Source organism: Polaromonas sp. YR568 (assembly GCF_943369415.1).
In the GTDB taxonomy this organism is placed as follows: Bacteria; Pseudomonadota; Gammaproteobacteria; order Burkholderiales; family Burkholderiaceae_C; genus Polaromonas.
Window position 1 is genome coordinate 57,672 of record NZ_CALRNF020000003.1, and the last position, 111,828, is coordinate 169,499.

A 111,828-nucleotide genomic window follows, 5' to 3' on the forward strand; every position below is an offset into this window, starting at 1 on the left:
ACCTTGTGGGCAAGCTGGTGGCGCAGGGGCACGAGGTGGTGGTGGCAACCGGCAAGCCCAACTACCCGGACGGCGACGTATTTGCGGGCTACCGTGCCGGGGGTATCCAGCGCGAGCGCTACCTGGATAAGGTCGACGTGGTCCGCGTGCCTATCTGGCCAAGAGGTGGGGGGGGCGGGTTCAATCTCGCGATGAACTACCTGTCCTTTATGTTTTCCGGCCTTTTGTTTCTGCCCTGGCTTCTGCGTTCATATTCCTTCGACGCTATTCTCGTTTTTGCTCCGTCGCCGATCACTCAAGCCATACCGGCCGTCCTGCTCAAGTGGCTGAAGCGGGCCCATCTGGCCATTTGGGTGCAGGACATGTGGCCGGAGAGCCTGGAGGCCACCGGCTTTGTCCATAACCGCGGCGTGCTGAAAGGGGTGGGCCTGCTGGTGCGCTGGATTTACGCCATGAGCGACACCTTGCTGTTGCAATCAAGGGCCTTTGAAGAGCCCGTGGCCCGCTATGCCGCCCGCGGCAAGCTCGTTTACTTCCCCAACGCACTCGACCCCGACGCGCCGGCAGACAACACGCAAGGGCTCGCGCCTGAACTGCTTGATGCGCTGGGGCCGGGCTTTAGCGTCGTTTTTGCCGGGAATATCGGCAAGGCCCAGGCCATTGAAACGCTGGTGGAGGCGGCCGTCCTGTTGCAAGGAGAGGCCGACATACGCCTGGTGCTGGTCGGCAGCGGCAGCATGCTGGACTGGGCGCGAGGGCAAAAAGCGCTCATGAAGCTGGACAACCTCTTGTTGCCGGGGCGTTTCCCGGCGGCCCTGATGCCCCAACTGTTTGACAGGGCTTCGGCTTTGCTGGTGTCCCTGAAAGGCGGGGGCGCGCTCGCTTACACTGTGCCCAGCAAGATCCAAGCCTATCTGGCGGCCGGCAGGCCAATTGTTGCAGCCTTGCATGGCGAGGGTGCAAAGGTGGTGAGCAATTCCGGGGCCGGAATGGTTTGCGAGCCCGAAAATGCCGAGGCGCTGGCAGGTTGCATTCGCGGCCTGAAGGCTTTGACGGCGACTCAGAGGCATGCAATGGGCTGCAGTGGCAGGGCTTATTTCAATGAACATTTCAATATGAACCGTCAGGTCGTTCGGCTGGTGGAAATTCTGCAGGCGCGACGCACTGGTGTGAGACACGATGATGAATGATGTGACCGGTATTCAGGGAGGGCGCGCGGCCCGCTCGCTCCAGGAGACTCATGGGGCGGCTTGCGCCGACGGCCTCTGTCGCATCGGCGACGCCACAAGCGAGAACGACTCGCGCAAATAGGGATGCATGCTCTGGACCCGCCGGAATGCCCGCATGCGGCAAAGCTGGTTCAGCCTGACATGCTGACATGAAAAGAATTATGCAATCCAAAACGAACTCCACGGTACTTTGGCTCATCGCCATCGGACTGCTTTTCCCTTTATTCATCCAGATTTCCGGCGGCGTCTACAACAATGTGGCGCTGGTGACCGACTCCAGTGGCTTGCTCAGCAAATTGCCGCTGCCGATTTCGATCGGCGCCTGCTTCTTCGGCCTGGTGTTCTTCAGGAAAAATTACCGCCAGGCCATGGTGGCGGTCACTTTCATCGCGGTGCTTGTGGCGGCCATGCTGCTGTCCATCCTGTTCGCGGGCGAGGCCCTGGACATCGAGGCGCGAAAATTGCTGCTTGCCGGGCAATTTCTGTTGCCCACCATGGGACTCGTGTTGGGCCAACAGGTGCACGACGAAACCAACGCGGTCCCAACGGCTTTTATGGGGGTGCTGCTGGTGCTGGTTCCCTTTCAGCTGATGGTCGGGTGGTTGCAAGGCAGCCTGACGCTCACGCACCACCTCTATGTGTTCAGCATTTACCAGCATTTCCAGTTTGTGCCGGTGGTTTTTGTCGCGGCTTTCTGCCTGACCCTGGTGTATCTGTGGGATCGGCACAAGGTCTTGTTGCGAATCCTGGGCGTGGTCATGGGCGTGTACGCGCTGGCCAGTGCCTCCTTCCTGGCGATCGGGCTGTACATCATTTTTGTGCTGCTGTTTTTCCTGCGGAAGATATCCCGTCTGAAAGCGGATCGCTGGGTGTTGTTGCTGTTGCTGGGCGGCGGGTTCCTGATCGCGACCGGCGGCGCGACGCTGTACTACAGCATCGCGAAACACAACAACAACCTGATCGGCGACCAAGGCCAGTACCTCGGCAAGTTCCAGACCCTGGCCGAGGGCCGGATGCCGGTCAATCTCCAGGAGCGCCTTGGCGATTGGAAGATGTACGGAGCCTGGATCACTGAAAGCCCGCGCGCCTTGTTGTTCGGCCATGTGTCGCCTCCGGCGCGCGAGGTCAGGACCAGCGCGCATAACTGGTACCTGGATTTCACCTACAACTTCGGGCTGATATCTCTGCTGCCGCTGCTGGCTTTGGTCGTCTATACGGCCTTTCTGGTGCGGCGCTTGCGCAAGTCGTTGCCGGATGAGGTCTTCTGGCTCGCAGGCCTTGTGGCCTTCATGGTGCTGGTCGACAGCAGCTTCAAGGTGACGCTGCGCCAACCTTATCCGGGCATATTCGCCTATTTCCTTTGGGGAATGCTGCTGTCGCGCCTGCGCCCTCCGGCCGCCTCGAGGCCGGGCGCATAGCGCTGCCGCATGGCTGCCTTGTCGACAAACCTGAAAAGCGGCATTCTCGCCAGCACGGCGGGTGTTTTTGGCTCGGCCTTTTTGTGGCTTTTAAGCTTCAAGGCGATGGCGTACTGGATGGGCCCGGAAGGGGTCGGCCTGTTCTCCCAACTGCGGCAGATGGCCCAGGCCGCGACGGTAGGCGCCACTTTCGGCGGAACCAATTCGGTGGTCCAGGGGCTTGCCGAGCGCAAGGAGGAAGCCGCGCGCAGGCAGTTTCGTGCGACCGCCGCGCGCCTCATCTGCCTGTCGGGTGCCGCCATGGTGCTCGCCATCGCCGCCGCCGCGCCCCAACTGACGCAGTTCTTCCTGTCATCCCAGGCCCCCGGGCTTGTGGCGACGGTACGCTGGATTGCGCTGGCCGTGATGCTCAATGTCGCCGGTACCTATGCTCTCGCCGTGCTCAACGGCTACCGCTCTTATCGCTACCTGGCGCTGGCGCAAATTGCCGGGCCTGCGGCACTGGTGCTGCTGCTGGCCGGCGCTGGATGGTGGCGGCTTGCGCCGGATCCGCGGCTTCTGGCGGCGGCTTTTGTGCTGTGTTTCGGCGTGACTGGCCTGATCGGCGCGCTGGGTGTGTCGCGCCTGCCGGGTCTGGAAGCGCTTGTGCGCCTGCAAGGCCTGCCCAAGGCGCAAAGCCGTGCTTTCGTCAGGTTTGCCCTCTCCAATCTGGTAGCGGCCTTGTCGACCACCATCGCGCTGCTGTTGATACGCTCCTGGGTGATCGAGGCCAAGGGGCTGGCTTTTGCGGGGCTGTTCGACGCCGGCTGGACCTTGACCTTCAACTACACCACGCTGTTCCTGACCGCCTGCAGCGCCATTTACCTGCCGCTGCTCACTGCCGCGACGCGTCCTGAGGCGCAGAAGGCCTGCATGCTCAAGACGGCCTACCTGGTGCTCAGTGCCAGCATCCTGATCTGCCATGCGATGGTGTTGCTGCAAGCGCCGCTGATCACCCTGCTGTACAGCCCGCAATTCGAGGCTTCGGGCCGGGTGTTGATGGTGCTGGTCATCGCGGTGATATTCCGGGGTGTTTCATGGGTCTACGGGACCATGATCCTGGCGACGCGCAATTCCCGCGTGCTGGTGATTTCCGACGTGGCCCTGAACCTGTCGCTGCTGGCCGCGACCCGCTATGCGCTGGGCAGCTTCGGCTCGCTGGAAGCGCTGAGCTGGGCCTTTGTTGTGCCGAATTTTCTTTATCTCGTATTCGTGGTGGAATATGCGCGGATGAAAAACAAGCTCATGCGGCGGCGCCAGATCTGGCCTTTTTTGGCGGCCGGCACGGCCCCCTTGTTTTACATGGCATTTGCGTCCGCGGGTTTGCCCCCGGCATATCCGGAGCTTGCCGGATTTTTGTGCATGTCCGTGGGCTTGGCTGTCAGCGTAGCGGCATTGTTTGCCTACAAGAAAGTGGTTTTGTGAAGAAATTGCGGTCCGATATCGAGCGCTATTACGGCATGCGTGGACACCATGGGCCGGTGTCCACGGCAGCGCTGGTTCTCGCCTGCTTCAATCCGCGAATGGCACCCGTCACGCTGCTGCGCCTTGCCGGGTTTTGCTACGAGCGCCGCTGGGGCCTGTTCGCGAAGTTTTTCTCCATGCTCAACGTGCTGGTCTTCGGCATCGAGGTGTCGCCGCAGGTGCAGATAGGAGGGGGGCTGTTTCTGCCGCACACCGTTGGCACGGTGCTGGGCGCGGAGCGCATCGGCGACAACTGCACCATCATGCAGGGCGTGACGCTGGGAACCAGCGAGCCTGACATGGGTTTTACCGTGGCCCTCAGGCCGGCAATAGGCAATAACGTGCTCATTGGCGCGGGCGCCAAGGTCATTGGGCGCGTCGTGGTGGGCGAGCATGCCAAGATAGGTGCCAATGCCGTGGTTCTGCGTGACGTGCCGGCTTTTGCGCTGGCTGTAGGCGTGCCGGCAACCATCGTGCCCCTGAAGGGCCCGGATTCCAGTGAGGAGACACCGTGAGCCAACCCCTGGTCATCAGCGCATCGTTGGTGATCTACAAGCCCGACCTGCAGATGGTCAAACTCACCTTGCTGGCCTTGCAGGAGGCTGCGCGCCTGGCCGGGCAGCAATATTCGCTCGAATTGTCACTCACGCTGGTCGACAATTCGGACGACCCGGTTCTGCATTCCCAGGTGGCGCAGTGGCTGGAGGGCGTTCGGCCGGCAGTCCCGGACTGGACCTTGCACCTGCTGGACGCGGCGGGCAACGTGGGCTACGGCCGCGGCAATAACCTCGTCATCGCGGGCGCCCGTTCAGACTATCACCTGGTGGTGAATCCCGACCTCTTTGTCCACCCCGACGCGCTGCTTGAGGCCCTGCGCTTCATGGAAGACCATCGTGACGTCGGCTTGCTGAGTCCGGCCGTCTACGGGGAGGATGGCGAGCGCCATTACCTGTGCAAGCGCAACCCGACGCTGCTGGTCATGTTCCTGCGCAGTTTTTCCCCGCCGTGGCTGCAATCCAGGCTCGGCTTCGTCATCGACGAGTTCGAAATGCGCGATTGCGACTATGACAAAGCCATTCATCCCCTGGAGTACCCCACGGGCTGCTTCATGTTTTTCCGCACCGCGCCGCTTCAAGCCATAGGCGGCTTTGACCCGGACTTCTTCCTGCATTACGAAGACGCGGACATAGGCCGGCGAATGCTCAAGACGGCCCGCGTGGTGTATGTGCCCGCCGTTCGTGTGGTGCACCAGTGGGCGCGCGATACGCACCGCTCCTTCCGCTCCAAACTGATCACGGTCAAGTCGGGCTGGCTCTACTGGCGCAAATGGGGCGGAGTTTTTCGTAGCAGGCCCGCCGCCGAACCGGTGCCGGCGTCGCAGGTCATGATCCAGGCCCCGGTTGCCGACTCCGCCGGCGCTTCGGGCCATCGTGTGCTCGTCACGGGGGCCAGCGGTTTTATCGGCCAGGCCGTCTGCGCCGACCTGCCGTCCCGGGGCTACGAGGTGCTGGGCGCCGTCCGCAAGAACTCCGGCGCCGGCGCGCCGGCGGCTGTGCAACACCTGGCGCTGGGCGACATGGACGAGCAAACTGACTGGACTGCCGCGCTGGCGGGTGTCGACAGCATCGTGCATCTGGCGGCCCGGGTCCACCTCATGCGCGAGACCGCGCTGGATCCGCTGGCGGAGTTCCGCCGCATCAACGTGGCGCTGACGATGAACCTGGCGCGCCAGGCCGCCGCGGCCGGCGTCAAACGTTTTGTTTTTGTCAGCTCGGTCAAGGTCAACGGGGAGGCCACGCCCGTGGGCCAGCCCTTCGAGGCGGACGACACGCCGGTGCCCATGGATTCCTACGGCGTGTCGAAGCTCGAGGCGGAACAGGCGTTGATGCGGCTGGCCGAAGAAAGCGGCATGGAGGTCGTCGTCATCCGGCCTGTGCTGGTTTACGGCCCCGGGGTGAAGGCCAACTTTCACACCATGATGCGGTGGGTGGTGCTGGGCATTCCCCTGCCACTCGGCTCCCTGGGCAATCAGCGCAGCCTGGTCGCGATCGACAACCTGGTGGATTTGATCGCCACCTGCCTGCGCCATCCGGCCGCGGCCAACCAGACTTTTTTGGTGAGCGACGGCGAAGACCTGACGGTCACCGCGCTGTTGCAGCGCACGGCGGCGGCCTTCGGCAGGCCCGCGTTCCTGTTGCCTGTGCCCATGTTCATCCTGAGAATGGGCGGCCGAGTGCTGGGCAAGGAGGCTGTGGTCCAGCGCCTGTGCGAAACCTTGCAGGTCGACATCACCAAGACCCGGCGCGTGCTGAATTGGCAGCCCCCGATCTCGGTCGACGGCGCATTGCGCAAGACCGTACGGCAACTGCTCAAGGAATAGCGATGGCGACAGGCTGGCATGGCGGGGTTTTCGTCACGGGCGCGACCAGTACCATAGGGTCGCTGCTGCTGCCCCTGCTGCATGAACGCGGCGTGGCCGCCCAGACTCTGGGCCGCACATCGGTTGCGGGTGAAAACTGCGCCTGGCGTTTCCTCGACCTGGCCGACAAGGCCTCGGATGTCCCGGCGATAGAAGCCCACACCCTCATCCACACCGCAAGCCTCTGGCTGCTGCCGGGCTGGCTTGAAAAGTTCCACGCACGCGGCGTGCGGCGTGTCATTGCCTTCAGCTCGACCAGCCGCTTCACCAAGCTGGCCTCGGCCAGCCCGTATGAGCTGGAGGTCGTGAACAAGCTCATCGCGGCCGAGGACCACCTGGCGGCCGAGTGCCAGCGGCTGGGCATGGCCTGGACGATTTTCCGGCCCACGTTGATTTACGGCGGCGCCGGCGGGGACCGCAACGTCGCCGACATCGCCCGGCTGGTACGCCGCTTCGGGTTTTTCCCGCGTTTCGGCCAGGCCGCCGGCCGGCGGCAACCGGTGCATGCGCGCGACCTGGCCCTGGCCTGCGTGCAAAGCCTGGACGCCCCCGCCAGTTACAACAAGGCCTACAACCTGAGCGGCGGCGAGACACTCGCCTATGTCGACATGGTGCGGCGCATCTTTGAGACCCTGGGCCGCAAGCCGGTGTTCATCCCCGTCCCGATCTGGGCCTTCCGCATCGCGGTGCGGCTGGCGCGCCTGCATCCGCGCTTTGCGCACCTGACGGCCGACATGGCCCTGCGCATGCAGGCCGACCTGGTGTTCGACCACCAGGACGCGACGCGCGACTTCGGCTACCAGCCCGGCCGCTTCGACCCGGCCTACCTGCTGACGTTGCGCTGACCTGCCGGGCCCGCCAGGCGCAAAGTGTCGGGTCAAGTCCCGGCGATGCTGCACAATTGCGCCATCTTCCCTTTTAAAGCCCTTTGGCCATGAGCGACACCCCCATGACTGATCCCGATCTTTCCCACGTCGGCCCGCGCGACAAGGCCGAAATCCTGGCCCAGGCGCTGCCCTACATCCGCAAGTTCCACGGCAAGACCCTGGTCATCAAATACGGCGGCAACGCCATGACGGACCCGGCCCTGCAGGCGGACTTCGCCGAGGACGTGGTGCTGCTCAAGCTGGTGGGCATGAACCCGGTGGTGGTGCACGGCGGCGGCCCGCAGATCGAAGCGGCGCTCAATCGCCTGGGCAAGAAGGGCCACTTCATCCAGGGCATGCGCGTCACCGACGAGGAAACCATGGAAGTCGTCGAGTGGGTGCTGGCCGGCCAGGTGCAGCAGGACATCGTGGGCCTGATCAACCAGGCCGGCGGCAAGGCCGTGGGCCTGACCGGGCGCGACGGCGGCATGATCCGCGCGCAAAAGCTCAAGATGCTCGACAAGGACGACCCGACGAAGGAACACGACATCGGTTTTGTCGGCGACATCGTCAGCATAGACCCCAGCGTGGTCAAGGCCCTGCAGGACGACGCCTTCATCCCGGTGATCAGCCCCATCGGCTTCGGCGAGGAAAACGAGAGCTACAACATCAATGCCGACGTGGTCGCCGGCAAGCTGGCCACGGTGCTGAAAGCCGAAAAACTGGTTCTGCTGACCAACACGCCCGGCGTGCTCAACAAGGCCGGCGAACTGCTCACCGACCTGAGCGCCCGCGAGATCGACGAGCTCTTCGCCGACGGCACGATTTCGGGCGGCATGCTGCCCAAGATCGAAGGCGCGCTGGACGCGGCCAAAAGCGGCGTGAACGCGGTCCACATCATCGACGGCCGGGTGCCGCACGCCATGCTGCTGGAAATCCTGACCGACCAGGCCTACGGCACCATGATCCGATCACATTAAACCGCCCGTGATTACGCGCCCTGACTCTTTGCAAGCGGCCACCGTGGAACCGGCTTTGCCGGGCCACAGGTGGCGCCCCCTTGAGGGGGTGGCGCCGAAGGCGCCTCAGGGGGGAGCCAGATAGATGCGTTTACTTTTAGTGGAAGACGACGTGATGGTGGCCAGCGGCATCAAGCTGGGGCTCACTGATGCCGGTTACGCGGTGGACTGGGTCGGCAGCGCCGAGCGTGCCGAGGAAGTCCTCCAGGCGGAAACCTTTGACGCCGCCATCATCGACATCGGCCTGCCGCGCATCGACGGGCTGGAACTGACCCGGCGCCTGAGGCGCGGCGGCCTGGCCATGCCGGTGCTGATTCTGACCGCGCGCGATGCCCTGCAGGACCGCGTCCAGGGCCTGGACCTGGGCGCCGACGACTACATGGTCAAGCCCTTCGAGCTGCCCGAACTGCTGGCTCGCCTGCGCGCGCTGCTGCGGCGTTCGCAGGCGGCCACCAGCGCCACCCTGAGCTTCGGCGCGCTCGAACTCGACACCGCCAGGCGCGAGGCCCGCGCCAACGGCCAGCTGATAGAACTCGGCCCGCGCGAGTGGACGGTCATGGAATACCTGCTGATCAACGCTCCCAAACCCGCCAGCAAGGACAAGCTGCTGCAAGCCATGACAGGCTGGGACAAGGAAATCACGCCCAACGCCATCGAGGTCTATATCTCGCGCCTGCGCGGCAAGCTGGAGCCGCACGGTATCGCCGTGCGCTCCATTCGCGGTTTTGGCTACCGCCTGGAACTGGTGGATGCCTCATCCGGCATGCCTTCCGGCGCGGGCGCCGAATAAGCGGCGCGGGCATGGACTCCCCCGGCCAATCCTGGGCCGCCGGCCTGAAAAGCCGGCTCCGCGGCCTGGCCCTGCGCACCGGCAACAGCCGCCTCGTGCCCGCGGCCATGAAGTCGGGCCTGCAGCGCCGCCTGCTGCTGCTGCTGCTGGTGCCGCTCGGCATTTTTGCGCTGGTGAGCATTTATTTTGACTACCGAACCGCCGGCAACGTCGCGCTGCAAAAAGACCAGCAGCTGCTGCGGCTGATTCCCCTGCTGGCCGATTCCGTGGTGGCGCCCGGCCCCGCGCACGGCAAGGCGCCGGTGCTGCTGCTGGCGCCCGAGGTGGAGGATTTCCTCAAGGGCCGCACCCGCTCCGCCGGCTTTCGTATTTCGGGCGCGGAGGGGCAATTCCTGGCCGGCGAGATCTGGATCCCCGAACTCCTGCCGGCCACGCACGAGCCCGAGTTCCACAGCATCGAATTCAACGGCGTGATCTACCGCATCGCGGCCCAGCGCATCAAGACCGCCGCGGGCGAACTCATCGTCGAGCTGGCCGACGGCTCGGACCCGCGCCAGCAGTGGGTGCGTTCCGTGCTGCTCAAGGTGCTGCTGCCCAACATCATCCTGGTGCTGGCGGCCGGCTTTGCGGTCAACTGGGCCGTCACGCGGGCGCTCAAGCCGCTGATCGAATTGAAAGACGCGGTGGAGCGCCGCAGCCCGCGCGACTTGAGTGCCATCGACCCGCTCACCACACCCGCCGAGGTGCAACCGCTGGTCAGCGCGCTGAACCGCCTGTTCGGCCTGGTGAACGACCAGGCCGAAGGGCAGCGCCGTTTCGTCGCCGACGCCGCACACCAGCTGCGCACGCCGCTGGCCGGGCTGCAGGCCCAGGTCGAGGCCTGGGCGCAAGCGGCGAAGGTGGCGAAGGTGGCGCAGGCCGGCGGTTCGGACGGCGCCCTCACGCTGCCCGCCGACAAAATCATCAAGCTGCGCAACGCGACGCGGCGCACCTCCCAGCTGGCCAACCAGCTGCTGGCGCTGTCGCGCGCCGACGCCTCGGCCGCCGCCGCCCAGCCCATGCAGCGGGTGGACCTGAAGGACTTGTGTGAATCCATCCTGCCCCTGCACCTGGACGCCGCCTCCCGCAAGGGCATAGACCTGGGGCTGGAAACCCAGCCCGCCCAGGCCACCGGCTATGAATGGCTGCTGCGCGAACTGTTAAGCAACCTGGTGGACAACGCCGTGAAGTACACGCCGGCCGGCGGCACGGTGACCATACGGTGCGGCCCCAGCCCGCATGGCGGCGGCGAGCCCGGGCACAATCCATCGGGCGTGTTCCTGGAGGTCGAAGACGACGGCCCGGGCATCGCGCCGCATGAACGCGCCAAGGCCTTGCAGCGCTTTTACCGGGTCCAGGGCACGGTGGGCGAGGGCAACGGCCTGGGCCTGGCCATCGCCAGCGAAATTGCCCGCGTCCACCATTCGCAACTGGAACTGGACGACGCCGTTACAGATACCCTTGGCCCGCGCGGATTGCGGGTCCGCCTGAGTTTGTAGTTCCCCGGCCACAGTGAGCGCTCGCTGTTACGAAACAGAACGTTGTAGCTTCGCCTCACGTGAAAAAACCCGGGCATCGCAAGCCCTGATCTGTCACTTCCCTGTGCGAGAATCAATTGCAACGATTCCCGGTTTTTTGAAACATTCTCCATTCCATCGCCTATGTCCGACTTAGCGTCTGAATCCGAATTGAGCCCGCAGGCCACGCCAGCATCCGCCGAGCCTGCGGTGCGCAAGCGCCCCAAGCCGGGCGAGCGCAGGGTCCAGATCCTGCAGGCGCTGGCGACCATGCTGGAGCAGCCGGGCGCAGAACGTATCACCACCTCGGCGCTGGCCGCCAGGCTGGACGTGAGCGAAGCCGCGCTGTACCGCCATTTCGCCAGCAAGGCCCAGATGTTCGAAGGCCTGATCGAGTTCATCGAGCAAAGCGTCTTCACCCTGATCAACCAGATCGGCGAACGCGAACCCGACCACGCCGCCCGCACCCGCAAGCTGGTCGTCATGATCCTGCAATTCGCCGAAAAGAACCCCGGCATGACCCGCGTCATGGTCGGCGATGCGCTGGTGTTTGAAAACGACAGGCTGCAGGAACGCATGAACCAGTTCTTCGACAAGCTGGAATCCAGCCTCAAACAAAGCCTGCGCGACGCAGCGACAGCCAGCGGCGCCGCCACCCCCACGGTAGACGCCCAGGTCCGCGCCTCCGTCATCGTCGCCTTTATGGTCGGCCGCCTGCAGCGCTTCGCTCGCTCAGGCTTTAAACGCCTGCCCTCAGAGCACCTCGAAGCCAGCCTCGCAACGATACTGGCCTAAGGGCACGGATTCTTATCTAGCGGGGGCCGGGATCCGGCTTTGCCGGTCCCAAGGCGCCTGTCCCCTGCAAGGGGAGGGGGCGCTACACGAAGTGAGCGCCAGCAGGGGTGAGCCAGTTCACCAATTCCACAAGGTGCCGTCGTGCTGCAAGCGGTTCACCGGCAAGTAAGCACGCTGGTACGGGTATTTGGCGGCCAGCTTCTCGTCGATCTCCACGCCGTGGCCCGGTGTTTCGCCGCAGTGCATAAAGCCCTTCTCAAAGCGGTAGGCGTGCGGGAAGACTTCGTCGGTCTGCTCCGTGTGGCGCATGTATTCCTGCACGCCGAAGTTGGGCACCCAGGTGTCGAAGTGCAGCGCCGCGCCCATGCACACCGGTGAAAGGTCGGTCGCGCCGTGGCAACCGGTGCGCACCTGGTGCATGGAGGCGAAGTCGGCAATCCGCCGCAGGTGGGTGATGCCGCCGGCATGCACGACGGTCGCGCGTATGTAGTCGATCAGCTGGTTCTGGATCAGGTCCTTGCAGTCCCAGATGGTGTTGAAGATTTCGCCCACGGCCAGCGGCGTGGTGGTGTGCTGGCGGATCAGGCGGAAAGCCTCCTGGTTTTCGGCCGGCGTCGCGTCTTCCAGCCAGAACAGGTGAAACGGCTCCAGCGATTTGCCCAGCCGGCCCGCCTCGATGGGCGTCAGGCGGTGGTGCGCGTCGTGCAGCAAGTGGGTGTCCGGGCCCACGGCCTGGCGCACCGCGTCAAACAGCTTGGGCGTGTGCAGCAGGTATTTTTCGCTGCTCCAGTCGTGCTCGCCCGGCAGGTTGCCGTCGGCCGGCTCGTAAAACATGCTGCCCTTGCCCACGCCGTAGACCTTTTCCAGGCCCGGTACGCCGCTTTGCGCGCGTATCGCCTGGTAGCCCATTTCCTTGTAGCGCAGCACCTCGTCCACCGTGTGGGCGATGTCGCTGCCGTTGGCATGGCCGTAGACCATCACGCTGTTGCGGCTGCGGCCGCCCAGCATCTGGTACAGCGGCAGGCCTGCCGCCTTGGCCTTGATGTCCCAGAGGGCGGTGTCCACCGCGGCGATCGCGCTCATGGTCACCGGGCCGCGCCGCCAGTAGGCGCCCTTGTAAAGGTATTGCCAGATGTCCTCGATCTGGTGCGCGTCGCGGCCTATCAGGCAGGGGATGACGTGCTCGGTCAGGTAACTCACGACGGACAGCTCGCGCCCGTTGAGCGTGGCGTCGCCGATGCCGGTCAGGCCCTCGTCGGTTTCAATCTTGAGGGTGACGAAGTTGCGGCCGGGGCTGCAGACGATGACGCGGGCGTTGGTGATTTTCATGAAAAGTCAGGGGTAATCAGTGGGGATAAAAGAATGAAAGGCGGGCAAGGCGGGGCGGCTCAGCCGTTCCATCCCAGGTGGCCGAGGAAGTCGCGGGTGCGCGCCACCGTGGGGTTCTCGAAGATCTGCGCGGGCGGTCCTTCTTCCAGGATGGCGCCGTTTTCAAACACCACCACCCAGTTCGCCACGCGCTGCGCAAAACTCATTTCGTGCGTGACGACGATCATGGTCATGCCTTCCTGGGCCAGCTTTTTCATCACGTTGAGCACTTCGCCCACGGTTTCCGGGTCCAGCGCGGAGGTCGGCTCGTCGAACAGCATCACCTCCGGCTCCATCGCCAGCGCGCGGGCAATCGCCACGCGCTGCTGCTGGCCGCCCGAGAGGTTGGCCGGGAAGTTGCCGGCCTTGGATTCCAGCCCCACCTTCTCCAGCAACACCATGGCGCGTTTGCGCGCGTCGGCTTCGCTCATGCCCAGCACGGTGATGGGGCCCATGGCCACGTTGTCCAGCGCCGTCTTGTGCGGGAACAGCTCAAAGCTCTGGAACACCATGCCCATGCGCTGGCGCACCTTGCGCACCTCGGTTTCGCGCGTGGGCAGCGGAATGCCGTCGAGCAGCACGCGCCCGCCGTTGAGGGTTTCCAGCGCGTTGGTGCAACGCAGCAGCGTCGACTTGCCCGAGCCCGAGGGGCCGATCAGGCACATGACTTCGCCCTTGTTGACCTGCAGCGAGACGCCGTTGAGCGCCACGAAGTCGCCGTACATCTTCTTCACGTTTTCGTAGACCAGCACGGGCGGCTGGTCGGCGCCCTTGCGGGGCGCTGTTGCTGCTATGCCTTGTTGGGTAGCTGATGTCATTCCTTGACTCCGTATTTTTTGTGGATCCAGTCCACGAGTTTTGCCTGCGGGTAGCCCATGAGCCAGTACAGCGCGGCCATGGCGGTCAGCATCTCCAGCACCCGGAAGGTCTGGGCGCGTATCTGCATCGAGGTGTAGGCCAGCTCGCTGACCGCGATCACCGACACCAGCGAGGTGTCCTTGAACAGCGAAATCCAGGTGCTGGCCAGCACCGGCAGGATGCGCCGCGCCGCCTGCGGGATCACCACCTTGAACATGGCCTGGCGGCGTGACATGCCCATGGCCAGGGCCGCTTCCATCTGCCCCTTGCGGATGGAGTTGATGCCGGCGCGGAAGGTCTCGGCGTTGTAGGCCGAGACGTTGAGCACCAGCGCCACCAGCGCCGTCGTGAGCGCGGAGAACTGCACGTCAAAGGCGATGGGCATCACGTAGAAGGCCCAGTAGATCACCAGGATCAGCGGCAGGTTGCGGAAAAATTCCACGAAGGCCAGCGAGGCCGAACTCAGCAGCTTGTTGGACGACAGGCGCATCAGCGCCAGCAGGATGCCGCCCGGCACGGCCAGCAGCATGGTCAGCACCGTCAGGCCCACGGTCATGAGCGCGCCGTCCCACAGCGCGCCACGGTGCGTCCAGATGACGTTCCAGTCGAAATTCATGAGCGCCCCAGGTGTGCGAGTTTTTGGTACATGCGGTCGACGATGCGGGTGACCGGGAACAGCACCAGGAAATACAGCACCATGACGGCCGTGAACACCTCCACCGGCCGGTAGCTCTGGCCGGCCACGGTTTCGGCGCGGTGCATCAGTTCGGGCACGGCGATCACGGTGGCGATGGCCGTGTCCTTGATGGCCATGGTCAGCACCGAGCCGAAAGCCGGCAGCATGCGGATGGTGGCTTGCGGCAGGATGATCTTGCGCAAAATCTGCGCGCGCGACATGCCCAGCGCCAGCCCGGCGCGCGTCTGCCCGGGCCGTATCGATTCAATGCCGGCGCGGATGATCTCGGACGCATAGGCCGCGATGTGCAGCGTCAGCCCCACCAGCGCGGCCCAGAAGGGCGGAAAGGTCACGCCGGCCAGCAGCGGGAAGGCGAAGTAAATCCACACCAGCACCACCAGGATGGGGATGGCGCGCATGGTGTCGACGTAAAACACCAGCAGCGTGCTGAGCCAGCGCGGGCCGTACAGGCGCAGCAGCGCGATCACCAGCCCCGCCAGGATGCTGGTCACCGCGCTGATCACGCTGAGCAGGACGGTGACGCCGAGGCCGCTGGCGAAGAAACGCCAGTTCTCGATGATCGGTGAAAAATCCACGTCCATGGGAAGGTCCGTCCGGGGTTGAATGAAAGAGAAAGGAGAAGGCGAAGGGAAGAGGGCGGCCCGCCGCCTGAGGCGGCGGGCCGCGGGCCCGCTTTACTTCAGGTTCTGCGTCATGCGCACTTCTTCAGCCTGTAACTGGGGCTGCATGCGTTTTTCGACTTCACGCAGCCAGTCCAGGTAGACCTGCTCGTTCTTGTTCACGCCCATGCCGGTCTTGATCTCGAAGATCTTGCTGTCCTGGCAGTTGTTTTCTTTCGGGAAAACCGCCAGGCCCTTGACCTTTTTGTTGATGTTGGGCCAGAGCATGCGGTTCAGCGGCGCGACGTCCGAGCGGCCGGCCAGCACCTCTTCAATCGGCGCGACCGAGCCGGAATTGGTCACGCCGCGCAGCTTGGCCTTGGAGAACTGCTCGCGCACCAGCGGCTCCTCGCCGGCGCCCGAGAAGTAGGCCATGGTGATCTCCGGCTTGTTGAAATCTTCCAGCGTCTTGGCGTTGGTGAACTTCGGGTTGTCGGCGCGGCCGAACATGCACACGCCGGTGCTGGAGAAGGTCACGAAGTCGATGATCTTGGCGCGCTCGGCGTTCTGGTTCAACGGGCCGATCATGATGTCCATCTGGTTGGCGATCAGCGCCGGCACCTTGGTTTCATGGCTGACCGGGACCGGCACCATCTTCACGCCCAGCAGTTTGGCGAACTCCTTGCCCAGCAGCCACGAAGGGCCGGACCAGGCCTCGCCCTCGCCGGTGGTGTTCTGCGCCAGCCAGGGCGGGTTGTTGACCACGCCCACGCGCAACACGCCGGCCTTGCGGATGGCGTCGATGCGCGGGCTGGCGCCGGGCGCGGGGGGGGTCTGGGCAAAGGCGGCGGCCGATACGCCGGCGGCAACGGCGGCCAGCGCGAGATGCCTGCACAGGCGAAGGGAGGAGGTGAAGCGGTTCATGGTTTGTCTCTTTCTGTTGGAGGAATGGAGGGCGGCACCGTTCGCGGCGCCGCGGTTGTCTCAACCGGCGCTTACTTGAGGTTCTCGACCACGCGCTTTTCTTCGGCGGCGAGTTTGGGTTCCAGCGTTTTTTCCACCGCGCGCAGCCAGTCGAGGTAGACCTGCTGGTTCTTGTCGACGGCCAGGCCCACGGGCGAGGCTTTTTCCTTGCTGCCCTGGCAGTTGTTCTCTTGCGGAAACACCGTCAGGCCCTTGACCTTCTGGTTCAGGTTGACCCAGGGCACACGGTTGATGGGCGCCGCGTCGGCGCGCTTGGCCATGATTTCTTCCACGGGTGCGGTGGCACCCGAGCTGGCGACGGCACGGAATTTCGCTTTGGGAAAACGTTCCTTGACCCAGTTCTCTTCGGCCCCGCCGGTGAAGTAGGCAATCGTGATGTCGGGGCTGTTGAGGTCGTCCACCGACTTGACCTTGGCCAGCTTGTCATTGCCCGCGCGGCCGAACATGCAGACGCTGGTGGTCGAATAGATCACGAAGTCCACCACCTTGAGCCGTTCCGGCGTTTCGCCCAGCGGGCTGATGGTCATGTCGACCTGGTTGGCGGCCAGCACCGGCACCTTGGTCTCATGCGATACCGCCACCGGCACCAGCTTGACGTTCAGGAGGCGCGCATATTCATTGGCCAGCGTCCAGGCCGGGCCACTCCAGGCCACGCCGCTGCCGGTCGTGTTCTCGAGCAGCCACGGGGAGTTTTGCAGAACCGCCACGCGCAGCTCGCCGGATTTTTTGATCGCGTCGATGCGCGGGCTGGTGCCGGGCGCCGGCACCGCCTGCGCGAACAGCGCGGCGCTCGCCAGGCCCATCGCCAGGCCGGCCAGGGTGGATTTGAGTTTCAGTTTGGGCACGTTCATCTTGTCTCTCTTTCTGTGTTGTTGGGGGGAAGAACTGTCGGGGCTAAAAGCGGGAGAGCCGCGTCATCTCCAGGCCTGCGCGAACTCGCTGATGACTCGCTCGAGATGGGCGCGCATGGCGGTGCGCGCTGCGATCGGGTCGCGCGCCAGCAAGGCCTTGAAGATGCGCTGGTGGTCGGCGTGCGAAGCCAGGCGTAGCTCCTGCGTGTGGAAGTGGTGTTCGATCTTGGTCCAGACAGGGCCCTTGGCCTGCGCCCACATGGCGCTCACCATCTGCAGCAGCACGCTGTTGCCGGTGGATTCGGCGATGCGCAGGTGAAAGAGCTGGTCCGCCGCCTCGTTCTCTTCCTTGTTGTCGATGTGCTCGCGCATGTCGCTCAGGGCGGTGAAGATGCGGTCCAGATCGGCGTCCTTGCGGGTTTCTGCCGCGACCGAGGCGATTTCCGACTCGATCAGGCAACGCGCGCGCAGCAATTCAAAAGGGCCGGGGCCGGTTTCCGACACGAAAGGGGAGGCGGCCGCGTTGGCGCGCACCTGCGTCACGTAAATGCCCGAGCCGCCGCGCACTTCGACCACGCCCTGCAACTCCAGCGCGATCATGGCTTCGCGCACCGAGGTGCGGCTCACGTCAAAGCGTTCGGCCAGCGCGCGTTCCGACGGAAGCCGCTCGCCGAGCTTGAACTCGCCCTGGGCGATCAGCGCCAGCAGCTGGGTGGCCAGGCGCTGGTAGGAGCGGTCGGACAGCGCCCGGGGCGTTGCCGCTGTGTCGTCGGGGGCGGCCGGCTGGATGAGTTGGAGTGCCATGGGATGTTCCGGTTGGATCCAAAAGTGGTTGGACCAATTATGGGTTTCTGGGGTAAAAAAGACCAATAGTGGTTTACCACTATGGATAAGTGGTCAGTCCAATCGTCCAATGAAGTCCTTTCATTGGCAGGCCCCACGCATGCGCGCACTCTCCCAAACCGTCCTGGATGAGCGGACGCTTCCGCCCTCCCTGCGTCTTCCCGATTACCCCCGAAGCGCCCTGGCGCCCGGCGTGGTCCACCTGGGCCTGGGCGCGTTTCACCGCGCCCACCAGGCCGCGGTGTTTGATGCCCTGCTGCAAGGCGGCGACACGCGCTGGGGCGTGCTGGGCGTGGCCATGCGCAGTACCGAACTGGCTGACGCGCTGGCCCGCCAGGACGGGCTTTACACCCTGCAGGTCGCCAATGCCGAAGGGCGGCGCTGGCAGGTGGTCGGCTCTGTGCTGGACACCTGCGTCGCGGCGCGCGAGCCGGAACGGGTGACCGCCGCCATTGCCGCGCCCGCGACCCGCTGGGTCACGCTCACGGTGACCGAAAAAGCCTACGGCCCCGCGCTCGCGGCGCAACTGGTGGCGGGCCTGTCCGCGCGCCATGCGGCCGGGCTGGGCGGCCTGACCATTGCCTCCTGCGACAACCTCAGCGGCAACGGCGGCAAGCTGCGCCAGCTGTGCCTGGACGCCGCCGCCGCGCAAGACACCGTGCTGGCGCAATGGATAGAAAGCAGCTGCGCCTTCCCTAACAGCATGGTGGACCGCATCGTTCCCGCGGCCACCGCCCAGCACCGCGCCGACGCCGCCCGCATGACCGGCCTGGAGGATGCCTGCGCGCTGGGTACCGAAGCCTTCTGGGAGTGGGTGATAGAGCGCCACTTCGTGGACCCGGCCGACGGCGCCGCGCTGGCGGCCATGGGCGTGCAGGTGGTGGAAGACGTCAGGCCTTTTGAAGAGGCCAAGCTGCGCATGCTCAACGGCAGCCACACCGCCATAGCCCTGATGGGCGCCGTCATGGGCCTGCCCACGGTGGCCGACTGCGTGGCGAATGCCGACATCCGCTGGTTCGTGCATCACCTGATGACCGACATCGTCATGCCGCAGCTGCAGCGGCCCGGCCTGCCGGCCTACCGCGATGCCTTGCTCGCGCGTTTCGCCAACCCGGACCTGCACCACAAGGTGCACCAGATCGCCACGGACAGTTCGCTGAAGATTCCCCTGCGCTGGCTGCCCACGCTGCACACCCGGCTGGCGGCCGGCGCCGACGTCGAGCCGCTGGCCTTCGCGGCCGCCGTCTGGATGCGCTACCTGCTGGCCGAAGACGACCAGGGCCAGCCCTATGCGATTTCAGACCCTGCCGGCGAGCGCCTCCAGGCCATCGCGAAGCAGCACCGCGGCGACGCGCCCGGCACGGTGGCGGCATTGCTGCAGCAGCCGGCGATCTGGGGCGAGACCTTGCCCGCCGACCCTCGCTGGACCTCGCGCGTGGGCTTCTGGCTGGAACGCATCCAAACCCTGGGCGCCGTCATGGCGCTTGTGCAATTCAAGGCCGGCCGCTCCCCGTATGCCTGACCGCGCCCGCAGTCTCCCTGTCAAGCTCAAACACTGAATACGGAAACACCCAAGCCATGATCCCCAAACATCCCCCCATCCAGGACCAGGTCGCACTTGTCACCGGCGCCAATGCCGGCATGGGCCTGGCGACCGCGCGCGCGCTGCTCGATGCGGGCTACCGCGTCGCAGCCACCGACCTGCGCACTGAAGCCGTGGCCGCCGAACTGGCGCACCACGGCGACCGGCTGGCCTGCTTTGTCATGGACGTGAGCGACTACGCCCAGGTGCAATCGGCGTGCGACGAGATTGAAAAACATTTCGGCCGTATCGACGTCTGCGTCAACAACGCGGGGTATCTGCAGTACGCCAACTGCGAGCAGACCACGCCGGAGCTCTGGCACAAGACGCTGAGGGTCAACCTGGACGGCGTGTTCTACGTCAGCCAGCGCGTGGCGCCGGGCATGAAAGCGCGCGGCTTCGGCCGCATCATCAACATGTCGTCTTACGGCGCAAAAACCGGCGGCCTGTCGCCGCTGCCCGCGTATGCCGCCAGCAAGGGCGGGATCATTTCACTGACTTTCAGCTTTGCCCGCGAATACGCGCCTTTCGGCGTGACTTGCAATGCGCTGGCTCCCACCTTTGTCAAAACCCAGATGCTGACCGAACAGGTCAGCGCGGAGCGGCAGGCCGAACTGCGGCAAAAGATTCCTGTGGGGCGTTTTTGCGAACTCGAAGAGCTGGCGCACAGCGTGCTGTTCCTGGCGCATCCGCTCAGCGGCTTTATCACCGGTGAGGTGCTGGATCTCAACGGCGGCCTGCAGTTCGATTAGAGCGGCTCTAAAAGCCTAGCCCGGCAAGGTGAGGCCGAACTTTCCCGCGGCGCCCACGATTTCTTCCCAGGTGCTTCCATCGATCTCAATGCCGTCGCGTTCGCGTTCCACGCGCGCGCGGCGCTCGGGCTCGCCGGCAATCTGCACGCCGTGGCTGCCGTCGGCCGGTGGGCTTTTGCGCAGCCATTCCACGAAGGCCATCGCATCGGTTTCCATCGCCGACTGCGTGCCGAGTTTGCCCGGGTCTATCAGGATGGTCAGCATGCTGTTGTAGACGGCGCGCACGCTCACCGTCGGGTGGTGCCAGGTGCCGCCACCGGTCAGCGCGCCGCCCAGCAGCTCGCAGGCCACGGCCAGGCCGTAACCCTTGTGTTCGCCGAAGGGCATGAGCGCGCCGAAAAATCCATTGGCCTGCGGCACCACCACCACGCCGGGGTCTGTCGTCGGCTGGCCGTGTTCGTCGATCAGCAGGCCGGGCTGCACGGCCTTGCCCTGGTTGTGCGCCACGCGCATCTTGCCCTGGGCCACGCGGCTGGTCGCAAAATCCAAAACAAAGGGCGGGCTGTCTTTCAGCGGTATGCCTATGCAGCAGGGGTTGGTGCCGTAGCGGCCGTCGGCGCCGCCCCAGGGCGCCACCACGGGCCGCGTCATCACATTGACGAAGTGCAGCGACACCAGGCCTTGCGCCACCGCCATCTCGGCGAAATGGCCTATGCGCCCCAGGTGGTGCGATTCGGCCAGCGCCAGGATGCAACTGCCTTGCTCTTTGGCGCGCGCCATGCCCAGCGCCATCGCCTGCTCGCCGACCACCTGGCCGTAGCCGCGCTGGCCGTTGAGGCTCAGCAGTGCGCCGGCATCGAGCACCGTTTTGACCTGCGCATTCGGCGTGAGGCCGCCTTCCAGCACCGCATCCACATAACGCGGCAGCATGCCCACGCCGTGCGAGTCGTGGCCGCTGAGGTTGGCCATGACCAGGTTGGCGGCGACTTTTTCGGCTTCTTCGGCGGAGCTGCCGGCGGCGGCGAGGATGCGGGCGCAGTGGGCGCGCAAATCTGTAGCGTGAAGGGTTTTTTGCATGGGCCTTGGCTTACATCACCGCGCCGACTTGCCAGGGCACGAACTCGTTCTGGCCATAGCCGTGTTTTTCGCTCTTGCTCGGTTCGCCCGATGCCGTGGCCAGCACCATCTCGAAGATGCGCTGCCCCATCTCCTGCACCGACACGCCGCCGTCGATGATCTCGCCGCAGTTGATGTCCATGTCTTCCTCCTGCCGCTGCCACAGCGCCGAGTTGGTGGCGAGCTTGAGCGAAGGTGAGGGCGCGCAGCCATAGGCCGAGCCGCGGCCGGTGGTGAAGCAGATGATGTTGGCGCCGCCGGCCACCTGGCCCGTGGCGCTGACCGGGTCGTAGCCCGGCGTGTCCATGTAGACAAAACCGTGCGCGCCCACGGGCTCGGCGTATTCGTACACCGCCTCCAGGTTGGAGGTGCCGCCCTTGGCGACCGCGCCCAGCGATTTTTCCAGGATGGTGGTGAGGCCACCGGCCTTGTTGCCCGGCGAGGGGTTGTTGTTCATCTCGCCTTCGTTGATCTCGGTGTAGTGCTCCCACCATTTGATGCGCGAGATCAGCTTTTCGGCGATCTCGGGCCGCACCGCGCGTCGCGTGAGCAAATGCTCGGCGCCGTAGATCTCGGGCGTCTCGCTGAGGATGGCGGTGCCGCCGTGCGCCACCAGCAAATCGACCGCCGCGCCCAGTGCCGGGTTGGCGCTGATGCCCGAATAGCCGTCGGAGCCGCCGCACTGCAGGCCTATGGTGATGTGCGCCGCGCTGCAGGGTTCGCGCTTGACGGCATTGGCTTGCGGCAGCATTTCCTTGATCATCGCGATGCCCTTGGCCACCGTCTTGGCGGTGCCGCCCGTGTCCTGGATGCTGAAGACGCGCAGGGTCTCGCCCTCGCGCAGGCTGCCATGGGCCAGCCAGGTATTGATCTGGTTGGACTCGCAGCCCAAGCCCACCACCAGCACACCGGCGAAATTGGGGTGGGTGGCATAACCCGTCAGCGTGCGCTGCAAAATCTGCAGGCCCAGTCCGTCGGAGTCCATGCCGCAGCCCGTGCCATGCGTGAGCGCCACCACCCCGTCGACGTTGGGGAAGTCTTTCAGCGCGGAAGGGTTGTTCTGCCGCGAAAAATGGTCGGCAATCGCGCGTGCTGCCGTGGCCGAGCAGTTGACGCTGGAGAGGATGCCGATGTAGTTGCGCGTGGCCACACGGCCGTCCGGCCGCTTGATGCCCATGAAGGTCGCCTCGCGTTTGGCGGGCGCCGGTTTCACGTCGGCGCCGAAGGCGTAGTCGCGTGCGAAGTCACCCTTGTCGGGGCCCATGTTGAGGTTGTGCGTGTGCACGTGCTCACCGGGCGCGATGGGCTTGCTCGCAAAACCGATGATCTGGTTGTAGCGCCGCACCGGCTCGCCCTCTGCCAGCGCGCGCGTCGCGATCTTGTGGCCGGCAGGGATCAGGCCGCGCACGGTGATGTCTTCAACCTGGGTGCCGCCCACCAGCTGGGCGCGGGCAATCAGGACGTCATCGGCGGGGTGGAGGCGGATAAAGGGTGTCATGACGTGGGTCTCAGTGTTTTCAGTCGAGTGCCATCGCGGAACCGGCTTTGCCGGGCCGCAGGTGGCGCCCCCTTCAGGGGGAAGCGCCGAAGGCGCTTCGGGGGTGGTTGGTTTATTTGCGCTTCGGGGGTGATTGTTTCATTTTCAATAAAACATCTTTGGCAACCAGAGTACCAGCGAAGGGAAGTAGGTGATGATGCCAAGGCTCAGCAGCAAGGGCACCAGCCAGGGCAGGATGGCGATGGTGGTGCGCTCCACCGAAAGGTGGGCCACGCGCGCGAGCACAAACAGCACCATGCCCATGGGCGGATGCAAGAGGCCGATCATCAGGTTGAGCACCATCACCAGGCCGAAATGCACCGGGTCTATGCCCAGCTGCGCGGTGATGGGCAGCAGGATGGGCACCAGGATGGTGATGGCGGCGGTGGGCTCCAGGAAGCAGCCGACAAACAGCATCAGCAGGTTGGCCAGCAGCAGGAATACCCAGGGGCTTTGGGTAAAGCCCAGCACCCAGGAGGCGATCGCCGTGGTCACGCCGGTGGCCGTCAGCATCCAGCCGAAGATGGACGCGGCCGCCACGATGAAGAGCACGGTGGAGGTGGTCTCGACCGTGTCCAGGCAGACCTTGACGAACATCTTGAACTTCAGCGCCTTGTACCAGAAGAAACCCAGCACCATGGCCCAGACGCAGGCGGCGATCGCGCCTTCGGTGGGCGTGAACAGGCCGGTCGTCATGCCGCCTATCAGCAGCACCGGCGTCATGATGGGCAGCACGGCCTCGAATTTGAATATCTTGTCGAGCACGAACAAGGCAATGAGCCCGGCTATCACCGTGACCTGCGCCGGTGCACCGGCCTTTGCGATCAGCAGCCACAGCACCAGCGGCCAGGCCGCGACCACGCCCAGCTCGATCAGGGCCTTGCCCAGCTTGCTGGCCGAGAACTTGATGTCGGCGCCCCATTTATTCTTGTGGGCAAAGTAGGCCACCGTCAGCATCATCAGCACCGCCATCAGCAGGCCCGGTAGCAGGCCGGCCAGGAACAGCGCGCCTATCGATACATTGGCCATCATTCCGTAGATCACAAACGGCAGGCTGGGCGGGATGATGGGGCCCAGCGTGGCCGAAGCGGCCGTCACGCCGACCGCGAATTCCGACGAATAGCCGTGCTCTTTCATGGCCTTGATTTCGATGGTGCCCAGGCCGGCCGCGTCGGCGATCGCCGTGCCGCTCATGCCGGCGAAGATCACCGAGCCCAGCACGTTGACGTGGCCCAGTCCGCCCTTGAGCCAGCCCACCAGCGCCAGCGCGAAGTTGTAGATGCGCGTGGTGATGCCGGCGTTGTTCATCAGGTTGCCGGCCAGGATGAAGAAAGGCACGGCCAGCAGCGGGAAGCTGTCAATGCCCGACACCATGCGGTGTATGACGACAAAAGGCGGCAGGTTGCCGGTGACCAGGATGTACACCAGCGAGGCGCCTGCCATGGCGATGGCCACCGGGATGCCGGCGCCCATGAAGATCAGGAAGAATATTTTGAGCATGATGGTGAGGGGGCTTCGCGTTCAGCGGTCTTGCATGGTGGAGTCGGGACGTTCCAGCACGCTGTAGCCGCGCCGGTAGTGGATCAGGGCCACCTGCACCGAACGGAACAACATGGCGGCAAAGCCCAGCAGGCACAGGCCGTAGACGATGTTCATCGGCATGTCCACGATGGTCATGCGGGTCTGGTTGCCGATTTTTTCCATCATCTGGATGGTCATGAACACCGCCGCGCCGTAAAAGCCTATGCGCAGCACGTCCGTCACCGTGGACATCACGCGGCCCACTTTGGCCGACATGTGCCGGTAGAAAAAATCCACCTGGATGTGGTTGTTCTTGGCCACGCCTATGGCCGCACCGATGAAGACCACGGCGATCAGTTCATAACGCGCAATCTCCTCGGTCCACGCGGCCGAGTCGTTGAAGACGTAGCGCGTGATGAACTGGTACAGCACCGTGGCGCCCAGCACCCAGAAAAAAGCCAGTGCCACCCAGCCCTCGACGGTGACGGTGGACAGGTCCACCGCCTCGTCCTCGGTGTGGAATGAACCGTCGTCGCTGATGATTTTTTCACTCATCGTGTCTCCTTCATTTTTGTCTTTACAGCAGCGCCGGTAGTCGCCTGAAAAGCGTAGCGAGCGGTCCGAGGTCGCACTGAGAAGCGCAGCCGTACTCCGGTACGGCGAGCATCGCAAGTGCGAGATCGGATCGCGCAGTAGCTTTGCAGGCGGCTACCGCAGGTTGATGATGCGGTCGTAGTCGGCCTGGCGGTAGCCCTGGTCGGCCGGCGTGGTGTTCTTCAACACCGCGGCACGGAAGGCGTTCTTGTCGACCGTGATCACGTTGTTGCCCTTTTTCTTGAACTCTTCCACCAGCCGGGCTTCCGAGGCGATGATCTCGCGGCCGGTTTTTTCGGCGGCTTCGAGCATCACGTCGCTGAAGATCTTTTTCTCGTCGGCGCTGAGCTTGGCCCAGAGCTGGCCGGACACCACGGTCAGCAGCGAGTCCACGATGTGGCCGGTCAGCGAGATGTTCTTCTGCACTTCATAGAACTTTTTCGCCTCGATGGTGGGCAGCGGGTTCTCCTGCGCGTCCACCGTGCCGTTTTGCAGCGCCAGGTAGACCTCGGCAAAGGCAATCGGCGTCGGGTTGGCGCCCAGCGATTTCGGGAACGCCATGTAGGCCGGCGCGTCCGGCACGCGGATCTTCAGGCCCTTCATGTCTTCCGGCTTGGTAATCGGCCGCGCCGCGCTGGAGGTCACGTGGCGCGCGCCGTAGTAATTGAGCGCGGTGATGTGGTTGCCGCTTTTCTGGTCGTAGCCGGCGGCCAGTTCCTTGAACACGTCGCTCTTGGCGAACTTGAGCTGGTGCTCGGCGTCGCGGAAGATGAAGGGGAAATAACCGATCGCCAGCGGCGGGTAGGTGCGGCCGGCAAAACTCGCGCCGGTCAGGATGATGTCCACCGTGCCCAGGGTCAGGCCCTGGTTGATGTCGGCTTCCTTGCCCAGCGTGGAGGCCGGGAAGACCTGGATTTCGTACTTGCCGTTGGTGCGTTTCTTGATTTCATCGCCGGCCCAGACCGACCATTTGTGGAAGGGCTCCGAAGTCTCATAGACGTGGGCCCACTTGAGCTTGGTCTGTGCGGCGGCCAGGCCGGAAAAGCCCAAGGCTCCGGCCATCAGCGCGCAGGCGGCAAGGGTTTTGACGGCGAATCGTTTGTTGTGCAATGCGTTCATGTTTGTCTCCTCAAAGGGTGTTGCTGGCATCAAAGGAAAGCGGCGTACGCGCCAGCGCGCACGCCGTGAAGCCCTGCCTCAGTTCTTCAGGTTGAGCTTGGTGACGAGTTGCTTGAAGGTGTCGTTGTCATGCACCATCTGCGCCTTGAAGGCGGGGCCGTCGGCGTAGGCGTAACCCAGGTTGAGTTTGTCCATGACTTCGCGCATCACGGGCTCTTCGGCGGCTTTTTTGGTCATGGCGCGGATGTATTCGACGACTTCGGGCGGCGTGCCCTTGGCCACGCCCAGGCCGCGCCAGGTGCCGATGGAGAGGTCGACCTTGCGTTCCTTGAAGGTCGGCACATTCTCAAAACCCTTGACGCGCTGGTCGGCCATTACGCCGAGGATCTTCAGCTTGCCGGCGGCGACGTGCACGGCGACTTCGGCCGGGCTCACGCCCACGGCGTCCACATGGCCGCCCAGCAGGGCCAGCACGGCGGGGCCGGCGCCCTGGTAAGGGATGTGGTTGAACTTCGCGCCGGTTTTTTCTTCCAGCGAAGCGGCGGCCAGGTGCCAGATGGAACCGTTGCCGGCGTTGCCGACCTTCACGTCGCTGCCCGTCTTTTTGGCGGCGGCGAGGAAGTCCTCAATCGTGTTGTAGGGTGAGTCCGCGCGCACCGTGATGGCGGCCGGGTCGGCATTGAGGCGGGCGATGGGGATGAAGTCGTCCTGCGTGATCTTGGTGATGCCCATGTGCGGCAGGATGGTCACTTCGACGAAGAGCATGGCAATCTTGTAGCCGTCGGGCTTGCCGTTCGCCACGTCGGCCAGGCCGATGGCGCCGCTGGCGCCCGGCTTGTTGTAGACCACCAGCGGCTGCGTGGTGTATTTTTTGGCCGCCTCCGCATAGGCGCGCGCCAGCGAGTCGGTGCCGCCGCCGGGCTGGAAGGCCACCATCACTTCAATCGGTTTGTTCGGGTAGGCCTGCGCCCAGGCGCCGCCGCTGAGGCTGGTGAGCAGCAGCAGGGCTGTCGCCAGGCGCTTGGAGGTTTTCAGGAGGTTCATGCTTTTGTCTCGCTTTCTTTTTTGTAAGAGTCAGGGGTCAGGGTTGAGGGAAAGGGGAGGGTTATTTTTTGGCCGCCTTCGGCTGCTTGGCCTGGCGCCAGCTCACGCTGAAGCGTTTGTGCGACTGGTCCATGTGTTCGTGCATCGCGGCGCGCGCGGCGTCGGCGTCGTGGTTGCGCACCGCGTCCAGAATCGCCTGGTGCTCCGCAATGGCCGAGCGCCAGGAGTCCACGGTTTCAAAGTGGCCGCCCAGGCGTTCGAACAGCGGGCCGCGCCGCGAGTCCCAGAAGCGCTGTATGGTTTCAATCAGCACCACGTTGCCGCAGGACTCGACGATGGCGGTGTGGAACGCGCGGTCGCCTTCCAGCGGCAGCACGCCGCGGTCGGCATCGTGCTTCATGCTGGTGATGGCCTTGGCCATCGCGTCTATGTGTTTGCGCTTGGCCTGGGTCGCGGCCATGGCGGCGACCTCGCCTTCGACCACGCGGCGCGCGCGTATCAATTCCAGCGGGCCCCATTCGTCGGGCGAAATCTGTTCGGCCTGGCCATTTCCATGGCCGTCGTGGCTGGGCGGCTTGGTGCGGTCCAGCACATAGACACCGGAGCCGGTGCGCACCTCGACCCAGCCCTCCACTTCCATGGCGATCAGCGCCTCGCGCACCGAAGGCCGGCTCACGCCCAGCTGCCGCGCCAGGTCGCGCTCGGCCGGCAGGCGCGCGCCCACGGCCCATTCGCCGGCGGAGATCAGCGTGCGCAGCTGCTCGGCGATCTGGCGGTACAGGCGTTGCGGTTCGACGGTCTGCAGGGGCATTGTGGGAGGAGGCGGTGAAAGGCGGGAGGCTTAAGGGTTAGCCAGAATTGGACAAGTGGTCAGGCCAATTAATAATCCCATGAAACCCCCGGGCCAACATCCGGCAAAACCCTGTAGGAGCACTGATGAGACTTGAAGGAAAGAAAGCACTGGTCACGGCGGCGGGCCAGGGCATTGGGCGCGCCAGCGCGCTGGCGCTGGCGGCCGAGGGCGCGCAGGTCTGGGCCACCGATGTGAACGCCAAGCTGCTCGAAAGCTACAAGGGCGTGGCCAACATCACCGCGCTGCCGCTGGACGTGCTCGACAAGGCCGCCATTCACCAACTGGTGGGCAGCCTGCCGGCGCTGGACGTGTTGTTCAACTGCGCGGGTTTTGTGCACGGCGGCACGGCGCTGCAGGCCACCGATGAAGACCTCGAATTCGCCTTCCAGCTCAACGTGCGCGCGCAGTTCTGGATGATCCAGGCGGTGCTGCCCAGGATGCAGGCCAAAAAGGGCGGCAGCATCATCAACATGGCCAGCGTCTGCAGCAGCATCAAGGGCCTGCCCAACCGTTTTATCTACGGCACGACCAAGGCCGCGGTGATAGGCCTGACCAAAAGCATCGCGGCCGATTTTGTGGCCGACGGCGTGCGCTGCAACGCGATCTGTCCCGGCACCGTCGACACGCCTTCGCTGCAGGACCGCATCAACGCCAACGCCGACCCGGTGGAGGCGCGCAAGGCCTTCGTCGCGCGCCAGCCGCTGGGGCGCCTGGCCCAGGCGCATGAGATCGCACCGCTGGTGGTCTTCCTGGCCAGCGACGAATCCGCCTTTGTGACCGGCCAGGCCTACAACATCGACGGCGGCATCACCATATGAACCAGCTCGACCTCAAAGGGCGCCACGCGGTCATCACCGGTGGCGCCGTGGGGCTGGGCTTTGCGGTTGCCGAGCGGTTTCTCGCCTCGGGCGGCACGGTCACCTTGTGGGACATCAACCCCGAGGCGCTGGCCAAGGCCAAAGCCGCGCTGGGCGCCGGCGCGCACACCGTGGCCGTCGACGTCGCCAGCCATGCGAGCGTGGTCGAGGCGGTCAAACAAACGGTCGCCCACAACCCGGCCATCGACGCACTGGTCAACTCGGCCGGCATCACCGGCCCCAACGTCAAGCTCTGGGACTACCCGCCCGAGCAGTGGATGCAGGTGCAGCAGGTCAACCTCAACGGCCTGTTCTTCTGCTGCCGCGAAGTGGTGCCGCACATGCGTGCGCGCAACTACGGGCGCATCGTCAACATCGCCTCGGTCGCCGGCAAGGACGGCAACCCGAACGCCAGCGCCTACAGCGCCAGCAAGGCCGCGGTGATCGCGCTGACCAAATCGCTGGGCAAGGAACTCGCCGATACTGGCGTGCGCGTCAATTGCGTCACGCCGGCCGCGGTGAAAACGCCGATTTTTGAGCAGATGACACCCGAGTTCATCCAGTTCATGCTTTCTAAAATCCCCATGGGCCGCTTCGGCACGCCCGATGAGGTGGCCGCCATGGTCAGCTGGCTGTGCACCGAAGAGTGTTCTTTTTCCACCGGCGCCGTCTTCGACCTCTCCGGCGGCCGTTCAACGTATTAACTTTTAACCTGATTCATCCAAAGGAAAAACCATGAAACTCGTTCGTTATGGCAACCCCGGCAAGGAAAAGCCCGGCCTCATCGATGCCAACGGCAAGCTGCGCGACCTCAGCAGCGTCATCAAGGACATAGGCCCCGACCAGCTCAGCGACGCCGCGCTGGCCAAGCTCGGCAAGCTCAAAACCGACAAGCTGCCACTGGTCAAGGGCTCGCCGCGTTACGGCAGCCCCGTCACCGGCACGCGCAAGTTCATCGCCATCGGCCTGAACTACGCCGACCACGCCGCCGAATCCGGCCTGCCGATTCCGGCCGAGCCCGTCGTTTTCATGAAGGCCACCAGCTGCATCCAGGGCCCCAACGATCCCATCATGCTGCCCAAGAACTCGGTCAAGACCGACTGGGAAGTCGAGCTCGGCGTGGTCATCGGCAAGCAGGCCCGCTATGTTTCGCAAAAATCCGCGCTGGATTACGTGGCCGGCTACTGCACCATCAACGACGTCAGCGAACGCGAATTCCAGATCGAGCGCGGCGGCACCTGGGACAAGGGCAAAGGCTGCGACACCTTCGGCCCGCTGGGCCCCTGGCTGGTCACGCGCGACGAAGTGCCGAACCCGCAAAAACTGTCGATGTGGCTGGAAGTCAACGGCAAGCGCGTGCAGAACGGCAGCACAAAAACCATGATCTTCAGCGTCGCGAAAATCATCAGCTACGTGAGCCAGTTCATGACCCTGGAACCCGGCGACGTGATCACCACCGGCACACCACCCGGCGTAGGCCTGGGCATGAAGCCGCCGGTTTTCCTGAAGAAGGGCGACACGATGTCGCTGGGGATTGAGGGTTTGGGCGAGCAGCACCAGACTGTGGTGCCGTTCAAACTCATCAAATAAAGTCCCCACGCTCCCCCACTTTCGGGAGGCGTATTTCACCAGCGGGGGCCGCGGGTCCGGCTTCGCCGGCCCCAGGCGCCGCCCCCTTAAGGGGGGAACAGGCTACACGCAGTGAGCCTGGACGGGGGTTTACCCTATTAACGGTTAGAACTGGGTCCCTATAAGCGGGCACCCAACAACCCCGGCTTGCCCATGGTCATCAAAGTGTTGCAAAATAGAACGACCGTTCGTTTTATTTTGTAGCACCCATGCCCGTCACAGAACTTCCCGCCAAAGCCGCCCGCGCCCCCGTTGCGGGCAGCGCCGTGGCCAAAAGCCAGCAAAAAGGCCAGCAGACCAAGGCGGCGATTGTGGATGCAGCCCTGGGCCTGGCCACGCAGATCGGGCTGGAAGGCCTGAGCATAGGTGCGCTGGCCGAGGTCATGCGCATGAGCAAGTCCGGCGTGTTCGCCCATTTCGGCTCGCGCGAGGAGTTGCAGATTTCCGTGATCCGCGAATACCACGTGCGCTTTGAGGAAGAGGTCTTCTTCCCGGCCCTGCAGCAGCCGCGCGGACTGCCGCGCCTGGCGGCGCTGTTCCACAACTGGATGAAGCGCACTTCGCTGGAAATCGATTCGGGCTGCCTGTACATCAGCGGCGCCGTGGAATTCGACGACAGGCCGGGACCGGTGCGCGATGCGCTCGCGGGCTCGGTGCGCACCTGGCTGGCCGCCATGTACCGCGCCGTGGTGCAGGCCAAGGAGGCCGGGCACCTGCGGCTAGATGCCGACGAGCACCAGATGGCCTTTGAAATCCACGGCCTGATCCTGGCGCTGCATTACGAAGCCCGTTTCCTGAAGACGCCCGGTTCCATGGACCGCGCCAACACGGGCTTTGCCAACATCCTGGCGCGTTACGGCGATGGCGCCGCAACGGCCGCGTCATCCACTTCTTCTACCGCTTCGCCCAGAAAAGCTTCGGGCAAAGCCTCCACTTCCAAACCGGTTTAACGCTAAAGGACCCACCCACATGCCACAGTACAGCCCGCCCCTGCGCGACATGCAATTCGTCATGCACGAAGTGCTCAAGGTCACCGACGAATTCAAGGCCATCCCCAAGCATGCCGACGTCGACGTCGAAACCATCAACGCAGTGCTTGAAGAAGCCGGCAAGTTTGCCGCCGAAGTGACCTTCCCGCTGAACATCAGCGGCGACGAAGAGGGCTGCAAGCTCGACAAGACCACGCACGAAGTCACGCCGCCCAAAGGCTTCAAGGAAGCCTACGCGCAGTACGTCGAAGGCGGCTGGGCCGCGCTGAGCTGCGACCCGGAATATGGCGGCCAGGGCCTGCCGTTTGTGCTGAACCAGTGCCTGTACGAGATGCTGAATTCGGCCAACCAGGCCTGGACCATGTACCCCGGCCTGTCGCACGGCGCTTATGAAGCCCTGCACGCCCACGGCACCGACGAGCAGAAAAAGCTCTACCTGCCCAAGCTCACCAGCGGCGAATGGACCGGCACCATGTGCCTGACCGAGCCGCATTGCGGCACCGACCTGGGCCTGCTGCGAACCAAGGCCGAACCGCAGCCCGACGGCACCTACCGCCTGACCGGCAACAAGATCTTCATCAGCGCCGGTGAACACGACATGGCCCCCAACATCCTTCACCTGGTGCTGGCCCGCCTGCCGGACGCGCCCCAGGGCAGCAAGGGCATCAGCTTGTTCGCCGTGCCCAAGTTCAACGTCGGCAAGGACGGCGCCATCGGTTCGCGCAACGGCATCTACTGCGGCGGCCTGGAGCACAAGATGGGCATCCACGGCAACGCCACCGCGCAGATGGTGCTCGACGGCGCCGTCGGCACCATGGTGGGCGCGCCCAACAAGGGCCTGGCCGCGATGTTCGTGATGATGAACGCCGCGCGCCTGGGCGTGGGCAACCAGTCGCTGGGCCTGACCGAAGTGGCGTACCAGAATGCGCTGGCCTACGCCAAGGACCGCATCCAGATGCGTTCGCTGTCCGGCGTCAAGGCCAAGGACAAACCCGCCGACCCCATCATCGTGCACCCCGACGTGCGCAAGATGCTGCTGACGGCCAAAGCCTATGCCGAAGGCGGCCGCGCGCTGGCGATCTACTGCACGCTGCTGCTCGACAAGGAGCTGCACCACCCCGACGAGAAGGTGCGCAAGGACTCCGGCGAAATCGTCGCGCTGCTCACGCCCATCGTCAAGGCCTTCCTGACCGACAACGGCCACATCGCCACCAACGCCTGCATGCAGGTCTTCGGCGGCCACGGCTTCATCAAGGAATGGGGCATGGAGCAGTTCGTGCGCGACAACCGCATCAACATGATTTACGAAGGCACCAACACCATCCAGTCGCTGGATCTGCTGGGCCGCAAGGTGCTGGGCAACAACGGCGCAACGCTGAAGAAATTCGGCAAGCTGGTGGGCGCGCTGATCGCCGAGGAAGGCGTCAACGAGAAGATGGCCGAGTTCATCAACCCGCTGGCCTACCTGGCCGACCAGATGACCAAGTTCACCACCGAGCTGGGCTTCAAGGGCTTCCAGAACCCAGACGAAGTGGGCGCGGCGGCCGTCGACTACCTGCGCGTGGCGGGCCACCTGGTGTTCGGTTACTTCTGGGCGCTGATGGCGCAAACCGCGCTGCGCGAGATCGCCGCCGGCAACACCGACAAGTTCTACACGGGCAAGCTGCAGACCGCGCGTTTTTACTTTGCCAAGCTGTTCCCGGAAACCGCCACGCTGATGCGCACGGCGCGCGCCGGCAGCAAGTCGCTGATGGAAACCGACGACGCACTGGCCTAACGTTTTTTTCCACCAAACAAGGGGAGACACCATGAAACACCAACTGCTCGCACTGGCCCTGGGCCTGATAGCCATCCCTGCCTTGGCCCAGAACACGCCCGTCGGCCTCTGGCGCGGCTTCGACGAAAAAACCGGCGAGCCCAAGGTCGAGGTCCGCATTGCGGAGGCCGGCGGCGTGCTGAGCGGCAAGGTCGAAAAACGCCTGTCTGCCGGCGTCAAGCCCGACGACGTCTGCACCGAATGCACGGACGACCGCAAGGACAAGCCGCGGCTGGGCCTGGAGATCATCCGCGGCGCCAAGAAGTCGGCCGACGCCGACGTCTGGGAAGGCGGCAAGATCCTCGACCCCGAGAACGGCAAAAACTACACCCTCAAGATGACCCCGATTGAAGGCGGCAAGAAGATGGAAGTGCGCGGCTCCATCGGGCCCTTCGGACGCACCCAGACCTGGGTAAGAATTAACTGATTGAACACCCCGCCTGCGGCTCACTGCGTGTAGCCGCATCCCCCCTTGCAGGGGCGACAGCTGTGGCCCGGCGAAGCCGGTTCCACGCTGTCACTGGCTTGGGAGTTCAGGTGAGTATTCAACATCCGGAACGAAACAAGATACGCAACCCTTAAGGAACGAAACAGATGTCACGATTCCAAGTCAAAAAAGTCGCCGTGCTGGGCGCGGGCGTCATGGGCGCGCAGATCGCCGCCCACCTGGCCAACGTCAAGGTGCCGGTGATCCTGTTCGACCTGCCGGCCAAGGAAGGCCCGAAGAACGGCATCGTCATCAAGGCGGTCGAAGGCCTGAAGAAACTCAAGCCGGCACCGCTGGGCGTGCCCGAAGACGCGGCGCTGATCCAGCAGGCCAACTACGAAGAGAACATGGAGCTGCTCAAGGAATGCGACCTCATCATCGAGGCGATTGCCGAGCGCATGGACTGGAAGACCGACCTGTACCACAAGATCGCGCCCTTCATCGCCGAAGGCGCCATCGTCGCCAGCAACACCTCGGGCCTGTCCATCACCAAGCTCAGCGAGGCGCTGCCCGAATCCATCAAGCCGCGTTTCTGCGGCATCCACTTCTTCAACCCGCCGCGCTACATGACGCTGGTGGAACTCATCAACACGCCGACCACCGAACCCAAGGTGCTGGACGACCTGGAAGCCTTTGTCACCAGCGCACTCGGCAAGGGCGTGATACGCGCCCACGACACGCCCAACTTCATCGCCAACCGCGTCGGCATCGCCAGCATGCTGGCCACCATCAAGGAAGCCGAAGCCTTCAAGCTCACCTATGACGTGGTCGACGACCTGACCGGCAAGAAGCTGGGCCGCGCGAGCTCGGGCACCTTCCGCACCGCCGACGTGGTGGGCCTGGACACCATGGCCCACGTCATCAAGACGCTGCAGGACAACCTCGGCCCCGGCAAGGTGGAAGATCCGTTCTCCGACATCTACGGCACGCCGCCCGTGCTGGCCAAGCTGCTGGAATCCAAGAGCCTGGGCCAGAAGACCGGCGCTGGTTTCTACAAAAAACAGGGCCGTGACATCCTGCGCCTGGATCCGGAGAGCATGGACTACGTGCCGGCCGGCGCCAAGGCCGATGATGTCGTGGGCCGCATGCTCAAGAAGCCCGCGGGCGAGCGCCTCAAGCTCTTGCGCGAAGCCGAGGGTGCCGAAGCGCGTTTCCTCTGGGCCATCCTGCGCGACCAGTTCCATTACGCCGCCGTGCACCTCGAAAGCATTGCCGAAACCGCGCGCGACATCGACTTCGCGATGCGCTGGGGCTTTGGCGCCAAGCAGGGCCCCTTCGAGCTCTGGCAGCAGGCCGGCTGGAAGCAGGTCGCCACCTGGGTCCAGGAAGACATTGACGCCGGCAAGGCGCTGTCCAGGGCGCCGCTGCCCGAGTGGGTGTTCAAGGGCCCGGTGGCCGATGCCGGCGGCGTGCACACGCCCGAAGGCTCGTGGAGCGCTTCGGCCAAAAAATTCATCCCGCGCCGCAAGCTGCCGGTGTACGAGCGCCAGTTCTTCCCTGAAGACGTACTGGGCTCGAAGGCGCCCGCCTTTGAGACGGCCGGCACCACGCTGCATGAAGACGACGCGATCCGCCTCTGGACGCTGGGCGGCGCGAACGATGACGTGCTGATCGCCAGCATCAAGACCAAGATGCATGCCATCAGCCCCGACGTGGCCGAGGGTCTGGCCATGGGCGTGGACCTGGCCGAAAAAAGCTACAAGGGCATGGTCATCTGGTCCAACGACGAGATGTTCTCGGCCGGAGCCGACCTGCAGGCCATGCTGCCCGCCTTCATGATGGGCGGCGCCAAGGCGATCGAGGGCGCAGAGGCCGAACTGCAGAACGTGATGCTCAAGCTGCGTTACGCGGCCGTGCCCGTGGTGTCGGCGATTCGCGGCATCGCGCTGGGCGGCGGCTGCGAAATGGCGGTCTACTCGGCCAAACGTGTCGCCGCGATGGAAAGCTACATCGGCCTGGTCGAAGTCGGCGTGGGCCTGGTGCCCGGCGCCGGCGGCCTGACCTACATCGCGCGCCGCGCCGCCGAGAACGCAAGCACCTCGACCAACAAGGACATCCTGCCTTTCCTGACCGAAGGCTTCACCGCCGCAGCCATGGCCAAGGTGGGCACCAGCGCGATTGAAAGCCGCAAGATCGGCTACCTGCTGGACAGCGACGTGATCGTGCCGAACAAGGACGAACTGCTGTTCGTCGCGCTCAATGAGGCGCGCGCATTGTTCAACTCGGGCTACCGCGCGCCGCACAAGCGCCAGTTCCCCGTGGTCGGCCGTAGCGGCTGGGCCACCATCAAGGGCCAGCTGGTCAACATGCGCGACGGCGGCTTCATCAGCGCCCACGACTTCCACATCGCCGGGCTGATCGCCGGTGTGGTGTGCGGTGGTGACGTCGATGCGGGAACGCTGGTGACGGAAGAGTATTTGATGACGCTGGAGCGCAAGGCCTTCTGCTCGCTGCTCGAACATCCAAAGACCCAGGAACGCATCATGGGAATGATGAGCACGGGCAAGCCCGTCCGTAACTGATGGCCGACCACAAGCCCAACCGCCTTGAGCGGCAGCTGGAACGGCTCACCGAAGTGCCGGCCTTTGCGCGCCCCTGGTTCCGCAACGTGGTGCTGCGCCGCGCCGTGCCTTTCACCGGCACGGCAGGCCTGGAGTTCGTCGAGATGACGACGGGCCGGGTCGAGATAGGCATCAAGAACGAGAAGAAGGTGCAGAACCACATAGGCGGCGTGCACGCCTCGGCCATGAACCTGCTGGCGGAAACCGCCACCGGCATGGTGGTGGGCATGAACGTGCGCGACGACTGCATCCCGCTGGCCAAGGAACTGAAGATGGCGTTCAAAAAGCGCGCCACCGGCGCCCTGCGCGCCGTGGCCACGCTGAGCGACGAGCAGCGCGCGGCCATGCGGGCCAGCGACAAGGGTGAAGTCACCGTGCCGGTCACCGTGACCGATGAAGCCGGCGTGAACCCGGTGGAATGCGAATTTGTCTGGGCCTGGATTCCCTCCGGCCCGCGAAAAAGTTAACCGAGAAATTGAAGGAAACCATCATGGCCAAACAAGTCCAGGAAGCCTACATCGTCGCCGCCACGCGCACGCCCATTGGGCGCTCGCACAGGGGTTATTTCCGCAACACGCGGCCCGACGACCTGCTGGTCAAGGCGCTGCAGGCCGCGCTGGCGCAAGTGCCTTCGCTGGACCCCAAGGCGATTGAAGACATCATCTGCGGCTGCGCGATTCCCGAAGGGCCGCAGGGCCTGAACGTGGCGCGCATAGGCGCGGTGCTGGCCGGCCTGCCGACCAGCGTGGGCGGCATCACCGTGAACCGTTTCTGCGCTTCGGGCCTGTCGGCCATCCAGATGGCAGCCGACCGCATCCGCGTGGGCGAGGCCGACGTGATGCTTGCCGCCGGCACCGAGAGCATGAGCATGGTGCCGATGTCGGGCAACTCGCCTTCGCTGTCGCCCAACATGTTCCTCAACGACGAGAACGTCGGCATCGCCTACGGCATGGGCCTGACGGCCGAGAAGGTGGCCCAGCAGTGGAAGGTCTCGCGCGAGGCGCAGGACCAGTTCGCGCTGGAGTCTCACCTCAAGGCCATCAAGGCCCAGCAGGCCGGCGAGTTCAGCATGGAGATCACGCCGGTCGAAGTGACCGACCGCACGGCCAACCTGGAAACCGGCGAAGTCATCACCAAGACCCGCACCGTGAGCCTGGACGAAGGCCCGCGCCCCGACACCTCGCTCGAAGGCCTGGCCAAGCTCAAGACGGTGTTCGCCGCGCGCGGCTCGGTCACCGCCGGCAACAGCTCGCAGACCTCCGACGGCGCGGGCGCGCTGGTGCTGGCCAGCGAAAAAGCCGTCAAGCAGTTCGGCCTCAAGCCGCTCGCGCGTTTTGTGAGCTACGCCGCCAAGGGCGTGCCGCCTGAAATCATGGGCATTGGCCCCATCGAGGCGATTCCCGCGGCCCTGCGTTATGCCGGCCTCAAGCAGGAAGACATGGACTGGATCGAATTGAACGAGGCTTTTGCCGCGCAGTCGCTGGCTGTCATCAACACGCTCAAGCTGGATCCGGCCAAAGTCAACCGCATGGGCGGCGCGATCGCGCTGGGCCATCCGCTGGGGGCCACCGGTGCGATCCGGGCTGCGACGGTGATTCACGCGCTGCACAGGCACCAGCTCAAATACGGCATGGTGACCATGTGTGTGGGCATGGGGCAAGGCGCCGCAGGAATTTTTGAACGCGTGTGAGGGGCTACTGCGCGGGCGATCTGCGGCGTTGGTCCGGTGCTCCCCATCCTCACGTACCTGAAGTACGTTCCGGTGGGTCCGCTCCGTCCGCCTTGCATCTCATCCCGCTCGCTACGCCCTTGAGGCCGTAGTGTTCGAGTCAGTGAAGACAGTGACAACTGATCAACGATTGGAGGCATGCAATGCAAATCCAGACACTCGATACCGGCACCGCCCAGCTCTCGCTGCGTGTCTATGACGCCACCTTGGCTTCCCACACCAGTGTGGTGATAGGCGGGGCCATGGGCGTGCGGCAGCATTTCTATGCGCCGTTCGCGCAGTGGTTGTCGAGCCAGGGTTTTCGCGTCACCACCTTTGACTACCGCGGCTCGGGCGACTCCTTGCCGGGCACGGCCAACGGCAGCCTGCGCGGCTTTAAGGCCGACCTGCTCGACTGGGCCGGCGACTATGAAGCCGTGGTCGATGCCGCCAAGGCGGCTTTGCCGGATGCGCCGCTGTATTTGCTGGGCCACAGCCTGGGTGCGCAACTGCCGGGCTTCCTCAAGAACCAGGACAAGATTGCCGGCCTCGTCAGCATCGCGGCGGGCAGCGGTTACTGGCGCGACAACGCGCCGCAGCTCAGGCGCATGATCCTGTACTTCTGGTATGTGCTGGTGCCGCCTGCGACGCGGCTCTTTGGCTACTTCCCGGGCCGCAAGCTGCGCAAGGTCGGCGACCTGCCGGCCGGCGTGATGATGCAGTGGCGCAAGTGGTGTTTGAACCCGCAGTACAGCGTGGGCGCCGAGGGCGAAAGCGCGCGCCTGAGTTACGGCCGGGTCAGCTTCCCGGTCACGGCCTTGTCCATCACGGACGACGAGCTGATGACCTGGCGCGGCACGCAAAACCTGATCAACCTGTATGCCAACGCGCCGCGCACGTTTGAGCGCATCGCGCCGGCCGACCTGCAGGTCAAGCGCATAGGCCATTTCGGTTTCTTCCGCGAGCAGTTCAACAACACCCTCTGGCCGCACGTCCAGAAAATCATCGAAGGCATGGCCGGCGTCGCGAAGACGGCAGCCTGAAACGGCAACCATGACGACCTTGCATCCCTTTGACCAGGCGCTCAGGCTTGAAGCCGCCGGCGCCGACAGGCCGGGTACGTGGCTGGGGCACAGCAGCCCCGATTACTGGAACATGGTGGGACCCTTCGGCGGCACCACGGCGGCCACGGCGCTGCGCGCCATCCTGCTGCACCCGGCACTGCTGGGCGAGCCGGTGGCGCTGACCGTCAACTACGCGGCCGCCCTGGCCGAAGGGCCGTTCAGCGTGACGGCAAAGCCGGTGCGCACCAACCGCTCGACCCAGCACTGGACGGTGGCGCTGTCGCAGGACGATGCCAACGGCGATGCCGGCGTGGTGATGACGGCCACCGCCGTCACGGCCGTGCGCCGCGAGACCTGGAGCGTCAACGACACGCCCATGCCCGCGGTGGCTTTGGCGGATGCCTCGGAGCGTTTGCACTTTGCCGCCGTGGCCTGGACCAACCGCTACGACATGCGGCCGGTGCGCGGCATGGTCCCGCAGGTGTGGGACGGCAGCGGCGTGGACAGCCTCACGCAGCTGTGGGTGCGCGACGACCCGCCGCGCCCGCTGGACTTCCCGGCGCTGGCGGCCATGGCCGACGTGTTCTACCCGCGCGTCTGGCTGCGCCGCGCCACGCGCGTGCCGGCCGGCACGGTGTCCATCACGACCTACTTCCATGCGGACAGCCGGCAGCTCGCGGAATGCGGCGAGGGCTTTCTGCTGGGCCAGGCGAAGGCCAACGCCTTTCGCAACGGCTTTTTCGACCAGAGCGCGCAGCTGTGGAGCGAGGCCGGCGTGCTGTTGGTAACCAGCACACAGATCGTCTATTACAAGGAATGAGACACTTGAGGCCTTGACGTCTCGACGGAAAACACCATGAACACCCCCACCCCCATTTCCACCGGCAGCATCCCCGAAATCCTGAGCCATGTCGATGCCGGCGTGATGACCATCACGCTGAACCGTGTCGCCAAGAAAAATTCCATCACGGCCGCGATGTACGGCGCGATGGCCGACGCGCTCGAATCGGCCAACCATGATGCCGCGGTGCGCGTGGTGGTGATCCAGGGCCACGAAACGATTTTTTCGGCCGGCAACGACATCGCCGACTTCCTGGAAAAGCCGCCCGCCACGCCCGACTCACCGGTGTTCCGCTTTCTGCGCGGCATCAGCAGCTTTCCCAAGCCGCTGGTGGCGGCCGTGTGCGGCCCCGCCGTCGGCATAGGCACGACGCTGCTGCTGCACTGCGACCTGGTTTACGCGGGCGACAACGCCGCCTTCTCCATGCCCTTCGTCAACCTGGGCCTGTGCCCCGAGGCGGCCTCCAGCTTCCTGGTGCCGCAGCTCATGGGCTACCCGCGCGCGGCCGAGGCGCTGCTGCTGGGCGAACCCTTCATGGCCGAGACGGCGCTCGAGATCGGCCTGATCAACCGCATCGTCCCGCCCAGTGAAGCCAACGCACTGGCGCAACGCCAGGCGCAAAAGCTGGTCGCCAAACCGCTGAGCGCGCTGATGGAAACCAAGCGCCTCATGAAAAAAGGCAACGCCACCCTCGTGGCCGAACGCATGGCCGAAGAGGGCGTGAGCTTTGGCCGCATGCTGGGCGAGCCGGCCGCCCGCGAAGCTTTCACCGCGTTTGTCGAGAAGCGCCGGCCGGACTTCACCGCAGTCTGAGCATTGAGCTTCGTGCTCCTTCCCCCTTTGGGGGAAGGCTGGGATGGGGCCCTCGGCCTGATGTGGGGCCGCGATGCACCGCACGCTGCGAGCCCCCATCCCTACCTTCCCCCAGCGGGGGAAGGAGTAAGCCCGACAGTCTTGACGGGCAGGCGATCACCGTCTACAAAGCATGGTCGCCGGCAATATGCCTGCCGGCACTGATGGAGAACGCACGATGTTGAAGACCTGCCAGGGCAGCTGCCACTGCGGCGCCGTGAAGATTGAAGCCGATCTCGACCTGACCCAGCCGACCTATCGCTGCAATTGCTCGATCTGCAGACGGACGCGCTTTTGGGCGGCCGTCGCCATGCCCGAGGCTTTCCGGCTGCTGGCGGGAGAAGCAGATTTGACGCAATACCTTTTCAACACGCGCAAGAACCACCACTACTTCTGCAGGCATTGCGGCGTCCGCGTCTTCGGCGTCGGCAACGACACCCCTGTGGGAAAGATGTACGGCGTCAACGTCATGTGCCTGGACGGCATCTCCGACGAAGAGCTTGCGCGCATTCCCATCGTCTATGCGGACGGCCGCGCCGACAACTGGCAAAACGCGCCCGCGGTGTTTGCGCACCTGTAAAGCAGGCGCTTGAATTTCCTGCTCCTTCCCCCACCGGGGGAGGAGTCATAGCAAGCTAAATTTCGAAACGTATGCCTTGCGCCAGCGGCAGGCTTGACCCGTAATTGACCGTGTTGGTCGCGCGGCGCATATAGGCCTTCCAGGCATCCGATCCCGACTCGCGGCCGCCGCCGGTTTCTTTCTCGCCGCCGAAGGCGCCGCCTATTTCCGCGCCGCTGGTGCCTATGTTGACGTTGGCGATGCCGCAGTCGGAGCCGCGTGCCGAGGTGAAAATCTCGGCTTCGCGCAGGTCCTGCGTGAAGACGGCCGACGACAAACCGTGCACCACGGCGTTGTTCATTGCGATCGCGTCCTCAAAATTGTCGTAAGGCACGACGTAGAGGATGGGCGCGAAGGTCTCGTGCAGCATGGGGCCGGCTTGCTCTTTCAGTTCCACGATGGCGGGGCGCACATAGTGGGCCGAACCTTCGCCGGGTTGTTTGTCGCCAAAGTGCACTTTGGCGCCCAGCTTCTTCGCCTCGGCCAGCGCCGATTGCATGGCCTCGAAGGCGCGGCCGTCGATCAACGGGCCGACCAGCGTGCCGTCCTTGAGCGGGTTGCCTATGGGCAGGCGTTCAAAGACGGCCACCAGGCGCTTCACGAGCTCCGCGTAGATGGAGCGGTGCACGACCAAGCGGCGCAGGCTGGTGCAGCGCTGGCCGGCGGTGCCGGCCGCTGCGAAGGCCGCGCCGCGCACCACGAGTTCCAGATTGGCCGAGGGGCAGACGATGGCCGCGTTGTTGCCGCCCAATTCGAGCAGCGAGCGTTTGAACAGGCCCGCGCAGGCGACCGCCACATTTTTTCCCATGGCGGTGGAGCCGGTCGCGCTGACCAGTTTCACATGCGGGTGCTTCACCATCGCTTCGCCGGTGGCGCGTTCGCCGACCAGCAGCTCGCTGAGGCCCTGCGTCGCCAGGCCCAGGTCTTTGGCCGTCTGCAGCAGCAGGCCGTTGAGCGCAATCGCCGACAGCGGGGTTTTTTCCGAAGGCTTCCAGGCCAGCGTGTTGCCGCAGACCAGGGCCAACGCGGCGTTCCAGGCGAACACCGCCATCGGAAAGTTGAAGGCCGAGATGATGCCGACCACGCCCACGGGGTGCCAGGTTTCCAGCAGCTTGTGGTCGGGGCGCTCGCTCGCAATCGTCAGGCCGTACAACTGGCGCGACAGGCCCACCGCGAATTCGCAGATGTCGATGACCTCCTGCACTTCGCCCAGTCCTTCCTGGAAAATCTTGCCGGTTTCCAGCGAGATCAGCTGGCCCAGTTCGGTCTTGTGGCGGCGCACCGTTTCGCCGAAGGCGCGCACCAGTTCGCCGCGCTTGGGTGCCGGTACGTTGCGCCATTCAAGAAAGCGCTGGTGCGCGGCGTTGAGCGAGGCGTCCACCTCGGCGGCGCTGTGCACGGCCACGCGGGCCAGGCGGCTGCCGTCAATCGGTGTGGTGACTTCGATGGCGGCGCCCGCCTTGCTGTCCAGTTCGGCGCTGAGGCCCAGGGCCTTGAAGATCGATGAAACGTCGTTGGCGTGACTCATGGTGAAGTCCTTTCGTGGTGTGTCCTGAAATCAGTGTGCTGTGGCGAGGCTGCGCAGGCCGCGGCCCAGGCGCTCGGCGCCTTGGCGCAGCGCCTCTGGTGCGGGGTTGGCAAAACTCAGGCGCAGCCAGGGCTGCGCGGCACCGCTGATGCTGAAGGCGGCGCCCGGCACCACCAGCACCTGGTGCTGCAGGCCGAAGTCCACCCAGGCCTGCGTGGGCAGCAGGGGCAGGGCGCTGGAGAGCTTCGCCCAGATGAACATGCCGCCCTGTGGTTCGTCGAATTCGAGCAGGCCGCAGTGCGCGCGCAGCGCTTCGGCCAGCGCCCTGCCTTTCGCGGCATAAGCCGGGCGCAGCGCATCCAGGTGCGCGCCCAGGCGGCCCGAGGCCAGCATGGCGGCCAGCGTCAGCTGTTCCAGCGAGCCGCTGTGCACGTCGGCCGCCTGCTTGGCCAGCACCACGCCGCGCGCGATGCCGGCCGGCGCGAGCAGCACGCCCAGTCGCAGCGCCGGGGCCACCACCTTGGAGTAACTGGTCATGTAGGCGACCTGCGCGGGCGAGCCGGCCTGCTGGTTCAGCTGCGCGAGCGAAGGCGGCGGCGCCGCGTCAAACCAGAGTTCGCCATAAGGGTCGTCCTCGATCAGCGTGACACCGTATTGCGCGGCCAGGTCCAGCAGGCGCAGGCGGCGCCCCACCGGCATCACGGCGCCGGTCGGGTTGGCGAAGTTGGGCACGACGTACAGCATGCGCGGGCGTTCTGCCTGCAGGATGGCCTCCAGCCGGTCCACGTCCATGCCTTGCGCGTCAGTCGGCACTTCCACGAGGCGCGCGCCCGCGAAGCGAAAGGCCTGCAACGCAGCCGGGTAGTTGAAGGACTCCACCGCCACGCCTTCGCCGGGCTCGACCAGCACGCGCGCGAGCAGATCTATGGCCTGTTGCGAACCGGTGGTGATCAGCAAACCCTCCGCCTGCGCCGCAAGCCCGCGTTGTTGCAGCAGCGCCGCGCTGGCTTCACGCAGCGCGGCCAGGCCTTCGGTGGCGCCGTATTGCAGGCTACGGCCTTGCAACTGGCCGGCCACTTCCAGCAGCGACTCGCGCAGCCAGTCGGCCGGCAGCAGCGCCGGGTCGGGATGGCCGCCCGCGAGGGACACCATGCCCTCGCGGCCGGCCAGCGCCAGCATGGCGCGTATCGGCGAGCCGCTGGCCTGCGCGTAGAGCGGGCGCAGCGGCCCGCGCGCGGCCGTCATGCGCGGGCGGCGGTCATGCCGAAAATGCCGGTGGCATTGCCGGCGTCAAAGGCCAGGTCCAGGCGCGGCTGCACCGGGTCGTTGGCCGCGCTGTCCTTTTGCAGTTCGTCGCGCGTGATGAATTCGTAGAAGGAGCCGGGCACTTCGCGCCACACGCGGCCCTGGTCGGTGATGAAGTCGCGCTGCACGCCGGCCGCCCGAAACGCGGTCTGGCGCACGCGGCCGCTGGCGGACACCTCCACCTTGTCCTTGATGGGCCGGCCCAGCGCGCGCTGGCGTTCGGCCACGGCATCGACGTCGTCCACGCGGTCGGTCGCGTGGTTGAAGGCATTGCCTTCGGTGGAGATCCAGGCCATCTCGGCCGATTCGGCCAGCAGCAGCTCGTAGTCGTCCATCGCGAACACGCCGTGCTGGCGGTCAAAGCACTGCAGCAGCTGCGGCAGCAGGCGCAGCGCCTGTGCCAGGGGCAGCGTACCGTCGCGCGTGAGCTGTTCCAGGTCGGCGACGTCCTGCGGGCCCAGCGGGTCGCGCGAGCTGGCCAGCACGCGCGTGACGGCGGACTGGAAGGGCGCGGAGAACTGCTCGGGGTGCAGCTCCGAGACAAAGAACTGCGCAATCTCTTCGGGGAAATCGCGGTGGCTGTAGGCCCGGCCCGTCATCTTCAGGCGCGGCAACGGGTAGGTGCCCTGCAGCTCAAAACCCAAGGGGCGCAGCACGCGCGTGAAGGCCGCCTCGCCGGGCGGCAGGGCGCCGCTGGCCCAGCGCACGGTGCGCAGCGCGCCGTGGTCGAACACCACCTTGCGCCCCTGGCCCACCACGTCGCTCGCGATGTAGTCCTGTCCGGCCGGCACGCGCTGCACCAGGCCGTGAAACAGCGCCATGTTCAGCGCCTGGGCCAGTTCCGCGCGGGTCACGATGCCCGAGGCGGCCTGCTGCAGGGCGGGATGGACGTACATCTGCTCATGGATGGTGTTAACGGCTTCGGGGGGAAGGCAGCCGGCGAGCAGCTTCTGGAGGTGGGTCATTTCGGGGTGTATTTTGGGCGGAGGAAGGCTGGATTTTCGGCAATATCAGTGCCTCGCACAAAGGATCAATTTCGATGGATGCATGAGATATATTCATGCGATGCGCCGCAAAATACCCTCCACCCAGGCCCTGCTGGCTTTTGAAGCGGCCGCCCACCGCGGCAGTTTCACGCTGGCCGCGCAAGACCTGTCGGTGAGCCAGAGCGCCGTCAGCCACCAGATACTGGGGCTGGAGCAGGAGCTGGACGTGAGCCTTTTCAGGCGCCTGCCACGCCAGCTCGAGCTGACCGACGCGGGCCGTTCGCTGCTGGCGCGCGTCAGCCCGGCGCTGGATGCGCTGGAGGCCGCGATGCTGGATCTCGTCTCCTCCAAAGGGGAGGGCGGCACGCTGGAGCTGGGTGTGGTGCCGACGTTTGCCACCAAGTGGCTGATCCCGCGCATGCCGTCTTTCCTGAAGGCGCACCCGCACGTCACGCTGAACCTGGCGACGCGCCTGCAGCCTTTTGATTTTTCATTGACGGGGCTGGACGCCGCCATCCACTACGGCCGGCCCGACTGGCCCGGTACGGAATCGGAATACCTGATGGGCGAGGACAGCGTGGTCGTGTGCAGCCCGGCCCTCATCAAAAAACGCCAGCTGCGCAGCCCGGCCGACGTGCTGAAGTTCACGCTGATCCACCAGAGCACGCGCCCGAACGCCTGGCGCGACTGGTTTCAGCTGGCCGGCATTGCCGACACCCAAAGCGCCGGCACCGGCCCGAAGTACGAGCTGTTTTCCATGATCGCGCAGGCCGTCAAGGCCGGCCTGGGGCTGGCCGTGCTGCCGCGCTTCCTGGTGGCCGACGACATCGCCGACGGCACGCTGGCCGTGCCCTTTGAGCTCTCGCTGAGTTCGGACTTCGCCTATTACCTGGTCTGGCCCTCGCAGAAAACCAGCTGGCGGCCGCTGGTGCAGTTGCGCGAGTGGTTGCGCGAGCAGGCGGCGCTTCCTGCGTAAGCACCAAACCCCGTTCCCCCTGAGGTATCGAAGGGCATGCGCTAGCGGGGCGGGGCTTCGATACCTCAGCCCGAACGGGGGATACCGGTCACGCTTTGTCAGCAGTCGCCTTGTTTTCAATCTGCGTAAATCTGCGAAATCTGCGGATGAATTTTTATCCACAGATTTCGCAGATTTACGCAGATAAAGACGATCATGAAGAAGAGTATGTGATCGGCATATGAAGACAAGGGTTGAATCTTGAAGACAAAGATCCTGTTTTCAATCTGCGTAAATCTGCGTAAATCTGCGAAATCTGCGGATAGATTCAGATTCACAGAGACTTAAGCCTTGTCGGCCGCCGCCAGGCTTTGCGCCGGCCTTCGCAGCGTGCTGTCAAACGGGTTGATCTGCGCGCCTATGGCCGCGGCCTCGCGCTTGAGCAGTTCCACCACCGTGGGCAGGCGATCCGGACTCAGGCGTGAGGAGATCGTGCCGACGCTGAGCGCGGCGACGGCGCGGCCTTCGCGGTCCAGCACCGGCACCCCGACGCCGGCCATGCCGTCCAGCAGGTTGGTGTTGCGCCCGGCGTAGCCGAGTTCGCGCACGCGCGCGATCTCGGTGCGCAGGTAGACCTCGTCGTAGACGCCGAACTCGCGCACGCGCGGCAGGTTGTAGCGGATCACTTCCTCGCGTTCGGTCTCGGGCAGGAAGGCCAGGATGGCCAGGCTGCCCTGGCCCATGCCCAGCGCCACGCGTCCGCCTATGTCGCCGGTGAAAGAGCGTATCGGGAAGGGCCCCTCGCTGCGGTCCAGGCAGACCGCGTCAAAGCCGCTGCGCACCAGCAAAAAGATGGTGTCGCCCAGGCTGGCGCACAGGCGCAGCATGGACGGGCGGCACAGGCCGCGCAAATCCATGGTGTTGCCGGCCTGGGCGGCCAGCGCGAAAAAATCAATGCTCAGGCGATAGAGCTTGGAGGACGCTTCCTGCTCGACCACGCGCTCGGCCACCAGGCTTTGCAGGATGCGGTGGGTGGTTGCCTGGGTCAGGCCCGTGGCCCTGGCGATGTCGGTGATGCGCCCGCCCTTGGCCTGCGTGGCGGCCAGCGCCCGGATGATGGAAAAGGCGCGCTGCACGCTGCTGGAGCTATTGTCTTCATCTTTCATGGCATCTCCATTGGCGGAATCGATATGTCGTCAAGTGTATATAAATTCCGTTGAATGGAATAAATCAAATAAAGATATCTCTATACGGAATAACCTATTGACGATTTTTTATAGGATGCCCTAGCATGAAGTCATCAGGGTGTCATCGTTTTGCATGTCGTTTTGTCTGTGCGGCGCTGTCAGTCCCCTTGTTGCAGAGGTGCTTCCCATGTCCTTTTTGACCTTGTCGAACGTGAACAAGTCTTACGGCGCCACCCGCGCCGTGGCCGACATGAACCTGTCGGTGGACAAGGGCGAATTCGTCTCGCTGCTGGGCCCGTCGGGCTGCGGCAAGACCACCACCTTGCAGATGATTGCGGGTTTTTGCGAGGTCACCTCGGGCCAGGTCACGCTGGACGGTCGCGACATCACACACGCCAAACCCAACTCCCGCGGCCTGGGCATCGTGTTCCAGAGCTATGCGCTGTTCCCGCACATGAGCGTCTACGACAACGTCAGCTTCGGCCTGGAGATGCGGCGCGTGGACAAGAAGGAACGCGCCGAGCGCGTGAAGACGGCGCTCGGGCTGGTGCACCTGGAGGCGCACGCCCATCGCTACCCGCGCGAACTCTCCGGCGGCCAGCGCCAGCGCGTCGCACTGGCTCGCGCACTGGTGATACAGCCCCCCGTGCTGCTGCTGGACGAGCCGCTGTCCAACCTCGACGCCAAGCTGCGCGAGGAAATGCAGTTCGAGCTGCGGCAGATCCAGCGCAAGGTCGGCACCACCACGGTGATGGTCACGCACGACCAGACCGAGGCCATGTCCATCAGCGACCGTGTGGTCGTCATGGAAGCTGGCCGCGTCACGCAGATCGACCAGCCGCACCGCCTGTATGAACACCCGCAGACGCGTTTTATCTCAAGCTTCGTCGGCAAGGCCAACCTGCTCGAAGGCCGCGTGACGGCCGCCGGCCCCTGGGCCACGGTGCATGTGGGCGGCAACGTGCCGGTCGAAGTCGAGGCCGCCGGCGTGTCGCAGGGCGACGCGGTGGTGCTGAGCCTGCGCCCCGAAAAAATCCGCCTGGTGCCCGAGGCCCAGGGCCGGATTGGCGGCACCGTGAACGAGCGCTTCTTCCTGGGCAGCCAGTGGCTGTACCAGGTGTCGACCGCCGCCGGCCTGCTCGCGGTGGTCTGCCCCAACGACGGCACGGCGCCCGCTGAAGAGGGTTCCAACGTGGGCCTGGACTGGGCGTCCCAGCAGGTGCGCCTGCTGCCCGGTGCGCTGGCGGTGCCGGCATGAACACGGCAACGCGCTTTCATTCCCTCTCGCTCTGGGAGAGGTTTAGGGTCTCCGCCACCGCCGAAGCCCTCACCCCCACCCTCTCCCAGGGGGAGAGGGAGAAAGAGGGGCAACCATGAAAAGGCCCAGCGCCTCACGCGCGCCCTGGCTGCTGTCGGCGCCGGCCTTCACGCTGTTCGCCTGCCTGCTGCTGGTGCCGCTGGCGCTCACCGCCGTGCTGTCCTTCCAGGTGTTCGACCATGCCACCGGCGTCAAGAACAGCTTCACACTCGCGCATTACGCCGCCGTGCTGACGGATGACTATTACCACGGCATCTTCTGGCGCACGCTGTGGATCTCGGCGCTCACCACGCTGATCTGCATCGTCATAGGCGCACCCGAGGCCTATGTGCTGAGCCGCATGCGCAGCCCCTGGCGCTCGATTTTGCTGCTGGTGGTGCTGGCGCCGCTGCTGGTCTCGGTGGTGGTGCGCGCTTTTGGCTGGAGCATGCTGCTGGGCCCCGAGGGCGTGGTCAACCAGGCCATGCGCGCCGTGGGGCTGCCGTCCATGCGCATCCTCTACACCGAGGCGGCCGTGGTCATCGCGCTGGTGCACGTCATGCTGCCTTTCATGGTGATCCCGGTGTGGACCTCGCTGCAAAAGCTGGACCCGGGCGTGGAAGACGCGGCGCTGTCGCTGCAGGCCTCGCACTTCACCACCTTGCGCCGCATCATCTTTCCGCAGGTGCTGCCGGGCATCCTGTCGGGCAGCCTGATCGTCTTCGGCCTGAGTGCCAGCGCCTTCGCGATTCCCGGCCTGCTGGGCGGCAGGCGCCTGAAGATGGTGGCCACCGTGGTCTATGACGAATACCTGCACGAGCTTAACTGGCCGCTGGGCGCGGCGATTGCGCTCACCTTGCTGCTGGCCAACCTGGCCATCATGCTGAGCTACAACCGCGTGCTTGAGCGCTCCTACAAAAAATCACTCGGATAAGGAGCGCGCACCATGTCAAAAAACGGTCCCCTCGCGCTGCTCTTCAACGCGCTCGTCATCACCTTCATGCTGGCGCCGCTGGTCATTGTCTGCGTCGTGGCTTTCACGCCCGGCAACACGCTGGCCATTCCGACCACGGAGTTTTCCCTGCGCTGGTTCCGCGCGGTGTTTGCGCATTCGGACTTTGTGCAGTCCTTCAAGAACAGCCTCTGGCTGGCGGCGATTTCGGCGACGCTGGCGACCGTGCTGGCCGTCCCGGCCGGGCTGGCGATTGCGCGCCATACCTTCCTGGGCCGCGATTTCCTCAACGGCCTGTTTTTGTCGCCGCTCATCATTCCGCACCTGGTGCTGGGCGTGGCCTTGCTGCGCACCTTCTCGCTGATAGGCGCGACCGGCAGCTTCTTCTGGCTGGCGCTGGCCCACGTGGTCATCATCACGCCCTATGTGCTGCGCCTGGTGCTGGCCTCGGTCGAGGGCAGCGACCGCAGCGCCGAGCAGGCGGCCCTGTCGCTGGGCGCGAGCCAGGCCACGGTCTTCGTGCGCGTCACCCTCCCCATGATCCTGCCCGGCGTCACCGGCGGCTGGCTGTTGGCCTTCATCAACAGCTTTGACGAAGTCACCATGTCCATCTTCGTCACCGCGCCGTCCACGGTCACCTTGCCGGTGCGCATGTACATGTACGCGACCGAGTCCATAGACCCGCTGATGGCGGCGGTCTCCGCGCTCATGGTGGCGCTCACGGCGGTGGCCATGCTGGTGCTGGACCGCATCTACGGCCTCGACAAAATCCTGGTGGGACATAAATGAAATCATCCCTTGCAACTCCCGCCAAAAGCACGGCGCTGCTGCATCGCCTGGCAGAAGCCGGCCGCAAGCCCGTGGGCTTTGTGCTCAACGGCCGGGCCCTCACGGCGCTGGCCGGCGACACCGTGCTGACGGCGGTGCTCACGCACGGCGCGCAGTTGCGCTTCAGCGAATTCAGCGGCGAGCCGCGCGCCGGCTTCTGCCTGATGGGCGCCTGCCAGGACTGCTGGGTCGCCACCGAATCGGGCCAGCGCCTGCGCGCCTGCGGCACTTTTATTGAAGAAGGCATGCGGCTGGTGACGGGCGCGGAGGGGCCGGTATGAGTTTGCAGCCCGTCATCGTGGGGGCAGGGCCGGCCGGCGTGCGCGCGGCCCAGGCGCTGGTGGCGCATGGCGTGCGCCCCGTGGTGGTCGATGAAGCGCCGCGCTGGGGCGGGCAGATCTACCGCCAGCCGCCCGCGGGTTTCACGCGGCCCAAAGAAGCGCTCTATGGGTTTGAAGCCGGGCGCGCCGACGCGCTGCACGGCGCCATGGCTGCCATCCTGGACAAGGTCGATTACCGGCCCGACACCCTGGTCTGGAGCGCCGAGGGCGGCAAGCTCGATTTGCTGCACCACGGCGCCATGAGCACGCTGGCCTACAGCCAGCTCATCGTCGCCACTGGCGCCACGGACCGCGTGCTGCCCTTTCCGGGCTGGACCTTGCCCGGCGTCTACACACTGGGCGCCGCGCAGGTGGCGCTCAAATTCCAGGGCTGCGCGATCGGCTCACGTGTGGTGTTTGCCGGCACCGGGCCTCTGCTGTATTTGATTGCCTGCCAATATGCCAAAGCCGGCGCCAAAGTTGCCGCGGTGCTCGACACGGCGGGTTTCATGGGCAAGGCCGCGGCCGTGCCCGCCATGCTGCGCCAGCCCGCGCTGCTGGCCAAGGGCCTGTATTACCTGGGCTGGCTGCGCGCGCACGGCATCGCGGTGCACCAGGGCGTGGAGCTGGTGCAGGCCACGGGCGGCGAGCGCGTGCAGGCCATGCACTGGCGCAAGGGCGGCCGTGAACACCAGATCGCTTGCGACGGCGTGGGCTTCGGCTATGCGCTGCGGCCCGAGACGCAGCTGGCCGATTTGCTCGGTTGCCGCTTTCGTTATGACGGCCTGCAGCGCGGCGCGCTGCCCGAGCGCGACGCCGTGGGCCGCTCCAGCGTGCCGGGCGTTTACCTGGCCGGCGACGGCGCCGGCATCATGGGCGCAGATGCCGCCGAGTGGGCCGGCGAGCGCGCGGCGCTGGCTTTGCTCGCCGACACCGGGCACCGCATCGACCTTTCGCGCGCGGCCTTGCTGGAACGGCAACTGGCGCGCACGAAGGAATTCCGCCAGGGGCTGGAGCGCGCCTTCCCCTTCCCGGTTCAATGGGCCGCCAACGCGCCCGACGAACTGGTGGTGTGCCGCTGCGAAGAAATCACCGCCGGCGAGTTGCGCCGCTGCGTGGCCGACACCGGCGCGCGCGAGATGAACCGCCTCAAGGCGCTGACGCGCGTCGGCATGGGCCGTTGCCAGGGCCGCACCTGCGGCGTGGCGGCCGCCGAGATCCTCGCGCAGGCCTGCGCCGCGCAACCCGATGCCGTGGGCCGGCTGCGCGGGCAGTCGCCCATCAAGCCCTTGCCGTTTTCGGCCGTGGCCGTGCCGGCGATGAAAAAGGAGGCCGCATGATCGAACGCATCACATCCGACGTCGCCATCGTGGGCGGCGGCATCATGGGCTCGTCGGCGGCGCTGTTTTTGCGCCGCATGGGTTTTTCGGTCGTGCTGCTGGAACGCGACCTCTGCGGCTCGCGCTCCAGCGGTGTCAACTACGGCGGCGTGCGCCGCCAGGGCCGGCCGATGAGCCAGCTGCCGCTGTCGCAGCGCGCGCAGGCGCTCTGGGCGCGGCTGCCCGAGCTGATAGGCATAGACGGTGAATACGTGCGCTCCGGGCACCTCAAGATCGCGCGCAGCGAGGCCGACGTCGCCTCGCTGGAAAGCTACCGCGAGCGCACCCAGGGCTTCGGCATGGATTTGCAGATGCTGTCCACGCGCGCCCTGCGCGAGCGCTGCCCCTGGCTGGGCAGGGCCGCCATCGGCGCCTCGCTGTGCCCGGGCGACGGCCAGGCGAATCCGCGCCTGGTGTCGCCGGCCTTCGCGCTGGCCGCGCGGCGCCTGGGCGCCGACGTGCGCGAGCAGACCCGTGTGGACGAGGTCGCGCTCGACGGTTCGCAATTTGTGCTGCGCTCGGGCGACGCGCTGGAAGTGCGCGCCAAACATTTACTCAATTGCGCCGGCGCCTGGTCGGGCGCCATCGCCGCGCAGTTCGGCGAGGCCGTGCCCATGGAGTCCGGCCATCCCGAGATGGCGGTGACCGAACCGCTGCCGCTGTTCATGAACCTCAGCCTGGGCGTGGAAGGCGGCGGCGTCTACGCCCGCCAGGTGGCGCGCGGCAACTGCGTGATAGGCGGCGGCCGGGGCTATGCGCTGGACGGCGAGCGCGCGCGCGCGCAGCGCAGCGGCATGGCCGGCCTGATGCAGCAAACCGTCGAGCTGCTGCCGGCGCTGAAGAACGCCCACATCATCCGCACCTGGAGCGGCACCGAAGGCTACCTGCCGGACCGCCTGCCGGTGATAGGGCCGAGCGCCACCACACCGGGCCTGATTCATGCATTCGGTTTTGCCGGCGGTGGTTTCCAGCTCGGGCCCGGTGTGGGCGCGGTGCTGGCCGACCTGGTCAGCGAAGGCCGCAGCGCCACGCCGATAGACGCTTTTTCGATTGAACGCTTTTCCACAAGCCCGCGTGTGACAAGCGCCGAGCTTTCCTCTCTCACCGCCGTCTGACCTTGCTTCGTTTCACCTTTCACGTCCCTTCACTTCACCAACGCCACCAGGAGCTTTCCATGAACACCTCCCCACGATTTTCGACCGCCCGCGCCACCGCGGTGTCGCTTGCCGTTCTTGCCGGCCTGGCCGGCCTGACTGGCGGCAGCGCCATGGCCCAGACCAAGACGCTGTACATCGGCATGAACGGCGGCACCATGGAAAAAACCTATACCGAGCACGTCTTCGGCGCCTTCGAAAAGGCCAACAACGTCAAGGTCGTGGTCGTGCCCGGCACTTCGTCCGACATCCTGGCCAAGGCGCAGGCCAACAAGGACAACCCGCAGATGCACGTGATGTTCCTGGACGACGGCATCATGTACCGCGCCATCGGCATGGGCCTGTGCGAAAAAATGCAGGCCACCCCGGCGCTGAACGATTTGTTCCCGACCGCGCGCTTCAAGGGCGACATGGCCGCCGGCGTCAACATCGGCATGACCGGCATCGCCTACAACAAAAAAATGTTCACCGAAAAAGGCTGGGCACCGCCCACCTCGTGGATGGACATGGCCAACCCCAAGTACAAGGGCAAGGTGGTGTTCCAGTCGCTGTCCTCGTCGACCTTCGGCCTGCACGGCTTTTTGCTGTTCAACCGCATCCAGGGCGGCAACGACAAGAACGTGGAGCCCGGCTTCAAGGCCTGGCCCACCACCATAGGCCCCAACGTGCTCGAATACATCCCGAGCTCGGCCAAGCTGGCTGAAATGGTGCAGACCGGCGAGGCCGCGATGTTCCCGCTCACGCCCACGGCCGTCGGCGTGCTCAAGGAAAAAGGCCTGCCCGTGGAATACGTGCAGCCCAAGGAAGGCTCGGCCGTGCTGACCGTCGGTGAATGCGTGATCGCCAAAAACAGCGAACCCGCGCTGGCCCACAAGCTGGCCCAGTACCTGCTGTCGCCCGAAGCCCAGGCCGCCGCGCTGGAGTTCGGCGACCAGATCCCGTCCAACCCCAAAACCAAGGCCAGCGGCAAGGCCGGCGCCCTGGTGACGCAGATGAACGAGTACATGAAGACGGCGATTGCCGTGGACTGGGATGTGATCAACGAGAACCGCCCGGCGTGGAATGCGCGCTGGAACAAGACCGTCGAGCGCTGAGCCTTTTTTAGTACCAGTTGGCGGCCAGCACCGGCGCCAGCGCCGTCTGTTGCGCGGCTGTCAGTGAAGTCTGGCCCATGGCTGGCGGCGTAAAGCCGGCCATGGCCTGCACCAGCTTGTCGACCTGGGTGTCCTGCAGCAGCTTGCCGTCGCCCGACTTGATCTGCTCGACGTGATACTGGTTGCCCAGGTACCAGTTCTGCACCGTCGCCTTGTCCGCCGTGCCCACGATGCTGATCGCCAGGTCGTTGCCCGTGTGGCTGAACCACAACTGGTTGTTGGCGACGCCTGAGGCGAAAGACAGCACGTCGGTGTTGCCGGCGGTGATGTCATTTTCTTGAACGGTGTCGGTGCCATAGCCCCGGCCCATGAGGAACGTGTCATTGCCCAGGCCGCCGGCCAGAACGTCATTGCCGGCCTGCCCATCGAGCACGTCGTTGCCGTCGCCGCCGCTCAGTGTGTTGGCCGCCGCATTGCCGGTCAGCGCATTGGCCAGGGTGTTACCCGTGCCGTTGATGGCCGTGCTGCCCGTCAGCGTGAGGATTTCGACATTGGCAGCGAGCGTGTAGCTGACACCGGCCAGCACCGTGTCCGATCCGGCATTGGCGGCTTCGGTGACTGTGTCGCTCACGTTGTCTACGACGTAGGAATCGTTACCCAATCCGCCCGCCATCGTGTCATATCCCGCGCCACCGTCCAGGACGTTCGCAGCGTCATTGCCGGTGAGGGTGTTGTTCAGGGTATTGCCGGTGCCGTTGATGGCGGCGCTGCCCGTTAAGGTCAGGTTCTCGACGTTGGCGCCCAGGGTGTAGCTGACGCTGGCTTGCACCGTGTCCGTGCCGGCATTGAGCGCCTCGACCACGACGTCGGCCGTGTTGTCCGCGATATACAGGTCGTTCCCCGCACCGCCTGCCATGGTGTCGACCCCCGCGCCGCCGTCCAGCGTGTCATTGCCGGCAAAGGTGTTCAGGCTGTCGTTGCCAGCGAGGCCGGACAAGCTGGCGTTCTGGTCGGTGAAGCTAAACAGCTGGTCGTCGCCGGCAGTGGCAAGTGCCGCCACGGCGACCATGGCCGGGCCATCCCATGCGCTGCCATCAGAGAACTGGATGCGCTCCAGCGCTGAGTTTGCCGGGTATAAAAAGTGGTTGGTGACGGTGATTTTTTCGGCACCGATGTTGACGTACAGGTTGGCCGCGTCGCGGCTGAGCCGCACGTCCGCCGCCTTGGCATCCAGCAGTTTCAGGGTGTCCACCACGGTACTAGCGTCGCCCCATTCGTTGATGCTGTCGTTTCCGTCACCTTTTGACCACCCGTAAACGTCGGGACCATAATTTCCGGCGAGCGTGTCGGCGCCCAGGCCACCAGCAAACACATCGCTGCCACTGGTGCCCGTGATCGTGTCGGCCCCAGCTGTGCCCCGGAAGGGTGCGACGTTCAGGTCAGCCAGCAGCAGGGGGCTTCCGCTGGAAAATTCGATGCGTTCCAGGTTGTAGGCCGCGCCAACGAAATGGTTGGCGATCTGGATTTTCTCCCCCGTGGCCGTCACAGTGACATACAAATGGGAAGCATCGCGGCTCAGTTGCACGCCACCAGAGGCCACATCCGTGAACCTCAAGGTGTCCACGTTGCCGGCCGCCGTGTCGTATTCATTGATGACATCGTTGCCATCACCCTGAGTGAACTGGTAGGTCAAATACATTCCGAGGGGGGAAGGGGTGTCTTGACCTTAGAACAGCACGCGGCTGCGAATCGTCCCAGGCACCTCGGCCAGGTTGGCCAGCGCCATGTCAAAGTGGGCTGCATCGATGTCGATCACGATGTAGCCGACGGCTTAGTCGGTCTGCAGGTATTGCGAGGCGATGTTAATGCCGTTGCTGGCAAACACCTTGTTGATTTCCGAGAGCACGCCCGGCACGTTGCGGTGGATGTGCGGCAGCCGCTGATTGCCGGGGCGGGCGGGCAGGGCGACTTCGGGAGTCAGGCGTGTAGTTATGAGTCCGCGCTCTGCCCGGTGCAAACCTCCCGCACGCACCCGCGCAACCAGCGGTGCGCCGGGTCCGCATCCTGCCGCGGATGCCACAGCAGCGACACCGTGAATTGCGGCGTGGCGACGGGCAGCGCAAAGCTGTGCATGCCGTCGCGCAGGTTTCCGGTGTGCCGTTCGGGCACCGTGGCGACCAGGTCACTGGCGCGGGCCAGGGCCAGCGCGGTGGAAAAGCCGCCGACCAGCGTGGCGATATTCCTTTCGAGCGCCAGTGACGCCAGGGCCTCATCCACAGGCTCCGCGCCCAGGCCGCGCCGCGAAACACCGATGTGCTTTTCCGCCGCATAGCGGGCCGGTGTCACCTCACCCTTGGCCAGTGCATGGCCCATGCGCACGACGCCTATGAAACGGTCACGGAACAGGGCCTGCACGCGCAGCTCGGGCGCGGCCGCCTTGCCGACGACGCCGGTTTCGAGGTCGACGATGCCGTCGCGCAGCGGCGTGCTGTCCTTGTCGAGTTTTTGCACAAAACACAGGCGCACACCGGGCGCTTCAGCGGCGATGCGGGCCAGCAGCGCGGGCCCGAAGTTTTCCACAAAGCCTTCGCGGGTGCGCAGCGTGAAGGTGCGCGCCAGTTGTTTGAGCCTGAGTTTTTTCGCCGGGCGCAGCACCGCTTCCGCGTCCTGCACCAGTTGGCCCACCTGTTCGCGCAGTTCCATCGCGCGTGGTGTGGGCACCAGGCCGCGCCCGGCCCTGACCAGCAGCGGATCACCGGTGGTCTCGCGCAGGCGCGCCAATGCGCGGCTCATCGCGGACGGGCTCAGTCGCAGGCGCCGGGCCGCGCGCGCGACGCTGCCTTCGGCGAGCAGAACGTCCAGGGTGAGCAGCAGGTTGAAATCGGGTGTTGACATGGGGCCACCATAGCGTAATTCGGCTATGACATGGCGTTTGGTGCATCAATAAAGTGCAAATGCTGTGCCTTCCGCTATTCCAGGCAAAGAACTACGCTTGAAGCAGCTCCATTTCGCGAGCCGCCAGACAAGGAAGTTCATCTTGAAAACAAGCATCGCAAACCCGGGCGAGGCCGCCGACGCCGTACCGAAACTCACACCCGCGGCCCGCTGGGCGCTCGCCGGCCTGTCGCTGTCCATGTTGCTGTCCTCGCTGGGCACCAGCATCGCCAACGTGGGTTTGCCCACGCTGGCGCAGGCCTTCAACGCGTCCTTCCAGCAAGTGCAGTGGGTGGTGCTCGCCTACCTGCTCGCCATCACCACGCTGATCGTCAGCGCCGGGCGTCTCGGCGACATCGTGGGCCGCGGGCGTTTGTTGCTGGCCGGCATCGGCCTGTTCACGGCAGCCTCGGCCCTGTGCGGCGCGGCGCCCACGCTGTGGCTGCTGGTGGCCGCGCGGGCCGCGCAAGGCCTGGGGGCAGCCGCCATGATGGCGCTGACCATGGCCTTTGTCGGTGAGACCGTGAGCAAGGCCAGGACCGGCAGCGCCATGGGCCTGCTGGGCACCATGTCGGCGGTGGGAACGGCCCTGGGCCCTTCGCTGGGCGGCGTGCTGATCGCCGGGTTTGGCTGGCAGGCGCTCTTTTTTGTCAATGTGCCGCTGGGGCTGCTGGCGCTGTTTCTCGCGTACCGCTACCTTCCCGCCGACAAGCCAGAGGCCGAGGCGCAACGCGCGCGCTTCGACAGCCTGGGCACGCTGCTGCTGGCCTTGGCGCTGGGTGCGTATGCGCTTTCCATGACCCTGGGGCGCGGGCGTTTCGGCCCGCTCAACCTGGCGTTGCTGCTGGCCGCCGCGCTTGGCACAGGGCTCTTCCTGTTCGTCCAGTCGAGAACTGCATCTCCCTTGATCCGGCCGGCGATGTTCCGTGACTGGAAGCTGAGCGCCAGCCTGGCGATGAGCGCGCTGGTCGCGACGGTGATGATGGCAACGCTGGTGGTCGGGCCTTTCTATCTTGCGCATGCGCTGGGGCTGGGGGCGGCCGTGCTGGGGGTGGTGCTGTCGGCCGGCCCGTTTGCCGCCGCGCTGGCCGGCGTGCCGGCCGGCCGCATCACCGACAAGTTCGGCGCGCGGCGCATCATCCTCGCCGGGCTGGTCGCGATGGCGGCCGGCGCCTTGCTGCTGTCCGTGCTGCCCGCGGCTTCCGGTATCGCGGGCTACATCGCGCCCCTCGTCGTGGTGACCGTCGGCTATGCGCTGTTCCAGACGGCCAACAACAGCGCGGTCATGGCGGATGTTGGCGCGGACCAGCGGGGCGCGGTGTCCGGCCTGCTCAACCTGTCGCGCAACCTCGGTCTAATCACCGGTGCCTCCGCGATGGGCGCCGTGTTTGCCTTCGCATCGTCGGCAAGCGACATCACCACGGCAAGCCCGGCGGCGGTGGCCGCAGGCATGCGCATTACCTTCGCGGTCGCCGCGGCCCTGGTCGTCATCGCGCTCGCCATCGCCTTGGGAAGCCGTGCCTTTGCGGTACGCCGGCCCGCGGGCGCGCAGGCGTGATCACCTGACCGGATCCATTTGCTCAAGGATGTCGCGCACCCGGTCCAGCGAAGGGTCGATGTCGGCGGTGTCGATGACGCCGTAGCCCAGCATCAAGCCTTGCCGCGCCGGCGAGAAGTGGTAGAACACGTCGAGCCCGTAGAGGCCGACTTCCGCGCGGCGCGCCAGCCTGAGCAGTGTGTCCATGTCGAGCTCGCGCCGGCACAGGGCTGCAAGGTGGATGCCGGTGGTGGCGGGTATCAGTTCAAACCAGGGTGACAGGTCGCCGTTGAAGCGTTCCATGATTTTTTCACGGCGCTCGGCATAGACCGTATGGCAGCGGCGTATGTGTTTGAGCAGGTCGCCGTTCTCCATGAACTTGGCCAGCGCCCATTGCGCCGGCATGGAGGTGTGCCAGTCGGTCAGGTGCTTGGCAGTGCCCACGGCCTGCAGCAGGGCGGGCGGCGCGATCAGGTAGCCCAGCCGAAGTTCGGGCGACAGTGTCTTGGAAAAGGTGCCGACAAACGCCACGTTGCCGTGGGTGTCCATGCTTTGCAGCGAGTCGGTGGGCCGGCCTTCATAACGGAATTCGCCGTCGTAGTCGTCCTCGATGATGACCGCGCCCAGCGCGTGGGCCCGGGCCAGCAGCGCCTTGCGGCGGCGCTCGCTCATGGGCATGCCCAGCGGGAACTGGTGCGCGGGCGTGACGTAAATCAGGCGGGTACCGTCGGGGATTTTGTCCACCTGCAGGCCTTCGGCATCGACCGGTATGCCGACGACGTTCGCGCCCTGGGCGACGAGCAGTTGCCGCGCCGGCGGATAGCCGGGCTCTTCAAAGGCCACCGTGCAGCCGGGCTCAAGCAGCACGCGCGCCACCAGGTCCAGCGCCTGCTGCGCGCCGGTGGTCACGATGACGTCCTCCAGGGTGCAGCGCACCCCGCGTGAAAAAGCCACGTGGCGCGCGATCAGGTCGCGCAGTGCCGGCAGGCCCTCGGTTTCGCCGTAGGTGCCGCGCGAGGTGGCGGCCACCCGCAGCGCATGCATCACGCAGCGGCGCCAGTCGTCCAGCGGAAACAGCGCCCGCGAAGGCGCGCCGCCTATGTATTCGTAGCGCGCGGTGCCGGCGGGGGCGGGATGGCGCAGCGGCGTCGGCATGCTGCGCCAGCGCTCCACCACCGCCGACCCCGCGAACTCCTGGCCCACGCCCTGCGGCTTGCGCGCCGGCACGCTGCCGCTGACAAAGGTGCCGCTGCCGACGCGGCCTTCCACCAGGCTCTCGTACGTCAGCCGCGCGTAAGCCTCATTGACAGTCTTGCGCGACAGCGAAAGCCGCTCGGCCAGCAGGCGCGAGGGCGGCAGTTTCTCGCCCGCGGCCAGCCGGCCCGAGCGGATCGCCTCCTTGAGCTGGCGGTACAGCTGCCCGGTCAAGTCCTTGTCGCCCTCGATCACCACGTGCAGTTCCATGAATTGGACTCCTCTAAATACCCCGGATTGGCCGCCTTGGGGCGAGGGTAGCACCCCTAGCATTGAGGCACTCACAAGCACACAAGGAATTGAAATGGAACAAAGACTCGATTTTTACAAAGCCTCGCCCGAGGCCATCAAGGCCATGGTCGCACTGGAGGTCGCGGTGTCCAGGCTTGGCATCGAACCGGCGCTGCAGGAACTCGTCAGGCTGCGCGCCTCGCAGGTCAACGGCTGCGCCTACTGCGTGGACCTGCACAGCAGCGACGCGCGCAAAAAAGGCGAAACCGAGCGGCGCCTGTACGCCGTGTCGGTCTGGCGCGAAACGCCGTTTTTCACGCCGCGCGAACGCGCCGCCCTGGGCTGGACGGAGGCCATCACACGCATTGCCGACACGCATGCGCCCGACGAGGCCTACGAGGCGCTGCGCGCGGAATTCAACGAGGCGGAGTGCGTCAACCTGACGCTGGCCATAGGCCTGATCAACAGCTGGAACCGCCTGGCCATCGGCTTTCGCAAAATGCCAACGGCGTGAGGGGATGTGATGAAAACGAAGCCCCAATACGCGCTGGTGCTGCTCAAAGCGTTGGTCATCTCCGTGGCATTTTCGGCCGCGCCCTGGGCCGCGGCCCATGACGCGGCAGGCGAGGAAAAAGTGACGCCCATCCAGATGCAGAAGCTGCCGGACGTTCCCGGCAAGCAGGTGGCCATGGCCGTGGTCAGCTATGAGCCCGGCCAGGCTTCCACGCCGCACTTCCATTCGGGTTCGGTGTTCGCCTATGTGCTGGAAGGCGAGGTCGTGTCGCAGCTTGAAGGCCAGCCGCCCGTGACCTACAAGGCCGGCGAATCCTGGTACGAGCCGCCGCGCGCGGCGCACCTGGTGTCGCGCAATGCCAGCGGCACGCGCCCCGCAAAGTTGCTGGCCTGGCTGTTGATGGACGAGGGCGGCCAGATCAAGCAGCCCTTGCCTCGTTAAATCATGGGTGCCGCCTCCGCCTCCGCCTTCCCACGCCCGCAGGCCAAACACCTGCTGTACGGCCTGATCGCCAGCCTGCCTTTCAGCGACTTTCTGCAGACCGGCATCGTGGCCTTCAGCGCCGCGCCCATCATGGGCGACATCGCGGCCAGCCCCGAGGAGTACAGCCTGGTGGCCACGCTGTATGCCGTGGTGGCCATCGGCATGATCGCGCTGCAGCGCCGGCTGGTCGAGCAACTGGGCTGGCGGCGCCTGGTGCAGGCGGCCGGCCTGCTGTTCGGCCTGGGCGCGCTGGTGTGCGGCCTTGCGGGCAGCCTGGCCGGCTTTACCGCGGGGCGGCTGGTCATGGCGATGGGCTGCGCCTCCTTCATGACGGCGGCGCGCATGCTGGTCAACCACATCCCGCCTTCGCCGCGCCGCTTCACCGGCATCCGCTTCCTGGCCGGCGGCTTGGCCTGGGGCCTGGCGGCCGGGCCCTTGCTGGCGTCCTGGGCGCTTGCATCGCAGAACTGGCGCGCCGCTTTTTTCCTGATGGCCGTGCCGGCCGCGCTGATCGCCGCGCTCGCGCAGTGGGCTCCCATGGACGAAGTGGTCCGGCCGCGGGCGCGCGCCCGCTCCCGTTCCGTGAGCCTGCTCGCAGTGATGACGCTGATGGCCGGCAGCTTCGCGGCGCTGCATGCGCTGCAACGTTCCGGATTTGATTTTTTCAGCGAGCCGCAGCGGCTGCTCGCCTGGGCCGCCCTGGCCTTCCCGGTGCTGTGGCTGTTTGTGCGATTGAACCGGCAGGGCGGCGGCGTGCTGATCGGTTTTGGCTCGCTCGCGCAGCGGCGCTACCTGGTCGGCATGGGCATCTTCGCCACGGCCTACCTGGTGCTGGGCGCCAACAGCATCATGCTGCCGACGCTGCTTCAGCGGGTGCTGGGCCTGCCGCTGGAAATCGTCGGCCGCTACCTGGGCTGCGGCGCGCTGGCCGGTGTCGCCACCCTGATCGTGGTGACGCGGCTGCTGCCGCGGCGGCCCGGCCCCACGCCGTATTACCTGGCCGGTTTCAGTGCGCTGCTGCTGTGCGCATGGCAATTGAGCCGGCTCAGCGAAGGGGCCGACCCGTTTCGCAGCGTGCTGCCGGCGCTGCTGTGCAACGGCGCTTTTATGCTCGCCGTGCTGCCCGTCACCGCCATGCAGACCTTCATGAAGCTGCAGCACGACGAGGAGACCTTCTCGCACGCCAACCAGCTCAAGAACATGCTCGCGCAGTTCGGCATCGCGGCGGGCATGGCGCTGGCGACCCTGCTCATGCAGTGGCGCAGCAATGTGCACTACACGCGGCTCGCCGAAAGCCTGTCGCCGTCCAACCTCGCGCTGGGCCCCGCGCTGGAGCAGCTGACGCAGTGGTTCTCTTCAACCCAAGGCGCCTCGGTGGCGCCGCGCATGGCGCTGGCCCAGCTCGCCGCCTGGGTGACGCAGGAGGCCACGCTGATGGGCGCGCTCGATTATTTTGTGGCGCTGTCCTGGTTCGCGGCCCTGTGCCTGGGGCTGGTGATGGCCGAGGGCACCTGGCGCAGGTTCGCCGCCCGCTGAGCTTGTTGTGCGTTTATTTGCGCAGCAGCCGCAAGCCGTTGGCGACCACCAGCAGGCTGGCGCCCATGTCGGCGAACACCGCCATCCACATCGTGGCGGTGCCGAAGACGGCCAGCACCAGGAAGACGCTCTTGATGCCCAGGGCCAGGCTGATGTTCTGCCACAGGATGGCGTGCGTGCGTTGTGACAGGCGCACGGTTTCGGCCACGCGCTCCAGGTTGTCGTTCATGATGACCACGTCGGCCGCTTCCATGGCGGTGTCGGCGCCGGCCCCGCCCATGGCAAAGCCGATGTCGGCCTGGGCCAGCGCGGGCGCGTCGTTGATGCCGTCGCCCGTCATGCCGGTGGCGCCGTAGCGCTGCTGCATGTCGCGTATCGCTTCGAGCTTGGCCTCGGGCAGCAGGTCGCCGCGCGCGTCTTCAATGCCGGCCTGGCTGGCGATGGCGCGCGCCGTGGCGGCGTTGTCGCCGGTCAGCATCACGGGCGTGACGCCCAGCGCCTTCAGGTCGGTGATGGCCTGGCGCGAGGTCTGCTTGATGGTGTCGGCCACGGCGAACAGGGCCAGCACACGGGTCTCGTCGGCCAGCAGGGTCACGGTGCGGCCTTGCTGCTCGTGTTGGGCCAGTTCGGCTTCCAGTTCCGCGCCGCACAGGCCACGTTCGTGGATCAGGCGGTGGTTGCCCAGCACCAGGCGTTGGCCGTTCACCACGCCCTCCGTGCCGCGCCCTGCCAGGGCCTTGAAGTCCTGCACCTCGGCGGCTTCACCTTTCAAGCCCGCCGCGATGGCTTTGGACACGGGATGGTCGGAGCGCGAGGCCATGCCCGCGGCCAGCTGCGCGGCGGACGCGGCATCCGCGCCGCCCCAGGCGCGCCAGTCCACGAGCTGCGGCTTGCCTTCGGTGATGGTGCCGGTCTTGTCGAGCGCCACGGCCTTGAGCAGGCGCGCGCTTTCCAGGTAGGTGCCGCCTTTGATCAGGATGCCGCGCCGCGCGGCGGCCGACAGGCCGCTCACGACGGTGACGGGCGTGGAAATCACCAGCGCGCAAGGGCAGGCGATCACCAGCAGCACCAGCGCCTTGTACAGCGACTCCTGCCAGGTGAGGCCTGCCAGCAGCGGCATCAACACCGCCACCGCGACGGCGATGGCGAACACGGCCGGTGTGTAGACGGCGGCGAAGCGGTCGACAAAACGTTGCGTGGGCGCGCGTGTGCCCTGGGCCTGCTCGACGGCGTGGATGATGCGCGCCAGCGTGGTGTTGCCGGCCGCCGCCGTGACGCGGATTTCGATCTCGCCGGTTTCATTGATGGTGCCGGCAAACACCGCGTCGCCAACTTCCTTGTCGACCGGAATGCTTTCGCCGGTGATGGGCGCCTGGTTGATGGCGCTGCTGCCCTGGGTGATGAGGCCGTCCAGCGGCACGCGCTCGCCGGGGCGTATGCGCACGATCGCCTGCAGCGGCACGGCGGCCACCGGCGTGGCAGTCCATGCACCGCCGTCGCCTTGCATCAGCGCCTGCTCGGGCGCCATGTCCAGCAGGCCCTTGATCGCATTGCGGGCGCGGTCCACGGCGCGGGCCTCGATGAGTTCGGCAATCGCATACAGCGCCATCACCATCGCGGCTTCCGGCCACTGGCCGATCAGGAAGGCGCCGGTGACGGCCACCGACATCAACGCGTTGATGTTGAGCTTGCCGCGCAGCAGGGCGGCCATGCCTTTTTTGTAGGTGTCCAGGCCTGCGAGCCAGATCGCCACGGCCGCCACCGCCATGCCGGCGACCTTCCAGGCCATCAGGTCGGGCGCAAAAAACGACACGGCCTCGGCGCCCACGGCCAGCACCAGCGCCGCGACCAGGCGCGTGGCGCCGCTGCCGAAGCCGCCCTCATGGCTGTGGTCGCTGTGGTCGTGGTCATGTCCCTCATGGTCATCGCCGCCGGCTTGCGCGGCGGCGCCTGCCCGGACGGGCTGCGGGTCAAACCCGGCCTTGCGTATCGCCTCCAGCGCCGGCGCGTAGGCTTCTTCGCCGGCTTCAATCCGCAGCGTGCGCGCGCCCAGCTGGAAGCCCAGCGAGCGTATGCCGGCAATCGGCTCCAGTGCGCGGCGTATGTCCGACTCCTCGGCGCTGCAGTCCATGGTGGCGATACGGAAGGTGCGCCCCGCGGCGCCCGGGATGACAGGCACGGGCACGGCGGCGGCATGGGGGGCGCCGCAGCAGTCGCCGGCAGGGGCATGGTGGCTGGAGGCGAGGGTGTTTTCAGGTTTCATGGCTTAATTGGAAACCCTGTAGCGGCCTTAGAGTCAAGCCGGCTTGTGAAGTGACCCTACAGCGGTGTTGGGACGATGTCCAAGGAGCCGCCATGAAAATCGGAGAACTGGCCAAAACCGCGCAGACCCAGACCGAAACCATACGTTATTACGAACGTGAGGGCCTGCTGCCCGAAGCGGCGCGCACCGACGCCAATTACCGCATTTACGATGAAAGCCATGTGCAGCGCCTGGCTTTCATACGCCACTGCCGCTCGCTGGACATGACGCTGGCTGAAATCCGCACTCTGCTGGAATTCAAGGACGCGCCCGCCGGCAGCTGCGCCGACGTCAACACCCTGCTGGACGAGCACATCAGCCACGTCGCCACGCGTATCCGCGAACTCAAGGCGCTGGAAAAAGACCTCAAACTGCTGCGCGAGCAGTGCGCCAGCGGCGGGGGCGGTGACTGCGGCATCCTCAGCGGCCTGGAAAAAGCCGCGCTGCAGCAAAGCAGCAAGCGCATTCCGGCGGACAAAGGCCACGCGGCGCACATCCACGGCACGCACCCGCAGGTGGGCTCGCCCGCGAAAGAGGGCCGCGCCAAGCCTGTGGCGAAGTGTTAGCAAGTGTTTCAAGCGGCTCGCTGTATTTATGCCAAGCGCTTGCTTGCTAAAAATACCGGGTTTTGCTAAGGTCCCTCTTTATGGACAAACCCGCCGCGCGTTCGCGCCCCGCCGTACGCGCCTCTATTCCCTTAAAAACCGGCAACGACAGCGCTGAAAAACGCCCGCGCGGCCGCCCGCGCAAAACCCTGGACGAACGCGACGACGGCAACCGCCGGGTCGAGCTGATCAACGCCGCCGCGCGCCTGTTTCGCCAGAAAGGCTTTGACGCCACCAGCACGCGCGATATCGCGGCGGCGGTGGGCATGCACAGCGGCTCGCCCTTCTACCATTTCAAAAGCAAGGGCGCGCTGCTTTACGCGGTGATGGACGAGGGCATGCGCTCGGCCCAGCAGCGCCAGGCCGCGGCGCTGGAAGCGGCCGGGCCGTCCGCGCCCGATGCCTCCGCGCTGCTGCGGCTGCTGGTGCGCAACCACTTCGACGTGCTGCTGGGCCCCGGCAGCGATTTCATCCCGGTCATGCTGTATGAGTCGCGCTCCATCACGGCCCGCCAGCGCGCGCTGCTGGCGACCTTGCAAAGCGATTACGAGGCTGTCTGGGAGCCCGTGCTTCAAGCCCTGGCCGAAGCAGGGCAGCTCAAGGGGCCGGTGAAGCTGGCGCGCCTCCTGATGTTCGGCGCGCTCAACTGGTCGGTGCAATGGTTTGACGCGAAGAAGCCGGCCACGCTGGACGACCTCACCGACGCGGCCATGGCGCTTTTCATCCACAGCCCCGCGCGGGGCAAGCCATCCAGGGGGGCGGCATGAGCTACCAATCCGTTTTCCAGCCGGGTCTCTTTGCCGGCCAGGTCATCGTCGTCACCGGCGGCGGCTCGGGCATAGGGCGCTGCATCGCGCATGAGCTCGCAGCGCTGGGCGCGCACGTGGTGCTCATAGGCCGCAAGCTCGACAAGCTGCACGCCGTGGCCGGCGAAATCGTGGCGCAGGGCGGCCGCGTGAGTTTTCACCCCTGCGACATCCGCCAGGAAGAAGCCGTCAAGATCACCATCACCGCCATCGTGGTGGCCCAAGGCCGCATCGACGGACTGGTCAACAACGCCGGCGGCCAGTACATCACGCCGCTGGAATCCATCAGCGCCAAGGGCTGGGAGGCCGTCATCAATACCAACCTGACGGGCGGCTTCCTGATGGCGCGCGAATGCTACCTGCAGGCCATGCAGGACAAGGGCGGCAGCATCGTCAACATCGTGGCCGACATGTGGGGGTCCATGCCCAGCATGGGCCACAGCGGCGCGGCGCGCGCCGGCATGGTGAGCCTGACCGAGACCGCGGCGGCCGAATGGGCCAAAAGCGGCGTGCGCGTGAATGCGGTGGCGCCGGGCTATATCGCCTCCAGCGGCATGGACCACTACCCGCCCGAGGCCGGCCCCATGCTGCGCGAGATGCGCCACACCGTGCCGCTGGGGCGCTTCGGCACCGAAAGCGAAACCTCGGCCGCCGTGGTGTTCCTGCTCAGCAAGGCCGCCGGTTTCATCAGCGGCACAACGCTGCGCGTGGACGGCGCCCGGCCCCAGGTGCGCATGGGCTGGCCCATGAAGCAGCCTGACGCCGAGGCCTTGCAACGTGAGGCCATCAAGCCCTTCGACGGCTTTCACCTGGCCGAAACACCGAAAGTCTTCCAGCCATGACGCTGTTCCAGTCCGCGTGGAATGCGCAGTCGCCACAGGCCTTGCAGCGGCGTGAAGCGATGCTGGCGCGCATGGACGCACTGCGCGCGCTGGAAGAGCGCAGCGCCGCCGCTTCGGCGAAGTCGCGGCCCGCCTTCGACAAGCGCGGCCAGTTGTTGCCGCGCGAGCGCGTGGCGCTGTTGCTGGACGCCGGCGCGCCCTGGCTGCCGCTGTGCTCGCTGGCCGGCTACCTGCAGGACGGCAAGGAGGCGGCCCAGTCGGTGCCCGGCGGCGGCGTGGTGGCCGGCATCGGTTTTGTCAGCGGCGTGCGCTGCATGGTGGTGGCCAGCGATTCCGGCATAGAAGCCGGCGCCGTGCAGGCCATGGGCCTGGAAAAAATCCTGCGCGTGCAGGAGATCGCGCTGCAAGGCAAGCTGCCCTTCATCCACCTGGTCGAAAGCGCGGGCGCCAACCTCATGCGCTACCGGGTCGAGGGTTTTGTGCAGGGCGGCGCGCTGTTCCGCAACCTGGCGCGCCTGTCGGCCGCCGGCATTCCCGTCGTCACCGTGCAGCATGGATCGGGCACGGCCGGCGGCGCCTACATGCCGGGCCTGAGCGACGTCGTCGTCATGGTGCGCAATCGCTCGCGCGCCTTCCTGGCCGGCCCGCCGCTGCTGATGGCGGCCACGGGCGAGGTGGCAACGGAGGAAGAACTGGGCGGCGCCGAGATGCACACCACCGTGTCGGGCCTGGGCGAACAGCTGGCGGAAGACGATCGCGAAGCCCTGGGCCTGGCGCGCGAGGTGGTGGCGCGCACCGCATGGGCGCAAACCACCGCCAAGGGTAGCGTGCAGGAACCGCTGTATCCCACGGAAGAACTGCTGGGCCTGGTGCCCGGCGACCTGCGCCAGCCGCTGGACATGCACGAGGTGATCGCGCGGCTGGTCGACGGCTCGGACTTCCTGCCCTTCAAGGCGCTTTACGGCGCGGCCACGGTCTGCGTGCAGGCTTCGATTGGCGGCCACGCCGTCGGCATCCTCAGCAACAACGGCCCCATCGACGTGGCCGGCGCCAACAAGGCCACGCACTTCATCCAGCTGATGTGCCAGCTGGGCCATCCCCTCATCTACCTGCAGAACACCACCGGCTACATGGTGGGCAAGGAAAGCGAGCAGGCCGGCATGATCAAGCACGGCTCCAGGATGATCCAGGCCGTCACCAACGCCACGGTGCCGCAGATCACCCTCCAGTGCGGCGCCTCCTTCGGCGCGGGCAACTACGGCATGTGCGGCCGCGCTTATGCGCCGCGTTTCCTCTTCAGCTGGCCCGGGGCCAAGACCGCGGTGATGGGCGGCGAGCAGGCCGCGCGCACCATGCAGATCGTGGGTGAGGCTGCGCTCGCGCGCAAGGGCCTCGCGCCCGACGCGGCCCAGTCGCAAGCCCAGTACGACAAGATCGTTGCGATGTTCGAGGCCCAGGCCGACGTGTTCTACACCTCGGGCCTGGTGCTGGACGACGGCGTGATAGACCCGCGCGACACGCGCGCGGTGCTGGCGCAGTGCCTGGACATTTGCGCGCAGGCGGAAGCGCGGCAACTGAGACCCCTGCAGTTCGGCGTGGCGCGCATGTAGGCTGCCCGCCACCCCCAAGAGACGGAGACAAAAAATGCAGTACACCCACGAACACCTGGAAATCCAGAAAACCCTCAAGCGCTTCATAGACGCCGAGATCAACCCGCATGTCGACGAATGGGAGGCGGCCGAGATATTCCCCGCGCACGAGGTGTTCAAAAAACTCGGAAACCTGGGCCTGCTGGGCCTGACCAAGCCCGAAGAATACGGCGGCGCGGGCCTCGATTATTCCTACGCCGTGGCCATGGCCGAGGCGCTGGGCCACATCGACTGCGGCGGCGTGCCCATGGCCATAGGCGTGCAGACCGATATGTGCACGCCGGCACTCGCCCGCTTCGGCAGCGACGAACTCAAGCGCGAATTCCTGGCCCCCGCGATTGCCGGTGACGCCGTGGGCTGCATTGGCGTGAGCGAGCCCGGCGCGGGCAGCGACGTCGCATCGATCAAAAGCCACGCGCGCAAGGACGGCGGCGACTACGTCATCAGCGGCCAGAAGATGTGGATCACCAACAGCTTGCAGGCCGACTGGATGTGCATGCTGGTCAATACCGGCGAAGGGCCGGCGCACAAAAACAAAAGCCTGGTCATGGTGCCCATGCGCGAGAACGGCAAGCTGCGCAAAGGCATAGAGGCGGCGAAGAAGATCAGGAAGATCGGCATGAACTCGTCCGACACCGGCCTCATCTATTTCGACGAGGTGCGCGTGCCGCAGCGCTACCTCATAGGCAGCGAAGGCTCGGGCTTCGTCTACCAGATGATGCAGTTCCAGGAAGAGCGCCTGTGGTGCGCGGCCAGCTGCATCCAGTCGCTGGGCAACTGCATTGAATGGACGGTGGCGTGGGCGCATGAGCGCCAGCTCTTCGGCGCCGCGCTGGCCGACCAGCAATGGGTGCAGTTCAAGCTGGCCGAGATGAAGACCGAAGTCGAAAGCCTGCGCGCCATGACCTACCGCGCCTGCGAGCTGTATGTGCAGGGCCAGGATGTGACCGAACTCGCCTCCATGGCCAAGCTCAAGGCCGGGCGGCTCAACCGCCTGGTGCCCGACACCTGCCTGCAGTTCTGGGGCGGCATGGGCTACACCTGGGAAAACAAGGTCGCGCGCATGTTCCGCGACGGCCGGCTGGCCTCCATAGGCGGCGGCGCCGACGAGGTCATGATGGGCATCATCGCCAGGATCATGGGCGTGGCCAAGTCCGGCAAGAAGCCTTCCTGAGCCGGCGGCGCATGACACAAAAAATCAGGACCCTGCTGGTCGCCAATCGCGGCGAGATCGCCCGCCGCATCCTGCGCAGCGCCCATGCCATGGGCATGCGCACGGTGGCCGTGTATTCGGATGCCGACGCCGGGGCCTTGCATGTGCGCGAGGCCGGCAAAGCCTGTGCGCTGGGCGGCGACAGCTCCGCCGATACCTATCTGCGCATCGACAAGCTGATTGCCGCCGCGCGTGACAGCGGCGCTGATGCGGTGCACCCGGGTTATGGCTTCCTCAGCGAAAACGCGGCCTTTGCCGAAGCGGTGATAGCGGCGGGCCTCACTTGGGTAGGGCCGCCGCCGGCCGCGATCCGGCAGCTGGGCAGCAAGTCGGCCGCCAAGCAGCTGGCGCAATCGCAAGGTGTTCCCTGCCTGCCGGGCTACCAGGGCGAGGACCAGTCGGATGCGCGTTTTGAAGCCGAGGCCGGCCGCATCGGCTACCCCATCATGGTCAAGGCCGTGGCGGGCGGCGGCGGGCGTGGCATGCGCCTGGTGCCGTCGGCCGAGGGATTGACGGCTGCCCTGCGCAGCGCGCGCTCGGAGGCAGGCTCGGCCTTTGGCAGCGAAGAGCTGCTGATCGAAAGAGCCTTGTTGAATCCTCGGCATGTCGAGGTGCAGGTCTTCGCCGATGCGCACGGCCGTTACATCCATCTGGGCGAGCGCGACTGCTCGGTGCAGCGGCGCCACCAGAAACTGGTTGAAGAGACACCAAGTCCCGCCATCGATGCGGCCTTGCGCGCGCGCATGTGCGGCGCGGCCGTCGCGCTCGCGCAGGCGGCGGGCTATGTGGGCGCGGGCACGGTGGAGTTTCTTGTCGACGGCCCCGACTTGAGCGCCGCCGGGCCGCCCCAAGGCGCGAGGGCCCCCTCGGGGGGCAGCGCAGCACACGAAGTGGCAAGCGTGGGGGCTAATTTCTTTTTGATGGAGATGAACACCCGGCTGCAGGTCGAACATCCCGTGACCGAAGCGGTGACGGGGCTGGACCTGGTCGAGTGGCAGCTGCGCGTCGCGCAAGGCGAGGCGCTGCCGCTGGCGCAGGAAGAGGTGGTGTTCACCGGCCACGCCATCGAAGTGCGCCTGTGCGCCGAGGACGAAGACTTCACGCCGCATGCCGGCACGGTCCAGCGCTTTCGCGCGCCTTCTGGCATCCGCTTCGACCATGCTCTGTTTGAAGGCCTGGTGGTGTCGCCGCACTATGACTCCATGCTGGGCAAGCTGGTGGTGCATGCCGCCACGCGCGACCAGGCGGTGGACCAGCTCATCGCGGCGCTGGGCCGCACCGAGGTATTGGGCCTGCCGACCAACCGCGCCTTTCTGGCTGCCTGCCTGGGTCATCCGGTGTTCAGGGCCGGTGATGCGCTGATTCCTTTCCTGGCGGATCACGGCGCCGGGTTGCGCGCGTCATTGAAGAAGGCGCAGGAGGATGCGCTTGTGCCACTGGCGCTGGCGGCGCTTTTCCCTGGGGCTGCCGACCTGCCATGCCCGTTTCCCAAACCGCTGAGGCTGCGCCATCGCGGCGAGGTGCTGGAGTTGCATGTGCGGGAGCGGGGCCAGGGCCGGTTTGAGGTCGAGGCCGGCGGCCAGTCGCGGCAGATGGTGATGGCGGACGCTGGCGAGGCCACGGCCGTGCGTCTCAAAGACGCCGTGGGGCAACCGGCCAGGCGCTGGCATGTACAAGCGGGCGGTGTCGACCTGTTCCTGGAAGACGCGAGCTTTGAAGCCGCAAGCTCTGGCGGCGTGGCCGCGTCAAAGGAACTGCGCGCGCCTTTTAACGGCAAGGTCATCGCCGTGCATGCCGTGCCCGGCCAGGCCGTGCGGCGCGGCGACACCTTGCTGGTGATCGAATCCATGAAGCTGGAACATGCGGTCAACGCCCCGCACGACGCGGTGCTCGCGGCCGTGATGGTGGAGGCCGGGCAGCAAACCGCGCCCGGCCAGGTCTTGCTGAGGTTTGACGCATGAAGCATCTCGCTGCACGACAATCACCACCATGACCAAAGCACCCCAGTCCACCCCCGCCGGCACCATCGAGTTCGAACCCGAATTCATCGCCGGCCTCAAAGACCTGTTCGAAGAAAAAATCGTTTTCAACAAGCTGCTGGGGCTCAAGATCACCTCGGTGACGGCCGACCGGGTCACGGCCCGCATCGACATGCGCAACGAACTGATAGGCCACTATGCCCACAACCGCATCCACGGCGGCGTGATCAGCGCCGGGCTGGACGCCATGGGCGGGCTGGCGGTGATGGCCGCCATAGGCGCGCGGCATATGGACGAAGCGCCGCTTCAGCGGCTGCACCGCTTTGCCAAGCTGGGGACGATTGATTTGCGGATTGACTATTTGCGGCCGGGGATCAGTGAGTACTTTGAACTTCGCGCCGAAGTTCTGCGGCTTGGTTCGCGTGTGGCCAGCACGCGGATGGAGTTTCTGGGCGCCGACGGAAAATTGTTTTCGACCGGAGCGGGGGCGTATATCGTTTCTTAGCCGGGTCTTGCGCCGGCTTGCGCGCGCCCTCTGCTGAGGGTTGCTGGCCGGGTCTCGCCCCGGCGGGCGAGGCACTTTTCTTTGCTTCGCCAAAGAAAAGTACCCAAAAGAAAGGCGACCCTGGTTGCTGCGTCCCTCCGCTTCGCTGCGGGCAACCTGCGGTGCTCGGTCCAGCCGGGGTCAAAAACAACTCGCTTCGCTCAAACAAGTTTTTGCCCTGATCCGTCTGGCCCTCCGCTCCTCGGCGCATCCACAAGGGGCAATCGGGATCTGGAGCGGGGACAAATACAAACAAGGACACGCCATGGCGTGTCCTTGTTTCTTCAGGTATTCGGATTTCTGTCTTCGGCTTTTTGTATTTGGTATTCCTGTCCCCACCCCTTGTGTATGCGCCGAGGAGCGCAGGTTCAGGCGGATAAGGGATCGCGTTGTTTGAGCGAAGCGCAGCGTAGCGAGTTTAGCGAGACCCCGCCTGAACCGAGCACCGCAGGTTGCCCCGGAGCGAAGCGCAGGGGACGCAGACACCAGGGTCGCCTTTCTTTTGCTTACTTTTCTTTGGCGAAGCAAAGAAAAGTGAGTTGCCGCCGGGCAACCCCCGGCCAGCAATCCTCCGCAGGGGACGCACCGCCGGAGCAAGCTACAACATCAGCTAAGCAGGACCCTCGTAGCCTAGGGCATTAAGAAATTCCTTCCGCCACCAATGCACATCAAACTCCCGAATGTTCTTGAGCATCTTCTGGTGCCGGGCCTGCCGCTCCACCAGCGGCATCTGCAGGGCGCGCTGTATGGTGTCGGCCGTGCCGTCGATGTCGTAGGGGTTGACCAGCAGCGCGTCTTCGAGCTGCTCGGCCGCGCCGGCAAAGCGCGACAGCACCAGCACGCCGGGGTCGGCCGGGTCCTGCGCGGCGATGAATTCCTTGGCCACCAGGTTCATGCCGTCGCGCAGCGGCGTGACCAGCGCCACCCGCGCCACGCGGTACAGGCCGGGCAGGCGTTTGCGCGCCACGTTGCGGTGGATGTAGCGTATCGGCATCCAGTCGAGTTCACCAAAATTGCCGTTGGTGGCGCCGCACAGGCTTTCGAGTTCCTGCAGCAGGTCGGTGTAGGTGCCCATGTCCTCGCGGCTGGGCGAGGCGATCTGGATCAGCGTGGCGCTGCGGATGTTTTCGGGGTATTTTTTCAGCAGGGTCGCGAACGCCTTCATGCGCTGCGGCAGGCCCTTGGAATAATCGAGCCGCTCCACGCCCAGCAGCAGCTTGCGGCGTGAATACTCTTCTTTCATGCGCTCGTACATGTCGCGCGCGTCCTGCGCATGCGTGAGCGCCGCGAATTCGTCGACGTCGATGCCGATCGGGAAAGCGCCCGCCCGCACTGTGCGGTGAAAGGCGCGAAAGCGGTTGCCGCCCAGCGCCACGGCGCCGGCCTCGGCCTGCACGTAGCGCGAGAAGTGCAGCAAATCGTTCTCGCTCTGGAAGCCGACCAGGTCGTACGCGAACAGCGCGCGCATCAGCCATTCGTGCTGCGGAATGGCCGCCAGGATCTGCTGCGGCGGCAGCGGGATGTGCAGGAAAAAGCCGATGCGGTTGTTGCAGCCCATGGCGCGCAGCTCGGCGGCCATGGGGATCAGGTGGTAGTCGTGGATCCAGATGATATCGTCGGGCTGCAGCAGGGCCATGAGCTTGTGCGCGAACAGCCGGTTCACGCGGCGGTAGGCCTCGATGAAACCCGCGTCGAACCGCGCCAGGTCCAGCCGGTAATGGAACACCGGCCACAGCACGCCGTTGCTGTAACCCAGGTAGTAGCCCGCGTGGTCTTCCGTCGACAGGTCCACGGTGGCCAGGGTGACGTCGCCGGCCTGTTGCACGTGCAGCTCGCCCTCACCCGGCGCACCGCCTTCGACCACGGTGCCGCTCCAGCCGAACCACAGCCCGCCGGTGGCGTTCAGTGCATCACCCAGCGCGACGGCAAGGCCGCCGGCCGCGGCTTTGCGGGGATCGGCCACGCGATTCGAGACAACAACCAAACGGCTCATGATGCGCAACCTTCCGTATCAGCGGGGGCCGCAGAACCGGCTTTGCCGGGCCGCAGGCGCCAGCCCCTTGCAAGGGGGGGAGGTGCTACACGAAGTGAGCATCCGGCGGGGGTGTTCATCTTCATACCTGGCTCTCCCAGGGCGTGGAGAGGCGCACGGCGGCATTGATGATCCCCACCATCGAATACGTCTGCGGAAAGTTGCCCCACATCTCGCCGGTTACCGGGTGCGTGTCTTCCGACAGCAGGCCGACGTGGTTGCGCGCGGCCAGCATGGTGTTGAAGATTTCGCGGGCCTGTTCCTTGCGGCCTATGCGCGCCAGCGCGTCGATGCGCCAGAAGGTGCAGATGTTGAAGGCGGTTTCGGGTTTTCCGAAATCGTCGGGCGCCTCATAGCGGCGCATGTAGGGGCCGTCGCACAAATGGGTTTCCAGCGCGTCCACCGTGGCGATGAAGCGCGGGTCTTTCGGGTCGATGAAGCCGACTTCGATCATCAGCAACACGCTGGCGTCGAGGTCGCGCCCGCCGAAGCTTTCGGCGAAGGACTGGCGCTCTTCGCTCCAGGACTCGCGCAGGATGCGCTCCTGCATCACCGCCGCATGGCGGCGCCAGTAGTCGGCGCGGTCCTGCAGTTTGAGCGTCACCGCGATCTTGGCCAGCCTGTCGCAGGCGGCCCAGCACATCAGGGCCGACGAGGTGTGGATGCGCGCGCGCGTGCGCAGCTCCCACATGCCGGCGTCGGGCTTGTCGTAGTTGTGCACGGCCTGTTCGCCGACTTCCTCCAGCCGCTTGAATTCCGCGGCGCCCGCTCGGTGCAGCAGCCGGTGGTCGTGAAAGGCCTGGGCCGCGCCCAGTACCACGTTGCCGTAGACGTCGTGCTGGAAGTGCTCCTGTGCCTGGTTGCCCACGCGCACCGGGCCCATGCCGCGGTAGCCGCCCAGGTGCACCATGGTGGATTCGGGCAGCTCGCGCTCCAGGCCTATGCCGTACAGCGGCTGGATGTGCCCGCCCTTGGACTGCACCACCACGTTGCTGAGCCAGCGCAGGTAGTCTTCCATGGTGCCGACTTCCGACAGGCTGTTGAGCGCGCGCACCACAAAAAAGGCGTCGCGCAGCCAGCAGTAGCGGTAGTCCCAGTTGCGCTGGCTGCCGGGCGCCTCGGGAATGCTGGTGGTCATGGCGGCGACGATGGCGCCGGTGTCTTCAAACAGCGAGAGCTTGAGCGTGATGGCAGCGCGTATCACGGCCTCCTGCCACTCCAGCGGGATGTGCAGGCGCTGGCTCCACTTGCGCCAGTAGGAAATGGTTTCCTGCTCGAACAGGCGCGCGGTGTCGGAAATGCCTTCGGGCAGCGACTCGTCGGCGCCCAGCAGGAAGTTGTGTTCGCGCGTCAGCACAAAAGGCTGCTTTGACAGCAGGTGAGAAATCGACGCGTCGGTGTTCAGGCGTAGCGTGAGCTCGTCGCCGACGAAGCGCAGGTGGTTGCTGCCCTGGGTGATCAGCGGCTTGCGCCGGCCCCAGTCGAAACGCACGTCCAGCGAGACGCGTATGCGCGGCGCGCCGTGGATGGGTTTGACGCGGCGCACCAGCGTCATGGGCCTGAAAAAGCGCGAGCGGCTGAAAAACCGCGGCGCGAAGTCGGTGATCTCTATGCCCTGTCCGCGCGTGTCGAACAGCTGGGTGCGCAACACGGCGGTATTCGGTTCGTACCACTGCTTGGCCTCGGCGAAGTCCTCGATCTCGATGGCAAAGGCGCTGGACTGCGAGTCGTGCGTGCCGGGGGCCGTCGCGTCCGCTTGCCCGGGCTGGGGTTCGAGCAGCGCGTTGAACACCGGGTCGCCGTCAAAGCGCGGCAGGCAGCACCAGACGATGCGGCCGCGCGCGTCGATCAGCGCGCTGAAGGCGCAGTTGCCGATGACGCCCATGGCCAGCGAAGGCTCGGCCGGCGGCGCGAAGTGCAGGGAGTCGGCGCTGATGCTCATGATCGGCTTTCTGGCGCGGCGGCCGGTGCATCGTTATTTTCTTCTTTGGCCATGCCGCCGAAGGCCGCATGCAGCCACTGGCGCAGCGCCTCGGGGGACGCGCAGCGATGGCGCGCCACGGTGGCGCCTTCGCCCACCTTGATGCCCTCGCCGCCCAGCGACTGCACGGCGGCAAAGCCGGCTTCGTCGGTGGTGTCGTCTCCGGCGAACAAGGGCAGTCGGCCGGCAAAGGGCGGTTCGGCCATGAAGGCCTTGATCGCCGAGCCCTTGCTGACGTTGGCCGGCTTGACTTCAAAAACAAATTTTCCGCGCAGCAGCTCGACGCCGGGCGTGCGGTCGGCGGCCTCCTGCATGACCTGCAGGCAAAGCGCTTCGAGTTCGGGCGCGTGGCGGTAGTGCAGGGCCACGGCCGCCTGCTTGATTTCCACGCGCAGGCCGTCGTGTTGCGCGGCCAGTTCGGTGGCGCGTTCGGCGAGCGCCCGCAGGTCGGGCTCCGCCAGGCTGGCGACGCGCCCCCGCGTGTCGCGGCGCTGCGCGCCGTGCTCGGTGGCCAGGGGCAACTGCAAAGGTGAGAGGAAAGCGTCAAGGTCGGCCAGCCTGCGGCCCGAGACAATCGCCAGCGCGCCGTCAAGCTGCGCCGAAAGCCGCATCAGGGCCGGGATCACGCCGGGGGCAATCAGCACGGCGTCGGGCTCGGGCGCCAGGTCGGCCAATGTGCCGTCAAAGTCCAGAAAGAGCGCGGTCTGCGCGTTGATGGCCGGCAACTGGCCGGCGGGGCCGGAAAGTGGTGAGAGCGATGAAGGCGCGGACGCTGATGAGGAAGGTGATAAATGCATCGCCATTCACCTTAGCAGAGGCCTTGCCGGAGCGCTGTAGGCCGGTTTCGCTTTTTACCCTGGAGCGGGAGGCGGCTGCCCTGTATCGGTGCCGGGGATGCCGGCCTGCACCGCTTTGACGCGTGCCTTGTGGATCACTTCGCCGATCTGCTTGCCGTCGCGGCCCGCCGCCTGCGCCTCAAGCGCCAGCGGCTGTGTCTGCACCGACTGGGCCGCGGCCAGGGCCTGCAGCAAACGGGGGCGCTGCGGATAGGCCGAATCGTGCAGGCCCAGGCGGCCGCGCGCGTCGCATTCGCAGGCCAGCAAAATGTCGGCGAAGCGCTGGGGCTTGCGAAGGGCGTCGCAGCGCTCCAGCAGCCGCACCACGGCCGCGGCGCCCAGGCTTTCGCTGCGGTGGATGTTGCCGTGCTCGCGCGCCACCACGTCGGCGATCTCGCGGCAGTCCACCGGCACACGCAGGCGTTCGCACACGTCCTTGAGCAGGCGCGCGCTGCGCTCTTCATGGCCGATGTGGCGCGGCAGGACGTCGGCCGGCGTGGTGCCCTTGCCCAGGTCGTGGCACAGGCAGGCAAAGCGCACGGGTAAGGGCGCCTTGAGCTGAGCCGACATGTCCAGCACCATCATCAGGTGAATGCCGGTGTCGACCTCGGGGTGGTGGCTGGCGGTTTGCGGCACGCCCCAGAGGCGCGCGACTTCGGGCAGCAATTTTTCGAGTGCGCCGCTTTCGCGCAGCACCTCGAACATGCGCGAAGGCTTGTCCGTCATGAGCCCGCGTGCCAGTTCCTGCCACACACGTTCAGGCACCAGCGCATCGACCTCGCCGCCGGCCACCATGTCACGCATCAGCGCCAGGGTTTCGGGCGCCACCGAAAAATCGGGGAACCGTGCGGCAAAACGGGCCAGACGCAAAATGCGCACCGGGTCTTCGCGGAACGCGTCCGTCACGTGGCGCAGAACTTTGCCTTCGATGTCTTTTTGGCCGCCGAAGGGGTCTATCAGCGCGGAAAAATCGGGCTCGAACTTGCCGGGAGCGCTGTCGCCGCGTGCGGGCGCCGCGATGGCGTTGATGCTCAGGTCGCGCCGCGCCAGGTCCTGCTCCAGCGTCACATCGGGCTCGGCGTGCATCACAAAGCCGCGGTAGCCGGGGGCGGTCTTGCGCTCGGTGCGGGCCAGTGCGTACTCTTCACGCGTTTCGGGGTGCAGGAACACCGGGAAGTCCTTGCCCACCGGCAAATAGCCTTGCGCCGCGAGTTCCCCGGGCGTGGCACCCACGACCACCCAGTCGTGGTCCTGCACGGGCAAGCCCAGCAAGGCATCGCGCACCGCGCCACCGACCATGTAAATCTGCATGACGGCCAGTTTAGCGGTTGGCGGCCGGGGCGGTCCCGGCATCGCTGTTCAGGAGAACACGGGCCGGAAGAAGCTGCGTTCGTAGCTGACGATGCAGCCCGTGGTCTCGGCGTACTTGAACGCCGCCTGGCACTCCGCGTCTTCAAACGAGCGCTGGCGGTAGCTTTCGTAGGCCGCCAGGCTGTCGAAGGTGAACAGGGCCAGCGCGATGTTGTTGGCGCCTTCGCCGGGCATGAAGTAGCCGTGGTGCCTGCCGCCGAATTTTTCGACCAGCGGGATCCACAGCTTGCCGTAGTGCTCGAACTCCTTGAGTTTGGCGGTGTTGAGCACGTAGCGCAGGTAAATCGTGACCATGGTGTCTCCTGCTTCAGCGCTTCACGCGGTAAGGCTCTTCGAAGTCGCGGAAATCGTTTTCGGCGAGCGCGTCGTCTATCCAGGTCTTGACGCCGGGCAACGCGGTGACGCGCTGCATGTAGGCGCTGATGGCCGGCGGCACGGGCAGGGCGTAGCGGCTCAGGCGCATACACACGGGTGCGAAGAAGGCATCGGCGATGGTGAATTCACCGAACAGCATGGGGCCTTTGTACTGCTCCAGCAATTCCGTCCACATCTCGACCAGGCGCTGCACGTCGGCGCGCACCGCCGATTTGTCGCGCCAGATCAGCTGGCCCATGTCCGACAGGTCGGCCTCGATGTTCATCGGGCAGGCCGAACGCAGGGCGCCGAAGCCGCTGTGCATCTCGGCGCAGATGCTGCGCGCCCGGGCGCGCGCCTTCACGTCCTGCGGCCAGAGCTTTTTGTCGGGAAAGCGCTCGGCCAGGTATTCGGCAATGGCCAGCGTATCCCAGACGACAAAACCGCCGTCGTCCAGCGCCGGGACACGGCCGGTCGGGTTCACACCACCGATTTTTTCCTTGAAGCTTGAATTGGCATCGAAGGAGTCAAAACGCAGCTTGACCTCTTCAAAAGGAATGCCGGCCTGCTTGAGCAGCACCCAGGGGCGCATGGACCAGGAAGAGTAATTTTTATTGCCGATGTAGAGCTTGAGCATGGGGTCCCCGTCTGCTGGTGATGAAGTCGAAAGTCAAGGCGAAGCGACTTGCGATGCTACCGCCGTACGAAATCGCGATTGATGCTAAAAACCCTCGAAATTGATGCTGGACCCCCGCTTCGATTCTTCCCTGAAGGCTTTCTCTTTACCAGTCAGGGCCGCGGGACTGGCTTTGCCAGACCGCAGGCGCAGCGGCCCCCTCGGGGGGCAGCGACCCACACGAAGTGGGGGAGCGTGGGGGCTTAAAACCTGCCGGCCGTCTTGCGTTTGGCCATCAGCCCGCTGCGCAAGCCCTGCGCGCCCAGGTAGGACGGGGCAATCGCATCCAGCGCCGCCGGGTGTATGCCCAGCGCCTGAAGGCCGGGCAGCTTGCCGGTGGCCACGTTGTCGCTGGCCATGGCGTCGAGGTTGTCGCGGCTGAGCATGGGCTCGCCGGGCGCCAGTTCCATGAGGCGCGCCTGCAGCCGGCCCAGTGCGGCGGGGAGCCCGATCACGGGCCGGCCCTTGCCGCCGTGGATGCCGGCGTAGCGGCCCGCCAGCTTCACCAGCTGCCGCAGCGTGAACACCTCGGGCCCGCACACCTCGTAAATCTGGCCCACGGTGTCGGCATCCTGCAGGCAATGCACGATGGCGTCGGCCACGTCTTCCACCCACACGGGCTGGAAGCGCGCATCGGCGGCGGCCAGCGGGATCAGGGGGAACAGCTGCTGCAGCCGCGCGAAGGTGTTGAGGAATTTGTCTTCGGCACCGAAGATCACGCTGGGCCGCAGCACGGTCACGTCCAGCCCGGTGCTCAGCAGCACGGCTTCGCCGCGCGCCTTGCTGCGCTGGTACATCGACGGCGAGCCGGTTGACGCGCCCAATGCGCTGATGTGGACGATGCGGCGCAGGCCGCTGGCCTCGCAGGCGCGGGCCAGTTCCAGCGGCAGCGCCACGTGCGCCTTGTCGAAGGCGGCCTGCGAGCCGTGCAGGATGGCGACCAGGTTGACGACGGCGTCGTGGCCGGCCAGCAGCGGCGCCAGCGAGCTGCTGTCGTGGGGGTCGGCCTCGATCACGTCGACCAGCGGCAGCATCTGCAGGTGGCGGGCGTTGTCGCGCCGGCGCGTCACAACGGTGACGCGGCATTGCAGCTGGGCCAGTTTTTCACAGACATGGCGCCCGACAAAGCCGGTGCCGCCCAGGAGGAGTATTTTGTTCATAGGCCCTAATTTAGCGCTTTTGCGTTTACTTGCGCGGAAATCCGGTCTTGGCCTACACGCCGGGTCCCTCCCGCTCCGCATAATTTCCCGATGAATATTTTTGAAGCGCTGCGAACCAGCCACGACACCCAGCGCGCGCTGGCCGACCACCTGATCAAGACCCAGGGCGACAGCCCGGACCGCGATTCACTGTTCAAGGAGCTCAAGCGCGAACTGGCGGCGCATGCGGCGGCCGAGGAGCGTTTTTTCTATGTGCCCCTGATCGCGCACGACATGACCCAGGAGCCTTCACGCCACGGCATCGCGGAACACCACCAGATGGACAAGCTGGTGGAGACGCTGGAAGAGACCGATTTCAGTTCACCGGCCTGGCTGGCCACGGCCAAGGAACTGCACCACAAGATTTACCACCACCTTGAGGACGAGGAGCAGGGTGTGTTCCAGTTGGCAGGCAAGGTGCTCAGCGAGGCCGAGAAGCTGTCGCTGGCCAAGGGCTACGAAGGCGAATTTGTCTCGCAGCGCACCAAGGACTGAAACACCACGGCTTGCCTGGGCGCAGGCCCCCGGCAGGTTTATGAACCGTCGCGCCGGGTATCGCCGTCGGGCTTGAGCAGCGGCTCCGGCTTCTCCATCATCCGCACCAGCCGCGGCACCACCGCCAGAATCCCCAGCGCCAGCAAGGTGCTGAGCACGGCGGTTGCTTCGCGCCCCATGCCGGCCGCCACGCCGATCGCGGCGGTCAGCCAGATGCCGGCGGCGGTCGTAAGGCCTTTGACTTGCTCTTCGTCGTCGCTGTGGCCCTTGACGTGGCCTTTGAGGATGGCGCCCGCGCCCAGGAAGCCGACACCGGCGACGATGCCTTGAATCACACGGCTCAGGTCGGCGCTGAGCATGCCGGTCTGCTGAGACACCAGCACGAACATCGCGGCGCCCATGGCCACCAGCATGTGGGTGCGCACACCGGCGGCCTTGCCTTTTTGTTCACGCTCTATGCCCAGCAGGCCGCCCAGAAAGGCGGCCAGCGTCAGGCGCACCATGACGCGCGTGGCCTGCTCGGCATCGGGCAGGTCCGAAAACTCCGAGGCGATGGTTTCACCGATTTGCTGCCACCAGCTGGATGCCATGCGGACTCCTTGTCACTTGTTCGGTTTGTGGATGGGTTTGCCCGCCGAATGTACCTTCTCCACTGCGTAGCGTCAGCAGAAGCCCTGCCCGCTTTCAGGGGATAGATGTCAGGGATGGATTTTTTCCCCGCGCTGCAGCATGGCAAAAAACAGCGCAAGCCGGCGTTCGCGCGTCCCGGCTTTCTTCGCGGTCTGCAGCCTGAACAGAATGGCGAAGCGGTTGCGCGAATCGAGTGACTCAAAGAAGGCTTTTGCCTTGGGCTTTTTGGCCAGCAGGGCGGCCAGGTCGTCGGGCACGGTGATCTTGCTCTGCGCGTCATAGGCCGCGTCCCAGCGGCCGTCGGCCCTGGCGCGTTCGACTTCGGCCAGGCCCGCCGGCTGCATCCTGCCGGATGCGATCAGCGCCATGGCCTTGTCGCAGTTGATCCTGGACCAGATGCTGCGCGTGCGGCGCGGCGTGAACTTCTGCAGGAAAAACTCCCCGTCCAGCGCGTTGCGCCGGCCGTCTATCCAGCCGTGGCAGAGGGCGGCTTCCACCGCCTCCGCATAGGAGACGGAAGCGATGCCCGAATCCTTTTTGGCGATCTTCAGCGTGATGCCGGGACTGCTTGCATGGTGTTTGGCCAGCCAGGTCTCCCAGTTCTTTGTGGTTTTGCAATGAAGGGTCGCGAGGGTGTCGGGTGCGGCGGGCATGCGGCATTGTGCGCGACACGCGGGGCCAGCCGCAAGGCCATGAAAAAACCGCCCGGAGGCGGTTGTTTCGGTGAGAGGCCGAGGCGCTCACTGCGTGATGTAGTCCGACACCACTTTCCAGCGCGCATCCTGCAGCACCGACAGGCGCGACTGGTTGTTGCCCAGGCGTTTTTGCGGGCCGAATTTGCCTTCGGAGCTGCCGAAGATGTCGGGCGGGTACACCATGGTGTCCATGGCCTTGATGAAGCTGTCGGTCGACAGCGTGGCGCCGGCCTTTTGCGAGGCGCGGATGAAGCTGTCGATCACCGTGTAGCCGTAGACCGAGAACACCGTGGGGTCTTCGTTGAAGGCGGTCTTGTACTTGTTGGCCCAGAAGCGGATCGGTTGCGAAGCCTCGTCGAGGTAGGGGTTCTGCACCGTCATGGTCGCGTAGAGGCCGTCCATGGCCTTGCCGCCCAGCTTGTGGATCAGGTCGGTGTAGGCGGCGCTGGAGCCCAGGAAGACCGGGTTGTAGCCCAGCTTGCGCGCCGTGCCTATGCCGCCTATGGTCTCGCGGATGATGGTGCCCAGCACCACCAGGTCGCACTCCGAGGCCTTGAGCTTGGCGACCTGCGACGAAAAATCGGTGGCGCCGCGCTTGAAGGAGGTTTTTTCGACCATGGTCATGCCTATGGTTTTCAGGCCGTCGTCGGCGCCGCGCTGCACTTCCAGGCCGAACTCGTCGTCCTGGTACATGGAGCAGACTTTTTTGGCGTTCTTCTCCTTGACCAGCTTGGGCACGGCGGCCTTCATCTGGTCGTAGTAGGTGGCGGCGAACGAGTACTTGAGCTTGTGGAAGGGCTCATACATCTCGCGGGCGGCCGTCACCGGGAAGAAGTTGATGACGTTTTTTTCGAACTGCACCGGCATGGCCGCCAGGTTCTGTGCCGTGCCCAGGTGGCCCACCATGGCGAAGATCTTGTCCTGGTTCACCAGTTTCTGCGCCGCCAGCACCGCCTTCTTGGGGTCGTAGCCCGAGTCCTCGACGATGAGCTTGATCTTGCGGCCGTTGATGCCGCCCTGCTCGTTGAGCTCGTCCACGCGCAAGGTCATGCCGTTGCGTATCTGCTTGCCGAAGCCCGCCAGCGGCCCCGACAGGTCCTGGATGGAGCCCAGGGTGATTTCGGTCTTGCTGACGCCCTGGCTTTGCGCCTGCGCCGGCGCGGCCGCGAGGGCGGCGGCACAGGCGAGCGCGGAAAGTACGGTGCTTGATTTCAGTCTCATGGTTTGTCTCCTGAAAGGTTTTTTATCCACTCGTGCTCAGTACATGGCCTCGATGTGCGGGGCGTATTTTTGTTCTACGAGCCTGCGCTTGAGCTTCATGGTCGGCGTGAGTTCTTCATCCTCCGCCGTGAGCTGTGTATCGAGCAGGAAAAATTTCTTGATCTGCTCGACCCGCGCAAACTTTTTGTTGACCCGGTCGATTTCCGACTGGATCAATTCTTGCACTTCAAGCGCCCGCGTCAAGCTGGCGTAATTACTGAAGGGTATGTCCGCATCCTGGGCGAATTTCTCGACGTTTTCCTGGTCGATCATGATGATGCAGGTGAGGTAGGGGCGCTTGTCGCCTATGACCACCGCGTCGGTCACGTAGGGCGAGAACTTGAGCTCGTTCTCCAGTTCGCTGGGCGTCACGTTCTTCCCGCCGGCCGTGATGATGATGTCCTTCATGCGGTCGGTGATCCTGAAGTAGCCTTCCTCGTCCATCACACCCACGTCGCCGGTGTGCAGCCAGCCCTGGTCGTCCAGGGTTTCCGCGGTTTTTTCGGGCTGGTTCAGGTAGCCCATGAAGACGTTGGGGCCGCGCACCAGGATCTCGCCGGTGGCCGGGTCCAGCCGCATTTCGTTGTAGCCGGCGGCCGGGCCTATGGAGCCCGGCTTCATGCGGCTGGCCGGCACGCCGCTGGCGGCGCCGCAGGTCTCCGTCATGCCCCAGACCTCCAGCATGGGCACGCCCAGCGCCATGTACCACTTGACCAGGTCCGGCGAGATCGGCGCCGCGCCCGTCACGCAAAAGCGCGCGCGGTGTATGCCGATCAGCTTGCGCGTGTTGTTGAGCGCCAGCCAGCGCGCCAGCGTGAACCGTATCTTCATCCCCCTGCCGACAGGCCGGCCCGCCAGCACCGTGTCGGCGATGCGCATGCCCACGCCTATGCTCCAGGCGTAGGCGGCCTGCTGCAACCAGCTGGCTTCCTTGAGCGCGATCATCACGCCGGAATAAAACTTCTCCCACACGCGCGGCACGGCGGTGAACACCGTGGGTGCGATTTCGCGCACGTTCTCGGGAATGGTCTCGGGGTTCTCGACGAAGTTGAGTCTGGCGCCCGCGTACAGCGAAAAATATTCGCCGCCCATGCGCTCGGCGATGTGGCACAGCGGCAAGAAGCACATGCGCTCATCGTCTTCGTCCTGCGCCACCAGCGTGTTGTAGCCGCGCGCGGTGAACACCAGGCCGTGGTGGCTGTGCATGGCGCCCTTGGGCTTGCCGGTCGTGCCCGAGGTGTAGACCAGGATGGCAAGGTCTTCGGGTTCACACTCCGCGGCGCGTTCTTCCACCGCGTCGGGGTATTCGGCCAGGTAGCCGCGGCCCAGCGCGCGCAGCGCGTCCAGGCTCATCACGCCCGGGTCGTCGAGGTCGCGCAGGCCTTCCATGTCGAACACGATCACCCGGCGCAGCAGCGGCAGCTGGGGCCGCACTTCCAGCGTCTTGTCGAGCTGCTCGTCGTCCTCGACAAACAGCAGCGTGGTGCGCGAGTCCTCGCAGAGGTAATGCACCTGTGAGGCCGCGTCCGTCGGGTAGATGCCGCTGCTGACGCCGCCGCAGCTCAGCACCGCGAGGTCGGCCAGCACCCAGTCGATCACGGTGTTGGACAGGATGGAGGCGCACTCGCCGCGCGCAAAGCCCAGGCTCAGCAGCCCGGCCGCGATCTCGCGCACCGCGTCGCCGGTCTGCGTCCAACTCCAGCTGCGCCAGATGCCCAGCTTTTTTTGCCGCATCCAGGTCTTGCCGCCGCGCTGCGCCACCGCGTTCCAGAACACGGCGGGAATCGTCTCGCCCGGCATGACAACGTCATATTCGGGCTGGATGTGGCTCAAGTCCCAGAGATTACTCATTCAAAACTCCAATACCGCGACCCAACAGGTCCAGTGCAAGGATGCCGCGGAACCGGCTTTGCCGGGCCGCAAGCATCGCCCCCCAGTGGGGGGAGGCGGCCGAAGGCCGCTTCAGGGGGCGTCTTTCTCACCGCCAAGTCTTTTTCTTCTTCCAGCGACGCTCGCCGCGCACGCCGTCTTCCTTCATGCCGAGGTAGAACTCCTTGATGTCCTCCTTCTCGCGCAGGCGGGCGCAGGTGTCTTCCATCACGATGCGGCCGTTTTCGAGCACGTAACCGTAGTCCGCGGCGCTGAGCGCCATGTTGGCGTTCTGCTCGACCAGCAATATCGTGGTGCCGCGCTCGCGGTTGATGCGCACCACGATCTCGAATATTTCCTTGGTGAGCTTGGGCGACAGGCCCAGGCTGGGCTCGTCAAGCAGGATCAGGTCGGGCGAGGCCATCAGCGCGCGCGAGATCGCCAGCATCTGCTGCTGGCCGCCCGAGAGCAGGCCGGCATCCTGCGCGGCGCGCTCTTTCAGGATGGGGAAGTAGCCGTACACCGCCTCCATGTCCAGCGCTACGCCATCGCTGTCCTTGCGGGTGTAGGCGCCCATCAGCAGGTTGTCGCGCACGCTGAGCAGCGGGAACACTTCGCGGCCCTCGGGCACGTGGCTCAGGCCTTGCTGCACGATGAAGGCCGGGTCCTGCGCGGTGATGTCCTGGCCCTTGAAGTCGATGGAGCCCTTGCGCGGATCCAGGATGCCCGAGATGGTTTTGAGGATGGTGGACTTGCCCGCGCCGTTGGAGCCCAGCACGGTGGCGATTTCGCTGCGCCGCACCTGCAGGCTCACGCCGCGTATGGCCTTGATCGGGCCGTAGGCGCTTTCGACGTTGAGCAGCTTGAGGACGGGCTGGTCGCTGACCGGTGGAGGCGCCGCGCTCATGCCGATCTCCTCAGGGAAGAGACTTCATCGACCGAGCCCAGGTAGGCCTCGATCACACCCGGGTCGTTCTGCACCTCGCGCGGCGTGCCCACGGCCAGCACTTCGCCCTGGTTCATGGCCAGCACGCGGTCCGACACGCGCGAGACCAGCGTCATGTCGTGCTCGACCATCAGCACCGTGATGCCCAGCTCGTGCTGGATATCCTGGATCCAGAAGGCCATGTCGCCGGTCTCCTCGACGTTGAGGCCGGAAGACGGCTCGTCGAGCAGCAGCAGCCGCGGTTCGGTGCACAGCGCGCGCGCCAGTTCCACGACTTTGCGCACACCGTAAGGCAGGCCGGCCACCATGGAATCGCGGTGGTGCTGCAGGTCCAGGAAGTCGATGACCTGCTCGGCTTTTTCACGCGCCTGCAGTTCGGCCTCGCGCGCCTTCGTGGTGAAAAAGAGGTCGTGCAGCAGGCCGGTCCGGCGGTGCGTGTGCCGGCCTATCAGCAGGTTGTGCAGCACCGTTGCGTGCTCGAACAGCTCGATGTTCTGGAAGGTGCGCGCGATGCCGAGCGCGGCAATCTTGTGCGGCGGCTGGGCCGTGAGTTTTTCGCCGCGGTATTCGATCTCGCCGCTGGTGGGCGTGTAGATGCGGCTGATCAGGTTGAACACCGTGGTCTTGCCCGCGCCGTTGGGGCCTATCAGTGTGAAGACCTCGCCCTCCTTGACGTCAAAGCTGACCTTGTTGACAGCCAGCACGCCGCCGAAGCGCACGCTGAGGTCTTTGGCTGAGAGAAGAATATCGGTCATGGATCGAGCGACGCCGGGCCGCCCCAAGTCGCGAGGGCCCCCTCGGGGGGGCGGCGTAGTACACGAAGTGACAAGCGTGGGGGTCATTTCAACCTGTCCGACTTCTGGAAGGATTTCTGCCGCTTGAAGAGGCCTTTGCGGTAAAACGGAAAGAGCTGGAAGTAGGTACGGATCTTGAGCCAGCGGCCGTAAAGTCCTAGCGGCTCGAACAGCACAAAGGCGATCAGCACCATGCCATAGACGGCTGCCTGCAGGCCGGGCGCCTGGCCTATGGCGGCGGGCAGGTAGTCCTTGGTCAGGGCGATCACCTGCGGCATCGATATCAGGAAGATGGCGCCCAGGAAGGCACCGTGCACCGAGCCCACGCCGCCTATGACGATCATCAGCAGCAGGTCTATGGACTGCAGGATGTTGAACTGGTCGGGCGAGATGAACTGCAGCTTGTGGGCGTAAAGCGCGCCGGCAACGCCGGCCAGCGCGGCCGACAGCGCGAAGGACAGGGTCTTGTAGTGCGCCAGGTGTATGCCCATGCTCTGCGCCGAGATCTCGGAGTCGCGTATCGCCACAAAGGCCCGGCCCGTGGGCGAGCGCAGCAGGTTGAGGATGGCCAGCGTGGAAGCCACGGTGATGACGAGGCAGAGGAAATAAAACGACTCGCCGCTCGCGAGCTTCCAGCCGAACATGTCGGGCGCCTTGATGTGGATGCCGGCATTGCCGCCGGTCACGCTTTCCCAGCGCGCGAACACCTCTTCGACGATGAAGCCGAAAGACAGCGTGGCCATGCCCAGGTAGATGCCCTTGACGCGCAGGGCGGGCAGGCCCACGACCAGGCCCACAGCGGCCGAGAGCGCGGCGGCGCAGGCCAGCGCGATGGGGAAGGGCAGCCCTGCATTCGTGAGCACGGCTTGCGTATAGGCGCCCACGCCCAGGAAGGCCGCATGGCCCAGCGAGAACAGGCCGGTGAAACCCGCCAGCAGCATCAGGCCCAGGCCGGCGATGGCGTAAATCATCACAAAGGTCAGCTGCGCGAGCCAGTATTCGGCGATCAGCCAGGGCGCGGCCAGCAAGACCCCCATCAGCGTGCCGTACCAGAACACATGGCCCGGGTGTTTGGCGAGCTTGAGGTCCTGGCCGTAATCGGTTTTAAAAATGAAGCGCATGACGGGTTAAACCTTTTTGCGCAGTTTTTCGCCGAACAGGCCGCTGGGCCTGACCATCAGCATGATGAGCACCACCACATAGGCGGCGATGTCCTTGAAGCCGTCGGGCAGGTAAAAACCCGAGAATGATTCGACCAGGCCTATGACCAGGCCGCCGACGATGGCGCCTGGCAGGCTGCCGAAGCCGCCCACCACCGCGGCCGGAAAGGCCTTGAGCCCGATAAAGCCCATGTTGGCGTGCACAAAGGTGATGGGCGCCAGCAGCAGGCCGGCAATCGCCGCCACGGCCGAGGCCAGGCCCCAGACCAGGCCGTTGAGCCGCTTGACGGGAATGCCCATGTAATAGGCCGCCAGCTGGTTTTGCGACGAGGCCTGCATGGCGATGCCGAGCTTGCTGTATTTGAAGAGCGCGAACAAGGCCAGGCACAGCACCGCCGTGCTGCCGATGATGGCGACCTGCTCGACATTGATGACCAGCGTGCCGGCGGTCCATATCCGGTCCTTGTAGGGAACGGGCAGCACATAGGTTTCGGTGCCTATGCCGGGAATCATGGTGATGAGGCCGCGCGCCGTGTAGCCTACGCCTATGGTCAGCATGACGATGGAAAACGCCGGCTGGCCGAGGATGGGACGTATCACCAGGCGCTCCAGCAGCATGCCGAACAGCGCCATGCCGGCAATCGCGCTGAGCACGGCGAGCCAGAAGGGAAAGCCCAGCAGGCTCATGGCGGCCAGGCCCGCGAAGGCGCCCAGCATCATCAGCTCGCCCTGCGCAAAACTGACCGTCTCGGTGGCTTTGTAGATCAGCACAAAACCCAGTGCGATCAGCCCGTAGATGCAACCTTGGGCGATGCCGCTGATGAGCAGCTGCAGGAATTGCAAACGCGTCTCCCCTTGTAATTAGCTTTGGTTATAGCTGTCGCATAAAGGTCTGTCGCTAGGGGTTGTTCCGAATACGTGTCGCATTGGCGATCAAGCCAAATGAAGCCATGCAAGCAAATGTTCGAATCGGCGCCGGCCTGGGTTTTTACGGCGACGCGTGGGAACCTGTGGCCGCAAGCATTGAGCGCGGCGGCGTGCATTACATCGCAAGCGACCATCTCGCGGAACTGACGTTGGCCATCCTGCAGAAGGACCGGCAGCGCGACGCATCGCTGGGCTATGCGCGCGACGTGCTTCCCATGCTGATGAGGCTGTGGCCGCTGATGCAGGCGCGCGGCGTGAAGTTCATCTGCAATGCCGGCGGTCTGAATCCATCCGGCGCAGCAGCTGCGCTGCGCGCCGCATTTTCGGCCAAGGGCTTGAAGGCGCGCATTGCGGTCGTCACCGGCGATGAGGTGTTGCCGCAGCTGGCGGCGCTGGCGCCGCCGCATCTATTCACTGCGCAGCCCATCGAATCCGTGCGCGAGCGCATGGTGTTTGCCAACGCCTATCTCGGCGCGCGGCCCATCGTGTCGGCGCTGCGGCAGGGCGCCGACATTGTCATCACCGGGCGTGTGGCCGACGCGGCGCTGTTCCTCGCGCCGCTGGTGCATGAATTCGGCTGGAAGCTTGAAGACGCCGCCACGCAGCCCGAGCTGGACCGGCTGGCGCAGGGCCTGGCGGTCGGGCACCTGCTCGAATGTTCAGGCCAGGGCAGCGGCGGCAACTTCGGCAGCCAGGGCGCCTGGAAGGCGATTCCCGACCTGGCCCACATCGGCTACCCGATCGCCGAGGTCGGCGAAGACGGCGCGGCGCTGATCACCAAGGCGCCGGGCACCGGCGGGCGCATTAACTTCGACACCGTGCGCCAGCAACTGCTCTACGAGGTGCATGACCCCACATGCTATGTCTCGCCCGACGTGGTGCTGGACCTCTCGGCGCTGCATCTCGAAGACCTGGGCGATGACAAGGTGCGCATGACGGGCGCGCGCGGCCACCCGCGGCCCGCGCAGCTCAAGCTCGTGGGCGGCTTTCGGGACGGCTACAAGGCCGAGGTGACCTGGGGTTTCAGCTGGCCCGACGCCTGGGACAAGGCGCAGGCGGCGGTCGCCATGGTGAAGGCGCAACTGGCCGACAGGCACATGGCGCATGACGAACTCTTTGTTGAGTTCCCGGGGCTCAATTCGGCGCACGGCCCGCTGGCGCCCATGCCCGCGCCCGAAGCACTGGCCGAACTCAACGAGGTCTGGGTGCGCATGGTGGTCCGCACGCAGGACAAGGCGGTGGCCGACGGTTTCGGACGGCTGTTTCCGTGGATGGCGCTCAGCGGGCCCGCTTACACCTGCGGCTTTCACGGCCTGAACAACAGCAGCGAGTTGCTGGGCATCTGCCCCGCGCTGGTGGACCGCGAAGCGGTCGAGGCGGCGGTGCGTGTGGAGGTGCTGCCCTCATGAAAGTGCAACTCGTGAAACTCGCGCATGCGCGCAGCGGCGACAAGGCCGACTGGGTGGACTTCGGCCTCTTCGCCTGGAACGAGGCGGGCTACCGGCTGATTGAACGCGAGGTCACGGCCGAATGCGTGCAGGCGCACTTCGCGCCCTGGCTGCCGGGCACGGTGCAGTGCTGGGCCCTGCCCAACATCCTGGCGCTCAAGCTGGTGCTGCAGGGTGCGCTGCAAGGCGGCGGGGCGCGCAACCTGCGCATGGACAACCTCGGCAAGGCCATGGCGGCGGCCTTGCTGCGCATGGAGATCGAGGTCAGCACCGCCGAATTGGCCGAGGCCGGCGCCGCGCCGCGCGTGGGCTGGTGGCCGGAGGCGCCGTGAGGTGTTGGGGGTGAACCTCAGTCCTTGACGATCTTGCGCGGCCTGCCGAAATCGTCGATCGCCACGTACGTAAGGCTGGCCTCGGTGACCTTGATGTAGCGGCCCTGGGCCCGGAAGCGCTCGGCGTAGACCTCGACCTGCACGGTGATGGAGGTAGTGCCTATGCGGGTGAGGCTGGAGAAAAACGAGAGGATGTCGCCCACGCGCACCGGCTGCTTGAAGATGAACTGGTTGACCGCCACCGTGGCCATTCGGCCGTCGACGTGGCGGGCCGGCACCACGGAGCCGGCCAGGTCGACCTGGGCCATGACCCAGCCGCCGAAGATGTCGCCGTTGGCGTTGCAGTCGGCCGGCATGGGGATGACCTTGAGCACCAGCTCCTTGTCGGTGGGCAACTGGACGTTCAGGGCGTCCTCGGCGTGAATGTCCGTATGGGTGCTTGATTCGGTAGACATAGGCACAATCTGAAAATAGTTATTACAACAACCCTCACGATTGTCCCTCATGCGCTCCCGAGCTTCCGATTCTTCCCTTGCCCTGCCCGCGGCTGCTGCGGTGCCCGGCGCCGGCAAGGCGCCGGCGCCCCAGCGCTCCGACCTGGACACCCTCAAACGCCTTTTCCCCTACCTGTGGGATTACAAATGGCGCGTGCTGGCCGCGCTCAGCTTCATGGTGGGCGCCAAGCTGGCCAACGTGGGCGTGCCGCTGCTGCTGAAAAACCTGGTCGACGCCATGAATTTCAAGCCGGGCAACGTGCAGGCCGTGCTGGTGGTGCCGGTGGCGCTGCTGCTGGCCTACGGCCTGCTGCGCCTGTCGACCACGCTGTTCACCGAGCTGCGCGAGCTGGTCTTCGCCAAGGCCACCGAGGGCGCGGCGCGGCGGATTTCGCTGGAGGTGTTCCGCCACCTGCACGCGCTCAGCCTGCGCTTTCACCTGGAGCGGCAGACCGGCGGCATGACGCGCGACATCGAGCGCGGCACGCGCGGCGTGCATTCGCTGATCTCGTATTCGCTCTACAGCATCATCCCGACGCTGATCGAGGTGACACTGGTGCTGACCCTGCTGGCCGTCAAGTTCGACGTCTGGTTTGCCGGCATCACCGGCATCGCGCTGGTGTTCTACATCTTCTTCACCGTCACGGTGACCGAATGGCGCACGCAGTTCCGCAAGACCATGAACGAGCTGGACTCGTCGGCCCACAGCCGCGCCATCGACTCGCTGCTGAACTATGAAACCGTCAAGTACTTCAACAACGAAGAGTTCGAGGCCGCCCGCTACGACGAGAACCTGCTGCGCTACCGGCGCGCCGCCATCAAGAGCCAGAACACGCTGAGCCTGCTCAATGCCGGGCAGCAACTGATCATCGCCATCGGCCTGGTGGCCATGCTGTGGCGCGCCACGCAGGGCGTGGTCGACGGCCGCATGACGCTGGGCGACCTGGTCATGGTCAACGCCTTCATGATCCAGCTCTACATCCCGCTGGGTTTCCTGGGCGTGATCTACCGCGAGATCAAGCAAAGCCTGACCGACCTCGACAAGATGTTCGTGCTGATGGAAAAAGAGCGCGAAATCGCCGACGTGCCGGGCGCGCAAGCCCTGGTCATCACCGGTTCGCCGGCGGTGCGTTTTGAAAACGTGAACTTCGCCTACGACCCGGCGCGCCCCATCCTGCACAACGTGAGCTTTGAAATCCCGCCAGGCAAGACCGTGGCAGTGGTGGGCTCCTCGGGCGCGGGCAAGTCCACGCTGGCGCGCCTGCTCTACCGCTTTTACGACGTGCAGCAGGGCCGCATCACGATCGGCGGGCAGGACATCAAGCAGGTCACGCAGTCCAGCGTGCGCCAGGCCATCGGCATCGTGCCGCAGGACACCGTGCTGTTCAACGACACGGTCGAATACAACATCGCCTACGGCAAGCCGGGCGCCACCCATGAAGAAGTCGAGGAGGCCGCGCGCTCGGCCCGCATCCACGGCTTCATCGCGTCGACGCCGCTGGGCTACCAGACCATGGTGGGCGAGCGCGGCCTCAAGCTCTCGGGCGGCGAAAAGCAGCGTGTGGCGATCGCCCGCACCTTACTGAAGAACCCGCCGGTGGTGATTTTTGACGAGGCCACCTCGGCGCTGGACTCGGCCAACGAGCGCGCCATCCAGACCGAGCTGCGCGCCGCCGCGCAGAACAAGACCACGCTGGTGATCGCGCACCGGCTGTCCACCGTGGTCGATGCGCACGAGATCCTGGTGATGGACGGCGGGCGCATCGTCGAGCGCGGCACGCATGCGCAGCTGCTTGAGACCGAAGGCGCTTACGCGCGCATGTGGGCGCTGCAGCAGAGTTCATCCGAGGCCTGAAGCGGCCGGCCGCGAGCGCGTTTGTATTTCTGAGGACATTTCGAAGGCGGTATTTGGACTGCATGCCCCTTCATTGCTTGCCATGGGATTCCCCGTAGGTCGAAATGCTTCACAGGCTCGCATAATCAGCACCATGGAAACCAAATGGCTGGAAGATTTCGTCAGTCTCGCTGAAACCCGCAGTTTCAGCCGTTCTGCCCAACTGCGCCACGTGACACAGCCGGCGTTCTCGCGGCGCATCCAGGCGCTGGAAGCTTGGGCCGGCACCGACCTGGTCGACCGCAGCTCCTACCCTACGCGCCTGACACCCGCCGGCGAAACGCTGTACAGCCAGTCGCTGGAGATGCTGCAGGGCCTGCAGTCCACCCGCGCCATGCTGCGCGGCCACACCTCGGCCGGGCAGGACGTCATCGAATTCGCCGTGCCGCACACGCTGGCCTTCACCTTTTTCCCTGCCTGGGTCAGCAGCCTGCGCGAGAAGTTCGGGCCCATCAAAAGCCGGCTGATCGCGCTCAATGTGCACGACGCCGTGCTGCGGCTGGTCGAAGGCAGCTGCGACCTGCTGATCGCCTACCACCATGATTCCCAGCCTTTCCAGCTGGACCCGGACCGCTATGAAATGGTGTCGCTGGGCCAGGAAGTGCTGGCGCCTTTTGTGCGGGCCACCGCCGACGGCGAACCCGAGTACAGCCTGCCGGGGCGCGCCGGCCAGCCCTTGCCCTACCTGGGCTACGCGCCCGGCGCCTACCTGGGCCGCATGGTGGACATGATCCTCAAGCAGTCCAGCACGGCTATCCACCTGGACCGTGTCTATGAAACCGACATGGCCGAAGGCCTCAAGGCCATGGCGCTCGAAGGCCACGGCATCGCGTTCCTGCCGCTCAGCGCCGTCAAAAAAGAGCTGCGGGCCAAAAAGCTCGTCAGCGCCGGCGGCAACCTGGAAATGACCATGGACGTGCGCGTCTACCGCGAACGGCCCACCTCCAGGGACGCCGCCAAAAGCCATGCCCAGGCCCTGTGGAGCTACCTGCAGGCGCAGGCCGGCGGCAAGGAAAAAACCGCCGCACGCGCAGGCACTGCATCGGCCGCACGCTAGGCGCGCGCCGGTCCGACTAGTAGTAACCCTGAGTGGTTATAAGAAAAATGCATGGAAGATCGTTGAAACAGCATTGGTGTTTTTAAACCCGCAAACTTACAGTTCGGGACGTTCAAAAGCTGATAACGGCTGCTGGCACAAAGACTGCTTACACCTATCGTATAGTTCCGGACTTCTCATGCGTGCACCACTTTGGAAAACCCCAGGCATTGCCACAGCTCCCGCGGGTTCACCACCAATCACCCTCCACGCAGTCCCCTTCCCCCCGTTTTAGAGGCCGGGTAAACCTAGGCCAGTCCCCGGGTACCATCTCTCTAGAATAGTTTGCTAACCGTTTCATTCATTACAGGAGATTCCATGAAACTCAAGCTCGTAGCTCTGTCCGTCGCCCTGCTCGCCTCCGGCGCCGCATTCGCCGACACCCTTTCCAAAGTCAAGGCTTCCGGCGTTGTCACCATGGGCGTTCGCGACTCCTCCGGCGCGCTCTCCTATACCCTGGGCGACGGCAAATACACCGGCTACCACGTCGAAATCTGCCAGCGCATCCTGGCCGGCCTCGAAAAAGCCGCCGAACGCAAGCTGGAAGTCAAATACCAGCCCGTGACCTCGCAAAACCGCATTCCCCTCGTGCAAAACGGCACGGTTGACATCGAATGCGGCTCCACCACCAACAACGCGACCCGCCAGAAGGATGTGGCTTTCGTCGTGACCACCTTCGTGGAAGAAGTACGCATCGCCGTGAAGGCCAATTCCGGCATCACCTCGGTGGCCCAGCTCAACGGCAAGACCGTGGCGACCACCACCGGCACCACTTCCGTGCAGACGCTGCGCAAGAACAAGCGCGCCACCGGCGTCGAGTTCAAGGAAATCTTCGGCAAGGACCACTCTGACAGCTTCCTGCTGCTCGAGTCGGGCCGCGCCGATGCGTTCGTGATGGACGGCTCCATCCTGGCCGGCAACATCGCCACCGCCAAGAAGCCTTCCGACTTCAAGATCGTCGGTGAAGTGCTGAGCGTCGAGCCCATCGCCATCATGATCCGCAAGGACGACCCCCTGCTCAAGCGCCTGGCCGACGACACGGTCAAGAGCATGATCAAGTCGGGCGAGATGAACAAGCTGTGGACCAAGTGGTTCCTGTCGCCTATTCCTCCGAAGAACACCAAGGTCGGCCTGGCTCTCAGCGCCAGCACCAAGGCCGCCTGGGACAACCCGAACGACAAGCCCATGGAAGAGTACGCACAGAAGTAATTCTGGGCAGGTAAATTGAACAACCCCGCCGGTCGCCTTGCACTGGCGGGGTTTCTCGTTTACCGTCGCAGGGAAAACAACATAACAACCATTTGCTGGAGCCGTGATGACTTGGGATTGGCAGGTATTTCTGAATGACGATGGTAGCGGTCGAACCTACCTGCAGTGGATGTTTGATGCGTGGGGCTGGACGCTGTCCGTGGCCGGCGCATCCTGGGTGATCGCCATGCTGTTCGGCGCGCTCGTCGGCACGCTGCGCACCTTGCCCAACAGCCCCTGGCTTGTGCGTTTGGCCAATGCCTGGGTCGAGTTGTTCCGCAACGTGCCCTTGCTGGTCCAGATTTTCATCTGGTACTTTGTGATTCCCAAAATTTTCCCCGCCATGAAGGACCTGCCCAGCTTCATCCTGGTGGTGTTCGCGCTGGGGTTCTTCACGTCGGCGCGGATTGCCGAGCAGGTCAGGGCGGGCGTCCAGGCGCTGCCGCGCGGCCAGCGCTATGCCGGCATGGCCATGGGGTTCACGACCTTCCAGACCTACCGCTACGTGATTTTGCCGATGGCCTTTCGCATCATCATTCCGCCGCTTACCAGCGAGTCGATGAACCTCTTGAAGAATTCTTCCGTCGCTTTTGCGGTGTCCATCGCCGAGCTCACCATGTTCGCCATGCAGGCGCAGGAAGAGACGTCGCGCGGCATTGAGATCTACCTGGCGGTGACGGTGTTGTATGCCGTCTCGGCCTTCGCGGTCAACCGGGTCATGGCTTTTGTCGAGAAGCGGGTGCAAATCCCCGGCTTTGTCGTCGCCGGCGCAACGGGCGGAGGACACTGACATGTTTGGTCTCGACATGACTTTTCTGAACTGGGACATCATTTCCAAGTTCGTGATCAAGGGCTTTATCTTCAGCGTGCAGCTGACCATCATCGCCACCATAGGAGGCATCATCTTCGGCACCGTGCTGGCCCTGATGCGCCTTTCGGGCAAGCGCTTCCTGACGGTTCCCGCGACCATTTACGTCAACGGCATGCGTTCCGTGCCGCTGGTCATGGTGATCCTGTGGTTCTTCCTGCTGGTGCCGGCGTCGTTTTACACGACCTTCGGCAACTGGGGCGCCAATTACCGCGCCGAGATCTCGGCCATCATCACCTTCGTCGCCTTCGAGGCCGCTTACTTCAGCGAAATCATGCGCGCGGGCATCCAGTCCATCTCGCGCGGCCAGGTCAATGCCGGGCGCGCCCTGGGCATGAGCTATGCGCAGAACATGAAGCTGATCATCCTGCCGCAGGCCTTCCGCAACATGGTGCCTATCCTGCTGACGCAGACCATCATCCTGTTCCAGGACACCTCGCTGGTCTACGCCATCGGCGCCTACGACCTGCTCAAGGGCTTCAGCACGGCAGGCAAGATCTACGGCCGTCCTGAAGAGGCCTACCTGCTGGCCGCCGTGGTTTATTTCGTGATCTGCTTCGGGCTGTCCTTCATGGTCAAGCGCCTGAACAACAGAATCGCCATCATTCGCTGAGCGCGCTTCGCACCAAGCAGGCAAACCTCAAAGAGCACACTGGAGAAGAAGATGATTGAGTTGAAAGAAGTTTCCAAATGGTACGGCGACGTGCAGGTTCTCAACAGCTGCACCACGAGTATCAAAAAAGGTGAAGTGGTCGTGGTCTGCGGGCCTTCGGGCTCGGGCAAGTCCACCCTGATCAAGACCATCAACGCGCTGGAGCCCTTCCAGAAGGGCCAGATATTCGTCGACGGCAAGGCCGTGCACGACCCCAAGACCGACCTGCCCAAGCTGCGCAGCCGCGTCGGCATGGTGTTCCAGAATTTCGAGCTGTTCCCGCACCTGAGCGTCACCGAGAACCTGACGCTGGCGCAGGTCAAGGTGCTGAACCGCAAGCCCGACGAAGCCAAGAAGCACGGCCTGAAGTACCTGGACCGCGTGGGCCTGATGGCGCACAAGGACAAATTCCCCGGCCAGCTTTCGGGCGGCCAGCAACAACGCGTGGCGATTGCCCGGGCGCTCAGTATGGACCCGATCGCCATGCTGTTTGACGAACCCACCTCAGCGCTCGACCCCGAAATGGTCGGCGAAGTGCTGGACTGCATGATGGGCCTGGCCGTTGAAGGCATGACCATGATGGTCGTGACCCATGAAATGGGATTTGCCCGCAAGGTCGGCAGCCGCGTGATTTTTATGGACGTGGGCGGCAAAATCCTGGAAGATTGCTCAAAAGACGAGTTCTTCAACCATCCAGAGAACCGCCAGGCGCGCACCAAGGACTTCCTCAACAAGATCCTGTCCCACTGATGCACTGAAAGCCGAAAAGGTCAACGCAACTGCAATAAAGAAGAAGAAACAAAAAAGCCCCGCATTGCGGGGCTTTTTTTTATGGCCGGCCTTTTTATTCACCGGCCACCAGGCACCTGGCTCTTGCTGCCCTTACTTCTTGCGCGCGGCGATGGCCTTCTCGGCGTTGCCCACCAGGCCGGCGCCGATCTGGTTCTTCCATTTGTCGTAGACCGGGCGGGTGACTTTCACAAAGGCTTCGCGTTCCTGCGGGCTGAGCTGGGTGATGGTCACGCCCTGCGCGGCAATCTCCTTGAGCAGGGGGCGGTCGGCTTCGGCCAGGCCTTTGCGGGCAATCGCGATTTCCTGCTTGCCGGCGTCGATGGCGGCCTGCTTGACGATGGCGCGGTCGGCTTCGGTCCACGAGGCCCAGATATCCTTGTTGACCACGAAGATCAGCGGATCCGACACATAGCCCCACATCGTGACGTGCTTTTGCGCCACGGTGTGCAGCTTGGCGGCGGTGTAGATGGCCATCGGGTTTTCCTGGCCGTCGACGGCGCCGGTCGCCAGCGCCGGCTGCGCGTCGGCCCAGCTCATCTGCGTCGGGTTGGCGCCCAGGGCGGTGAAGGTGTCCAGGAACAGCGGCGAGCCGACGACACGGATCTTCAGGCCTTTGAGGTCTTCCGGCTTCTTGATGGCCAGCTTGGAGTTGCTGATCTCGCGGTAGCCGTTCTCGCCCCAGGCCAGCGGTTGCACGCCGGCTTTTTCAACGATACGGAAGATTTCCTTGCCCACGTCGCCCTGGGTCAGCGCGTCCATGGCGGCGTAGTCGGGCATCAGGAAGGGCAGCGAGAAGAGGTTCAGCTCCTTGACCTGCGGCGACCAGTTGATGGTCGAGCCCACGGCCAGGTCGATCACGCCCTGGCGGATGGCGCTGAACTCGCGGGTCTGGTCGCCCTGGATCAGCGAGACGCCGGGATACAGCTTGATGTTGATTCGGCCCTGGGTGCGCTCGCGGACCAGGTTGGCCCAGATTTCACCGCCCTTGCCCCAGGGAAAAGCCGGGCCAAGCACCAGCGACATCTTGTACTCGGGCTTGTAGGTCTGTGCGCTTGCGGCGCCGGTGAATGCCAGCGCGGTCACGGCCAGCGCAAGGCCCACCACGGTTTTGACGGTCTTGAATTTCATGAAGCGAGTCTCCTTGGTATGAATGAAAGCGAAAGCGAGAGGGGAAGGATGGCGGGCGGGCTCAGTAGCCCAGCCTGCGCGGCAGCCACAGCGCCAGTTCGGGGAAGGCGATGACGGCCACCAGCACCATGAACATGGCGGCCAGCATCCACACCACCCAGCGCACGGTTTCTTCCATGCGCACGTTGGCGATGCGGCAGGACACCATCAGGTTGACGGCCAGCGGCGGCGTGAACTGGCCAAGCGCCACCTTGAGGGTGAGGATCACGCCGAACCAGACCAGGTCCCAGTTGTAGTGCTGGGCAATCGGCAGCAGCAGCGGCACGAAGATCAGGAAGATGGAAATGCCGTCGAGGAACATGCCCACCGTGATCAGCATCAGGATCAGCAGCGACAGGATGCCGTACTCGCCGAGGCCGGAGCCGACGATGGCGCGCGTGAGCGGGTCTATCACGCCCAGCGTGTTCAGCGAATAGGCGAAGATGCCGGCCAGCGACACCACCAGCAAAATCACCGCCGACAGCTCGCCCGATTCGCGCAGGATTTCATACAGGTCGCGGATGCGTATCGTGCGGTGGATCACCATGCCGACGAAGAGGCCGTAAAACACCGCCACCACGGCCGCCTCGGTGGGTGTGAACCAGCCGGCGCGCATGCCGCCCAGGATCAGCACCGGTGCCGCCAGGCCCCAGCTCGCATCGCGCAGGCTGGCCCAGAAAGGCGGGCGCGGCATGGCCGCTTCGAGCGCGCCCATTTTGTGTTTGCGCGACAGCCAGACGGCCGGCACGATCAGCGCGAGGCCGGCCAGGATGCCCGGGATCATGCCCGCCGCGAACAGCGCGGGCACCGAGGCGCCCGGCACCAGCACCGAGTACACGATGAAGGCCACCGAAGGCGGGATCAGGATGTCGGTCGCCGCCGCGGCGCCCACCACGCTCGCGGAAAACGAGGTCGGGTAGCCGGCGCGCGACATCGCCGTGATCATCACGCCACCCACGGCCGCCGCACAGGCCGGGCCCGAGCCCGAAATGCCGCCCAGGAACATGGACACTGCGATCGCCACCAGCGGCAGCATGCCCGGGCCGCGGCCCACGATGGCCACCGCGAAATTCACCAGCCGCAGCGCCACGCCCGAGCGGTCAAAGATGGAGCCGACCAGCACGAACATCGGGATCGCCAGCAGCGGGTATTTGCCCAGGCCGGCATAGAAGTTCTGCGGCACGGCCAGCAGTCCGAACCACTGCGCGTCCGAGTTGGCCAGCGCGATGGCCGCGGCCCCGGCCAGGCCCAGGGCCGCGCCTATGGGCACGCCCACCAGCATCAGGCCGATGAAGGCCGCGAACAGCAGGGTGGCGATCATGACTTGCGGCCCCGGCGGATGAACAGGCCCACCGCGCGCAGCGCCATGCCCAGCGACAGGATGGGCAGCCAGATGGAATACCACCACTGCGGAATGCCTATGCCCGGCGAGGTTTCGTTGTAGCGGTAGTCGTCCCACACCAGCCGGATGCTGAGCACGCCGATCAGCGTGAACAGCAGGGCCACCATGACGGCGCCGAAGCGCGCCAGGGTTTTGCGCCTGGCCATGGAGCCGCTTTCGGAGAAGTATTCGATGCGGATGTGGCGGTCGCGCGCCGCCGCGGCGGAACTGCCCACCAGCGCCAGCACGATCATCAGGAAGACCGAGAACTCCTCGGTCCAGGCGAAGGACTGGCTGGTGAAGTAACGCGCCAGCACGTTGGCGAAGGTGATCAGCGCCAGCGCGCCCATCACGAGGACGGTCAGCCAGTCCTCGATCTTGAGCGGTACGCGCGCGGGTTCGTCGGCTTCGTCCAGCGCAGGCATGGCTTCCGGCGAATGGCCGGGGGGAATCGGGGAGGGCATGGGGATAAGGCTTGGGTGGTGGAAACAGGGGCGATTATCGTGCCCGTATGGCCTCTTTACGGCTGCTGCGGGCGCAGCCGGGGGCTGGGATCGATGGTAAACGACCGCTTCCAGCCCCCGTATCCGGGGTTTCCATATGAATGCATACGAGTTGCCCAGGCCGGGCGGTGCGACAATTCAGGCCATGACTTCCGCCACCAGCACCCCCGCTTCGACCCCGACCCCTGTCCTGACGATCACCCGCCCCGACGACTGGCACCTGCACGTGCGCGACGGCGAGGCCCTGCACACCGTGGTGCCGCATGCGGCCGCGCAATTCGGCCGCGCCATCATCATGCCCAACCTGCGCCCACCCGTGACCACCGCCGCCCAGGCCGTGGCCTACCGCGAACGCATCCAGGCCGCCGTGCCGGCCGGTATGCAGTTCGAGCCGCTGATGACGCTGTACCTCACCGACAACCTGCCGCCCGATGAGATCGCCCGCGCCGAAGCCGCCGGCGTGGTCGCGGCCAAGTTGTACCCGGCCGGCGCCACCACCAACAGCGATGCCGGCGTGACGGATTTGCGCAAGACCTACAAAACGCTGGAAGCCATGCAGAAAGCCGGCATGCTGCTGCTGGTGCACGGCGAGGTGACCTCGTCCGACATCGACCTGTTCGACCGCGAGGCGGTCTTCATCGACACCCAGCTGATTCCGCTGCGCCGCGATTTCCCCGAACTGAAGATCGTCTTCGAGCACATCACCACCAAAGAAGCGGCGCATTACGTGCGCGACGCCGGCCGCTTCACCGGCGCCACCGTCACCGCCCATCACCTGCTCTACAACCGCAATGCGATTTTCACCGGCGGCATACGCCCCCACTATTACTGCCTGCCGGTGCTCAAGCGCGAAACCCACCGGCTCGCGCTGGTTGAAGCGGCCACCAGCGGCAACGCGCGCTTTTTCCTCGGCACCGACAGCGCGCCGCACCCGGCCCACCTCAAGGAGCATGCCACCGGCTGCGCGGGCTGCTACACCTCGCACGCCGCGATGGAACTCTATGCAGAGGCCTTTGACGCGGCCGGTGCGCTGGACAAGCTCGAAGCCTTCGCCAGCTTCAACGGCGCCGACTTCTACGGCCTGCCGCGCAACACCGGCAGCATCACGCTGAAGAAAGAAAGCTGGCGCCCGCCCGAGAGTTTTGCCTTTGGCGATGCCGAGCTCAAGCCCTTGCGCTCGGGCGAGAACCTGCCCTGGAAGCTGGAAACCCCAGAAAGCACATGATGGACCACAAGCCGCGCGTTGCCTTGCTCATAGACGCCGACAACTCGCCGGCTTCCAAGATCGACCTGATCCTCAATGAGCTGTCGACCTTCGGCGAGACCAGCATACGGCGCGCCTACGGCAACTGGAAAAAGAACGAGCTCAAGGGCTGGGAAGAGGTGCTGCACGAGCACGCCATCCGCCCCATGCAGCAGTTCGACTACACCAAGGGCAAGAACGCCAGCGACATGGCCATGGTGATAGACGCGCTGGAGTTGCTCTACACCGACCGGCCCGACGCCTTCGGCATCGTCTCCTCGGACGCCGATTTCACGCCGCTGGTCATGCACCTGCGCGCCAAGGGTGCGGCGGTCTACGGCTTCGGCGCGCAGAAAACGCCAGAGCCCTTCGTCAATGCCTGCTCCCGCTTCCTGTTCCTTGACAAGCTGCGCCCTATCGCCGTGGCCGACACTGCGGGCAGCGCGCACGGCGACAGCAGGGACGACGGCGAGGCCGTGTCCGCCGCACCGCTGCGGGCGACGCCGGCCCAGCTCAGGCAGGACGCCAAGCTCGTCATGCTGCTGCGCAACGCGGTGCAGGCCGCGGCCGACGACGAGGGCTGGGCGCGCGTGGGTGCGGTCGGCACCCAGATCGCCAACCAGGCGTCGTTCGACCACCGCAATTACGGCTACGCGACGCTGACCAAGCTGCTGGTGGCCACCCAGCTTTTCGACATCACCGATGAAGGCAAGTCCACGGTGATGGTGCACGACCGCAAGCAGCCCAAGCCGGCGAAAGCGTGACCGCCATGGGAAACCCGCCGCCACTGCCCCCCATCGACTGGAACCAGCCCTGGCTGCAAGCCTGGCGCGAGCCCGGCCAGCGCGCGGCCTGCGCGGTCACGGCGGGCGTGGCGCTGCACCAGGCCCTCAACGCCGTGCAGCCCGCGCCGGTCTGCTTCGCGCCGCAATGTACGCTGCCTTCGGGTGAGGCTTATGAAAGCTACATTGCCAGGACACGCCTGTGCCCCACGCGCGAGGGCGCGCACGACTTCTTCAACGGCCTGTGCTGGATGCGCTTTCCCCAGACGAAACGAAAACTCAACCAGCTGCAGGCCGCCGAGATAGACGCTGCGGGCGTGGCGCCGGTGCGCGGCCCGGTGCGTGACGCGCTCACGGTGTTCGATGAAAACGCCGCCTTCCTGTCGGCGCCGCAGCCGCTGTGGGACGCGCTGCTCGCGCGCGACTGGCACAGCCTCTTTATCACCCACAGGGCGCTGTGGCCGCAGGCGCAGCTCGTGCTGTTCGGCCACGCCCTGCTGGAGAAACTGCTGACGCCGCGCAAAGCCATCACGGCCCACGTCTACCTGGCGCAACCGCCCATGGGGACCATCGCGGAACTGGACGCCTGGGTGGCGGCCGACCTCAGCGCGGGCAAGCTCGCCAGCAAGCCCTTCGCGCCTTTGCCGGTGCTGGGCGTGCCCGGCTGGTGGCCGGAGAACGAGAACTTTTCCTTTTATGATGACTCCCTTGTATTCCGGGCGCCAAAGCTGTCATAAATAACAGATAAAAATCAGCGACTTGGGCGCGGGCACTGCTTGAACCGGGCCCGCGGGCCCTCATATCCTGCGCAAGGCGGGCTTTTTCACCGACCCCACGGAGAACCCATGAAACGTATTTTTCTGTTTATCTTGACCAACGTCGCCGTCGTGGCGGTGCTGGGCATCGTTGCCAGCCTGCTGGGCGTCAACCGCTATCTCACGCCCAACGGGCTCAACCTGGGCATGCTGCTCGGTTTTGCGCTCGTCATCGGCTTCGGCGGCGCCATCATCTCGCTGCTGATCAGCAAGCCCGTCGCCAAATGGAGCGCCGGCGTGCGCATCATCAACGACGCGCAGAATGCCGACGAAGCCTGGATCGTCGAGACCGTGCGCAAGCTGGCCGACAAGGCGCAGATCGGCATGCCCGAAGTCGGCATTTTTGAAGGCGCGCCCAACGCCTTTGCCACCGGCGCGTTCAAGAATTCGTCGCTGGTGGCCGTGTCCACCGGTTTGCTGCAAGGCATGACCCGCGAAGAAATCGAAGCCGTGCTCGGCCACGAGATCGCCCACGTCGCCAACGGCGACATGGTCACGATGACGCTGATCCAGGGCGTGATGAACACCTTCGTGGTGTTCCTCTCGCGCGTGATCGGCTACGCCGTCGACAGCTTTTTGCGCCGCGGCAGCGACAACAACTCCGGCCCCGGCATCGGTTACTACGTCAGCACCATCGTGCTGGACATCGTGCTCGGTTTTGCCGCGGCCATCGTCGTGGCCTGGTTCTCGCGCCAGCGCGAGTTCCGCGCCGACGCCGGCGCCGCGCAGCTGATGGGCCGGCGCCAGCCCATGATGAACGCGCTGGCCCGCCTGGGCGGCATGCAGCCGGGCGAGTTGCCCAAGGCGGTGGAAGCCATGGGCATTACCGGCAGCATCGGCAAGCTGTTTGCCACGCACCCGCCGATTGAAGAGCGCATCGCGGCATTGCAGAACAGCCAGGCTTGAGGAGAAACAAGGCGCCCCGCACAGGGCGCCTTTTTTTGCACGGAATTTCAGGGGAGCACAAACATGAAAAACTGGATCAGGCAGAACCGCGGTTTCCTGGTGGCGCTGCTGCTGTTCGGGCTGTTCCGCACCGCGGTCGCGGACTGGAACCCCATCCCTTCGGGCTCCATGCGGCCCAACCTGCTCGAAGGCGACGTGGTCTTCGTCAACCGGCTGGCATACAACGTCAAGATTCCGCTGACCGACACGGTGCTGGCGAAAACCGCCGACCCGCAGCGCGGCGATGTCGTCACCTTCTCTTCGCCGCTCGACGGCGTGCGCCTCATCAAGCGGCTGGTGGCCGTGCCGGGAGACGTGGTTGAAATGCGCGCCAAGGTGCTCACCATCAATGGGCAAGCGGCACGTTATGAGGCGCTGGACACAGTGCTGGAGCCGGCCGGCCCCGTGGGTGTGCTGGTGGCCACGCACATGAAGGAAACCACGGCTCAGGGCCAGCGCGAGATCCAGTGGCTGGCCGGCGTGACGGCCAAGGACAACTGGGGGCCGATGACGATTCCCCCGGACCAGTACCTGATGCTGGGCGACAACCGCGACAACAGCGCCGATTCGCGCTACATCGGCCTGGTGCCGCGCCAACTCCTGATAGGCCGCGCCGAGCGCATCCTGGTGTCGGCCGACATCCTCGAGAAATGGCAGCCGCGCTTTGAGCGCTTCGGCCGCTCTCTCTACTGATCCTTAGCCGGGTTGCGGGGCCGCAACGGCCTGGCGCGTGCGTTCCACCGCCCGGGCGACCTCGGCCGGGTCCATGCCGTACATGTCGGCAAACTGCTCCACCGTTTTTCCGCTGGCCTCAAATGCGCGCATCAGCGCTTCGCGTTTCGCGGTCTGCACTGCCAGGTCGGCAAAAGCCTCGTCGAGCAGGGCGTTGGCCGCTTCGTCCTGCGTGCGGGTGCGCTCGGCGTAGTCTTCGCGGCTCAGCCCCGAGGCTTCGATGGCCGCGACCAGGCGGGCGCGCACATGGGGGCGCAAATCCTCTTTGGAGCGTGCCTGGCGGCGCCGGAACACCTCCATGATGGCGTGGTGCACGTGCTCGGGCGCGACAGGCTCCACGGGCTCGCCCTGCAGGTTGCAGCGCGGGTGGCCCGCCGCCACGCATTCGAGGTAACGGGTAGAGCGCGCGTGCAGGCCCAGCGCGACCTTGAGTTCGTCGCGCTTGAAGGCCTCGGGGTTCTCTGCCAGCAGGTCCTGGAAGGCGCCCAGCTTGAGCGGCAGGAACTGCGCGCCGAACATTTTCGGGTAGAGCTCGAACAGCTTTTCCAGCACCGGATGGACTTCGCGCGTGCGTTGCTGCTGCTGCGGGCCGGCGGGACGGGGGCGCTGCGGGGCGCGGGGGCGCCGGGCGCGCGGGGGAGGTGTGGTGGTGTCGGTCATGGAGGTGGGGTGAAAAGGTGAATGCAGGGGTTTTCGGGCCGCTCAGCGCGGCCTGAACATGCGAAAGAGGTTGTCCGGGGTGACGGTGAAATAGTCGGCCGGGCCGCCGGCGCGAAGAATGGGCTGGGCGGCCGCCGTGTCGTAGATGCCGTCTTTCAGCAGATGCCTTGCAATGTACACGCCCACGACTTCGCCCAGTACCAGCCATGTGGGCACCGGCACGCCGTCGGCGCCTTGCAGCTGCAGGATCTGCGTCAGCCGGCACTCGAAAGACACCGGGCTTTCCAGCACGCGCGGCACGGCGATGCGCTGCGAAGCCACCGGCGTGAGGCCGGCCAGCTCGAACTCGTTGACCTCGGGCGGCACCATCGCGCAGGAGCGGTTCATGGCCTCGGCCAGCGGCCGCGTCGCCAGGTTCCAGCCGAATTCGCCGGTTTCGCGGATGTTGCGCAGGCTGTCCTTGGCGCCAATGCTGGCAAAACCGATGATGGGCGGCGTGTAGTTGAAGGCGTTGAAAAAACTGTAGGGCGCCAGGTTGAGCTGGCCTTTCGCGTCCCGCGAGGAGATCCAGCCTATGGGCCGGGGACCGACCATGGCGTTGAAGGGATCGTGCGGCAGGCCGTGGCCTTTCGCGGGCTCGTAGTAATGGAAATCTTCAGCGGCCATCGGGTTTCCTTGTGTCGTCATGCGGCCATCCGCTGCCGTTCGGTATCCTGCAGCACATTGCGCGCCAGCGCCTCGGCCACCTTGATGCCGTCCACGCCGGCCGACAGGATGCCGCCGGCGTAGCTGGCGCCTTCGCCGGCCGGGTAAAGGCCGCGCACATTGACGCTTTGCAGGTCCTCGCCCCGGCTGATCCGGATCGGCGAGGAAGTGCGCGTTTCCACGCCGGTCAGCACCGCGTCGTGCGTGTCAAAGCCCTTGATCTTTTTGCCGAACACCGGAAAAGCCTCGCGCATGGCTTCGATCGCATAGGCGGGCAGGGCCGACGACAGGTCGCCAATGGTGACGCCGGGTTTGTAGGAAGGGGTGATGCTGCCCAGTGCGGTCGAGGGCCGGCCCGCCACAAAGTCGCCCACCAGCTGCGCCGGCGCCTGGTAGTTGCTGCCGCCCAATACAAAAGCGTGCGACTCGAGCTGGCGCTGCAGTGCGATGCCGGCCAGCGCGTCGCCCGCCTCAAAGCCGGGGTAGTCGCGCGGGTCTATGCCCACCACGATGCCGGCATTGGCATTGCGCTCGTTGCGCGAGTACTGGCTCATGCCGTTGGTCACCACGCGGCCGGGCTCGGAGGTGGCGGCCACCACCGTGCCGCCGGGGCACATGCAGAAGCTGTAGACCGAGCGGCCGTTGCTCGCATGGTGCACCAGCTTGTATTCGGCCGCGCCCAGAGAGGGGTGGCCGGCATGGCGGCCCCAGCGCGCGCGGTCGATGATGCCCTGCGGGTGCTCGACCCGAAAGCCGATGGAAAAGGGCTTGGCCTCGATGTACACGCCGCGTTCGTACAGCATGGCGAAGGTGTCGCGTGAGCTGTGGCCCAGCGCCATCACCACCTGGTCGGCGCGCATCTCGTGGCTCTGGCCCGTGGCCTGGTCCAGCACCGTGAGGCCGCGCAGCTGCTTGCCTTCGGAACCGTCTTCGATGAGCACGTCGGTCACGCGCTGCTCGAAGCGGATTTCGCCGCCCAGCGCGACGATCTGCGCGCGCATGTTCTCGACCACCTTCACCAGCTTGAAGGTGCCTATGTGCGGGTGCGCTTCGAACAGGATGTCGGCGGGCGCGCCGGCCTTGACGAATTCGTTCATCACCTTGCGGCCCAGGTGGCGCGGGTCCTTGATCTGGCTGTAGAGCTTGCCGTCGGAAAAGGTGCCGGCGCCGCCTTCGCCGAACTGCACGTTGGACTCGGGGTTGAGCACGTTCTTGCGCCACAGGCCCCAGGTGTCGCGGGTGCGCTGGCGCACCGTCTTGCCGCGCTCCAGCACGATGGGCTTGAAACCCATTTGCGCCAGCAGCAGGGCCGCGAACATGCCGCAGGGGCCGAAACCGACGACGACCGGACGCAGCGGCAGGCCGGCGGGCGCATGGCCCACGCTGCGATACGCCATGTCCGGCGTCGGAAAAATATGCGGGTTGCCGGCGAATTGGGCCAGCAGCGCGCTTTCGCGGCCGGCATCGGCCAGCGTGACGTCGACGATGTAGACCTTGAGCAGCTCGGCCTTGCGCGCGTCGAAGCTGCGTTTGTGGATGTGGACGTTCTGCAGCTCGGCCGCGGCGACGCCCAGTGTCTGGGCGACCAGGGCGGGCAGGGCGTTTTCCGCATGGTCCAGCGGAAGTTTGAGTTCGGTCAGGCGAATCATGAAAAGAGGGGCTCGTGTTGATCAAGCAGCCTGCATTTTAAAGGGCGGCCCGCCTTTGGGGTTTGCTGGCGGATAATAGGCCCCGTGAAGCCTGCCAGACCGCCGCTGGTGCAATCTGGGAAACCAGGCACTGGAGGAACGTCCGGACTGCACAGGACAGCGTAGGAGGTAACACCTCTCCACCGTAAGGTGAGGATCAGAGCAACAGAGACGAGTCGGTTTTGGGGCAACCCCGGACCGGGTGAAACGGGCAATCTCTACGCGCAGCAATACCAAGTAGGCCAACGTTGATGTGGTTCCGCAGAGTTGGCGGGTAGGTAGCATTGAGCCGTGGGGGCGACCCCCGGCCCAGATTAATGGCGGTCACGCCGGGCTTTCTCCAAGGGGTCCGGCGCACAGAATCCGGCTTATCGGCGGGCTTCACACTTTATTCACGGCCTTGGCGGCCCTGCGCATCCACAACTGGAACGCCAGAAAACCCACGACCACGACATTGACCAGCAACACGCCCGCGTTGATGGCACCCGGCCGGTGCGCCAGGTGGGCCACCTCGAGCGGGATGTAGAGTGCGCCCGACAGCGCGCCCAGCCACTCGGCCCAGGTTTTTTCTTTCCACAGGCCCCAGGCTTCCACGAAACGCACGCTGATGTAGGCCAGTGCCACCGGCGCGAGCGTGCGCAGGTCGATCGCGCTCAGCAGGTCGGCGTAATGCAGCAGGAGGGTGGGATAGGGCAGCGCCGGGTCGAGGTGAAAACGCCACAGCAGCGCGACGGCCAGCCGGTGGATGTCGTGGTGCAGCAGTTGCAGCAGGCCGACACCGGCCGCCAGCGCGGCCAGGCCCTTGGCGGCTTCAAAAATGGCAATGGCGCGCAGGGCGCGCCGGCGGCCGGCGGGCTCAGGGCCGGCAGGGGCGATGTTGTCGGAAGGCATGTGGGCGCCGAAAGGGGGAAACCAGCCGGCGCCCTGGGGGCGACAGCCTTATTTCGAAGCGGCGACTGCGGGTGCCGGAGCGGCCGGGCTGCCGAAGTACTTCGTGTAGATCTTGTCGTAGGTGCCGTCGGTCTTGATGTCGGCCAGGCCCTTGTTGAGCTTTTCCTGCAACTCGGTGTTGCCCTTCTTCACGGCCAGGCCGTACTGCTCGGCCACGAAGCTGGCATCGCTGACGGTCTTGAAGTTCGCGCCGCTGTTGTTGTTGACGTAATGCACGACCACGCCGTTGTCGGCCACCACGGCGTCCACGCCGCCGGCTTCCAGTTCCTTCAGCGCCAGCGGCGTCGATTCAAAACGCTTGATGTTGGCGCTGTCCTTGCCTTGCAGCTTGGCCACCACTTCGTCGCCCGTGGTGCCGTTCTGTACGCCGACCTTGAGTTTCTTCAGGTCGTTGAACTTGCTGATTTTCGAATCCTTTTTCACCGCGATCAGTTGCTGCGCGTCGAAGTAAGGGGTGGAAAAATCCATGGTCTGCTTGCGCTCGGCCGTGATGGTGATGGCCGACACCAGCAGGTCGCGGTCGCCCTGGTTGAGCGTGTTGAAAATGCCTTCCCATGGCGTGTTCACGAATTTCACTTCAATGCCGGCTTTTTGCGCTACGGCCTGGACGACTTCGATGTCGAAGCCGACGATCTCGCCTTTTTCGTTCTGCGATTCAAACGGCGCATAGGCGGCGTCCGTGCCCACCAGGTACACCTTCGCGGCCGGCGCGGGTGCGGAGGCCGCAGGCGCCGGTGCGCTGGCGGCGGGTGCCGGGGGTTCCTGCTTGCCGCAGGCCGCCAGGACCAGGCCGGCCAGCAAAATGCCGGCGCTTTGAAGGAAATGTCGCGTCGTGATGGAAGACATGAAAACCTCGCTGAATGTTGAATAGGTGAGTTCAGGGACCCCGCGGGAAGGCGGGCTGGTGGCCCGGTTCCCGGCAGGTATGAGAAAAAAAGTATAAACCGTTGCCGCCAAAGGCATAGCAATTGGTGTGCCCGAGGAGACTGGATTCAGGATAAACGGCGCTGAACCGGCCGTCTGCCGTCAGATTTCGTCGATGCTGGTGGACAGGGCCGGCTGGGCCTGGGCGCCGGTTTCCAGGGAAAAGCGCTCGCGGGTGTTGATGTAAAAACTGGCGCCGAAGCGCGCGACGGGGAAGTAATTCTGCAGCCGCACCCGCCACTGCTCGGTGTCGATCAGGCCGTCCCGGGCGTGCAGCCAGTGCACCCGGCCTATGAATATCTGGCGGCTGGGGGTTTCAAGCAGCTCGTACAGCGTGCATTCAAAGGCTGCGGGCGCCTCCGCGATGCGCGGCGGCCGCACGTGGCGGGAGGGCGCCGTGGTGAGCCCGACCTCGGCCAGTTCGCTGACGTCGGCCGCAAAGCGCTCGCCGCAGCGGTGCATCTGCGCGGCCATGGCCTCGTCCGTCAGGTGGACCACAAATTCGCCGGTGCGCACGATGTTGGCCGCCGTGT

105 protein-coding genes, 1 other RNA gene and 1 pseudogene (2 of these 107 running past the window's edge) are annotated in these 111,828 nt (G+C 65.3%); 59 read left to right on the forward strand and 48 right to left on the reverse strand.

Translation table 11 applies throughout. The annotated features are described in order from the left end of the window. The 10 genes from ACLV74_RS02780 to slmA form a co-directional block, all read left to right on the forward strand. Positions 1-1,190, forward strand: partial view of a glycosyltransferase family 4 protein gene (locus tag ACLV74_RS02780; protein ID WP_411877843.1) — the 3' portion only. 55 nt of this gene lie to the left of the window's left edge; the window shows 1,190 of its 1,245 coding nt (coding positions 56-1,245); its start codon lies off the left edge, out of view; the stop codon is at positions 1,188-1,190. A 296-nt stretch (positions 1,191-1,486) separates the two neighbouring features. Further along, positions 1,487-2,647, forward strand: a complete 1,161-nt coding sequence (locus ACLV74_RS02785; protein WP_411877844.1) for a hypothetical protein — start codon at positions 1,487-1,489, stop codon at positions 2,645-2,647. 9 nt (positions 2,648-2,656) lie between these two features. Beyond that, positions 2,657-4,111, forward strand: coding sequence for a hypothetical protein (locus ACLV74_RS02790; RefSeq protein WP_411877845.1), 1,455 nt, complete (start codon positions 2,657-2,659; stop codon positions 4,109-4,111). Continuing rightward, positions 4,108-4,665 (forward strand): serine O-acetyltransferase, encoded by a 558-nt coding sequence (locus tag ACLV74_RS02795; protein ID WP_411877846.1) that lies wholly within the window; start codon positions 4,108-4,110, stop codon positions 4,663-4,665. The genes ACLV74_RS02790 and ACLV74_RS02795 overlap by 4 nt, the downstream gene beginning before the upstream one ends. Further along, positions 4,662-6,530, forward strand: coding sequence for an NAD-dependent epimerase/dehydratase family protein (locus ACLV74_RS02800; RefSeq protein WP_411877847.1), 1,869 nt, complete (start codon positions 4,662-4,664; stop codon positions 6,528-6,530). The genes ACLV74_RS02795 and ACLV74_RS02800 overlap by 4 nt, the downstream gene beginning before the upstream one ends. A 2-nt stretch (positions 6,531-6,532) precedes the next feature. Next, a complete protein-coding gene (locus tag ACLV74_RS02805; RefSeq protein WP_411877848.1) occupies positions 6,533-7,414 on the forward strand; it encodes an NAD-dependent epimerase/dehydratase family protein in 882 nt (293 codons plus the stop codon). 104 nt (positions 7,415-7,518) lie between these two features. Beyond that, complete coding sequence (gene argB, locus ACLV74_RS02810) at positions 7,519-8,415, forward strand: acetylglutamate kinase (protein ID WP_411878041.1); 897 nt, start codon at positions 7,519-7,521, stop codon at positions 8,413-8,415. Between the two features lie 124 nt (positions 8,416-8,539). Beyond that, positions 8,540-9,244, forward strand: coding sequence for a response regulator (locus tag ACLV74_RS02815; RefSeq protein WP_411877849.1), 705 nt, complete (start codon positions 8,540-8,542; stop codon positions 9,242-9,244). Positions 9,245-9,351: 107 nt separating this feature from the next. Next, entirely contained in the window at positions 9,352-10,782 is a 1,431-nt protein-coding gene (locus ACLV74_RS02820) for an ATP-binding protein (RefSeq protein ID WP_411878042.1), read from the forward strand. Positions 10,783-10,944: 162 nt separating this feature from the next. Continuing rightward, positions 10,945-11,595, forward strand: a complete 651-nt coding sequence (gene slmA / locus ACLV74_RS02825) for a nucleoid occlusion factor SlmA (RefSeq protein ID WP_411877850.1) — start codon at positions 10,945-10,947, stop codon at positions 11,593-11,595. Positions 11,596-11,712: 117 nt separating this feature from the next. On the opposite strand, the gene manD is transcribed toward slmA, so the two are convergent. From manD to ACLV74_RS02860, 7 genes are all read right to left on the reverse strand, one after another. Further along, entirely contained in the window at positions 11,713-12,924 is a 1,212-nt protein-coding gene (manD, locus tag ACLV74_RS02830) for a D-mannonate dehydratase ManD (protein WP_411877851.1), read from the reverse strand. A gap of 59 nt (positions 12,925-12,983) precedes the next feature. Continuing rightward, a complete protein-coding gene (locus ACLV74_RS02835; RefSeq protein ID WP_411877852.1) occupies positions 12,984-13,781 on the reverse strand; it encodes an amino acid ABC transporter ATP-binding protein in 798 nt (265 codons plus the stop codon). Beyond that, positions 13,778-14,437 (reverse strand): amino acid ABC transporter permease, encoded by a 660-nt coding sequence (locus tag ACLV74_RS02840; protein ID WP_411877853.1) that lies wholly within the window; start codon positions 14,435-14,437, stop codon positions 13,778-13,780. The genes ACLV74_RS02835 and ACLV74_RS02840 overlap by 4 nt, the downstream gene beginning before the upstream one ends. Then, entirely contained in the window at positions 14,434-15,099 is a 666-nt protein-coding gene (locus ACLV74_RS02845; RefSeq protein WP_411877854.1) for an amino acid ABC transporter permease, read from the reverse strand. Before ACLV74_RS02845 ends, ACLV74_RS02840 begins: the two co-directional genes overlap by 4 nt. Positions 15,100-15,192: 93 nt before the next feature. Further along, positions 15,193-16,041, reverse strand: coding sequence for a transporter substrate-binding domain-containing protein (locus tag ACLV74_RS02850; RefSeq protein WP_411877855.1), 849 nt, complete (start codon positions 16,039-16,041; stop codon positions 15,193-15,195). A 71-nt stretch (positions 16,042-16,112) separates the two neighbouring features. Then, the gene (locus ACLV74_RS02855) at positions 16,113-16,952 is read right to left on the reverse strand and encodes a substrate-binding periplasmic protein (protein WP_411877856.1); all 840 of its coding nucleotides are present in this window, start codon (positions 16,950-16,952) and stop codon (positions 16,113-16,115) included. 63 nt (positions 16,953-17,015) lie between these two features. Further along, positions 17,016-17,756: a FadR/GntR family transcriptional regulator gene (locus tag ACLV74_RS02860; RefSeq protein ID WP_411877857.1), complete on the reverse strand. Its 741-nt coding sequence runs from the start codon at positions 17,754-17,756 to the stop codon at positions 17,016-17,018. A 139-nt stretch (positions 17,757-17,895) separates the two neighbouring features. On the opposite strand from ACLV74_RS02860, the gene ACLV74_RS02865 reads away from it, so the two are divergent. Both ACLV74_RS02865 and ACLV74_RS02870 read left to right on the forward strand, forming a co-directional pair. After that, entirely contained in the window at positions 17,896-19,317 is a 1,422-nt protein-coding gene (locus tag ACLV74_RS02865) for a mannitol dehydrogenase family protein (protein WP_411877858.1), read from the forward strand. 56 nt (positions 19,318-19,373) lie between these two features. Next, on the forward strand, positions 19,374-20,129 hold the full coding sequence (locus ACLV74_RS02870; RefSeq protein ID WP_411877859.1) for an SDR family NAD(P)-dependent oxidoreductase: 756 nt from the start codon (positions 19,374-19,376) through the stop codon (positions 20,127-20,129). A 15-nt stretch (positions 20,130-20,144) separates the two neighbouring features. Here the strand turns inward: ACLV74_RS02870 and ACLV74_RS02875 are convergent, their stop codons facing one another. From ACLV74_RS02875 to ACLV74_RS02905, 7 genes are all read right to left on the reverse strand, one after another. Further along, positions 20,145-21,206, reverse strand: coding sequence for a malate/lactate/ureidoglycolate dehydrogenase (locus tag ACLV74_RS02875; protein ID WP_411877860.1), 1,062 nt, complete (start codon positions 21,204-21,206; stop codon positions 20,145-20,147). Positions 21,207-21,216: 10 nt separating this feature from the next. Continuing rightward, positions 21,217-22,743, reverse strand: a complete 1,527-nt coding sequence (locus tag ACLV74_RS02880; protein WP_411877861.1) for a UxaA family hydrolase — start codon at positions 22,741-22,743, stop codon at positions 21,217-21,219. Positions 22,744-22,887: 144 nt separating this feature from the next. After that, positions 22,888-24,282, reverse strand: a complete 1,395-nt coding sequence (locus ACLV74_RS02885) for a TRAP transporter large permease (protein ID WP_411877862.1) — start codon at positions 24,280-24,282, stop codon at positions 22,888-22,890. A gap of 21 nt (positions 24,283-24,303) precedes the next feature. Continuing rightward, positions 24,304-24,858: a TRAP transporter small permease gene (locus ACLV74_RS02890; RefSeq protein WP_411877863.1), complete on the reverse strand. Its 555-nt coding sequence runs from the start codon at positions 24,856-24,858 to the stop codon at positions 24,304-24,306. Positions 24,859-25,011: 153 nt separating this feature from the next. Next, positions 25,012-26,016 carry a sialic acid TRAP transporter substrate-binding protein SiaP gene (locus ACLV74_RS02895; protein ID WP_411877864.1) on the reverse strand — a complete coding sequence of 335 codons (1,005 nt, stop codon included), beginning with the start codon at positions 26,014-26,016 and terminating at the stop codon, positions 25,012-25,014. Positions 26,017-26,094: 78 nt separating this feature from the next. Next, positions 26,095-27,060, reverse strand: coding sequence for a tripartite tricarboxylate transporter substrate binding protein (locus ACLV74_RS02900; protein ID WP_411877865.1), 966 nt, complete (start codon positions 27,058-27,060; stop codon positions 26,095-26,097). A 61-nt stretch (positions 27,061-27,121) separates the two neighbouring features. Further along, on the reverse strand, positions 27,122-27,871 hold the full coding sequence (locus ACLV74_RS02905; protein WP_411877866.1) for a FadR/GntR family transcriptional regulator: 750 nt from the start codon (positions 27,869-27,871) through the stop codon (positions 27,122-27,124). Positions 27,872-27,996: 125 nt separating this feature from the next. Here ACLV74_RS02905 and ACLV74_RS02910 point away from each other — a divergent pair, with 125 nt between their 5' ends. From ACLV74_RS02910 to ACLV74_RS02970, 13 genes are all read left to right on the forward strand, one after another. Next, on the forward strand, positions 27,997-28,731 hold the full coding sequence (locus tag ACLV74_RS02910; protein WP_411877867.1) for an SDR family oxidoreductase: 735 nt from the start codon (positions 27,997-27,999) through the stop codon (positions 28,729-28,731). Continuing rightward, entirely contained in the window at positions 28,728-29,474 is a 747-nt protein-coding gene (locus tag ACLV74_RS02915; protein ID WP_411877868.1) for an SDR family NAD(P)-dependent oxidoreductase, read from the forward strand. Before ACLV74_RS02910 ends, ACLV74_RS02915 begins: the two co-directional genes overlap by 4 nt. A 31-nt stretch (positions 29,475-29,505) precedes the next feature. Beyond that, a complete protein-coding gene (locus tag ACLV74_RS02920; protein ID WP_411877869.1) occupies positions 29,506-30,360 on the forward strand; it encodes a fumarylacetoacetate hydrolase family protein in 855 nt (284 codons plus the stop codon). Positions 30,361-30,608: 248 nt separating this feature from the next. Further along, on the forward strand, positions 30,609-31,349 hold the full coding sequence (locus ACLV74_RS02925) for a TetR/AcrR family transcriptional regulator (protein WP_411877870.1): 741 nt from the start codon (positions 30,609-30,611) through the stop codon (positions 31,347-31,349). A gap of 19 nt (positions 31,350-31,368) precedes the next feature. Continuing rightward, positions 31,369-33,165, forward strand: coding sequence for an acyl-CoA dehydrogenase C-terminal domain-containing protein (locus ACLV74_RS02930; protein ID WP_411877871.1), 1,797 nt, complete (start codon positions 31,369-31,371; stop codon positions 33,163-33,165). 31 nt (positions 33,166-33,196) lie between these two features. Then, the gene (locus ACLV74_RS02935; protein WP_411877872.1) at positions 33,197-33,631 is read left to right on the forward strand and encodes a DUF2147 domain-containing protein; all 435 of its coding nucleotides are present in this window, start codon (positions 33,197-33,199) and stop codon (positions 33,629-33,631) included. A gap of 167 nt (positions 33,632-33,798) precedes the next feature. Next, entirely contained in the window at positions 33,799-36,213 is a 2,415-nt protein-coding gene (locus tag ACLV74_RS02940) for a 3-hydroxyacyl-CoA dehydrogenase/enoyl-CoA hydratase family protein (RefSeq protein ID WP_411877873.1), read from the forward strand. Beyond that, positions 36,213-36,719, forward strand: coding sequence for a DUF4442 domain-containing protein (locus tag ACLV74_RS02945; protein ID WP_411877874.1), 507 nt, complete (start codon positions 36,213-36,215; stop codon positions 36,717-36,719). The genes ACLV74_RS02940 and ACLV74_RS02945 overlap by 1 nt, the downstream gene beginning before the upstream one ends. 23 nt (positions 36,720-36,742) lie before the next feature. Continuing rightward, the gene (locus tag ACLV74_RS02950) at positions 36,743-37,942 is read left to right on the forward strand and encodes an acetyl-CoA C-acyltransferase (protein WP_411877875.1); all 1,200 of its coding nucleotides are present in this window, start codon (positions 36,743-36,745) and stop codon (positions 37,940-37,942) included. A gap of 182 nt (positions 37,943-38,124) precedes the next feature. Next, positions 38,125-39,003 carry an alpha/beta fold hydrolase gene (locus tag ACLV74_RS02955; RefSeq protein WP_411877876.1) on the forward strand — a complete coding sequence of 293 codons (879 nt, stop codon included), beginning with the start codon at positions 38,125-38,127 and terminating at the stop codon, positions 39,001-39,003. A gap of 10 nt (positions 39,004-39,013) precedes the next feature. Then, the gene (locus ACLV74_RS02960; RefSeq protein WP_411877877.1) at positions 39,014-39,844 is read left to right on the forward strand and encodes an acyl-CoA thioesterase; all 831 of its coding nucleotides are present in this window, start codon (positions 39,014-39,016) and stop codon (positions 39,842-39,844) included. A gap of 36 nt (positions 39,845-39,880) precedes the next feature. After that, positions 39,881-40,678 carry an enoyl-CoA hydratase gene (locus ACLV74_RS02965; protein ID WP_411877878.1) on the forward strand — a complete coding sequence of 266 codons (798 nt, stop codon included), beginning with the start codon at positions 39,881-39,883 and terminating at the stop codon, positions 40,676-40,678. Between the two features lie 217 nt (positions 40,679-40,895). Then, positions 40,896-41,297: a GFA family protein gene (locus ACLV74_RS02970; protein ID WP_411877879.1), complete on the forward strand. Its 402-nt coding sequence runs from the start codon at positions 40,896-40,898 to the stop codon at positions 41,295-41,297. 55 nt (positions 41,298-41,352) lie between these two features. On the opposite strand, the gene ACLV74_RS02975 is transcribed toward ACLV74_RS02970, so the two are convergent. From ACLV74_RS02975 to ACLV74_RS02985, 3 genes are read right to left on the reverse strand one after another with little or no spacing between them, the layout of a single operon-like run. After that, positions 41,353-42,864, reverse strand: a complete 1,512-nt coding sequence (locus ACLV74_RS02975; protein ID WP_411877880.1) for an aldehyde dehydrogenase family protein — start codon at positions 42,862-42,864, stop codon at positions 41,353-41,355. Between the two features lie 30 nt (positions 42,865-42,894). Beyond that, the gene (locus tag ACLV74_RS02980; RefSeq protein WP_411877881.1) at positions 42,895-44,109 is read right to left on the reverse strand and encodes a PLP-dependent aminotransferase family protein; all 1,215 of its coding nucleotides are present in this window, start codon (positions 44,107-44,109) and stop codon (positions 42,895-42,897) included. Further along, on the reverse strand, positions 44,106-45,134 hold the full coding sequence (locus tag ACLV74_RS02985; RefSeq protein WP_411877882.1) for a DUF1338 domain-containing protein: 1,029 nt from the start codon (positions 45,132-45,134) through the stop codon (positions 44,106-44,108). Before ACLV74_RS02985 ends, ACLV74_RS02980 begins: the two co-directional genes overlap by 4 nt. Positions 45,135-45,234: 100 nt before the next feature. Between ACLV74_RS02985 and ACLV74_RS02990 the strand changes: the two genes are divergently transcribed. Continuing rightward, positions 45,235-46,131, forward strand: a complete 897-nt coding sequence (locus ACLV74_RS02990) for a LysR family transcriptional regulator (RefSeq protein WP_411877883.1) — start codon at positions 45,235-45,237, stop codon at positions 46,129-46,131. A 323-nt stretch (positions 46,132-46,454) separates the two neighbouring features. Here the strand turns inward: ACLV74_RS02990 and ACLV74_RS02995 are convergent, their stop codons facing one another. Then, on the reverse strand, positions 46,455-47,276 hold the full coding sequence (locus ACLV74_RS02995; RefSeq protein WP_411877884.1) for an IclR family transcriptional regulator: 822 nt from the start codon (positions 47,274-47,276) through the stop codon (positions 46,455-46,457). Between the two features lie 208 nt (positions 47,277-47,484). Here ACLV74_RS02995 and ACLV74_RS03000 point away from each other — a divergent pair, with 208 nt between their 5' ends. From ACLV74_RS03000 to ACLV74_RS03030, 7 genes are all read left to right on the forward strand, one after another. After that, positions 47,485-48,555 carry an ABC transporter ATP-binding protein gene (locus ACLV74_RS03000; RefSeq protein WP_411877885.1) on the forward strand — a complete coding sequence of 357 codons (1,071 nt, stop codon included), beginning with the start codon at positions 47,485-47,487 and terminating at the stop codon, positions 48,553-48,555. A gap of 115 nt (positions 48,556-48,670) precedes the next feature. Next, the gene (locus ACLV74_RS03005) at positions 48,671-49,528 is read left to right on the forward strand and encodes an ABC transporter permease (protein WP_411877886.1); all 858 of its coding nucleotides are present in this window, start codon (positions 48,671-48,673) and stop codon (positions 49,526-49,528) included. Between the two features lie 12 nt (positions 49,529-49,540). Continuing rightward, the gene (locus ACLV74_RS03010) at positions 49,541-50,335 is read left to right on the forward strand and encodes an ABC transporter permease (RefSeq protein ID WP_411877887.1); all 795 of its coding nucleotides are present in this window, start codon (positions 49,541-49,543) and stop codon (positions 50,333-50,335) included. Beyond that, positions 50,332-50,655: a (2Fe-2S)-binding protein gene (locus ACLV74_RS03015; RefSeq protein ID WP_411877888.1), complete on the forward strand. Its 324-nt coding sequence runs from the start codon at positions 50,332-50,334 to the stop codon at positions 50,653-50,655. Before ACLV74_RS03010 ends, ACLV74_RS03015 begins: the two co-directional genes overlap by 4 nt. Continuing rightward, positions 50,652-52,034: an FAD-dependent oxidoreductase gene (locus ACLV74_RS03020; RefSeq protein ID WP_411877889.1), complete on the forward strand. Its 1,383-nt coding sequence runs from the start codon at positions 50,652-50,654 to the stop codon at positions 52,032-52,034. The genes ACLV74_RS03015 and ACLV74_RS03020 overlap by 4 nt, the downstream gene beginning before the upstream one ends. Continuing rightward, positions 52,031-53,188 (forward strand): NAD(P)/FAD-dependent oxidoreductase, encoded by a 1,158-nt coding sequence (locus ACLV74_RS03025; RefSeq protein WP_411877890.1) that lies wholly within the window; start codon positions 52,031-52,033, stop codon positions 53,186-53,188. The genes ACLV74_RS03020 and ACLV74_RS03025 overlap by 4 nt, the downstream gene beginning before the upstream one ends. Positions 53,189-53,247: 59 nt before the next feature. After that, positions 53,248-54,321: an ABC transporter substrate-binding protein gene (locus tag ACLV74_RS03030; protein WP_411877891.1), complete on the forward strand. Its 1,074-nt coding sequence runs from the start codon at positions 53,248-53,250 to the stop codon at positions 54,319-54,321. A 7-nt stretch (positions 54,322-54,328) separates the two neighbouring features. Here ACLV74_RS03030 and ACLV74_RS03035 read toward each other — a convergent pair whose 3' ends face one another. The 3 genes and pseudogenes from ACLV74_RS03035 to ACLV74_RS03045 all read right to left on the reverse strand — a co-directional run bounded on the left by ACLV74_RS03035 (position 54,329) and on the right by ACLV74_RS03045 (position 57,216). Next, positions 54,329-56,014 carry a calcium-binding protein gene (locus ACLV74_RS03035; RefSeq protein WP_411877892.1) on the reverse strand — a complete coding sequence of 562 codons (1,686 nt, stop codon included), beginning with the start codon at positions 56,012-56,014 and terminating at the stop codon, positions 54,329-54,331. Between the two features lie 33 nt (positions 56,015-56,047). Further along, positions 56,048-56,296, reverse strand: a pseudogene (locus ACLV74_RS03040) (phosphoglycerate dehydrogenase); the annotation flags it as partial. A 14-nt stretch (positions 56,297-56,310) separates the two neighbouring features. Then, positions 56,311-57,216: a LysR family transcriptional regulator gene (locus tag ACLV74_RS03045; RefSeq protein ID WP_411877893.1), complete on the reverse strand. Its 906-nt coding sequence runs from the start codon at positions 57,214-57,216 to the stop codon at positions 56,311-56,313. Positions 57,217-57,358: 142 nt separating this feature from the next. On the opposite strand from ACLV74_RS03045, the gene ACLV74_RS03050 reads away from it, so the two are divergent. After that, on the forward strand, positions 57,359-58,813 hold the full coding sequence (locus tag ACLV74_RS03050) for an MFS transporter (RefSeq protein WP_411877894.1): 1,455 nt from the start codon (positions 57,359-57,361) through the stop codon (positions 58,811-58,813). Here ACLV74_RS03050 and ACLV74_RS03055 read toward each other — a convergent pair whose 3' ends face one another. Then, on the reverse strand, positions 58,814-60,256 hold the full coding sequence (locus ACLV74_RS03055; protein WP_411877895.1) for a PLP-dependent aminotransferase family protein: 1,443 nt from the start codon (positions 60,254-60,256) through the stop codon (positions 58,814-58,816). 94 nt (positions 60,257-60,350) lie between these two features. Here ACLV74_RS03055 and ACLV74_RS03060 point away from each other — a divergent pair, with 94 nt between their 5' ends. The 3 genes from ACLV74_RS03060 to ACLV74_RS03070 are packed head-to-tail and all read left to right on the forward strand — an operon-like array spanning position 60,351 to position 62,810. Further along, entirely contained in the window at positions 60,351-60,791 is a 441-nt protein-coding gene (locus ACLV74_RS03060; protein ID WP_411877896.1) for a carboxymuconolactone decarboxylase family protein, read from the forward strand. Positions 60,792-60,800: 9 nt separating this feature from the next. Further along, positions 60,801-61,232 (forward strand): cupin domain-containing protein, encoded by a 432-nt coding sequence (locus tag ACLV74_RS03065; RefSeq protein ID WP_411877897.1) that lies wholly within the window; start codon positions 60,801-60,803, stop codon positions 61,230-61,232. A 3-nt stretch (positions 61,233-61,235) separates the two neighbouring features. Continuing rightward, positions 61,236-62,810 carry an MFS transporter gene (locus tag ACLV74_RS03070; RefSeq protein WP_411877898.1) on the forward strand — a complete coding sequence of 525 codons (1,575 nt, stop codon included), beginning with the start codon at positions 61,236-61,238 and terminating at the stop codon, positions 62,808-62,810. Between the two features lie 13 nt (positions 62,811-62,823). Here ACLV74_RS03070 and ACLV74_RS03075 read toward each other — a convergent pair whose 3' ends face one another. After that, a complete protein-coding gene (locus ACLV74_RS03075) occupies positions 62,824-65,073 on the reverse strand; it encodes a heavy metal translocating P-type ATPase (protein WP_411877899.1) in 2,250 nt (749 codons plus the stop codon). 92 nt (positions 65,074-65,165) lie between these two features. Between ACLV74_RS03075 and cadR the strand changes: the two genes are divergently transcribed. The 7 genes from cadR (at position 65,166) to ACLV74_RS03110 (ending at position 72,711) form a co-directional block, all read left to right on the forward strand. Then, the gene (gene cadR, locus ACLV74_RS03080) at positions 65,166-65,678 is read left to right on the forward strand and encodes a Cd(II)/Pb(II)-responsive transcriptional regulator (RefSeq protein ID WP_411877900.1); all 513 of its coding nucleotides are present in this window, start codon (positions 65,166-65,168) and stop codon (positions 65,676-65,678) included. 80 nt (positions 65,679-65,758) lie between these two features. Then, on the forward strand, positions 65,759-66,484 hold the full coding sequence (locus tag ACLV74_RS03085; RefSeq protein WP_411877901.1) for a TetR/AcrR family transcriptional regulator: 726 nt from the start codon (positions 65,759-65,761) through the stop codon (positions 66,482-66,484). After that, the gene (locus tag ACLV74_RS03090; RefSeq protein WP_411877902.1) at positions 66,481-67,365 is read left to right on the forward strand and encodes an SDR family oxidoreductase; all 885 of its coding nucleotides are present in this window, start codon (positions 66,481-66,483) and stop codon (positions 67,363-67,365) included. Before ACLV74_RS03085 ends, ACLV74_RS03090 begins: the two co-directional genes overlap by 4 nt. Then, positions 67,362-68,975: an acyl-CoA carboxylase subunit beta gene (locus tag ACLV74_RS03095; protein WP_411877903.1), complete on the forward strand. Its 1,614-nt coding sequence runs from the start codon at positions 67,362-67,364 to the stop codon at positions 68,973-68,975. Before ACLV74_RS03090 ends, ACLV74_RS03095 begins: the two co-directional genes overlap by 4 nt. Before the next feature lie 34 nt (positions 68,976-69,009). Further along, positions 69,010-70,188 carry an acyl-CoA dehydrogenase family protein gene (locus ACLV74_RS03100; RefSeq protein ID WP_411877904.1) on the forward strand — a complete coding sequence of 393 codons (1,179 nt, stop codon included), beginning with the start codon at positions 69,010-69,012 and terminating at the stop codon, positions 70,186-70,188. A gap of 11 nt (positions 70,189-70,199) precedes the next feature. After that, positions 70,200-72,188, forward strand: coding sequence for a biotin carboxylase N-terminal domain-containing protein (locus tag ACLV74_RS03105; RefSeq protein ID WP_411877905.1), 1,989 nt, complete (start codon positions 70,200-70,202; stop codon positions 72,186-72,188). Positions 72,189-72,216: 28 nt separating this feature from the next. Continuing rightward, positions 72,217-72,711 (forward strand): thioesterase family protein, encoded by a 495-nt coding sequence (locus ACLV74_RS03110; RefSeq protein WP_411877906.1) that lies wholly within the window; start codon positions 72,217-72,219, stop codon positions 72,709-72,711. A 649-nt stretch (positions 72,712-73,360) separates the two neighbouring features. Here ACLV74_RS03110 and otsA read toward each other — a convergent pair. The 7 genes from otsA to ACLV74_RS03145 form a co-directional block, all read right to left on the reverse strand. Next, positions 73,361-74,743 carry an alpha,alpha-trehalose-phosphate synthase (UDP-forming) gene (gene otsA / locus ACLV74_RS03115; RefSeq protein WP_411877907.1) on the reverse strand — a complete coding sequence of 461 codons (1,383 nt, stop codon included), beginning with the start codon at positions 74,741-74,743 and terminating at the stop codon, positions 73,361-73,363. A gap of 121 nt (positions 74,744-74,864) precedes the next feature. Further along, positions 74,865-76,724 (reverse strand): glycoside hydrolase family 15 protein, encoded by a 1,860-nt coding sequence (locus ACLV74_RS03120; RefSeq protein ID WP_411877908.1) that lies wholly within the window; start codon positions 76,722-76,724, stop codon positions 74,865-74,867. Beyond that, entirely contained in the window at positions 76,721-77,560 is an 840-nt protein-coding gene (gene otsB / locus ACLV74_RS03125; RefSeq protein ID WP_411877909.1) for a trehalose-phosphatase, read from the reverse strand. The genes ACLV74_RS03120 and otsB overlap by 4 nt, the downstream gene beginning before the upstream one ends. Positions 77,561-77,614: 54 nt before the next feature. After that, positions 77,615-78,910 (reverse strand): multifunctional CCA addition/repair protein, encoded by a 1,296-nt coding sequence (locus ACLV74_RS03130; protein ID WP_411877910.1) that lies wholly within the window; start codon positions 78,908-78,910, stop codon positions 77,615-77,617. Positions 78,911-78,958: 48 nt separating this feature from the next. Next, on the reverse strand, positions 78,959-79,264 hold the full coding sequence (locus tag ACLV74_RS03135) for an NIPSNAP family protein (protein WP_411877911.1): 306 nt from the start codon (positions 79,262-79,264) through the stop codon (positions 78,959-78,961). A 13-nt stretch (positions 79,265-79,277) separates the two neighbouring features. After that, a complete protein-coding gene (locus tag ACLV74_RS03140) occupies positions 79,278-79,961 on the reverse strand; it encodes a glutathione S-transferase family protein (RefSeq protein ID WP_411877912.1) in 684 nt (227 codons plus the stop codon). A gap of 242 nt (positions 79,962-80,203) precedes the next feature. Further along, on the reverse strand, positions 80,204-81,160 hold the full coding sequence (locus ACLV74_RS03145; RefSeq protein WP_411877913.1) for a complex I NDUFA9 subunit family protein: 957 nt from the start codon (positions 81,158-81,160) through the stop codon (positions 80,204-80,206). Positions 81,161-81,250: 90 nt separating this feature from the next. On the opposite strand from ACLV74_RS03145, the gene ACLV74_RS03150 reads away from it, so the two are divergent. Further along, positions 81,251-81,694, forward strand: a complete 444-nt coding sequence (locus ACLV74_RS03150) for a hemerythrin domain-containing protein (RefSeq protein WP_411877914.1) — start codon at positions 81,251-81,253, stop codon at positions 81,692-81,694. 38 nt (positions 81,695-81,732) lie between these two features. Here ACLV74_RS03150 and ACLV74_RS03155 read toward each other — a convergent pair whose 3' ends face one another. The 8 genes from ACLV74_RS03155 to ACLV74_RS03190 form a co-directional block, all read right to left on the reverse strand. Continuing rightward, entirely contained in the window at positions 81,733-82,284 is a 552-nt protein-coding gene (locus ACLV74_RS03155) for an MgtC/SapB family protein (protein WP_411877915.1), read from the reverse strand. A gap of 108 nt (positions 82,285-82,392) precedes the next feature. Next, positions 82,393-82,977 (reverse strand): YdeI/OmpD-associated family protein, encoded by a 585-nt coding sequence (locus ACLV74_RS03160; protein ID WP_411877916.1) that lies wholly within the window; start codon positions 82,975-82,977, stop codon positions 82,393-82,395. 87 nt (positions 82,978-83,064) lie between these two features. Further along, on the reverse strand, positions 83,065-84,240 hold the full coding sequence (locus ACLV74_RS03165; protein WP_411877917.1) for an ABC transporter substrate-binding protein: 1,176 nt from the start codon (positions 84,238-84,240) through the stop codon (positions 83,065-83,067). A 36-nt stretch (positions 84,241-84,276) separates the two neighbouring features. Further along, a complete protein-coding gene (locus ACLV74_RS03170; protein WP_411877918.1) occupies positions 84,277-86,130 on the reverse strand; it encodes an AMP-dependent synthetase/ligase in 1,854 nt (617 codons plus the stop codon). Positions 86,131-86,257: 127 nt separating this feature from the next. Next, complete coding sequence (locus ACLV74_RS03175) at positions 86,258-87,055, reverse strand: ABC transporter ATP-binding protein (protein WP_411877919.1); 798 nt, start codon at positions 87,053-87,055, stop codon at positions 86,258-86,260. Beyond that, on the reverse strand, positions 87,052-87,849 hold the full coding sequence (locus ACLV74_RS03180; protein ID WP_411877920.1) for an ABC transporter ATP-binding protein: 798 nt from the start codon (positions 87,847-87,849) through the stop codon (positions 87,052-87,054). The genes ACLV74_RS03175 and ACLV74_RS03180 overlap by 4 nt, the downstream gene beginning before the upstream one ends. Positions 87,850-87,932: 83 nt before the next feature. Then, positions 87,933-89,009 (reverse strand): branched-chain amino acid ABC transporter permease, encoded by a 1,077-nt coding sequence (locus ACLV74_RS03185; protein ID WP_411877921.1) that lies wholly within the window; start codon positions 89,007-89,009, stop codon positions 87,933-87,935. A 6-nt stretch (positions 89,010-89,015) separates the two neighbouring features. After that, positions 89,016-89,891: a branched-chain amino acid ABC transporter permease gene (locus ACLV74_RS03190; RefSeq protein WP_411877922.1), complete on the reverse strand. Its 876-nt coding sequence runs from the start codon at positions 89,889-89,891 to the stop codon at positions 89,016-89,018. 107 nt (positions 89,892-89,998) lie between these two features. Here ACLV74_RS03190 and ACLV74_RS03195 point away from each other — a divergent pair, with 107 nt between their 5' ends. After that, on the forward strand, positions 89,999-91,384 hold the full coding sequence (locus ACLV74_RS03195) for an acyclic terpene utilization AtuA family protein (RefSeq protein ID WP_411877923.1): 1,386 nt from the start codon (positions 89,999-90,001) through the stop codon (positions 91,382-91,384). After that, complete coding sequence (locus ACLV74_RS03200; protein ID WP_411877924.1) at positions 91,381-91,755, forward strand: hypothetical protein; 375 nt, start codon at positions 91,381-91,383, stop codon at positions 91,753-91,755. The genes ACLV74_RS03195 and ACLV74_RS03200 overlap by 4 nt, the downstream gene beginning before the upstream one ends. Positions 91,756-91,772: 17 nt before the next feature. On the opposite strand, the gene ACLV74_RS03205 is transcribed toward ACLV74_RS03200, so the two are convergent. Next, positions 91,773-92,210 carry an acyl-CoA thioesterase gene (locus tag ACLV74_RS03205; RefSeq protein ID WP_411877925.1) on the reverse strand — a complete coding sequence of 146 codons (438 nt, stop codon included), beginning with the start codon at positions 92,208-92,210 and terminating at the stop codon, positions 91,773-91,775. A gap of 49 nt (positions 92,211-92,259) precedes the next feature. Between ACLV74_RS03205 and ACLV74_RS03210 the strand changes: the two genes are divergently transcribed. The 6 genes from ACLV74_RS03210 to ACLV74_RS03235 all read left to right on the forward strand — a co-directional run bounded on the left by ACLV74_RS03210 (position 92,260) and on the right by ACLV74_RS03235 (position 98,757). After that, positions 92,260-94,104 carry an ABCB family ABC transporter ATP-binding protein/permease gene (locus ACLV74_RS03210; RefSeq protein ID WP_411877926.1) on the forward strand — a complete coding sequence of 615 codons (1,845 nt, stop codon included), beginning with the start codon at positions 92,260-92,262 and terminating at the stop codon, positions 94,102-94,104. A 133-nt stretch (positions 94,105-94,237) separates the two neighbouring features. Continuing rightward, positions 94,238-95,200, forward strand: a complete 963-nt coding sequence (locus ACLV74_RS03215) for a LysR substrate-binding domain-containing protein (protein ID WP_411877927.1) — start codon at positions 94,238-94,240, stop codon at positions 95,198-95,200. A 357-nt stretch (positions 95,201-95,557) separates the two neighbouring features. Further along, the gene (locus ACLV74_RS03220; protein WP_411877928.1) at positions 95,558-96,448 is read left to right on the forward strand and encodes a transporter substrate-binding domain-containing protein; all 891 of its coding nucleotides are present in this window, start codon (positions 95,558-95,560) and stop codon (positions 96,446-96,448) included. A 106-nt stretch (positions 96,449-96,554) separates the two neighbouring features. After that, positions 96,555-97,277, forward strand: coding sequence for an amino acid ABC transporter permease (locus ACLV74_RS03225; RefSeq protein ID WP_411877929.1), 723 nt, complete (start codon positions 96,555-96,557; stop codon positions 97,275-97,277). 1 nt (position 97,278) lies between these two features. Further along, complete coding sequence (locus ACLV74_RS03230) at positions 97,279-97,968, forward strand: amino acid ABC transporter permease (protein ID WP_411877930.1); 690 nt, start codon at positions 97,279-97,281, stop codon at positions 97,966-97,968. Between the two features lie 51 nt (positions 97,969-98,019). Continuing rightward, complete coding sequence (locus ACLV74_RS03235) at positions 98,020-98,757, forward strand: amino acid ABC transporter ATP-binding protein (RefSeq protein ID WP_411877931.1); 738 nt, start codon at positions 98,020-98,022, stop codon at positions 98,755-98,757. Positions 98,758-98,889: 132 nt separating this feature from the next. Here ACLV74_RS03235 and ACLV74_RS03240 read toward each other — a convergent pair whose 3' ends face one another. The 3 genes from ACLV74_RS03240 to ACLV74_RS03250 form a co-directional block, all read right to left on the reverse strand. Next, positions 98,890-99,927 (reverse strand): DctP family TRAP transporter solute-binding subunit, encoded by a 1,038-nt coding sequence (locus tag ACLV74_RS03240; RefSeq protein ID WP_411877932.1) that lies wholly within the window; start codon positions 99,925-99,927, stop codon positions 98,890-98,892. 61 nt (positions 99,928-99,988) lie between these two features. Then, positions 99,989-101,287 carry a TRAP transporter large permease gene (locus ACLV74_RS03245; protein ID WP_411877933.1) on the reverse strand — a complete coding sequence of 433 codons (1,299 nt, stop codon included), beginning with the start codon at positions 101,285-101,287 and terminating at the stop codon, positions 99,989-99,991. Beyond that, positions 101,284-101,811: a TRAP transporter small permease gene (locus tag ACLV74_RS03250; protein WP_411877934.1), complete on the reverse strand. Its 528-nt coding sequence runs from the start codon at positions 101,809-101,811 to the stop codon at positions 101,284-101,286. The genes ACLV74_RS03245 and ACLV74_RS03250 overlap by 4 nt, the downstream gene beginning before the upstream one ends. A gap of 184 nt (positions 101,812-101,995) precedes the next feature. On the opposite strand from ACLV74_RS03250, the gene pyrC reads away from it, so the two are divergent. From pyrC to lepB, 5 genes are all read left to right on the forward strand, one after another. Further along, entirely contained in the window at positions 101,996-103,075 is a 1,080-nt protein-coding gene (gene pyrC / locus ACLV74_RS03255; protein ID WP_411877935.1) for a dihydroorotase, read from the forward strand. After that, positions 103,075-103,857, forward strand: a complete 783-nt coding sequence (locus ACLV74_RS03260; RefSeq protein WP_411878043.1) for an NYN domain-containing protein — start codon at positions 103,075-103,077, stop codon at positions 103,855-103,857. Before pyrC ends, ACLV74_RS03260 begins: the two co-directional genes overlap by 1 nt. A 5-nt stretch (positions 103,858-103,862) precedes the next feature. Further along, on the forward strand, positions 103,863-104,612 hold the full coding sequence (locus ACLV74_RS03265) for a DUF3025 domain-containing protein (RefSeq protein WP_411877936.1): 750 nt from the start codon (positions 103,863-103,865) through the stop codon (positions 104,610-104,612). Between the two features lie 108 nt (positions 104,613-104,720). Continuing rightward, the gene (gene htpX, locus ACLV74_RS03270; RefSeq protein WP_411877937.1) at positions 104,721-105,596 is read left to right on the forward strand and encodes a protease HtpX; all 876 of its coding nucleotides are present in this window, start codon (positions 104,721-104,723) and stop codon (positions 105,594-105,596) included. 63 nt (positions 105,597-105,659) lie between these two features. Next, positions 105,660-106,328 (forward strand): signal peptidase I, encoded by a 669-nt coding sequence (lepB, locus tag ACLV74_RS03275; RefSeq protein WP_411877938.1) that lies wholly within the window; start codon positions 105,660-105,662, stop codon positions 106,326-106,328. A 3-nt stretch (positions 106,329-106,331) separates the two neighbouring features. On the opposite strand, the gene ACLV74_RS03280 is transcribed toward lepB, so the two are convergent. From ACLV74_RS03280 to ACLV74_RS03290, 3 genes are read right to left on the reverse strand one after another with little or no spacing between them, the layout of a single operon-like run. Then, positions 106,332-107,027: a ProQ/FINO family protein gene (locus tag ACLV74_RS03280; RefSeq protein WP_411877939.1), complete on the reverse strand. Its 696-nt coding sequence runs from the start codon at positions 107,025-107,027 to the stop codon at positions 106,332-106,334. A gap of 42 nt (positions 107,028-107,069) precedes the next feature. Beyond that, a complete protein-coding gene (locus ACLV74_RS03285; RefSeq protein WP_411877940.1) occupies positions 107,070-107,714 on the reverse strand; it encodes a flavin reductase family protein in 645 nt (214 codons plus the stop codon). Next, complete coding sequence (locus tag ACLV74_RS03290) at positions 107,711-109,381, reverse strand: NAD(P)/FAD-dependent oxidoreductase (RefSeq protein WP_411877941.1); 1,671 nt, start codon at positions 109,379-109,381, stop codon at positions 107,711-107,713. The genes ACLV74_RS03285 and ACLV74_RS03290 overlap by 4 nt, the downstream gene beginning before the upstream one ends. An 86-nt stretch (positions 109,382-109,467) precedes the next feature. On the opposite strand from ACLV74_RS03290, the gene rnpB reads away from it, so the two are divergent. Further along, positions 109,468-109,807: RNase P RNA component class A (rnpB, locus tag ACLV74_RS03295), an RNA gene on the forward strand. Here rnpB and ACLV74_RS03300 read toward each other — a convergent pair. The 3 genes from ACLV74_RS03300 to ACLV74_RS03310 all read right to left on the reverse strand — a co-directional run. Continuing rightward, the gene (locus ACLV74_RS03300) at positions 109,802-110,311 is read right to left on the reverse strand and encodes a DUF2127 domain-containing protein (RefSeq protein ID WP_411877942.1); all 510 of its coding nucleotides are present in this window, start codon (positions 110,309-110,311) and stop codon (positions 109,802-109,804) included. The two genes, rnpB and ACLV74_RS03300, sit on opposite strands and share 6 nt — an antisense overlap. 48 nt (positions 110,312-110,359) lie before the next feature. Continuing rightward, the gene (locus ACLV74_RS03305) at positions 110,360-111,217 is read right to left on the reverse strand and encodes a basic amino acid ABC transporter substrate-binding protein (RefSeq protein ID WP_411877943.1); all 858 of its coding nucleotides are present in this window, start codon (positions 111,215-111,217) and stop codon (positions 110,360-110,362) included. Between the two features lie 180 nt (positions 111,218-111,397). Further along, positions 111,398-111,828: the 3' portion of a flavin reductase family protein gene (locus ACLV74_RS03310; protein ID WP_411877944.1), read on the reverse strand. The gene runs 208 nt beyond the window's last position; only the last 431 of its 639 coding nucleotides appear in the window; its start codon lies beyond the right edge, outside the window — the gene reads right to left on this strand; its stop codon occupies positions 111,398-111,400.

Coding starts and splice junctions, on each gene's coding strand:
- cadR (WP_411877900.1), top strand. CDS start 65,166: ATGAAAATCGGAGAACTGGCCAAAACCGCGCAGACCCAGACCGAAACC.
- ACLV74_RS02855 (WP_411877856.1), bottom strand. CDS start 16,952: ATGAACGTGCCCAAACTGAAACTCAAATCCACCCTGGCCGGCCTGGCG.
- ACLV74_RS03010 (WP_411877887.1), top strand. CDS start 49,541: ATGTCAAAAAACGGTCCCCTCGCGCTGCTCTTCAACGCGCTCGTCATC.
- ACLV74_RS02950 (WP_411877875.1), top strand. CDS start 36,743: ATGGCCAAACAAGTCCAGGAAGCCTACATCGTCGCCGCCACGCGCACG.
- ACLV74_RS03110 (WP_411877906.1), top strand. CDS start 72,217: ATGACCAAAGCACCCCAGTCCACCCCCGCCGGCACCATCGAGTTCGAA.
- ACLV74_RS03175 (WP_411877919.1), bottom strand. CDS start 87,055: ATGAGCGCGGCGCCTCCACCGGTCAGCGACCAGCCCGTCCTCAAGCTG.
- ACLV74_RS02965 (WP_411877878.1), top strand. CDS start 39,881: ATGAACACCCCCACCCCCATTTCCACCGGCAGCATCCCCGAAATCCTG.
- ACLV74_RS02805 (WP_411877848.1), top strand. CDS start 6,533: ATGGCGACAGGCTGGCATGGCGGGGTTTTCGTCACGGGCGCGACCAGT.
- ACLV74_RS03000 (WP_411877885.1), top strand. CDS start 47,485: ATGTCCTTTTTGACCTTGTCGAACGTGAACAAGTCTTACGGCGCCACC.
- ACLV74_RS02900 (WP_411877865.1), bottom strand. CDS start 27,060: ATGAACCTCCTGAAAACCTCCAAGCGCCTGGCGACAGCCCTGCTGCTG.
- ACLV74_RS03265 (WP_411877936.1), top strand. CDS start 103,863: ATGGGAAACCCGCCGCCACTGCCCCCCATCGACTGGAACCAGCCCTGG.
- ACLV74_RS02885 (WP_411877862.1), bottom strand. CDS start 24,282: ATGCTCAAAATATTCTTCCTGATCTTCATGGGCGCCGGCATCCCGGTG.
- ACLV74_RS03085 (WP_411877901.1), top strand. CDS start 65,759: ATGGACAAACCCGCCGCGCGTTCGCGCCCCGCCGTACGCGCCTCTATT.
- ACLV74_RS03215 (WP_411877927.1), top strand. CDS start 94,238: ATGGAAACCAAATGGCTGGAAGATTTCGTCAGTCTCGCTGAAACCCGC.
- ACLV74_RS02960 (WP_411877877.1), top strand. CDS start 39,014: ATGACGACCTTGCATCCCTTTGACCAGGCGCTCAGGCTTGAAGCCGCC.
- ACLV74_RS02820 (WP_411878042.1), top strand. CDS start 9,352: ATGAAGTCGGGCCTGCAGCGCCGCCTGCTGCTGCTGCTGCTGGTGCCG.
- ACLV74_RS03065 (WP_411877897.1), top strand. CDS start 60,801: ATGAAAACGAAGCCCCAATACGCGCTGGTGCTGCTCAAAGCGTTGGTC.
- ACLV74_RS02860 (WP_411877857.1), bottom strand. CDS start 17,756: ATGGCACTCCAACTCATCCAGCCGGCCGCCCCCGACGACACAGCGGCA.
- ACLV74_RS03180 (WP_411877920.1), bottom strand. CDS start 87,849: ATGACCGATATTCTTCTCTCAGCCAAAGACCTCAGCGTGCGCTTCGGC.
- pyrC (WP_411877935.1), top strand. CDS start 101,996: ATGACTTCCGCCACCAGCACCCCCGCTTCGACCCCGACCCCTGTCCTG.
- ACLV74_RS02970 (WP_411877879.1), top strand. CDS start 40,896: ATGTTGAAGACCTGCCAGGGCAGCTGCCACTGCGGCGCCGTGAAGATT.
- ACLV74_RS02865 (WP_411877858.1), top strand. CDS start 17,896: ATGCGCGCACTCTCCCAAACCGTCCTGGATGAGCGGACGCTTCCGCCC.
- ACLV74_RS03140 (WP_411877912.1), bottom strand. CDS start 79,961: ATGCTCAAGCTCTACATCGGCAATAAAAATTACTCTTCCTGGTCCATG.
- ACLV74_RS03185 (WP_411877921.1), bottom strand. CDS start 89,009: ATGCGCTTCATTTTTAAAACCGATTACGGCCAGGACCTCAAGCTCGCC.
- ACLV74_RS03210 (WP_411877926.1), top strand. CDS start 92,260: ATGCGCTCCCGAGCTTCCGATTCTTCCCTTGCCCTGCCCGCGGCTGCT.
- ACLV74_RS03250 (WP_411877934.1), bottom strand. CDS start 101,811: ATGCCCTCCCCGATTCCCCCCGGCCATTCGCCGGAAGCCATGCCTGCG.
- ACLV74_RS03245 (WP_411877933.1), bottom strand. CDS start 101,287: ATGATCGCCACCCTGCTGTTCGCGGCCTTCATCGGCCTGATGCTGGTG.
- manD (WP_411877851.1), bottom strand. CDS start 12,924: ATGAAAATCACCAACGCCCGCGTCATCGTCTGCAGCCCCGGCCGCAAC.
- ACLV74_RS03195 (WP_411877923.1), top strand. CDS start 89,999: ATGCAAGCAAATGTTCGAATCGGCGCCGGCCTGGGTTTTTACGGCGAC.
- ACLV74_RS02990 (WP_411877883.1), top strand. CDS start 45,235: ATGCGCCGCAAAATACCCTCCACCCAGGCCCTGCTGGCTTTTGAAGCG.
- ACLV74_RS03170 (WP_411877918.1), bottom strand. CDS start 86,130: ATGAGTAATCTCTGGGACTTGAGCCACATCCAGCCCGAATATGACGTT.
- ACLV74_RS03220 (WP_411877928.1), top strand. CDS start 95,558: ATGAAACTCAAGCTCGTAGCTCTGTCCGTCGCCCTGCTCGCCTCCGGC.
- ACLV74_RS02980 (WP_411877881.1), bottom strand. CDS start 44,109: ATGACGGCCGCGCGCGGGCCGCTGCGCCCGCTCTACGCGCAGGCCAGC.
- ACLV74_RS03130 (WP_411877910.1), bottom strand. CDS start 78,910: ATGCAGATTTACATGGTCGGTGGCGCGGTGCGCGATGCCTTGCTGGGC.
- ACLV74_RS03095 (WP_411877903.1), top strand. CDS start 67,362: ATGACGCTGTTCCAGTCCGCGTGGAATGCGCAGTCGCCACAGGCCTTG.
- ACLV74_RS03235 (WP_411877931.1), top strand. CDS start 98,020: ATGATTGAGTTGAAAGAAGTTTCCAAATGGTACGGCGACGTGCAGGTT.
- ACLV74_RS02995 (WP_411877884.1), bottom strand. CDS start 47,276: ATGAAAGATGAAGACAATAGCTCCAGCAGCGTGCAGCGCGCCTTTTCC.
- ACLV74_RS03030 (WP_411877891.1), top strand. CDS start 53,248: ATGAACACCTCCCCACGATTTTCGACCGCCCGCGCCACCGCGGTGTCG.
- ACLV74_RS02870 (WP_411877859.1), top strand. CDS start 19,374: ATGATCCCCAAACATCCCCCCATCCAGGACCAGGTCGCACTTGTCACC.
- ACLV74_RS03165 (WP_411877917.1), bottom strand. CDS start 84,240: ATGAGACTGAAATCAAGCACCGTACTTTCCGCGCTCGCCTGTGCCGCC.
- otsA (WP_411877907.1), bottom strand. CDS start 74,743: ATGAGCCGTTTGGTTGTTGTCTCGAATCGCGTGGCCGATCCCCGCAAA.
- ACLV74_RS03240 (WP_411877932.1), bottom strand. CDS start 99,927: ATGAAATTCAAGACCGTCAAAACCGTGGTGGGCCTTGCGCTGGCCGTG.
- ACLV74_RS03205 (WP_411877925.1), bottom strand. CDS start 92,210: ATGTCTACCGAATCAAGCACCCATACGGACATTCACGCCGAGGACGCC.
- ACLV74_RS02920 (WP_411877869.1), top strand. CDS start 29,506: ATGAAACTCGTTCGTTATGGCAACCCCGGCAAGGAAAAGCCCGGCCTC.
- ACLV74_RS03280 (WP_411877939.1), bottom strand. CDS start 107,027: ATGACCGACACCACCACACCTCCCCCGCGCGCCCGGCGCCCCCGCGCC.
- ACLV74_RS02815 (WP_411877849.1), top strand. CDS start 8,540: ATGCGTTTACTTTTAGTGGAAGACGACGTGATGGTGGCCAGCGGCATC.
- ACLV74_RS03020 (WP_411877889.1), top strand. CDS start 50,652: ATGAGTTTGCAGCCCGTCATCGTGGGGGCAGGGCCGGCCGGCGTGCGC.
- lepB (WP_411877938.1), top strand. CDS start 105,660: ATGAAAAACTGGATCAGGCAGAACCGCGGTTTCCTGGTGGCGCTGCTG.
- ACLV74_RS03225 (WP_411877929.1), top strand. CDS start 96,555: ATGACTTGGGATTGGCAGGTATTTCTGAATGACGATGGTAGCGGTCGA.
- ACLV74_RS02840 (WP_411877853.1), bottom strand. CDS start 14,437: ATGAATTTCGACTGGAACGTCATCTGGACGCACCGTGGCGCGCTGTGG.
- ACLV74_RS03155 (WP_411877915.1), bottom strand. CDS start 82,284: ATGGCATCCAGCTGGTGGCAGCAAATCGGTGAAACCATCGCCTCGGAG.
- ACLV74_RS02930 (WP_411877871.1), top strand. CDS start 31,369: ATGCCACAGTACAGCCCGCCCCTGCGCGACATGCAATTCGTCATGCAC.
- ACLV74_RS03150 (WP_411877914.1), top strand. CDS start 81,251: ATGAATATTTTTGAAGCGCTGCGAACCAGCCACGACACCCAGCGCGCG.
- ACLV74_RS03105 (WP_411877905.1), top strand. CDS start 70,200: ATGACACAAAAAATCAGGACCCTGCTGGTCGCCAATCGCGGCGAGATC.
- ACLV74_RS03055 (WP_411877895.1), bottom strand. CDS start 60,256: ATGGAACTGCACGTGGTGATCGAGGGCGACAAGGACTTGACCGGGCAG.
- ACLV74_RS03200 (WP_411877924.1), top strand. CDS start 91,381: ATGAAAGTGCAACTCGTGAAACTCGCGCATGCGCGCAGCGGCGACAAG.
- ACLV74_RS02935 (WP_411877872.1), top strand. CDS start 33,197: ATGAAACACCAACTGCTCGCACTGGCCCTGGGCCTGATAGCCATCCCT.
- ACLV74_RS03120 (WP_411877908.1), bottom strand. CDS start 76,724: ATGAGCATCAGCGCCGACTCCCTGCACTTCGCGCCGCCGGCCGAGCCT.
- ACLV74_RS02985 (WP_411877882.1), bottom strand. CDS start 45,134: ATGACCCACCTCCAGAAGCTGCTCGCCGGCTGCCTTCCCCCCGAAGCC.
- ACLV74_RS02790 (WP_411877845.1), top strand. CDS start 2,657: ATGGCTGCCTTGTCGACAAACCTGAAAAGCGGCATTCTCGCCAGCACG.
- ACLV74_RS03230 (WP_411877930.1), top strand. CDS start 97,279: ATGTTTGGTCTCGACATGACTTTTCTGAACTGGGACATCATTTCCAAG.
- ACLV74_RS03260 (WP_411878043.1), top strand. CDS start 103,075: ATGGACCACAAGCCGCGCGTTGCCTTGCTCATAGACGCCGACAACTCG.
- ACLV74_RS03305 (WP_411877943.1), bottom strand. CDS start 111,217: ATGTCTTCCATCACGACGCGACATTTCCTTCAAAGCGCCGGCATTTTG.
- ACLV74_RS02880 (WP_411877861.1), bottom strand. CDS start 22,743: ATGACACCCTTTATCCGCCTCCACCCCGCCGATGACGTCCTGATTGCC.
- ACLV74_RS02890 (WP_411877863.1), bottom strand. CDS start 24,858: ATGAGTGAAAAAATCATCAGCGACGACGGTTCATTCCACACCGAGGAC.
- ACLV74_RS02845 (WP_411877854.1), bottom strand. CDS start 15,099: ATGGACGTGGATTTTTCACCGATCATCGAGAACTGGCGTTTCTTCGCC.
- ACLV74_RS03135 (WP_411877911.1), bottom strand. CDS start 79,264: ATGGTCACGATTTACCTGCGCTACGTGCTCAACACCGCCAAACTCAAG.
- argB (WP_411878041.1), top strand. CDS start 7,519: ATGACTGATCCCGATCTTTCCCACGTCGGCCCGCGCGACAAGGCCGAA.
- ACLV74_RS03100 (WP_411877904.1), top strand. CDS start 69,010: ATGCAGTACACCCACGAACACCTGGAAATCCAGAAAACCCTCAAGCGC.
- htpX (WP_411877937.1), top strand. CDS start 104,721: ATGAAACGTATTTTTCTGTTTATCTTGACCAACGTCGCCGTCGTGGCG.
- ACLV74_RS02895 (WP_411877864.1), bottom strand. CDS start 26,016: ATGAACGCATTGCACAACAAACGATTCGCCGTCAAAACCCTTGCCGCC.
- ACLV74_RS02925 (WP_411877870.1), top strand. CDS start 30,609: ATGCCCGTCACAGAACTTCCCGCCAAAGCCGCCCGCGCCCCCGTTGCG.
- ACLV74_RS03005 (WP_411877886.1), top strand. CDS start 48,671: ATGAAAAGGCCCAGCGCCTCACGCGCGCCCTGGCTGCTGTCGGCGCCG.
- otsB (WP_411877909.1), bottom strand. CDS start 77,560: ATGCATTTATCACCTTCCTCATCAGCGTCCGCGCCTTCATCGCTCTCA.
- ACLV74_RS03160 (WP_411877916.1), bottom strand. CDS start 82,977: ATGCCCGCCGCACCCGACACCCTCGCGACCCTTCATTGCAAAACCACA.
- ACLV74_RS03045 (WP_411877893.1), bottom strand. CDS start 57,216: ATGTCAACACCCGATTTCAACCTGCTGCTCACCCTGGACGTTCTGCTC.
- ACLV74_RS02915 (WP_411877868.1), top strand. CDS start 28,728: ATGAACCAGCTCGACCTCAAAGGGCGCCACGCGGTCATCACCGGTGGC.
- ACLV74_RS03060 (WP_411877896.1), top strand. CDS start 60,351: ATGGAACAAAGACTCGATTTTTACAAAGCCTCGCCCGAGGCCATCAAG.
- ACLV74_RS03300 (WP_411877942.1), bottom strand. CDS start 110,311: ATGCCTTCCGACAACATCGCCCCTGCCGGCCCTGAGCCCGCCGGCCGC.
- ACLV74_RS03290 (WP_411877941.1), bottom strand. CDS start 109,381: ATGATTCGCCTGACCGAACTCAAACTTCCGCTGGACCATGCGGAAAAC.
- ACLV74_RS03285 (WP_411877940.1), bottom strand. CDS start 107,714: ATGACGACACAAGGAAACCCGATGGCCGCTGAAGATTTCCATTACTAC.
- ACLV74_RS03090 (WP_411877902.1), top strand. CDS start 66,481: ATGAGCTACCAATCCGTTTTCCAGCCGGGTCTCTTTGCCGGCCAGGTC.
- ACLV74_RS02955 (WP_411877876.1), top strand. CDS start 38,125: ATGCAAATCCAGACACTCGATACCGGCACCGCCCAGCTCTCGCTGCGT.
- ACLV74_RS02940 (WP_411877873.1), top strand. CDS start 33,799: ATGTCACGATTCCAAGTCAAAAAAGTCGCCGTGCTGGGCGCGGGCGTC.
- ACLV74_RS03075 (WP_411877899.1), bottom strand. CDS start 65,073: ATGAAACCTGAAAACACCCTCGCCTCCAGCCACCATGCCCCTGCCGGC.
- ACLV74_RS03070 (WP_411877898.1), top strand. CDS start 61,236: ATGGGTGCCGCCTCCGCCTCCGCCTTCCCACGCCCGCAGGCCAAACAC.
- ACLV74_RS02835 (WP_411877852.1), bottom strand. CDS start 13,781: ATGACATCAGCTACCCAACAAGGCATAGCAGCAACAGCGCCCCGCAAG.
- ACLV74_RS02975 (WP_411877880.1), bottom strand. CDS start 42,864: ATGAGTCACGCCAACGACGTTTCATCGATCTTCAAGGCCCTGGGCCTC.
- ACLV74_RS02850 (WP_411877855.1), bottom strand. CDS start 16,041: ATGAACCGCTTCACCTCCTCCCTTCGCCTGTGCAGGCATCTCGCGCTG.
- ACLV74_RS02910 (WP_411877867.1), top strand. CDS start 27,997: ATGAGACTTGAAGGAAAGAAAGCACTGGTCACGGCGGCGGGCCAGGGC.
- slmA (WP_411877850.1), top strand. CDS start 10,945: ATGTCCGACTTAGCGTCTGAATCCGAATTGAGCCCGCAGGCCACGCCA.
- ACLV74_RS03145 (WP_411877913.1), bottom strand. CDS start 81,160: ATGAACAAAATACTCCTCCTGGGCGGCACCGGCTTTGTCGGGCGCCAT.
- ACLV74_RS03025 (WP_411877890.1), top strand. CDS start 52,031: ATGATCGAACGCATCACATCCGACGTCGCCATCGTGGGCGGCGGCATC.
- ACLV74_RS02875 (WP_411877860.1), bottom strand. CDS start 21,206: ATGCAAAAAACCCTTCACGCTACAGATTTGCGCGCCCACTGCGCCCGC.
- ACLV74_RS03015 (WP_411877888.1), top strand. CDS start 50,332: ATGAAATCATCCCTTGCAACTCCCGCCAAAAGCACGGCGCTGCTGCAT.
- ACLV74_RS02905 (WP_411877866.1), bottom strand. CDS start 27,871: ATGCCCCTGCAGACCGTCGAACCGCAACGCCTGTACCGCCAGATCGCC.
- ACLV74_RS02945 (WP_411877874.1), top strand. CDS start 36,213: ATGGCCGACCACAAGCCCAACCGCCTTGAGCGGCAGCTGGAACGGCTC.